100 protein-coding genes and 11 pseudogenes (1 of these 111 running past the window's edge) are annotated in these 115343 nt (G+C 37.3%); 74 read left to right on the top strand and 37 right to left on the bottom strand.

What is annotated here, in order from left to right; all coding sequences use genetic code 11:
* Positions 1-39 carry the end of a class I adenylate-forming enzyme family protein gene (locus ACFQZ1_RS13485; RefSeq protein WP_377882689.1) on the top strand. The gene continues 1476 nt to the left of window position 1, outside the view, so 39 of the gene's 1515 nt are visible here — the last part of the coding sequence; its start codon lies beyond the left edge, outside the window; the stop codon is at positions 37-39.
* A 372-nt stretch (positions 40-411) separates the two neighbouring features.
* On the opposite strand, the gene ACFQZ1_RS13480 is transcribed toward ACFQZ1_RS13485, so the two are convergent.
* From ACFQZ1_RS13480 to ACFQZ1_RS13470, 3 genes are all read right to left on the bottom strand, one after another.
* Positions 412-1344 (bottom strand): NAD(P)-dependent oxidoreductase, encoded by a 933-nt coding sequence (locus ACFQZ1_RS13480; protein WP_377882688.1) that lies wholly within the window; start codon positions 1342-1344, stop codon positions 412-414.
* Positions 1345-1462: 118 nt separating this feature from the next.
* A complete protein-coding gene (locus ACFQZ1_RS13475) occupies positions 1463-1828 on the bottom strand; it encodes a MerR family transcriptional regulator (protein ID WP_377882687.1) in 366 nt (121 codons plus the stop codon).
* A 254-nt stretch (positions 1829-2082) separates the two neighbouring features.
* A complete protein-coding gene (locus ACFQZ1_RS13470) occupies positions 2083-2520 on the bottom strand; it encodes an ester cyclase (RefSeq protein ID WP_377882686.1) in 438 nt (145 codons plus the stop codon).
* A gap of 402 nt (positions 2521-2922) precedes the next feature.
* On the opposite strand from ACFQZ1_RS13470, the gene ACFQZ1_RS13465 reads away from it, so the two are divergent.
* From ACFQZ1_RS13465 to ACFQZ1_RS13455, 3 genes are all read left to right on the top strand, one after another.
* Complete coding sequence (locus ACFQZ1_RS13465) at positions 2923-4770, top strand: PDDEXK-like family protein (protein ID WP_377882684.1); 1848 nt, start codon at positions 2923-2925, stop codon at positions 4768-4770.
* 225 nt (positions 4771-4995) lie between these two features.
* Positions 4996-7539 carry an MrcB family domain-containing protein gene (locus ACFQZ1_RS13460; protein ID WP_377882683.1) on the top strand — a complete coding sequence of 848 codons (2544 nt, stop codon included), beginning with the start codon at positions 4996-4998 and terminating at the stop codon, positions 7537-7539.
* A complete protein-coding gene (locus tag ACFQZ1_RS13455; RefSeq protein WP_377882682.1) occupies positions 7514-10018 on the top strand; it encodes a DUF2357 domain-containing protein in 2505 nt (834 codons plus the stop codon). Before ACFQZ1_RS13460 ends, ACFQZ1_RS13455 begins: the two co-directional genes overlap by 26 nt.
* Positions 10019-10370: 352 nt before the next feature.
* On the opposite strand, the gene ACFQZ1_RS13450 is transcribed toward ACFQZ1_RS13455, so the two are convergent.
* Together ACFQZ1_RS13450 and ACFQZ1_RS13445 are read right to left on the bottom strand one after the other, a co-directional pair.
* On the bottom strand, positions 10371-10718 hold the full coding sequence (locus ACFQZ1_RS13450) for a YolD-like family protein (protein WP_377882681.1): 348 nt from the start codon (positions 10716-10718) through the stop codon (positions 10371-10373).
* Positions 10715-11979: pseudogene (locus ACFQZ1_RS13445) on the bottom strand (Y-family DNA polymerase). The gene ACFQZ1_RS13450 and the pseudogene ACFQZ1_RS13445 overlap by 4 nt, the downstream one beginning before the upstream one ends.
* 216 nt (positions 11980-12195) lie before the next feature.
* On the opposite strand from ACFQZ1_RS13445, the gene ACFQZ1_RS13440 reads away from it, so the two are divergent.
* The 7 genes from ACFQZ1_RS13440 (at position 12196) to ACFQZ1_RS13410 (ending at position 19376) form a co-directional block, all read left to right on the top strand.
* Positions 12196-12426 (top strand): hypothetical protein, encoded by a 231-nt coding sequence (locus ACFQZ1_RS13440; RefSeq protein WP_377882680.1) that lies wholly within the window; start codon positions 12196-12198, stop codon positions 12424-12426.
* Positions 12427-12672: 246 nt separating this feature from the next.
* Positions 12673-13035: a Na-translocating system protein MpsC family protein gene (locus tag ACFQZ1_RS13435; RefSeq protein ID WP_377882679.1), complete on the top strand. Its 363-nt coding sequence runs from the start codon at positions 12673-12675 to the stop codon at positions 13033-13035.
* Between the two features lie 252 nt (positions 13036-13287).
* A complete protein-coding gene (locus ACFQZ1_RS13430; protein WP_377882678.1) occupies positions 13288-14871 on the top strand; it encodes an NADH dehydrogenase subunit 5 in 1584 nt (527 codons plus the stop codon).
* Complete coding sequence (locus ACFQZ1_RS13425; protein WP_377882707.1) at positions 14819-17440, top strand: DUF2309 domain-containing protein; 2622 nt, start codon at positions 14819-14821, stop codon at positions 17438-17440. Before ACFQZ1_RS13430 ends, ACFQZ1_RS13425 begins: the two co-directional genes overlap by 53 nt.
* A 139-nt stretch (positions 17441-17579) precedes the next feature.
* Positions 17580-18089, top strand: coding sequence for a carbonic anhydrase (locus ACFQZ1_RS13420; protein ID WP_377882677.1), 510 nt, complete (start codon positions 17580-17582; stop codon positions 18087-18089).
* A 133-nt stretch (positions 18090-18222) separates the two neighbouring features.
* The gene (locus ACFQZ1_RS13415) at positions 18223-18390 is read left to right on the top strand and encodes a PCYCGC motif-containing (lipo)protein (protein ID WP_377882706.1); all 168 of its coding nucleotides are present in this window, start codon (positions 18223-18225) and stop codon (positions 18388-18390) included.
* Between the two features lie 281 nt (positions 18391-18671).
* A complete protein-coding gene (locus ACFQZ1_RS13410) occupies positions 18672-19376 on the top strand; it encodes an alpha/beta hydrolase (RefSeq protein WP_377882676.1) in 705 nt (234 codons plus the stop codon).
* 804 nt (positions 19377-20180) lie between these two features.
* On the opposite strand, the gene ACFQZ1_RS13405 is transcribed toward ACFQZ1_RS13410, so the two are convergent.
* Positions 20181-21026, bottom strand: coding sequence for an AraC family transcriptional regulator (locus ACFQZ1_RS13405; RefSeq protein ID WP_377882675.1), 846 nt, complete (start codon positions 21024-21026; stop codon positions 20181-20183).
* A 769-nt stretch (positions 21027-21795) separates the two neighbouring features.
* Between ACFQZ1_RS13405 and ACFQZ1_RS13400 the strand changes: the two genes are divergently transcribed.
* The 6 genes from ACFQZ1_RS13400 (at position 21796) to tnpA (ending at position 26506) form a co-directional block, all read left to right on the top strand.
* Complete coding sequence (locus ACFQZ1_RS13400) at positions 21796-22971, top strand: MGDG synthase family glycosyltransferase (RefSeq protein WP_377882674.1); 1176 nt, start codon at positions 21796-21798, stop codon at positions 22969-22971.
* 19 nt (positions 22972-22990) lie between these two features.
* Positions 22991-23656, top strand: coding sequence for a TVP38/TMEM64 family protein (locus ACFQZ1_RS13395; protein ID WP_377882673.1), 666 nt, complete (start codon positions 22991-22993; stop codon positions 23654-23656).
* A 70-nt stretch (positions 23657-23726) separates the two neighbouring features.
* Positions 23727-24416, top strand: coding sequence for a polysaccharide deacetylase family protein (locus tag ACFQZ1_RS13390; RefSeq protein ID WP_377882672.1), 690 nt, complete (start codon positions 23727-23729; stop codon positions 24414-24416).
* Positions 24403-24543 (top strand): hypothetical protein, encoded by a 141-nt coding sequence (locus ACFQZ1_RS13385; RefSeq protein WP_377882710.1) that lies wholly within the window; start codon positions 24403-24405, stop codon positions 24541-24543. Before ACFQZ1_RS13390 ends, ACFQZ1_RS13385 begins: the two co-directional genes overlap by 14 nt.
* Positions 24544-24829: 286 nt before the next feature.
* Positions 24830-25960: an alkene reductase gene (locus tag ACFQZ1_RS13380; RefSeq protein WP_377882671.1), complete on the top strand. Its 1131-nt coding sequence runs from the start codon at positions 24830-24832 to the stop codon at positions 25958-25960.
* 399 nt (positions 25961-26359) lie between these two features.
* The gene (gene tnpA, locus ACFQZ1_RS13375; protein WP_377882670.1) at positions 26360-26506 is read left to right on the top strand and encodes an IS66 family insertion sequence element accessory protein TnpA; all 147 of its coding nucleotides are present in this window, start codon (positions 26360-26362) and stop codon (positions 26504-26506) included.
* On the opposite strand, the gene ACFQZ1_RS13370 is transcribed toward tnpA, so the two are convergent.
* Both ACFQZ1_RS13370 and ACFQZ1_RS13365 read right to left on the bottom strand, forming a co-directional pair.
* Positions 26503-26931, bottom strand: a complete 429-nt coding sequence (locus tag ACFQZ1_RS13370) for an SgcJ/EcaC family oxidoreductase (RefSeq protein WP_377882669.1) — start codon at positions 26929-26931, stop codon at positions 26503-26505. The genes tnpA and ACFQZ1_RS13370 overlap by 4 nt on opposite strands.
* Before the next feature lie 219 nt (positions 26932-27150).
* Positions 27151-28275, bottom strand: coding sequence for an FAD-dependent oxidoreductase (locus ACFQZ1_RS13365; RefSeq protein ID WP_377882667.1), 1125 nt, complete (start codon positions 28273-28275; stop codon positions 27151-27153).
* Positions 28276-28817: 542 nt separating this feature from the next.
* Here ACFQZ1_RS13365 and ACFQZ1_RS13360 point away from each other — a divergent pair.
* The 4 genes from ACFQZ1_RS13360 to ACFQZ1_RS13345 are packed head-to-tail and all read left to right on the top strand — an operon-like array spanning position 28818 to position 31479.
* Positions 28818-29093 (top strand): TIGR04197 family type VII secretion effector, encoded by a 276-nt coding sequence (locus tag ACFQZ1_RS13360; protein ID WP_377882666.1) that lies wholly within the window; start codon positions 28818-28820, stop codon positions 29091-29093.
* Positions 29094-29134: 41 nt separating this feature from the next.
* Positions 29135-29497: a DUF3958 family protein gene (locus tag ACFQZ1_RS13355; RefSeq protein WP_377882665.1), complete on the top strand. Its 363-nt coding sequence runs from the start codon at positions 29135-29137 to the stop codon at positions 29495-29497.
* Positions 29494-31068 carry an HNH/endonuclease VII fold putative polymorphic toxin gene (locus ACFQZ1_RS13350; RefSeq protein WP_377882664.1) on the top strand — a complete coding sequence of 525 codons (1575 nt, stop codon included), beginning with the start codon at positions 29494-29496 and terminating at the stop codon, positions 31066-31068. Before ACFQZ1_RS13355 ends, ACFQZ1_RS13350 begins: the two co-directional genes overlap by 4 nt.
* A gap of 18 nt (positions 31069-31086) precedes the next feature.
* Positions 31087-31479, top strand: a complete 393-nt coding sequence (locus tag ACFQZ1_RS13345) for an immunity 50 family protein (RefSeq protein WP_377882663.1) — start codon at positions 31087-31089, stop codon at positions 31477-31479.
* A gap of 88 nt (positions 31480-31567) precedes the next feature.
* Here ACFQZ1_RS13345 and ACFQZ1_RS13340 read toward each other — a convergent pair.
* Positions 31568-31789, bottom strand: a pseudogene (locus tag ACFQZ1_RS13340) (IS3 family transposase); the annotation flags it as partial.
* Positions 31790-31820: 31 nt separating this feature from the next.
* Here ACFQZ1_RS13340 and ACFQZ1_RS13335 point away from each other — a divergent pair.
* From ACFQZ1_RS13335 to ACFQZ1_RS13310, 6 genes and pseudogenes are all read left to right on the top strand, one after another.
* Entirely contained in the window at positions 31821-32558 is a 738-nt protein-coding gene (locus ACFQZ1_RS13335) for a WXG100 family type VII secretion target (protein ID WP_377882662.1), read from the top strand.
* Positions 32559-32560: 2 nt separating this feature from the next.
* Complete coding sequence (locus tag ACFQZ1_RS13330; RefSeq protein WP_377882661.1) at positions 32561-32755, top strand: hypothetical protein; 195 nt, start codon at positions 32561-32563, stop codon at positions 32753-32755.
* A gap of 190 nt (positions 32756-32945) precedes the next feature.
* Positions 32946-33194 (top strand): DUF4176 domain-containing protein, encoded by a 249-nt coding sequence (locus ACFQZ1_RS13325; RefSeq protein WP_377882660.1) that lies wholly within the window; start codon positions 32946-32948, stop codon positions 33192-33194.
* Between the two features lie 298 nt (positions 33195-33492).
* Positions 33493-34262: pseudogene (locus tag ACFQZ1_RS13320) on the top strand (T7SS effector LXG polymorphic toxin); the annotation flags it as partial.
* Between the two features lie 166 nt (positions 34263-34428).
* A complete protein-coding gene (locus ACFQZ1_RS13315; protein ID WP_377882659.1) occupies positions 34429-34731 on the top strand; it encodes an HNH endonuclease signature motif containing protein in 303 nt (100 codons plus the stop codon).
* 16 nt (positions 34732-34747) lie between these two features.
* Complete coding sequence (locus ACFQZ1_RS13310; protein WP_377882658.1) at positions 34748-35179, top strand: YrhA family protein; 432 nt, start codon at positions 34748-34750, stop codon at positions 35177-35179.
* Positions 35180-35191: 12 nt separating this feature from the next.
* Here the strand turns inward: ACFQZ1_RS13310 and ACFQZ1_RS13305 are convergent.
* Positions 35192-35524 (bottom strand): annotated as a pseudogene (locus ACFQZ1_RS13305) (hypothetical protein); the annotation flags it as partial.
* Positions 35525-35535: 11 nt separating this feature from the next.
* Here ACFQZ1_RS13305 and ACFQZ1_RS13300 point away from each other — a divergent pair.
* From ACFQZ1_RS13300 to ACFQZ1_RS13290, 3 genes and pseudogenes are all read left to right on the top strand, one after another.
* Positions 35536-35679, top strand: a pseudogene (locus tag ACFQZ1_RS13300) (T7SS effector LXG polymorphic toxin); the annotation flags it as partial.
* A 278-nt stretch (positions 35680-35957) separates the two neighbouring features.
* A complete protein-coding gene (locus tag ACFQZ1_RS13295) occupies positions 35958-36692 on the top strand; it encodes a DUF975 family protein (protein WP_377882657.1) in 735 nt (244 codons plus the stop codon).
* Between the two features lie 459 nt (positions 36693-37151).
* Complete coding sequence (locus ACFQZ1_RS13290; protein ID WP_377882656.1) at positions 37152-40712, top strand: peptidase G2 autoproteolytic cleavage domain-containing protein; 3561 nt, start codon at positions 37152-37154, stop codon at positions 40710-40712.
* A gap of 247 nt (positions 40713-40959) precedes the next feature.
* Here the strand turns inward: ACFQZ1_RS13290 and ACFQZ1_RS13285 are convergent, their stop codons facing one another.
* The 5 genes from ACFQZ1_RS13285 to ACFQZ1_RS13265 form a co-directional block, all read right to left on the bottom strand.
* Positions 40960-42843: an ABC transporter ATP-binding protein gene (locus ACFQZ1_RS13285; RefSeq protein ID WP_377882655.1), complete on the bottom strand. Its 1884-nt coding sequence runs from the start codon at positions 42841-42843 to the stop codon at positions 40960-40962.
* A complete protein-coding gene (locus ACFQZ1_RS13280) occupies positions 42840-45074 on the bottom strand; it encodes an ABC transporter ATP-binding protein (protein WP_377882654.1) in 2235 nt (744 codons plus the stop codon). Before ACFQZ1_RS13280 ends, ACFQZ1_RS13285 begins: the two co-directional genes overlap by 4 nt.
* Before the next feature lie 514 nt (positions 45075-45588).
* The gene (locus ACFQZ1_RS13275) at positions 45589-46818 is read right to left on the bottom strand and encodes a DUF438 domain-containing protein (protein WP_377882652.1); all 1230 of its coding nucleotides are present in this window, start codon (positions 46816-46818) and stop codon (positions 45589-45591) included.
* Between the two features lie 12 nt (positions 46819-46830).
* Entirely contained in the window at positions 46831-47058 is a 228-nt protein-coding gene (locus tag ACFQZ1_RS13270) for a DUF1858 domain-containing protein (RefSeq protein WP_377882651.1), read from the bottom strand.
* Positions 47059-47570: 512 nt separating this feature from the next.
* Positions 47571-48422 (bottom strand): helix-turn-helix transcriptional regulator, encoded by an 852-nt coding sequence (locus ACFQZ1_RS13265; protein ID WP_377882649.1) that lies wholly within the window; start codon positions 48420-48422, stop codon positions 47571-47573.
* A 121-nt stretch (positions 48423-48543) separates the two neighbouring features.
* Here ACFQZ1_RS13265 and fabF point away from each other — a divergent pair, with 121 nt between their 5' ends.
* Entirely contained in the window at positions 48544-49779 is a 1236-nt protein-coding gene (fabF, locus tag ACFQZ1_RS13260) for a beta-ketoacyl-ACP synthase II (protein WP_377882648.1), read from the top strand.
* A 330-nt stretch (positions 49780-50109) separates the two neighbouring features.
* Here the strand turns inward: fabF and ACFQZ1_RS13255 are convergent, their stop codons facing one another.
* Positions 50110-50799 (bottom strand): Crp/Fnr family transcriptional regulator, encoded by a 690-nt coding sequence (locus ACFQZ1_RS13255; RefSeq protein WP_377882646.1) that lies wholly within the window; start codon positions 50797-50799, stop codon positions 50110-50112.
* Positions 50800-51160: 361 nt separating this feature from the next.
* Between ACFQZ1_RS13255 and ACFQZ1_RS13250 the strand changes: the two genes are divergently transcribed.
* Complete coding sequence (locus tag ACFQZ1_RS13250; RefSeq protein WP_377882645.1) at positions 51161-52312, top strand: TIGR04053 family radical SAM/SPASM domain-containing protein; 1152 nt, start codon at positions 51161-51163, stop codon at positions 52310-52312.
* Positions 52313-52696: 384 nt separating this feature from the next.
* Complete coding sequence (locus ACFQZ1_RS13245; RefSeq protein ID WP_377882644.1) at positions 52697-53086, top strand: cupredoxin domain-containing protein; 390 nt, start codon at positions 52697-52699, stop codon at positions 53084-53086.
* Between the two features lie 156 nt (positions 53087-53242).
* On the opposite strand, the gene ric is transcribed toward ACFQZ1_RS13245, so the two are convergent.
* Positions 53243-53950, bottom strand: coding sequence for an iron-sulfur cluster repair di-iron protein (gene ric / locus ACFQZ1_RS13240; RefSeq protein ID WP_377882643.1), 708 nt, complete (start codon positions 53948-53950; stop codon positions 53243-53245).
* A gap of 335 nt (positions 53951-54285) precedes the next feature.
* On the opposite strand from ric, the gene ACFQZ1_RS13235 reads away from it, so the two are divergent.
* From ACFQZ1_RS13235 to ACFQZ1_RS13210, 6 genes and pseudogenes are all read left to right on the top strand, one after another.
* Entirely contained in the window at positions 54286-55992 is a 1707-nt protein-coding gene (locus ACFQZ1_RS13235; protein ID WP_377882642.1) for an IS200/IS605 family accessory protein TnpB-related protein, read from the top strand.
* Positions 55993-56086: 94 nt separating this feature from the next.
* Positions 56087-56660: pseudogene (locus ACFQZ1_RS13230) on the top strand (YwiC-like family protein); the annotation flags it as partial.
* Positions 56661-57456: 796 nt separating this feature from the next.
* A complete protein-coding gene (locus ACFQZ1_RS13225; RefSeq protein WP_377882641.1) occupies positions 57457-58299 on the top strand; it encodes a DnaD domain-containing protein in 843 nt (280 codons plus the stop codon).
* On the top strand, positions 58296-59585 hold the full coding sequence (gene dnaB / locus ACFQZ1_RS13220; RefSeq protein WP_377882640.1) for a replicative DNA helicase: 1290 nt from the start codon (positions 58296-58298) through the stop codon (positions 59583-59585). Before ACFQZ1_RS13225 ends, dnaB begins: the two co-directional genes overlap by 4 nt.
* A gap of 445 nt (positions 59586-60030) precedes the next feature.
* Entirely contained in the window at positions 60031-60987 is a 957-nt protein-coding gene (locus ACFQZ1_RS13215) for a VOC family protein (RefSeq protein WP_377882638.1), read from the top strand.
* Between the two features lie 389 nt (positions 60988-61376).
* Complete coding sequence (locus ACFQZ1_RS13210; RefSeq protein WP_377882636.1) at positions 61377-62195, top strand: alpha/beta fold hydrolase; 819 nt, start codon at positions 61377-61379, stop codon at positions 62193-62195.
* Between the two features lie 269 nt (positions 62196-62464).
* Here ACFQZ1_RS13210 and ACFQZ1_RS13205 read toward each other — a convergent pair whose 3' ends face one another.
* Positions 62465-63262, bottom strand: a complete 798-nt coding sequence (locus ACFQZ1_RS13205) for a dihydrodipicolinate synthase family protein (protein WP_377882635.1) — start codon at positions 63260-63262, stop codon at positions 62465-62467.
* Between the two features lie 138 nt (positions 63263-63400).
* Entirely contained in the window at positions 63401-63925 is a 525-nt protein-coding gene (locus ACFQZ1_RS13200; protein ID WP_377882634.1) for a cupin domain-containing protein, read from the bottom strand.
* Positions 63926-64217: 292 nt separating this feature from the next.
* Here ACFQZ1_RS13200 and ACFQZ1_RS13195 point away from each other — a divergent pair, with 292 nt between their 5' ends.
* Positions 64218-65105, top strand: a complete 888-nt coding sequence (locus tag ACFQZ1_RS13195) for a LysR family transcriptional regulator (RefSeq protein WP_377882633.1) — start codon at positions 64218-64220, stop codon at positions 65103-65105.
* A gap of 257 nt (positions 65106-65362) precedes the next feature.
* Here ACFQZ1_RS13195 and ACFQZ1_RS13190 read toward each other — a convergent pair whose 3' ends face one another.
* From ACFQZ1_RS13190 to ACFQZ1_RS13180, 3 genes are all read right to left on the bottom strand, one after another.
* Positions 65363-66028 carry an NAD(P)H-dependent oxidoreductase gene (locus ACFQZ1_RS13190; RefSeq protein ID WP_377882632.1) on the bottom strand — a complete coding sequence of 222 codons (666 nt, stop codon included), beginning with the start codon at positions 66026-66028 and terminating at the stop codon, positions 65363-65365.
* 630 nt (positions 66029-66658) lie between these two features.
* Positions 66659-67099, bottom strand: coding sequence for a DUF2269 family protein (locus ACFQZ1_RS13185; RefSeq protein ID WP_377882705.1), 441 nt, complete (start codon positions 67097-67099; stop codon positions 66659-66661).
* An 18-nt stretch (positions 67100-67117) separates the two neighbouring features.
* Positions 67118-67468, bottom strand: a complete 351-nt coding sequence (locus ACFQZ1_RS13180; protein ID WP_154711692.1) for an ASCH domain-containing protein — start codon at positions 67466-67468, stop codon at positions 67118-67120.
* 243 nt (positions 67469-67711) lie between these two features.
* Between ACFQZ1_RS13180 and ACFQZ1_RS13175 the strand changes: the two are divergent.
* The 4 genes and pseudogenes from ACFQZ1_RS13175 to ACFQZ1_RS13160 form a co-directional block, all read left to right on the top strand.
* A pseudogene (locus ACFQZ1_RS13175) lies at positions 67712-67803 on the top strand (IS6 family transposase); the annotation flags it as partial.
* Positions 67804-67969: 166 nt separating this feature from the next.
* Positions 67970-68407 carry a MarR family winged helix-turn-helix transcriptional regulator gene (locus tag ACFQZ1_RS13170; RefSeq protein ID WP_377882630.1) on the top strand — a complete coding sequence of 146 codons (438 nt, stop codon included), beginning with the start codon at positions 67970-67972 and terminating at the stop codon, positions 68405-68407.
* A gap of 76 nt (positions 68408-68483) precedes the next feature.
* Positions 68484-69428 (top strand): ring-cleaving dioxygenase, encoded by a 945-nt coding sequence (locus ACFQZ1_RS13165; RefSeq protein ID WP_377882629.1) that lies wholly within the window; start codon positions 68484-68486, stop codon positions 69426-69428.
* Between the two features lie 105 nt (positions 69429-69533).
* Positions 69534-70511: a ring-cleaving dioxygenase gene (locus ACFQZ1_RS13160; RefSeq protein WP_377882627.1), complete on the top strand. Its 978-nt coding sequence runs from the start codon at positions 69534-69536 to the stop codon at positions 70509-70511.
* 686 nt (positions 70512-71197) lie between these two features.
* Here the strand turns inward: ACFQZ1_RS13160 and alaP are convergent.
* Entirely contained in the window at positions 71198-72595 is a 1398-nt protein-coding gene (gene alaP / locus ACFQZ1_RS13155) for an alanine permease AlaP (protein ID WP_377882626.1), read from the bottom strand.
* A 452-nt stretch (positions 72596-73047) separates the two neighbouring features.
* Here alaP and ACFQZ1_RS13150 point away from each other — a divergent pair.
* The 3 genes and pseudogenes from ACFQZ1_RS13150 (at position 73048) to alr (ending at position 76787) form a co-directional block, all read left to right on the top strand.
* Positions 73048-74271 (top strand): annotated as a pseudogene (locus tag ACFQZ1_RS13150) (PucR family transcriptional regulator).
* A gap of 140 nt (positions 74272-74411) precedes the next feature.
* Positions 74412-75545, top strand: coding sequence for an alanine dehydrogenase (ald, locus tag ACFQZ1_RS13145; protein ID WP_377882625.1), 1134 nt, complete (start codon positions 74412-74414; stop codon positions 75543-75545).
* Between the two features lie 66 nt (positions 75546-75611).
* Positions 75612-76787, top strand: coding sequence for an alanine racemase (gene alr / locus ACFQZ1_RS13140; protein WP_377882624.1), 1176 nt, complete (start codon positions 75612-75614; stop codon positions 76785-76787).
* Here alr and ACFQZ1_RS13135 read toward each other — a convergent pair.
* From ACFQZ1_RS13135 to ACFQZ1_RS13125, 3 genes are all read right to left on the bottom strand, one after another.
* Entirely contained in the window at positions 76784-76918 is a 135-nt protein-coding gene (locus ACFQZ1_RS13135) for a hypothetical protein (protein ID WP_377882623.1), read from the bottom strand. The two genes, alr and ACFQZ1_RS13135, sit on opposite strands and share 4 nt — an antisense overlap.
* 230 nt (positions 76919-77148) lie before the next feature.
* The gene (locus ACFQZ1_RS13130; protein ID WP_377882704.1) at positions 77149-78300 is read right to left on the bottom strand and encodes an SLC13 family permease; all 1152 of its coding nucleotides are present in this window, start codon (positions 78298-78300) and stop codon (positions 77149-77151) included.
* A 264-nt stretch (positions 78301-78564) separates the two neighbouring features.
* Complete coding sequence (locus tag ACFQZ1_RS13125; protein WP_377882622.1) at positions 78565-79563, bottom strand: S66 family peptidase; 999 nt, start codon at positions 79561-79563, stop codon at positions 78565-78567.
* Between the two features lie 273 nt (positions 79564-79836).
* Between ACFQZ1_RS13125 and ACFQZ1_RS13120 the strand changes: the two genes are divergently transcribed.
* Both ACFQZ1_RS13120 and gad read left to right on the top strand, forming a co-directional pair.
* Positions 79837-81426 carry an HNH endonuclease gene (locus ACFQZ1_RS13120; RefSeq protein ID WP_377882621.1) on the top strand — a complete coding sequence of 530 codons (1590 nt, stop codon included), beginning with the start codon at positions 79837-79839 and terminating at the stop codon, positions 81424-81426.
* Between the two features lie 222 nt (positions 81427-81648).
* Complete coding sequence (gene gad, locus ACFQZ1_RS13115) at positions 81649-83118, top strand: glutamate decarboxylase (protein ID WP_377882619.1); 1470 nt, start codon at positions 81649-81651, stop codon at positions 83116-83118.
* Between the two features lie 575 nt (positions 83119-83693).
* Here the strand turns inward: gad and ACFQZ1_RS13110 are convergent.
* Both ACFQZ1_RS13110 and ACFQZ1_RS13105 read right to left on the bottom strand, forming a co-directional pair.
* Entirely contained in the window at positions 83694-84158 is a 465-nt protein-coding gene (locus tag ACFQZ1_RS13110) for a phage tail protein (protein ID WP_377882618.1), read from the bottom strand.
* 22 nt (positions 84159-84180) lie between these two features.
* Complete coding sequence (locus tag ACFQZ1_RS13105) at positions 84181-84660, bottom strand: GyrI-like domain-containing protein (RefSeq protein WP_377882617.1); 480 nt, start codon at positions 84658-84660, stop codon at positions 84181-84183.
* 107 nt (positions 84661-84767) lie between these two features.
* On the opposite strand from ACFQZ1_RS13105, the gene ACFQZ1_RS13100 reads away from it, so the two are divergent.
* Positions 84768-85730 (top strand): helix-turn-helix transcriptional regulator, encoded by a 963-nt coding sequence (locus tag ACFQZ1_RS13100; protein WP_377882616.1) that lies wholly within the window; start codon positions 84768-84770, stop codon positions 85728-85730.
* A 415-nt stretch (positions 85731-86145) separates the two neighbouring features.
* Here the strand turns inward: ACFQZ1_RS13100 and ACFQZ1_RS13095 are convergent, their stop codons facing one another.
* Complete coding sequence (locus ACFQZ1_RS13095) at positions 86146-86481, bottom strand: darcynin family protein (protein ID WP_377882614.1); 336 nt, start codon at positions 86479-86481, stop codon at positions 86146-86148.
* 371 nt (positions 86482-86852) lie between these two features.
* Between ACFQZ1_RS13095 and ACFQZ1_RS13090 the strand changes: the two genes are divergently transcribed.
* Both ACFQZ1_RS13090 and ACFQZ1_RS13085 read left to right on the top strand, forming a co-directional pair.
* Entirely contained in the window at positions 86853-87356 is a 504-nt protein-coding gene (locus tag ACFQZ1_RS13090; RefSeq protein ID WP_377882613.1) for a DinB family protein, read from the top strand.
* Between the two features lie 309 nt (positions 87357-87665).
* Positions 87666-88262 (top strand): TetR/AcrR family transcriptional regulator, encoded by a 597-nt coding sequence (locus tag ACFQZ1_RS13085; RefSeq protein WP_377882612.1) that lies wholly within the window; start codon positions 87666-87668, stop codon positions 88260-88262.
* 79 nt (positions 88263-88341) lie between these two features.
* On the opposite strand, the pseudogene ACFQZ1_RS13080 reads toward ACFQZ1_RS13085, so the two are convergent.
* Positions 88342-88503: pseudogene (locus ACFQZ1_RS13080) on the bottom strand (GNAT family N-acetyltransferase); the annotation flags it as partial.
* Between the two features lie 331 nt (positions 88504-88834).
* Here ACFQZ1_RS13080 and ACFQZ1_RS13075 point away from each other — a divergent pair.
* From ACFQZ1_RS13075 to ACFQZ1_RS13065, 3 genes and pseudogenes are all read left to right on the top strand, one after another.
* Positions 88835-89044 (top strand): hypothetical protein, encoded by a 210-nt coding sequence (locus ACFQZ1_RS13075; RefSeq protein ID WP_377882611.1) that lies wholly within the window; start codon positions 88835-88837, stop codon positions 89042-89044.
* A 443-nt stretch (positions 89045-89487) separates the two neighbouring features.
* The gene (locus ACFQZ1_RS13070; protein WP_377882610.1) at positions 89488-90969 is read left to right on the top strand and encodes a WD40/YVTN/BNR-like repeat-containing protein; all 1482 of its coding nucleotides are present in this window, start codon (positions 89488-89490) and stop codon (positions 90967-90969) included.
* A 169-nt stretch (positions 90970-91138) separates the two neighbouring features.
* Positions 91139-91585: pseudogene (locus ACFQZ1_RS13065) on the top strand (Tellurium resistance); the annotation flags it as partial.
* 140 nt (positions 91586-91725) lie between these two features.
* Here the strand turns inward: ACFQZ1_RS13065 and ACFQZ1_RS13060 are convergent.
* The gene (locus ACFQZ1_RS13060) at positions 91726-91884 is read right to left on the bottom strand and encodes a YflJ family protein (RefSeq protein WP_377882609.1); all 159 of its coding nucleotides are present in this window, start codon (positions 91882-91884) and stop codon (positions 91726-91728) included.
* A gap of 360 nt (positions 91885-92244) precedes the next feature.
* A complete protein-coding gene (locus tag ACFQZ1_RS13055; protein ID WP_377882608.1) occupies positions 92245-92631 on the bottom strand; it encodes a VOC family protein in 387 nt (128 codons plus the stop codon).
* A gap of 729 nt (positions 92632-93360) precedes the next feature.
* Between ACFQZ1_RS13055 and ACFQZ1_RS13050 the strand changes: the two genes are divergently transcribed.
* Positions 93361-94563: a macrolide family glycosyltransferase gene (locus ACFQZ1_RS13050; RefSeq protein ID WP_377882607.1), complete on the top strand. Its 1203-nt coding sequence runs from the start codon at positions 93361-93363 to the stop codon at positions 94561-94563.
* On the opposite strand, the gene ACFQZ1_RS13045 is transcribed toward ACFQZ1_RS13050, so the two are convergent.
* Together ACFQZ1_RS13045 and ACFQZ1_RS13040 are read right to left on the bottom strand one after the other, a co-directional pair.
* Positions 94546-94776, bottom strand: coding sequence for a hypothetical protein (locus ACFQZ1_RS13045; RefSeq protein WP_377882606.1), 231 nt, complete (start codon positions 94774-94776; stop codon positions 94546-94548). The genes ACFQZ1_RS13050 and ACFQZ1_RS13045 overlap by 18 nt on opposite strands.
* Positions 94777-94848: 72 nt before the next feature.
* Positions 94849-94989: a YflJ family protein gene (locus tag ACFQZ1_RS13040; protein ID WP_377882605.1), complete on the bottom strand. Its 141-nt coding sequence runs from the start codon at positions 94987-94989 to the stop codon at positions 94849-94851.
* A 137-nt stretch (positions 94990-95126) separates the two neighbouring features.
* Between ACFQZ1_RS13040 and ACFQZ1_RS13035 the strand changes: the two genes are divergently transcribed.
* Positions 95127-95486 carry a hypothetical protein gene (locus ACFQZ1_RS13035; RefSeq protein ID WP_377882604.1) on the top strand — a complete coding sequence of 120 codons (360 nt, stop codon included), beginning with the start codon at positions 95127-95129 and terminating at the stop codon, positions 95484-95486.
* Between the two features lie 27 nt (positions 95487-95513).
* Here ACFQZ1_RS13035 and ACFQZ1_RS13030 read toward each other — a convergent pair whose 3' ends face one another.
* Positions 95514-95699 (bottom strand): YhzD family protein, encoded by a 186-nt coding sequence (locus ACFQZ1_RS13030; protein ID WP_377882603.1) that lies wholly within the window; start codon positions 95697-95699, stop codon positions 95514-95516.
* A gap of 132 nt (positions 95700-95831) precedes the next feature.
* On the opposite strand from ACFQZ1_RS13030, the gene ACFQZ1_RS13025 reads away from it, so the two are divergent.
* Genes ACFQZ1_RS13025 through yhaM form a run of 3 tightly spaced genes read left to right on the top strand, consistent with a single transcriptional unit; the run spans position 95832 to position 100920 of the window.
* Positions 95832-97073 (top strand): metallophosphoesterase, encoded by a 1242-nt coding sequence (locus ACFQZ1_RS13025; RefSeq protein WP_377882703.1) that lies wholly within the window; start codon positions 95832-95834, stop codon positions 97071-97073.
* The gene (locus ACFQZ1_RS13020) at positions 97070-99931 is read left to right on the top strand and encodes an ATP-binding protein (protein WP_377882602.1); all 2862 of its coding nucleotides are present in this window, start codon (positions 97070-97072) and stop codon (positions 99929-99931) included. Before ACFQZ1_RS13025 ends, ACFQZ1_RS13020 begins: the two co-directional genes overlap by 4 nt.
* A 44-nt stretch (positions 99932-99975) precedes the next feature.
* Complete coding sequence (gene yhaM, locus ACFQZ1_RS13015) at positions 99976-100920, top strand: 3'-5' exoribonuclease YhaM (RefSeq protein WP_377882601.1); 945 nt, start codon at positions 99976-99978, stop codon at positions 100918-100920.
* A gap of 113 nt (positions 100921-101033) precedes the next feature.
* Here the strand turns inward: yhaM and ACFQZ1_RS13010 are convergent, their stop codons facing one another.
* Both ACFQZ1_RS13010 and ACFQZ1_RS13005 read right to left on the bottom strand, forming a co-directional pair.
* The gene (locus tag ACFQZ1_RS13010) at positions 101034-101621 is read right to left on the bottom strand and encodes an MFS transporter (RefSeq protein ID WP_377882600.1); all 588 of its coding nucleotides are present in this window, start codon (positions 101619-101621) and stop codon (positions 101034-101036) included.
* A 75-nt stretch (positions 101622-101696) separates the two neighbouring features.
* Positions 101697-102170 (bottom strand): DinB family protein, encoded by a 474-nt coding sequence (locus tag ACFQZ1_RS13005; protein ID WP_377882599.1) that lies wholly within the window; start codon positions 102168-102170, stop codon positions 101697-101699.
* A gap of 69 nt (positions 102171-102239) precedes the next feature.
* Between ACFQZ1_RS13005 and ACFQZ1_RS13000 the strand changes: the two genes are divergently transcribed.
* The 14 genes and pseudogenes from ACFQZ1_RS13000 to ACFQZ1_RS12935 all read left to right on the top strand — a co-directional run bounded on the left by ACFQZ1_RS13000 (position 102240) and on the right by ACFQZ1_RS12935 (position 115327).
* Positions 102240-102950 (top strand): ArsR/SmtB family transcription factor, encoded by a 711-nt coding sequence (locus ACFQZ1_RS13000; protein WP_377882598.1) that lies wholly within the window; start codon positions 102240-102242, stop codon positions 102948-102950.
* A 588-nt stretch (positions 102951-103538) separates the two neighbouring features.
* Positions 103539-103724 carry a hypothetical protein gene (locus tag ACFQZ1_RS12995; RefSeq protein ID WP_377882597.1) on the top strand — a complete coding sequence of 62 codons (186 nt, stop codon included), beginning with the start codon at positions 103539-103541 and terminating at the stop codon, positions 103722-103724.
* 654 nt (positions 103725-104378) lie between these two features.
* A complete protein-coding gene (locus ACFQZ1_RS12990; RefSeq protein WP_377882596.1) occupies positions 104379-104588 on the top strand; it encodes a hypothetical protein in 210 nt (69 codons plus the stop codon).
* Positions 104589-105834: 1246 nt separating this feature from the next.
* On the top strand, positions 105835-106077 hold the full coding sequence (locus ACFQZ1_RS12985) for a hypothetical protein (RefSeq protein ID WP_377882595.1): 243 nt from the start codon (positions 105835-105837) through the stop codon (positions 106075-106077).
* Between the two features lie 1392 nt (positions 106078-107469).
* The gene (locus ACFQZ1_RS12980; RefSeq protein ID WP_377882594.1) at positions 107470-108027 is read left to right on the top strand and encodes a TetR/AcrR family transcriptional regulator; all 558 of its coding nucleotides are present in this window, start codon (positions 107470-107472) and stop codon (positions 108025-108027) included.
* A 14-nt stretch (positions 108028-108041) separates the two neighbouring features.
* A complete protein-coding gene (locus ACFQZ1_RS12975; RefSeq protein WP_377882593.1) occupies positions 108042-108404 on the top strand; it encodes a DMT family transporter in 363 nt (120 codons plus the stop codon).
* Positions 108401-108808 (top strand): DUF5360 family protein, encoded by a 408-nt coding sequence (locus ACFQZ1_RS12970; RefSeq protein WP_377882592.1) that lies wholly within the window; start codon positions 108401-108403, stop codon positions 108806-108808. Before ACFQZ1_RS12975 ends, ACFQZ1_RS12970 begins: the two co-directional genes overlap by 4 nt.
* Before the next feature lie 188 nt (positions 108809-108996).
* A pseudogene (locus tag ACFQZ1_RS12965) lies at positions 108997-109158 on the top strand (MBL fold metallo-hydrolase); the annotation flags it as partial.
* Between the two features lie 286 nt (positions 109159-109444).
* Positions 109445-111028 carry a phospholipase C gene (locus ACFQZ1_RS12960; RefSeq protein ID WP_377882591.1) on the top strand — a complete coding sequence of 528 codons (1584 nt, stop codon included), beginning with the start codon at positions 109445-109447 and terminating at the stop codon, positions 111026-111028.
* Between the two features lie 233 nt (positions 111029-111261).
* Complete coding sequence (locus ACFQZ1_RS12955; RefSeq protein ID WP_377882590.1) at positions 111262-113655, top strand: immune inhibitor A domain-containing protein; 2394 nt, start codon at positions 111262-111264, stop codon at positions 113653-113655.
* Between the two features lie 269 nt (positions 113656-113924).
* Entirely contained in the window at positions 113925-114125 is a 201-nt protein-coding gene (locus tag ACFQZ1_RS12950) for a sporulation YhaL family protein (protein WP_377882589.1), read from the top strand.
* A 281-nt stretch (positions 114126-114406) separates the two neighbouring features.
* Entirely contained in the window at positions 114407-114979 is a 573-nt protein-coding gene (locus ACFQZ1_RS12945; RefSeq protein ID WP_377882587.1) for a cysteine hydrolase family protein, read from the top strand.
* Positions 114972-115151, top strand: coding sequence for a hypothetical protein (locus ACFQZ1_RS12940; protein WP_377882586.1), 180 nt, complete (start codon positions 114972-114974; stop codon positions 115149-115151). Before ACFQZ1_RS12945 ends, ACFQZ1_RS12940 begins: the two co-directional genes overlap by 8 nt.
* A gap of 20 nt (positions 115152-115171) precedes the next feature.
* Complete coding sequence (locus ACFQZ1_RS12935) at positions 115172-115327, top strand: sporulation YhaL family protein (protein WP_377882585.1); 156 nt, start codon at positions 115172-115174, stop codon at positions 115325-115327.
* Positions 115328-115343: the final 16 nt, after the last annotated feature.

The raw sequence follows: 115343 nt of genomic DNA, 5'->3' as shown, positions 1-115343 counted from the left end.
AGAGAGTTGAGGAGTGCTGTCCTAGTAAAAAATGATTAAAGGGGTTACCTATTTTAATTGAAAAAGTCCAGTTATATTTCATACATAACTGGACTTTTTACTTATTTCATTTATTTACTAGATTTTGTATAAGGTGATAAAGAACATTCACTTAATAATTAGAGGTGTTGAAAGTATATAGGCCCAGTGACAGAGTTCCCATCATTGCCATCAACTTAAGAATTTAGAAATACCCCAAAACAATAAAAACGAGCAAAATTTTAACTTTCTTGTACCAAAGAAGCTCTTTTATCGTTTTGGGGATCCTTCACACTCTTAGCCTGATGACGATGTGTCAGTACCCCTAATACGGTTCTTCGTGCTGTATGTAATGGCAAGTTTAAGGCCATCCCAAAAGGAATGGCCTATTTTTTATGGACGAATATTGGACTTTTTGAAGATTTCAATGAGGCTGGTGAAGCTATCGCTGGCGTGACCATTCTTCATGCCGCGCCTGAAGACTTCCAGAACAGTTGCTGGCAAGGAGATGTCGATGCCAGCTTCTTGGGTGGTATGAACAATGTGCTCGACGCTCGCCAAGCCCATGGCAAGTCGGTCCACGTCACCGGGGTGCTCACCCTCGTCGAGACGCGGAGTATAGAATTCTACGAACTTCGGCAGTGACGACATCGTCGCCGAAGCGTATGGCAGGAATTGCTTTGCCGTAATGCCGTTCGCGTTGGCGACCGCAAGAGCGTGAAGGTAACTAAGCATTGCTGTCCAGAATATATCCATCTGTATCTGGTAGTATAGCATGGCTAGCCCGGGATCCTCGCCCCGGTAATCGGTACTTGTTAACACTTCGAGGGTCTCCTTGTGAGCCTCGAAGACCACCCGTGCACCACTATAATATGTGTAAGACTCCGACTTGCCGATGCCTGAAGGCGGAACCTGCACCCCTCCGGTGATATGCTGGGCTCCACGGTCGTCCAGCCATTTAGCCGCCTCGCGGACTTTCTCCGGGGTATCCGAACTCAAGTTGACGAGCACCTTGCCGGATAAGTTCTCCGAATCCGGTTCGAGAATGGAGTACATCACATCGTAGTCTGTAAGGCTAAGGATTACCAGCGCGTTAGCGGCTAACGCCTCATTGATCGTGGACGCTCTGACGGCTCCTCTTGCTACAAGCTGGTCTGCTTTGCTTGAAGTCCGATTCCACACGGTCACCGAGTACCCGTGCTCCAGAAAAACGCCCGCCATCGCCTGACCCATTGGACCTAACCCTATGACCGTCACCGATTTCCGGTTCCCAACCTCATTTGTAGTTCCAGTACCATTTTTCTCATTTTGGCTATTACTTTTCAATGGAAAAACTCCTTTCAGATGAAATTAAGTAAATCATAAAGGATTACACTAGTGTCAATGTCAACACAAATAAAAATGGCCCCGGAGCGATTCATCATGCTCGGGGGCCGCGTCTGCGTTAGATGGTTTTCTTTTTCCTAATCGTTAAAGCGATTTGCCTCTCTAGTAATCTCTTCAATCCATGAAGTGCTTCGATTTGAGAATTCACATTGCTTAGCTTCTTTTCATACGTTTCAAGCATCTCCTCGCAATATTCATATTCGTCAGGATCTGCCGCTTCGCTCTTGAACAATGCTCCAATCTCATCTGCTGTTAATCCAAGCTTCAAGTATAACTGAATCGCTTTGACTCGTTCTATGGCCGATTCGTCGAAATCCCGGTAATCGTTCTCCAGCCTAGCGGCGTTTAGGAGTCCTTTATTTTCATAATGCCGGATGGATCGTACGCTAACATTGGTTAATCGTGATAGTTCGCTTATTTTCACTCCTAACAAGCCTCCTTAAATGTTCATGATAACTTGATTATATAACGCTGGGTTTCCATTATCATTTCACCCAAATGAACTTGAAGCAAACTGAAAAAATACGTTTTTCGCAAAAGTAGTCTATGTTGCTTTTATTCAATAAGGCATTACAACAATAAAGGGATATAAAACAACTATTAAAAACACCGTCTAGGTTAACTGAACGGTGTTTCATGTTCAATTCAAGTACTCTTTAGCTTAACAATTTTTTGAGTTTAGTCGGTTTCAGGCCAATCCCAACCAAGTTGTAGGAATAATCCTAAACGATCACTGACTGCCCGAATCTCACTAATTTTCTGATTGGTTACAGTAAATATGCAAATTGCCTCGTTCTCAAACTCACCATTTGTCGGTATTGGCATTCGAGGATGGCTCCCATTATGGACACCACTTTGAGTGATTCGTGCAACTACGCGGGAGTTTTCAGCGATAAGTTCCTCAATATGAAAATGTAAGGGATTAAAGGCTGCCAACTGCTGCCTTATACCATCAAAGGCTGCACCAGGCTTATCGTCCTCACCATAGATAATTTTATTATGATCAATTACGTCTTTAGCCATAAACTCTACTAATTTCTCAGGTTGGCGAAGATTAATAACCTTGAAGAAATTCTCTACTACCTTTTTATTGCTCACAAGCTCTGAAATATCCATCTTTTAAACCACCTTTTTAAAATTGATAAGTTAATGTCCCTTCATAGGTTTATTCAGGAATACTATCTTTTAATACAAGTAAATAATTATCCTATTATTTAGTCCGCTATACTGCCTTCGTTAGTGCAATAGGAAAAGAAAGATCCTGCATTTTCTGAATTGAATCCCGAATTATGGACATTTTGAAAAAGTTCCTGATTCGGGGTTTTTTATGTGGTTGGTATTCATTTGCTAGTGATATTGAGAACAGTTCCTCCTGAGCATCGTTTTGAAGAACGTGTTTGTCATTCGTGTGCTAGTGAGGAATTTGGTGTGCTTTATTAATGTTTTGGCGGAATTGAGATAAAATGAGGGTAGATACATTCCCTTATTTGTTAACAATACATACTGGTGGTGCCAAACATGGACTATAATTTTGAAGTTTTATCACTTTTAGATCATTCATTTGAATTTGAGAAGCTGCATAGTAAGTTGAATCGTTTTAATCCTTTTAAAATATTAAGAGTAGATAAATTTGAAATTCGTCACTCGAATATAATTTCTTGGCTGCTTGATCCAAATGGCAATCATAATTTGGGGGCTTTTTTTATAAGTAAGCTACTCTCTAAAGTATTTGTAAAAGCAGAGAATGAAAGTTTAATTGGTAAATATGATTTTATTAAGTTACATAAACGGGCTCTACATGATTTGGAAGTTCTTCGTGAAGTGCAAACAACGGATAATAAACGCATTGATATTTTAGCTGTATCAGAGTCTCAGAAGATTGTAATCTTGATTGAAAATAAATATAAGTCGTCAGAAACAGATGGACAATTACAGAACTATTTAACATTTGTTCATGATACATACGAAGGCTATACGATTGTTCCAATATTTTTAAGTCTGGATGGGATTGCTCCAAGTCATTCAGATTATTTTATTTTAGATTATGGAGATATATTAAACATATTAAAAGCATATTTGGAAATTAGCAGTACCTACATTTCTAATTCGATTCAAGACTTTCTTTATTACTACTTGGATGTATTAGAAGGTGAACTTGTTCGAGATGAAGAAGATGTTGAACTGGCAATGAATGTGTACAAAAAGCATAAAGATGCAGTGGATTTTCTATTTGTGGGTAATGCAGGAAAGACATTAGGAAAATCTGCGCATAGTGCAACATTAAATATCATTGATCAGTTGAATCCAGAGGAGCGTGAGTCTTTCCGGAAAATATACGCGGCTCATGCAGAAACAATTAATTTTGTATATGAAATAGGAAATAGTGTAATGAGAGAAGCATTCTTGCAATTTGTTCATCAAAATAAGATTCCAGACACTTGTTATCGTGAACATATTCGTGTCCCTTCTTTTATTTTCCTTGAATGGAGACAGCTTGATGATGTTCTAGGAACACCAAAAGGAGACTGGTGGTTAAATAATGCTCTTATTATATGGTTTGAGAGAAAAGCAGAAGACCGAATGAAATTAATTATTGAAGTAGGTCCATTAGAATATGAAAAAAGATTACACCTATTGAACCAATTAGAAGAGAATGGAATATCTATAAAAGGAAGATCGAAAGAACCTGGATCTATGTATACTAAAATTTATACTGCAAATGAAGAGATTCACAATTGGACAGATAAAGATGAAATTCTTCGTAAAATGAACAAAATGTATAATAGCAATGGTTTTAATGAAGTCATTTCATCAATAGCTGAGGCAATAACAAGTATCGTATATGAGGAAGATACTGAGGAAAACGAAACTTTTCATTCTGATCACATACAAAGTAATCAAGTCGATAAGGGTACTTTAGCTACTGCATTTCAAATGTTTATTACACAACATAATCTGCAAGAAGAATGCTACAACATACATCACAGACTGCCATCATTTATTATGCCAGAGTTCCGATTACTTGAAGAAAAATTCGGAGTACCACAATGGAATTGGTGGTTAAATAATTGCCTAATTATGTGGTTTGAACGCTTAAAAGACGGTAGATTGAAATTTATCATAGAAGTAGGTCCACTGGAATCTTATAAAAGAATCGCGTTACTCACAAAACTTGAAAACAAAGGAATGAAAATCAGTGCGCGAGCTAAAAATCCAGATGCTGCTTATACAAAAATTTATACGAGTACAAGTAACATTAGCGATTGGTCGGATACGAAGGAAGTATTAGATAGTATGAATGCGTTATTTGATGAAGAAGCATGCCAAGGTGTTATAAGCTTGTTGATAAATATAGCAGACGAGTAAGGTATTTAGGGTATAGTGAGGATTAAAGTATATAACAAACAGAATAATGGATATGTTTATAGGCGCTATATTTTTAAAATATAGTGCTTTCTTTGTTTAATAGTTACATTTGGAGTTATATACTTGTATATAAATAGGATGATATAAAGAGGCTTAAGTCTACGCTATTAACGAAAAAGGAATGTTTGAAGTACTTGCAATTAATTACCGTTACGGAGGAAGCACATGTTAGAGAAACTACCCATTGAATTTCCTAGAAAAATAACACAAGTTAACGAGATAACTACCAATAAACCAAATTGGATCACAAAGATAGACGATAAAGGATTATATGTTGAAACAGAATCCTCACGTGAAAAGTACGAAAGCGGAGAAGAATCACAGCCGTATTTTCTCATAACTTTTGAATTTCTTCAGCAAACTTGGCAAGAGTTTATAAATGTTCGCACAGCAACTGCTGACAACTTTACACAAACAAGTGAGCAGGGTGCTTTTTTGCTTTCTTTCTTTTCACAACTTCCTTTTGTGAAAGTAACAACGCTTAATAACTCAACAGCTATTACTTTCAAGGAATTTCAAACGGATGATTTACCGTGTGAGCAATATGATAAAGTGCTGACGTTTTTAGAAGAAATAATGAATGGTACATATGATCCACAAAATTTGAGTCAACAAATAGATGGGGATTTATATAGAGTTAAATCTAGAGGGCGCCAAGATTTAAGATTACTAGGGTTTCTAAATGAAGCTCATGAGATTAATACAACTCTTTTAAATGAATATATCCAATCAAATGCTAAAGATTCTTTCATTCGAAGCTTGATTTTGAAACATGAATATTTTCAAACTGCCTTATTTATACTCGATCTTTTAAGGGGGTATTCGAAACCTCAGAAAAAGGAAGCGCTAGTGGATTTAGGAATGACAATTGTCCGAAACTCACGCGGGGATAACTTAATGGTTGAATCAGTTGCAAAGGAACGAACGCATAACTTGCTAATGTGGTTTGAAAAAGTAGGATTAATTAATGATGAGTGGATTCCTGTTGAACAATATGTAAAAGAGAATCGCGAAAAGGAAGATAATATGAATAGTAGTTTACGTAAAAAATTTTTAACTGTTATGAATGAGTACTTAGAGGCAAAAAGAGAAGGTTTTGCAGGTCATAAATTAGGTTCTTTGGTTAGAAATGAAATGACAACGGAGATTACTCGCTTACCTTTTATAGATTATAGCCAATACATTGTCACAGGTTCAGTTGGACAAGGAAATTGGGCAGCCGTTCCATGGCTCGCTATTATGAATAAGGATATTACGACATCGACCCAGAGAGGGTATTATATCGTTTATTTATTTAGTGAAGATATGAAGCGACTATATTTAACGATGGCGCAAGGAGTAACTGAAACTTCTAAAGAGGAAATGGAAAAGATTAAGTCTGAGATCCGTCAACACATACATATGTCTAAAAAAATAAAAAAAGATGATGATATTTTCCTTGGTACAAGTCCAAAAGCGAAAGGCTATGCAAACTCAACGGCGGCGTATATTGGATATGATGTTGACCAAATGCCAAGTGAAGCAGAATTAGTACAAGATTTAAACGAAATGATTCGTTATTATGAGGAATACATTGCTTTTAGGGAGAAGGGGACTGAACCTGCAATGGTTTATGAGAAAAAAGAAATGGATTTGAATGAGAAGGAAATTGTTGATCATGTGTCTTCTTATATGAAAAGCAAAGGTTTCTATTACGATAAACAAGATATTATTAACTTTGTGTTTTCTTTAAAAACGAAGCCTTTTGTTATTTTGTCTGGTATTTCAGGTACAGGGAAAACAAAAATTGTTCAGTGGTTTGCGGAAAGCTTAGGGGCAACTGAGGAAAATGGACAGTTCACACTTATTCCTGTGCGCCCTGATTGGAGCGATAGTTCTGATTTACTTGGTTATGTGAATATTCAAGGTGAATTTCAGGAAAGACCGCTAATTCAAGTGCTTGAAAAAGCAACAGAGAATCCGGACAAGCCTTATTTTGTCGTGCTTGATGAGATGAATCTAGCACGTGTAGAGTACTATTTCAGTGATTTTCTAAGTGTGATTGAAAGTCGAAAATGGGAAGAAGGAGAGATTGTTACATCGGCTGTTCTTCCAGAATCAATTGTTGGGAAACGAATTACCATTCCAGCAAACGTGTATGTCATTGGAACTGTCAATATGGACGAAACAACACATCTGTTAAGTAAAAAGGTACTGGATCGTGCAAATACGATTGAATTTAATCAAGTGAAATTAGATTCCTTTGAGTTTTTAATGGATGCAGAAGAAGTGCAGGAAAAGTATGTTTCCAACAGTTCGTTAACAGCAAAGTTTCTTCATTTAAAAGAATGCTTTCAGCTCAATAAAGATCTCGTGAAGAAAGTATCTCATATTTTAATTGAAATCAATGAAATTCTTGAACCAATTGGAGCGCAAGTTGGGTACCGGATACGTGACGAGATTTGTTTTTACATGTCCTACAATGAGAAAAGTGAATTACTATCGTTTGATGAGGCGTTAGACTATCAAATGTATCAAAAGATCTTACCACGTATTACAGGGAGTGATGGACGGACAGAAGAGGCATTAAAGAAATTATATGAACTATGTTCGAACCGAGAATATGACGGTGAAGATGTTTCAAATGCCAAGTATGTGCGTTCTGCGAAAAAGCTGTCTCATATGTTAAGGAGGTTAGAATACGATGGTTTCACCTCTTTCTGGATCTAATGATGACATAGAGCTCATTAAGATTGAGACGACAGATTTATCACTAACCATCAAAGGAAATCCGTATCATGAAAAATATGAGAGTTTAAAAGAATATCAAGGGATTGCTTCTAATGAAATGATGCATTTTCATGTATCTGGAGAGGCTGATTCTATTTTTGTGTACGATGTTCGAGCAAAAGAGCTAGTAGATTGGACAGAGCATCCTCCTATATTCTTTGAGAATAGAAGTTATCAGTTAGTTGTTATTCCGAAACATAATAAAGAGCTATCCTTTTATCATGAGCATCCATCACTTCGGAAGGCAATTAGCTCTACTAAAATGGGCCCATTGAAGATATTAATGGGGAACCTCCCATTTCCAAACGAAGTAGGATATACAACCTTTGAAATTCGAGATGACAAAGAATCTTTATTAACAGTTACATTAGAAGTTTTTCCATCTAAGCTGGATTACAAAGAAGATTACCGAGCGCTTTTAGAAGAAGTGAATGATGAAATTTATAACTTGGCGTTTCATTTACTGAAAAGAACATATTTAGGAGCATCAACAATTCAAGCTTCTAATCCTTCTAAGAGTGAGTTTTATCGCATTTTAAATGACTCTTTTAGTAGATTTATGAAGGCCATTTCTCATATTAAAAGGCAGCCGCATCATGCGCTTGTCACTCAGCATCAGCTCGTGCAAGGAGAAAAAATTCGTCGCCTTGATTCTGTCGGAATGATTTACTTACGAAAACGACCTTATTTGTTTCAAGGAACAAATATGATTCCATCTAAAGGAATTACAGCTCGTAAAGAAGTGTCATACGATACGCTAGAAAATCGTTTTGTCAAGTGGATGATGCAGAGAGTGTTACATAAAGTGGATGATTTATATAAAACCTTGGAATCAGGTTCTACATTCAAGCGGTTGTTAGTTGATGAAGATCTCCTTCAAAACGTAAGAAAGATGAAATCCCGATTGAAAAATGAATTGAATGATCCGTTTTGGAGTGAGATCGGGAAAATGGATCGTTCCGTCTTTTCTCTTGTCATTCAAATGGCACCTGGTTACCGGGATGCATATCAAATTTTTTTAATGCTATCGAGGGGACTGACGTTAAGAGGACAGATTTTCAAAATGTCTGTAAAAGATGTTGCAAGGCTATATGAATATTGGACATATTTAAAGCTTAGTCAAATTTTATCTAAAAAATATGCAACGGTGCAGCAAGATATTATTAAAGTACGGCAGGATGGACTATATGTAACGCTTGACGAAAGCGCTACTGCAAAACGAACGTTTATTCATCCTGAGACAGATGAAAAAATTGAGCTTTATTTTCAAAAAAGAAGTAAAGCATTACCAACAGTTACCCAAAAACCGGATACAATGCTTGCGATTGAAAAGAAGGGAAAAAACTATCAATATCAATACATTTTTGACGCGAAATATCGAATCGATTTTGCAAAGGATGGTTCGCATTATAAAAGACAGTACGAAACTCCTGGTCCGATGGAAGAAGATATTAATACGATGCACCGCTACCGAGATGCATTAGTCGTAGACCAAGGAGGCCCATTTGAGCGAACAGCTTACGGTGCTTACGTATTATTTCCATGGAATCAAGAGGAAGAATATGAACACCATCCTTTTTACAAAAGCATTGAAAAAGTAAATATTGGTGGATTTCCATTCTTGCCGAATGCAACAAGATTAGTAGAGCAATTTCTTGATCATTTGATTGAAAAAAGCCCTGAAGAGATTATAAGAGAAGGAATTCTCCCAAGAGGAACAAGGGAAGAATGGAAATCTTCTTTAGATGAAAAGGTCCTCGTCGGCGTTGTGAAAAGCAAAGAATATTATGAGGCACATATGAAAAAAGGCTTCTATCATATTCCTGTTTCACAATTAAAACAAGGCTGGCAAGAAGCAAAATATGTAGCGTTATATGCACCGAAAAAGTGGCACGGAGAAAACGGTGGCATTCAGTATGTTGCAAAAATTAAAAATATCCAAATAAAAAAGCGAAACCAAATTCATGAACTACCTAGCAACAAAACAAATGATTATGTTTATTTCGAACTATCACCATGGAAAAAACTGAATCATCTCATTCGTCCAGTAGGATATGGAATACAGGTATACATACTAACAAACATTTCAGTATTAAAAGAAGTGCAAGAACTTCCAGAGTTGTTTATGAAGTCAAACGAAGAACGTCTTCTTTGGCGCACGCTTCGAAGGTTTACGAAGAAAGTTAGAATTGAACTGGATCATTCATATTTGGATCAGGCATCTGCCATCAAGAGTTATCATATTCAAGATGTTCACATCAAGGTTGATTATGAACTGGGGAATGTGATGATTGGAAAAGAAGGGGCATTTAGAGAAGTGCCTTTGGATTTGGTTGTGAGGAATTCTTCGGAGTTGTTTAAGGTGGTTTTGGAGGAGTTAGGGAGAGTGGAAGATTTTAAAAGTTTTTTACATTTATAGTAGTAGATGTATAGAATTTTTGTCTTGATGTTCTCTCTAAGAAAATTACGTAGTTCTCTATCATTATGCAGTATAGTATATCATTAACAAACAGGTATTTTAATATGTTCAAAGGGTATCAACGACACTAGGAGAAGGGTTGTTTAAATTGGTAAATAATCCCTAAAGGGTATTTACTTAATTAAGTTGAAGCATAATATAAGTAAATGAGACCTATAAAAAATATATTTTGTTTTTATAGGTCTCATTATTTTAAAGAAGCCTTCGACATTTATATATATAGTAGTAGAACTAATTCTAGATAATACCTCAAACGATACGTATATACACCTAAGCTAGCCGTTAATAGATCCTAATCAACACCGACAATATCATCAAACCTCAACCGCAATGTAAACCCAAACAAATCTTGAAAAAATACCATTCTTGTTTGGCGTGCAATCACTTTTGTAAAGACTGTCTCATGTAGAATCTGTCCGTTTTGGTAATAAGAAATCAGAATTGTTTTTTGTAATTTCATTGATTCAAGTAGTACTCTTTCGATTTCTTCTTTCGCATCTTGTGTAATAATAGGGCGTGGTATTTTCGTTTGTTCTTCAACGATTTGTTTTATACCTGCGAATTGCTCCGGCATTGACGCAAACGGCTGCCATTTTACCATCCCGCGACCTTTCATTTTCGGTACTCCTGTATTGTTCATGCTTTATGTCCTCCAATAAGCGTATTTCTGTATCTTCCTGTTGCTGCAGAAGTATAAGATACGCCTCGTAAAATGCTATTCTTACCGAACCGTGTTCGTATTTCATCCATCGTTCTGGCTAGTATAATTTCTCTTTCTCTCATTCGTATGTCATCAAAAAGGCTAATTTGTTCTTCACCCTCGTTCACTAAATTAGTAAGTGCAATGCTTATTGTACGAATCGGTTCCCCTGTATGGAGTTGTTTTAAAACATGAAACAAACACGGTGTATATCTAAAGTTAAATTTGTAGGTCGTTCTAATGTACAAGATTTTTTGAATCCGCCTGGATAGTCTTTGCTATAGCTAATAGAAAATTGTATAGTCCTTGCTAATTTTCTTTTTTGCCTCAATCTATAACAAACTTCTTCGGTATGTTCTAAGAGAACTGGCTGAATTTTATCTATTTTATAATCTCGCATGAGTATTTGACTTTTACCGATTGAAGTCTCATTCGGGATATACTTTTCAGAAATGAGACTAAAATCAATACCATTACTATGTAAATGAAGTTCTTCTCCAATGATACCGAATGATTCCTTTAGGTACTTGATAGGATAATGAGCCAGATCACCGATTGTATGGATACCTTTTCGATTTAACTTTGCTTCTGTTTTACTCGATATTCCCCAAAATTTGCTGAGTGGATGGATTGGCCATAGTTTTTCCGGCACATCTTCATAACTCCAATATGCGATTCCGTCAGCGTTCTTTTTCGCCTCCACATCAAGAGCAACTTTACTCATTAGTAGATTAGGACCAATTCCAATTGTGCTATCAATACGTGTCTTATGATATACCTCTCTTTTGAACTTCAAAGCAAATTCGTATGGATTTCGTGCGAACAGATGTAAACTTGCTGTTACGTCCATAAAGAATTCGTCAATGCTATATTGATGAAAATCCTCAAAAGCGACGTATTGTAGCGCTAACTTTGTGATGTAATTTGAACATCTAATATATATTTCCATAGCAGGATTTACTATGAGTATGTCGTGATGCTTTGGAATTTCATATAATCGGCTCATCTTTTTAACCCCTAATGCTTTTAAAGGAGGAGTGGCAGCTAACACAATCGACCCTTGCCTATTCACATCGCCAACAACAGCTAGTTTTGTACGCAATGGATCGAGCCCCATTTTGATGCAGGAAACGCTAGCGTAAAAACTTCGTAAATCTACACATAAGATGTTCCGTTTTGGTAAAAGAGAATAGTCATACAAAGCAATCACTCCTAATAAGAACGTTCGTTCTTATTGTATACGAACTTGCGTTCTTTTAGAAGGGGTATTTCATTAATGTTCCACATGGAAATATGCAAAAGGTAAATTTAACCATCATTAATAGGAAATTTATACTCTATTTACATTTCGTTAACTTTAAAGTGCTAAAATTTTACATGTAATAGAGGGACGAATTACAGTAAAGGAGAGAAGAAAATGAAGCAGTTGGCGAAGTGCAAAGTATCCGTATCAGAAGGACAGGAGTTAATATTGCATATTGCAGAAGTGAAGCGTGGTCATAATACATATTATTTCGAAATTAATAAAGCGATTGATTACATTTCGGTATATTTTATCGATGGGGTAAAGCGTAGATTCTTAATCGTTAGTGTCGAGAAAATGCTCACTTCTTATAAATTGTGTTGTGCCAGAGTCCCAGATTCATAGTTATTAAGCTCCTCTTGACAAATTTTATATTATTATGTATACATTATAATATAGTTTAATAATCGGTAGATGTTGTTTTTAACTTTTTTATTAATATGCACTTTAGCATATGGTTAATATGTTTTGTATTGACTAATATGAAAAAGCGTCATGTGAAAATAAGAAAGAGGGAAGAACATAAATCGGTATATTTCTCAACTAAGGAATTAGTATGGGGAATATACCGATTTTTATTAGGAGGTAATCATGAATAAGTCACAGGGATATATCGAAGCAGAAATAAGTAAATCAATAACTCAATGGGAAAAAGACTTCCTTGGACGTGGTCCAATATCCGTTAAAACAGATATTTTACGTGATATGATTGTTGTTGTCTTACAAGGGATTTTAACACCAGCCGAATATTCTGTTTGTGAAACAAAGGAAGGACAGTTATCTGTAAAGAGGCTTCGATCTAATCTGGTTGAGTCAGGTATAGATAGTCTAAAAGAAATGATTCTAAATATAACTGGGGAAGAAGTAAAAAGCTTTTATACGGATATAAGTACTCGTACAGGAGAACGGGTCATGATATTTAAACTATTTAATGATTTAGAGAAAAAATTATAAAACTAAACATAAAGGGAGATCTTCAAAAAACTTTAAGTTAGTTGAAGATAAACCGACAAATTTCAGAATTACGGTTCGGTCCGTTGTATTCTGACGTTTGTCGGTTTTTTTATTGTGTGGATATAAAGTACGAAAGGGAGAAGAAAAAATGAAGGACATCTTATTACAAAACTTATTCTCTTCTATTGTTTTTATGATTACTTTAGGATCTGTAGCTGATGCGTTCAAATTGTTTCAATGGGGCGATTTGGGATGTTAATTTTACCGGATTTTTTGTCATGGACCACAATGTTTTTTCTGTCGCTTGCTGTTGCTGCGTTGAGCGCATTGTTACTATTACATCCAAGAGTTCCATTGAATATAGTTCGTATTCATATGGGTATCATTGCGGTTCCTCCATTAATCGCCTTGGCAGCTCTTCTCACCGACAATACGAATAGAATTTTAGGTCCTTTGCGCCTCGATCCTCTGGCTTGGTTGATGGCACTGTTTGTTCTTACGATAGGTTTGATTGTACAGCGTTACTCCGTTCGCTACTTACTTGGTGACCAAGCTTATCGTAAATATTTTGCACTTTTAACGCTTACTACAAGTGCTGCATCAGTTACTTGGTTAAGTGATGATCTTCGTTTGTTATTAGTTTGCTGGGCGGTTACCCTGCTAGGGTTGACACGGCTAATAGGGTTAAACAGAAGGTGGCAATTGGCGAGAAACGCTGCAACATTTTCTGGTCGCCTGTTTGCGCTTAGTTGGCTAGTTTTATTATTCGCCATAATCTGGCTGGTGCAAGTCACGGGACACTGGCAGTTATCACTTGCGCTATCTGAAGATGGTTTGAAGCAATTTGCCGGGTGGGAGCGGACAGGAGTCAATCTGTTGCTGGTATTGGCAATGGTGATACCGGCTGCACAATGGCCTTTCCAACGCTGGTTGTTAGAATCTGTGGTTGCTCCTACTCCTGTTTCTGCGGTTATGCATGCGGGTTTAGTGAATGTCGGCGGAATTATGCTGACTCGTTTTGCCCCTCTTTTTCATAGTGATTTAGCTCAGATTGTTTTGCTTGTTCTGGCTAGTATCTCAGTCTTGCTGGGGACTGGAATTATTTTGGTTCAGGTTGATTATAAACGTCAGTTAGTTGCCTCTACGATTGCGCAGATGGGATTTATGCTCATTCAATGTGCGTTGGGTGCTTATGTAGCTGCTATCATTCATCTCATATTACATGGCCTATTTAAAGCAGCCCTTTTCTTACAGGCTGGCTCTGCAGTACCTCGCCATGAGATAACGTCTCAGGCGTCCCAACGATCATCATTGTTATGGAAAATCACAGGGGGTGCTTTAGGCGTTTTAGTAGGTGGAAGCTTTTGGCTGACAAGTCCTGAAGAAGGGTATCAACTCATTAGTTCCCTTATCTTAGGCTGGTCACTTTCGTTTGCTTGGACACGGCTGATTGCCTATAGTCAAGGAAGTATTGGGCGTGTTGCGGGATTTTCCCTGTTAGGAGTAGCAGTAATGGTGTTTAGCATCATTCACCACGTCTTATCGGGATTGTTGTATGCAACAGTTCATCAAAGTGCACAACCGCCTATGCCGGTAGTTGTTTTGGTTCTGTTCATTTTGTTATTGGGCAGTGCTGTAGGGGCGTGGTTAGCTCGCGATCGTTCTTCTACTTCCTTTGCTGTACTCTATCTGTGGCTTGTGCGGCTAGGTGATTCTCAACTAGGTTCGGCCGAAAGTCATCCAAAGTATCTTACGCAATACTTTCCCGAGGAGGTAATGAATGATGAATGCAATGTTAACACTACCCAAAACGTTAGAAGAAAATTTGAATTTTGATTCCAGTGAACTCGATATAAACGATGTAGTGAAGTCTGCCAGCCAAGTCATTGCACCACTTTGGCCTATTGCTACATTTGCGGCACGTAATCCTTGGATGGGACTCGAAGGGCAATCATTTGAACAGGTGGCACGATGGCTGAAAGATATTCGTGACGTGGATATATATCCTAATGCTTCCTTGATTCAAGCTGCGCAGAAGCGGGGCGAGATTGATTTGGATTTTCTTGAAACGGGACTCCAACGTTGGCTCGATTCACAATGTCTTGACTTACCGCGTGACGCAGCAGAACAATTCTGTCGGGCTGCACTTAAGCTGGATGAGCTGCCTTCCAATCTATTAGCAGAGCCCAAGTTGCAGAGATTAGCACAAAAACTAAGAGGTCTGGAGCTCCAAACTACTGAGAAGCATTTGTTAAAACCGTTAAGTATGTGTATAGAGCAGCAAGGCGGAGGGAGGTTAGCTGACACTCTCGATTATCATGTAATTAAGTGGTGTAAGTTATTTTTGAATGATTCCCAGGCAGCCTGGTCCCTGCCAAATCGTGAGAAAGGTTTCTATCGCGTGTGGCGTAAACTTGTCGAGCATGATCCGGCGCTCAAGCGTACGCAGCGTAAGGAACTTAAAAATTGGCCGCAAGAGGCAAATATCGCACTAAAAGAAGCATTATCGGCACTTGAAATCCCTCAGTCACAGATACAGAGCTATCTTGAAGCACATTTGCTGGCTTTGCCAGGGTGGGCGGGAATGATGCTTTGGCGCTCACAACAATCTGTCCAAGAAAGTTCGCTTCTCATGGAATATTTGGCTGTTCGAATTTCTATGGAATGGGTCTTACTCAAACCTTATCTGCCTATGCCTAAACAAAAACCTGAACATGCAGTTTCCTTGGTTCCCCTCATCGCAGCTTGGGTACACTGGGGCAACATGGCAATTGATAACTGGTCGCAGCTGTCTTACACGGAACAAAAAGAATATGTAACACTCACCTATCGCTTTGATGAGATAGTTCGCAGAAAGATTTGGCTGGAAGCTTGGGAACAAACATACGCCAGTCAACTAAGTGAGAAAATTTCGTTACAGAAACCAGAAACAAAAAAGGCGAAGCCAGCTTTAGCACAATTTGTATTCTGTATTGATGTACGCTCGGAGCCTTTTCGCCGCGCACTGGAAAAAGCCGGCCCATTTGAGACGTATGGAATGGCTGGTTTTTTCGGAGTTCCTATTGCAACATGTGAACTTGGCAGTGAACATACCCATCCTTCTTTGCCGGTCATACTTGAACCGCAGCATAGAATAAAAGAGTATGCATCTGAATTTGAATCCAAGCAATATCAACAACGCCAACATGCAGTGAATTCACTTCGTTATACGTTTAAAGCGATGAAGCAAAACTTGCTTACCAGTTTATTATTACCGGAAGTAAGCGGTCCTTGGTTTAGTCTTCAAATGTTGACGCGCAGTTTTGTTCCAAGCGGTACAGGCCGCATGTTGTCTCGATTCCAGGAAGCATGGTTACGGAAGCCTTCTACAAATCTATCGCTTGACCATGTGCAAATCCCAGAAGCCGAGTTATCGGTTGGTTTTTCAGAGGGAGAGAAAGTACACTATGCACGACAAGCGCTGAAAATGATGGGGCTCACAAATGATTTTGCTCCATTGGTGGTCATTTGTGGACATGGAAGCCGTAGTACTAATAATCCGTATGCTGCCGCATTAGAATGTGGTGCTTGTGGAGGAGCATCGGGTGGATTTAATGCACGGGTTCTAGCAACTTTGTGTAACCTTCCAAAGGTAAGAGAGGCACTCAAGAGTGATGGGATTTCAATTCCAGAGGAGACGGTTTTTGTGGCCGCTGAGCATATTACTACCCTTGATGAATTACATTGGTTGTATGTTCCTGAACTTTCAGAGGCGGCTCAAGAAGCATTTCAGCAAATCCAGGATGCGTTGCCACAGGTTAGATATGATGTAAATGTAGAGCGAGTATCGCAATTACCCAATTTAGGCTCGAATTTTAAAGATCCGAAGAATGAAATACAACGCTTTGCGGAGGATTGGAGTGAGATCCGTCCAGAATGGGGGCTGGCGCGTAATGCTGCGTTTATTATCGGCCGTCGTGATCTAACAAAAGAGTGCAATCTAGAGGGAAGAGCCTTTTTGCACAACTACGATTGGCAAGAGGATGAAGACGGTGACATACTTTCCAACATTATCGCAGGCCCGGGCACAGTTAGCCAATGGATTAATCTACAGTATTATGCATCTACTGTTGCACCTCATTATTACGGCAGTGGGAATAAAGCTATCCAAACAGTTACGGCAGGTCTTGGTGTCATGCAGGGGAGTGTCAGCGATTTGTTAGCCGGGCTTCCTTGGCAGTCAGTGATGAAGTCTGATCATGAGGCCTATCATGCTCCTTTGCGTTTGTTGTTGGTGATCCAAGCACCACAGAAATATGTGGAGCGATTGCTGAATCGTGATCCTGTATTCCATCAAAAAGTTAAAAACGGATGGATTCGCCTAGCGACTATAGATCCAAAAGGAGATTGGGAGAACTGGTCTTAAACAACTATGTTATGAAGATGTCTTATCGTTTTACAGTAATTTATTTTATAAATCGCTAGATTATGATTCACTTTCTAATACGCGTGATCAAAGAAACATTATTTTAAATAAATTTCAAATAGTCAATGGGGTGAATGTAATGTATTTAGATGAAAACAAAAAAGTGTTATTTGTGACCGAAATGGATCAAAAATTGGAACAATTATTACAACAGGTAACGAATATCCATCCTAAAAATATGTTAATTCTAAATAATTGTGGACCCGTGATTTCACATCCTTACAGTGATGTAATGCGAGATATCATTATTGTTGTTTATCATGAAAATATTGAGGAAATTTTTATTGTTGGTACAACAGAGAGTCAAGAGGACACAGTGGATAAACAAAATTTACTTAACAAAATATATAAGAGTGGAAGAGTAAATAAGGAAATACAAACTCTTGATTATCTTTTTCAAAATTGTATGCCAGAATTTCCAAATGTCAATGTGAGTGATTGGTTAGAGGGAAGCAAAACTGTAGCTAGGGGCATACAGAAAAGTGTCAACATCATTCGTCATCATCCATTGATTCCATCCCACGTTAAGGTTCATAGCTTAGTTATGAATAGGGAGAAAGGAAGTTTAGTAGAAGTTGATGTTTCATAAAAAACGACTACTGTAAGGACTAAAGGTTCTATTTGAAGAAGAATCACTTCAACATGTCGCGGGCTCTGCTATTTTTGAAACTACAAAAGACGCCAATCTGTTGGCGTTTTTCTCGTGAAAGCAGCCTGAACAGATTCAACAAATTTACCAGATAGAAAAACAAAACCATGAATTGCTCACGAGAACCCTTTGTTATTGCGGCTGTGGAGAAAGTGCCGGACATCAAAGTAATGTGGGATTCCCATGCTATGACATGTGCAGCTTGTGTGCAGAGATAATAAAGTTGTTTAATTTACAATAAAGTTATTTAAAAAATAATATAATTGTTTAAAAATCCTTCTTCCACTAACGGAGTAAATTAGCTCAATAAGGAATCAAAATAAGAACTTGTAACTTCTGAAGAAATGGAAAAAAGGAAAGATTTTAAATACAAAGTAGACTCTGTTATACAGAGGTAGAGAGATATTATAATTCATTTGTGATAAATTAGGAATAGTTTGATTTGTTTGAAATTGAGTAGAGGCTTATAAAGCGTGTGCGTATTTTTGCCAAGTCCTATATGTCTTATTCTATGGAGGAAATATGCTTAAAGATAATTTTAAAATTAGTAATATTCCCACGGTTTTATGGGGAGATAAGAGTGAAAAAATTTTTATTGCAGTACATGGAAATATGTCAAATAAGGAAGATGCAGTTATTCAAATATTAGCTGAAGAAGCCAATCAAAAAGGTTATCAAGTATTAAGCTTTGATTTACCTGAGCATGGAGAAAGAAAAAATGATAATACTCCTTGCAAAGTACAGTTTTGTGTTAGTGAATTATCTATAATTATGAATTACGCAAAAGAACATTGGAAAGAAGTAAGCGTGTTTGCATGTAGTATGGGAGCTTATTTTAGCCTTTTAGCCTATCAAAATGATGTGTTAGAAAAGGCATTATTTTTATCACCAGTAGTTAATATGGAACGAATTATCGAAAATATGATGAAATGGTTTAATGTAACACCAGAGCTTTTGCAAAAAGAAATGACTATAGAGACACCTATTGGTCAAAAGTTATATTGGGATTATTTATGCTATGTAAAAGAACATCCTATTAATACATGGAATACAGATACATATATTATGTATGGAGCCAAGGATGAACTGTGCGAATTTGAAACTATTAACTATTTTACAAAAAAATATCGTTGTGAATTAGAAGTTATGGAAACAGGTGAACATTACTTTCATACTGAAGAACAGTTAAAGATATTTGAACAGTGGTTACACAAACATATCGATTAACAAATTACAATTTATCTTGAACCTGTTAGAGAAGAATGGTGAATATATAAACTGATATTATATTTGAGAGACATTATAAATGTAAATGTATTCACTTAAACAAACAGGTGCTTTAGTTCAATAAGAATTAAACAACTTTATTAATAATCTTTGAGTACAAATCCCTTTAAATGTATAGAAATTAAACAACTTTAAAGATCCTTACCACACACTAGATTGTAGCAAGGCTCTTATATTTTCATAATAAAATTAAACAACTATATTATCGATTTACAGCTTGTTTGGAAATTGAACCTCAATCTGTTGTCTTGTCACGTTAGAAATTCGTCAATATTGCCTAGCGTGTCTCCATTAGGTTGAGAGCGTATAAAATTTCTAAGAGAATACAATTTTAATGTAGCATATACTTCAATTTTACGTAATTTACCTCCATTAAATAAAAAAGATCCGGTTTACTCTCAACGGGGTAAAACTCGGGTCTTTTTTTGGCGAAATTTACTTAGCGTGGTTTGTTCGATTTGCTAGCGGTCCCCCTATTAGGAAGTACTAATGTAGTAATTCCGACACGAAATGTTAAACCTAAAGAAAGTAATGCTGAAAATATTTTTTCTTTTTCAAAACAAAATTCCCCTTTTTATTAGTTGGTACATTATATCTGACTTTTTATGAAAGTAGCATTAGCAAAATGCAGATTTACAACTTTAACAAAATCACAATATAGAAAACCAAAATTCTTAAGCATTTAAATTGAAAATTGTTTTTTCGTTATTCCATAAACAGCTTCTTTTTTATTGAATGTATATTTCATTTTGGTATAACAGGGACCCAGAGTTCATGTCTTGGTTTATGTTTTGGACCGTAATAACATTCTATACATGGTAAATTTGCAAGTTCATACTCAGAGGTTGGGACCCACTCAGAGTATAAACGTTTCCATGCATCCACTATGTTCGGGAAAACTGCCCATGTACTTGCAGGAATAATGAGTGTTTCCATATCAGCTGGTGCTTCCCCATCGTATCTTACACCCATAAAGTAGGAAAACTCTTCCTCTGTTATGGCAGCTTCTTTTCCACAAACCCCCAAAAGACTTTCAAGTGTGCATTTGGGATTTTCCCATGACATATCTATTAATTCTTGCATAAATCCGTCTTTTTTCGCAGTGTTCCAAAGTGTAGGGATTTTTTTAAATGCGCTGCTTGTTTTTACGGGCTTACTCTTTCCTACAATTCTTAGCTCAAAATCGAGCTTTTCAATTCTGTAGTCCATCTCGGTACCACCTTTTATAGAAATTTGAAAGGAAATTTTCGGAAAGGCTTTTAACTGTACTCCTTTATTACGAGCAGTGGAAGGGGGTATTCCATGCATTTTTTTAAAAGCACGTGAGAAAGCATCGGAAGAAATATAACCGTATTTAATCGCCACATCGATGATTCGAATATCACTTTTTTGAATTTCAAATGCTGCAAGTGTTAATCGTCTTCGTCTAATATATTCTGAAAGCGACACACCTGAAATTGAAGAAAACATTCTTGAGAAATGAAACTCAGAGCAATTAGCTGCCTTTGCAATCTCCTTGTAATCTATGTCTTCATCCAAACGATTCTCAATGTAGTCCAATGCATTATTCATTCTTTCTAGCCAATCCATAAGTTTACTCCCTTTCAAATATTCACTTTAATACATAACAGATCATAATAACCGACATTTCATGCCTAAAAATGTCGGTACAAAAAATACACCTTTTAATAGAATATAAAATAAAGATGAACTCTTTGTTCTCTGTTGTTTGTATATTCTTTTTATTTAATCCTATTATTTCGCTATTGAAAATTTTGTATTATTCTAACATAACTTGCCAATTCTTTTTAAAAAAATCATCCTTTTCATTTATTTAACTTATTTTCCCTGTAACGTAAGGTATCACTAGTTGTAACTAAGATGTGACCACTGAATAGTAGGTGATTTCTCGTTATTCAGGACAGGGTACAAATGAGAATGTACTTTTGTTTTTTTGAATTTCTAAAATTTAAAATCTTTTTACTTAATATCAGTAGATTCTTTGTCTAAAAATGTGAAAGGAAAGATATAAAAAAAGAATTTGAAGAAAGAACGATACTATTAAAAGTAACATAAGAATATTATGTATAGAAAAAGCCATCTAATTGTTAGATTAGATGGTTTTTATTTATAAAACAACATGTCATTATGGATATTATAGCCGTCATTTTATTGGTTGAATGTTTATTTAAAATGGTAGGGCTTGTGTATAGGTGATTGTTATTACCAAACCGTACAGTAAAACATGTTGCCAAGAAATCTTTTTCAGTTAGGCCATTAGTGTTGAGATGAAGGTTATGTGGGGCACTTGAACCACATAGATAAAAATCACATTAACACTTTAAAGGAGCAGAGATCAATGAAGGTAGTAAATAAAGAAAAAATTTTAATCCTTACCGGAAATTACGGGGATGGTCATATTCAAGTAGCCCAAGCTCTACAGGAAGCGATACAAATTCGATTTCCGACATTAGAACCGGTGATTTTTGATTTTATGGAATGGGCCCATCCCTATTCTAATCATGTAAGTCGTTTCCTTTTCCTTGAAGGAGTAAAAAAATTCCCTCAGGTGTATGGGTATATTTATCAAAAAACACGGAGAGAGAACACTTTATCTAATTTGATAAAGACGATTTTCTCTACAGGTTTTGGACGATTATTAAAATTGATTGAGGAAGTGCAGCCGACCGTCGTAGTCAGTACGTTTCCTTTGGCAGCAGCTGTGATGTCAAAGTTGAAATCCTGTGGTTTAACGGATATTCCTACTGTAACGACCATTACTGATCATACAGATCATAGTTGCTGGATTTATCCTTTTACGGATCAATATATCGTCGGCTCAAGTATTGTCCGCGATTCTCTGATTAATTTAGGCGTGAAAGAGAATCGGATTGCTCATACAGGGATTCCCATTCGACAGCAATTTTCTCAGTCCTTTGAACGAGAGGGAATTTTTGAGAAGTATGGTTTAGATCCTCATATTCCTACAGTGTTAGTAATGGGGGGCGGTTATGGCATGATTGGTGATGGAAGTTCTACCTTTCAGGAGTTTGATACGTTACCGCAGCCTATTCAATTAATCATTGTTTGTGGACATAATGAAAAACTCCGTATGCAATTAAAGGAAAAGTTAAAGGATTCCAAACATCATATCCATCTCACTGGTTATATCAATTACGTTCATGAGTTAATGGCTATTTCCAATCTAATGATTACAAAACCAGGAGGAGTCAGTACTTTTGAAGCAATTGCCATGGAATTGCCTATACTTCTTTATAAACCTATTCCCGGTCAAGAACAGGATAACGCTAAATTTTTAGTTCGTTCAGGCGTGGCGATTCAAGCAGAAACGGATTGGGATTTAATGGATCATTTATCTAAATTACTGAGCAATGTAGAACTACTTCAACAGATGAGGGAGAATTCGAAACAATTTCATCCTAAAGAATCTGCGTTTGCATCAGTAGAAGTAATTATTCATACAAAAGAAAGTAATTACAATGGACATGACCTCATGTATTCGTTTGGTTCATAATTAATTAATAAGGTGAAATATGGGAATTTTAATGTTTGCGTCAAACAAGATCAAGAAACCAGCAGCTCGCTCTCTATCTATTGGAAGTTTGATTATCTTCTTACTTCTTACCGGAATATATTTGTATTTTCTTCATACAGGATCGGCAAAAGCATGGCTTGAATCCATTCGTCATCTCGGTGTTTTCGGGATATTGTTAGGTATTCTGATTCAAACGGTTGTCAATGTAATCCCTGTGCCTGGCGAATTTGTTTCTCTTTTTCTTATAGAAATATACGGTGCAGTTGCAGGTGGATTCTATTCATGGATTGGCGGGATCTTAGGGGCCGTCCTTGCGTATCATCTATCCAATTGGTTCGCTCGTCCAATCGTTGAATCATTGGCTAAGCCTTACCTGGTAAAAATAGATTGTTGGCTGCAAAAACAAGGAGTTACGGGGCTTTTGATTCTGCGTTTTGTACCGTTGGTTCCTTATCATTTCATCAACTATACGGCAGGTATATTGGGCGTAAACAGAAGGGCTTTTATATGGACGACTGCCTTAGGGATATTGCCTTATACCATATCGGTAAGCAGCCTATTTGCAGGGGTGCGTTATGGAAGATTCATTCCTTTTATACTTGGCGGCGGACTTTTTATCTTGTCTTTTATCTTAAGTATTGTCCTGCGAAGAAAAATGGATTAAGGCTTTTATCAAGCACTTCTAAAATGAACACTGCAAGAACAGAAATTATAGAAAGGAGATCGTGTAGGAAATGGTTAAAGTTATTTTACTGGTGTTGCTCTTATTAGCATTATATTGGTTTGTTCCATATATTCTTACTACCGGTCTCGGTCTCGGGGTATTAAAAAGGAAAGATTCTTCTGCAAAAATTGCTTTTACTTTTGATGACGGTCCCAATCCTATTTATACTCCGCAGCTATTGGACTTGTTAAAAGTAAATAATATGAAAGCGACATTTTTTGTCGTTGGTTCTAAAGCGGAACAATACCCTGAGTTAATTGAAAGAATGCAAGCAGAGGGGCATTTAATAGGAATGCATAATTACGTGCACAAGTCCAACTGGATTATGGCCCCTTGGACGATAAGGCGGCATTTAAGGAAGAGTGCTTCCATCATTGAAAACATTACTGGGGAACGTCCCATCTATTATCGTCCGCCATGGGGACTATTAAACTTATTCGATTTTTTTCTAATGAAAAAGTATAAGATCATCCTATGGTCGGTAATGGCAGAGGATTGGAGCAGTAAAGGCGGCAGTGAAAAAGTTAAAACAAGACTATTACGGGATATAAAAAATGGGGATGTCATCCTCTTGCATGATTGTGGAAAAACCTTTGGAGCGGATGAAGATGCTCCTATGAATACCATTCATGCATTAAAAGATGTCTTTAAAGAACTATCAAGCCGAGATATGTCTTGTGTAAGAATTGACGAATTGTGATATTAGACTGAGTAGTAGACATGGATTACGATTACATGAGAAAAAAGAATATCGCAAGCGTATTGATTTTAGTGATAAGCAAGCGCAGCGTATGTGGGAATATGATGAAGAAAAGGTTAGTACATGAATTGTGACAATTCCGATGACAAAATGGAGCGGTAGTTCAAAAGGGTTATTATGAACTTTCTTCTAGCGAGAGAAATGATTAGTAAGCAGGTTAGCATATAATACAAAGAAATCTCTCCAAGTATGGAGAGATTTCTTTGTATTGTTCAATATTCAAATGTTATATGATAAGAGCTTATAAATTGACGCGCTAGTTTATGAGAAATTATGATTCGTTTATAAATAATTTTTCATAATTTCAATGAAGTATTTAGAATTTAATTATAAAGGGCATAGGGGGAATCAGGATGACGAATTCAAAGAGTAAAACAGCAGCAAGTATTTATGCGAGTACGAATATAAACAATTGGGGATCTTTTCAAAATATTGAAGAGACAAAGCTATTTACTCCAATTCAAATAGGAGCGTGGTCTCTTCGGAATCGTGTGGCGATGGCGCCGATGACTCGTTGTTTTGCCAATGACGACACCGGAGTAGTTGGACCTGATGTGGTCGAGTATTATCGAAAGCGAGCAGCAGATGGTGTCGGTCTAATCATTACAGAAGGCATTGTAATTAGCCCAAGAGCAAAGGGGAATCCAGGTGTTCCAGGGATTTATACCGAGGAGCAAATTGAGTCTTGGAAGCCGGTAACAGATGCAGTACATAAAGAAGGCGGAACAATTATTGCTCAAATATGGCATGTAGGGCGTATGAGTCATCATGAATTAACAGGAGGACTTTTGCCACAAGCACCGTCAGCGATTGCAGCACAAGGAAATGTTCCGCGTTTTCGTAAGCCTTTTGATACACCAGAAGCAATGACAATAGAAGAGATTCAAGGGGTTATTAAGCAATATGCACAAGCTGCCAGAAATGCGATAGAAGCTGGGTTTGATGGGGTGGAAATTCACGGGGCACATGGCTACTTAATCGATCAATTTGCTTATGAATTTGCAAACCATCGAAAGGATCAGTACGGCGGAGACCTAAAACAAAGGCTAACGTTTATGAAAGAAGTGTTACAAGCTGTAATAGGCGCAGTTGGTGCAGATAAAACGCTTATTCGCTTTTCTGCATTCAAAGGTGATAACCCAAGTTATATGTGGGAAAATCCAGAAGAAGCAATTAGGAGTTTCGTAGAGGTTTTTCAAGAGGTAGGGCTAACAATGATCCACCCTTCAACAATGAATTATACACAAGTGATAGCTGATGGGAAAAACTTGCATCAACTAGTCCGTAAATATTGGAATGGTGTAATTGTAGGAGTGGGGAATTTAACCCCAGGAGAGGCAGAAGAGGCGCTGCAAGAAGGTACAATTGATGTAGCGGCATTTGGTAGACCTCTGATTTCTAATCCGGATTTTGTTCATCGCGTGAAACGTGGAGAAAGGTTAGAGGAATACGATGCGAAACAACATCTTACTACATTAATATGAATAAGGATAAAAGGAGAACGCATAAAGTGTTCTCCTTTTAATCTTCCGTTTCAGGTGATATTATAAAATCAAGAGTATTAGAAAATGATAATGTTACTGTGCGAGGAAAATCTGCAGGTATCCTTACTTATAAATCTATAATGGGTGGCGAAATTAGTATCCCATCAATGGTAGTAGATAAAATAGAGGTAAATCAATAAAATCAAAAAGTATAGATTTGTGACTGCAAGGTTACATTGAATGTTTAGGACACAATAATATCATGTTCATATTATATATATATATATATACATGTATTGATAACAAGTAAAGGGTACGGTTAACAACATTAAACGTTGGTTTGTTTTCTGTAACTTTAATCTTGAATAGTTTTAAACGAAAAACCTCCATCTGTTAAAGGTGGAGGTTTTATTATGGAAAAAACACCTATTAAAGAAAGAATGGGAAGCTTATATTCAAGACTATAAAAATAGTGGATTATCAAAAGTTGCTTGGTGTCAAAAACAGAACCTACCGATTACGTTCAAATCTTCGTATCCGAATTAATTTCGACCACCCTGCATTTGCTGGATGCGGCAATTATGGAACGCGGTTATTTTCCATTCATCGTTTTGTTTGATTACTATATTCGTATTGATCGATCCCCGTTCATTAGGGTCCTCCGCAGAATTAGGCAATTTCACTTCCCCGATCCCATGAACAATGGCTACATCGGATGCTATAAAGCGCGGCTGCACTTCAATAGTGAGACTGGATTCCAAAGTTGTGCCTTTGAGTGGACCATTAAACAACATTTGATGAACTTCAGCTATTTGCTTTCTCCCTTTTAAATGCTGTCCCATGAACGTCACATAATCTGCGTCTTCTGTAAAGCAATCGCCGTAAGCGCCTCCGTCCCCCTTGTTCCAGGCATTGCTCAACGCCACAAATAAGTCCTTTATCGATTGAATGTCCTTTGTTTGATCTTCCATTTCTGCTCTACCCCTTTTGAAAATAGATTTTTTCTATATCTCTCTATTACTATTAGGCACACTATTTTATTCAGCGACAGGAAATAAAGTTCCTACCTTTAATAAAAGGCATAACACGATATGCCTCAGTTACTTGAATATTCCTGTGAGGGAAAGACATTCACAAAAAATTGGTTTTTTTACAATATAAAGTTTGATTTGCTAATTTAATATTTTGGATTAGTAGGCTGTACTAAGAAAAGAATGACACGCCATTATAATTTTTTCACTACCTTCTTCCCTTAGTAATTCTTTTCTTACAAGTTCTGAAGATAGCTTTTGAATTTTTTGAGCTCTATAATACCTTCTCTTAAAATAGGATTGAAATGCTGTATAAAAGTAATCATGATTATCAATTTCTTCTGCCAATACTATAGCATCTTCTATTGCCATTGCAGCTCCTTGGGCTAAATTTGGTGCACTGGCATGAGCAGCATCTCCACCAATGACTACACGGTTGCTGTACCAGTCCTCTTCCAATACAACTTCTTCAACTAGATTAAAGATAATGGGAGAATCTTTAGAAAGCCCCTCTTTAATTAAAATGGATGCTCCTCTAAATTGATCTACAATGTTCATTACTCTTTCATAACGTGTCATTTTATCATCCCAGTAATCTATCTTTACCGGCTTCAAGATAAAAGCATAACCTGCACTTTCAGACAATGGTACAATACCAATTTTAGTGCTTCCATTATGAAGCATGAGCGTCTCATTAAAAGATTTACTCTTAGGAAATTCTATAGGGAATCTCCATGATCCCATACCTAAAAATTGAGGGTTAATTTTTCGTCCCAGCATTATATCTCTGACTTTAGAACGAATGCCATCAAACCCTATAAGAATATCGCAAGTGAGAGTGCTTTTGTCTTCAAAAGTTACATGAACCCCATATTCATGTTCGGTATAAGACTTTAAAGTTTTATTCCATTCTATATTTACCCCTAAAGACTGAGCTTTTGCAACTAATATTCCGCTTAATTCGGAACGCCAAATAGCATTTCTACCTGGTAGGTTTTCATCCATAAATCTTTCACTAATTTCACTTATTATCATGCCATCTTTATCAAAAATTTTTAGGGAATTGAGTTGAAATCCCTTATTTAAGCATTGTTCGTATATACCTAATTCTTTGAGAACTTTAAATGAATTTTGAGGTTGCAGAATGCCTGCACCTTGAAGTGAATTACTACTCGAAGACTCACATACTGTAACAGATAAACCATTTTTTCTTAAAGCAATTGCAGCAGATAGTCCACCTATTCCACCGCCGATAATAAGAACTTTTTTGATTTGCTGTTTCATTATATACACCCTTTCATAAAAGATGATTGATTACTATAGTATAGGTTTTTACCTATAAATAATATGAATAATGAATTTTTTCAAAAAATGGACTACCTCATATCCGATTGGACTGAGCGTTTACAATTTAATCATGTATTCATTGAATTAGAAATTGAATTTTCTAAAGAGCAATTTTATCAACTAGACGATTATATGAAAGTGCAAATAGAAAGTTACGTTGAAGTAGGCATTTAGAGTTTTCTAAGTATATTCGAATAGATGAAGACAAATCCTTTATGTTTTATCATTATGCGAAGATAGACACAGGCTACAATAGAGAGAATGTGTAGAGGACGGAGAAACTATCATATGTAACACAGTTAAGTGCTTTGAGGAGGTACAAAAAAGAAAAAATAATATACAATAATTGGAGATTTTTCATGAAATCCTCGTTTTTTCATATGGTATAATTTTCATAGTTTATTACGTTATGAAGAAGTCAAAAAATTTCAAGGAAACTCTGAAAGACTGGACAGAAAAATATAGAGAGGATTCAAGCGATGGGACAATTTCAAAGTAATTTTCAAACGGCAGAACAAATCGCGACGCAAATGGGGACAGCTGCTGATACGGTTCAAAGTGCCACAAATAGATCCATAACTAAGTCGGAACGTACAACGTTGTCTGTTAACTCCAAAGCACAAGAAGCCAATCAACAAGTTTTAGACTTAACCAAACAGTTTTATGCCACTTTTCAACAAGCGGTTAACAACATTCATTCTGTAGCCCAAGAGTTTGAGCGTATGGATAACGAACTTCAAAAAACTTTTCGCTGATATGACAGCCTACGTAAATGTAAAACAGTAGGAGGAAAAAGATGAGTCAAGATATAGAAAAACAAATCAATCAACTGAACGAAAAATTAAGAAGTCTATCTGAAGAACAATCTCAAAATCAACACGCTATTCAAAAACAAGAACAAACAGAAGTAGATTTTTATGAATGGAAAGGTCGAAGTGGCCGTTTGTTTGATCGCATTTTAGAAACTTGGCACAACGATAGAGAACTAGGACAATTCTTTCATAATCTGCGTCAAGATGCCGGGCAAATTGAACGAAGGCTTACTCACGAATTGGAAGATCAGAAAGAAACGTTGCTAAAGGAGAAACGAAACCTGAGTAATTTAGAAAATGACCTTTACCACCAACGGCAAAAATTAGCACGGGAGGTGAAGTCATGAGTTTAAATATGTATCTAGGGGAAGTACGAACCCAATCACAAAGTATGAATGCTTTTTGCGTTGCAACCATTCAAGGTATGGAGCAAGTCATCAATTCGATTGACACTTTTGCATTTGATGCTGTTCTGCAAGGGCAAACTTACGACAGTGCAAAAACATTCTTTGCACAAACCTTTCGTCCTTTAGCCCAAGGAATTATTTACTTGTGTGAAGAATTAATTCGTCAAAATGATGCTTTTCTCAGTGATTTTCAATCAAAGGTAGCTTCGACAGATGTCATCGAACATGAAATACTAGACCAAATTCGAGAGATTGAGCGAACGAAAGCAGGTATTGAAGGAATTAGTAGCATCCTTCCAGGCATGCAAGTTATGGTGAATATTTTTGATGCGATGAAACGAAAGCTTCAAGAAAAGTTAGAACATCTGCATGAATTCAATTATACTTCTAGTAGTAATTATGATACAGCACTCCAACTAGCTGCCAGCATCGCGCAAGGTCTGGCGGAAGTTCAAAGTGGGAAAGGTTTCAGTCCTGCCAGCGGTACATTTAGCACACAAGAATTGAATATGGGATGGACGACATCTATTCAAGAAATTGCAGAAAATAAAGCTCGTGAAGCTGAGAAACTTAAAACTGAAGTGAGTGATAGTAATTCTGAAAAATCCCTATTAGAGAAAATTGGTGATGGTATTTGGGATGGTGCAGGACAAGCTGTTGGGGATACAATAGATGGTATAGTAGCACTTGGTAAGTGGGAAACCTGGGAGAACATGGGTTACGCTGTTACTCACTTAGACGAGACTCTTCCTGCTATGTGGAATACCTTATCAGATTCATTTATTAATGATGTAATAAATGGTGATGCTGAAAGTCGTGCAAAGTGGGGAAGTTATGCCCTAACACAAGTAGGATTAGGACTGATTGGTGATAAAGGAATAAGTAAAATAAGTAAAGTAACTACACTAGCAAAAGGTGCGAATATCTCAAAATTCTCACAAGGCATGTCCCAGGTTGCAAATAAGTTAAATATGGAAGATAGACTGGCTTTTGCTTTTGCTGATACTAGTGAAATTACTTTAAGGTCTAATTTTGATTCTCCTGCTCTTAGCACATTAGTATTTGCTAAAGGTATGAAAAGTTCTGTTGGATTAAGTACTGCTCTAGATAAGGTTAGTGACTTTAATGCTAGTAAAAGCTTTGAAGTTAAGAAGATTGAGGGGGAAAATTCTCATGAATCTAGGGGAGCTAGTTTAAAAGAAATTAAAAGGCAATTAAATATACCTAAATCTCAACATCCGATTAGTCAAAAAATGGTGCCATTAACAGATAGTAATGGTAAATGGATATTAAATGATAATAAACAGCCTATTATGACTCGAGAATTGACATATGAAGTAAAAGGTCAAAAAATTGTAATTCAGGATCATTCAGCTGGTCATGATTTTGGGCAAGGTGGTATTGGAGATCAGCCGCCTCATCATAATGTAAGACCTGAATACAATACACGAACAGGACAGGTAGATGGGATGGCGGATCATTATTATTTTGAGAAGAGAAATAAAAAATAGAAAATAGGGAGTATAAAAATGATTGATCAATTTAAAATTTTAAATCCACAGGCGCTAATTAGTATTTTTGGGAAAATACCAAAATTTGAAGAATCAGAGTTATTAGATGTGCGTCTTAAAAGAGATGGTCCTACATTAGTTATCCAATTGATGACAAAAGAAAATGTTGAAAATAAGCCAAAGCGATGGAATAAGTGGGATGTAATTTATGTAGAAATATCTTTCTATACTATTCGTAATTTAACAATAGAAGGTTTAGGTACAGAAAATATCATTGATTATTTTGAAATAAATACGACAGCAGAAGGAGGTTTATTAAAAATTAAGTGTAAGAATCAAATGATAGTTGAGTGTTTATTTGAGTGGGCAAGAGTAGAAGGGGTAACTCCAGGTTTAATAGGATTACCATAACTTTGATGAGAAACAGATAATATAGTGCACTCATTTTAATATTTTTATATGTGAAGTGACCCCAAAAAGAGTTAGACAGGTTATTTCATTAGGCAACTTTCTGGGCATGGGCTCGGTATTGTACCGGGCTCATGCTTTTTAGTTTAGCTTTAATTCGTTTGTTGTTGTAGTAATTTATGTGTTTTGCTAGTTCTTGCTTAAGTGTTCAACATTTTCAAATTTTTTTTAGATAAATAAATTCTGATTTTATGATGCCAAAGAAATTTTTAATAACGGCGTTGTCGTGACAGTTTTCTTTACGAGATATACTCCAACTAGCTGCCAGCATCGCGCAAGGTCTTGTGGAAGTTCAAAGCGGGAAAGGTTTCAGTCCTGCAAGTGGAACATTTAGCATACAAGAATTGAATATGGGGTGGACGGCATCTATTCAAAAAGTCACAGAAGATAAAGCTCGTGAAGTTGATAAATTAGCTTTCATGTCATCTTCTGCGAAATTTGTGAAACCCTTTGAAGGAGGATACAAAACTTTTGTAGGTTCAGCAGAATGGAAAACAGATGGGCGTCTTGGAGGAAAAGCAGAAGGAAATTTAATCGAAGGACAATACGCTATTTCAAAAGGCAATGAGTTTTCATTTAAATCTGGTCATGGGGAAGTTGATTTAAACGCCCCTTATAGCTTTAATACAATAAAAGAAGATTTTTTTACAGGAAACATCATTGGAGGTAAGGTAGGGATTACCGGCTTAGAAAACTCCATTTCAACTAATAGTATATATAATACAGAGCTGCAGGTGACACAGAAATTCTTAGATGGTTCTTTAGATTACGGAATTGAGGATTACACATTTAAAGATGATGCAGAGTTAACGATTCATAAATACGAATTAGCTTTAAAGAAGATTGACATCCCTGATTTTATTCCTTTTATTGGTGAATATGATATTGAAATACGAGGCGAATTTGGAATAGGGACATTCGGTTACAAATTACGTGCAGGTCGAGAAACTGGTCTGTATGTTGGCGGTGGAAAAGTTGGTGGTGGGATATTTGCTAAATTTACTAAACCGGGGGAAGAATAAACATGTTTAAACATGCAAGAATTATTAAGATTGTTGGGTTTTCAGTTTTACTTATATTTAGCCTTTTTGCCCCTTATGGATGGGAGAAAAAGTTAGCTCTTATTGCTTTTGTGCTTATACTAGCCTCCTTATCTTTTGGTACTACAAACTTACTAGAGTGTATAACTAGCAAATTTAAAAAGAATGGAGATAACTAGTTTGCTCAAACAAGGAAGAATTTTAATTATTCTAGGTGTATTACCACCAATCGTTATAATGCTACTTTCTACAAGTACTATTTCAAATAAATTATTAACAACCCTAATTATACTTTGCATAGGAGCATTCACTTTTTGTGCTTCAATACTAGTAGAACGGTTTTATAAAAGGAGAAAGGAGAATAAATAAATGAAACTATTACCTATCGGCTCAGTTGTAAAATTAGAAGCTGTAGAACCAATTATAATGATTATCGGAAGAATGGTTGTTTCAGTAGATAAACGTGATTTTGACTATGTAGGTGTTCCTTATCCTGTTGGTTACTTAGGTGATGAAAAAGTATTGTGCTTTAATCACGATAAAATTGTAGAGGAATTACATAGAGGTTATATGAATGAAAGTGAATTAGTTTTACGTGAAAAATTGTTAGAGATGTAAATGAAGTTTTTGTTTATAATATATCCTTTTAGTAAAAAACGCATTGAACACCTTGGATGAATTCTGAGGTGTTTTTGCATTATGTTATATAGGTATTTTTGCACAAACCTTCCGTCCTTTAGCCCAAGGAATTATCTACTTGTGTGAAGAGTTAATTCGCCAAAATGATGCTTTTCCAAATGATTTTCAATCAAAGGTAGCTTCGACAGATGTCATCGAACACGAAATACTAGACCAAATTCGAGAGATTGAGCGAACGAAGGCAGGTATTGAAGGAATTAGTAGTATTCTTCCAGGCATGCAAGTTATGGTAAATATTTTTGATGCGATGAAACGAAAGCTGCAAGAAAAGTTAGAACATCTGCATGAATTCAATTATACTTCTAGTAGTAATTATGATACAGCACTCCAACTAGCTGCCAGCATCGCGCAAGGTCTTGCGGAAGTTCAAAGCGGGAAAGGTTTTAATGCCGCTAGCGGTACATTTACCACTCAAGGATTGAATATGGGGTGGACGGCATCTATTCAAGAAATTGCAGAAAATAAGGCTCGTGAAGCTGAGAATTTAATTGAAGAAGGCGCAATGTGCGGTAAACTTCCGGAAAAATCTACTGGAGAAAAAATTTGGGCGGTATTGTAGAAGGTGCAGGGGAAGCTGTTGGAGATACGATAGATGGTATAGTAGCACTTGGTAAATGGGAAACGTGGGAGAATATGGGGCATGCAGTTACTCACTTAGACGAGACTCTTCCTGCTATGTGGAATACCTTATCAGATTCATTTATTAATGATGTAATAAATGGTGATGCTGAAAGTCGTGCAAAGTGGGGAAGTTATGTCCTAGCACAAGTAGGATTAGGACTGATTGGTGATAAAGGAATAAGTAAAATAAGTAAAGTAACTACATTAGCAAAAGGTGCGAATATCTCAAAATTCTCACAAGGCATGTCCCGGGCTGCAAGTAAATTAAATATGGGAGATAGACTTGCTTTTGCAGATATAAGCTCATTTAAAAGTGAAATCCCTATGTTTCAAGATTTCCATATTAAGACTAGTAGTGACAAAAATACCGTATTAAGTAGCGCATCTGGAAAAGGTGTGGAACATGTAGGGCAATTAAAAGGACAAGATATTACACTTAAAGATATTTTTGAGAAGGAAGTAATTTATACAAAACGTAATAGAGAGGAAGCGAAGCAATTACGAAGACAGTTTTTCAGTAAGAAAAAACTTTTTGAAATATTTGGCTAATGATGAACAAAAAGTTAAACAGCTACGTGAAGCTGGCATAAAAATAGAGGACATTGAAGATATGAAAATAGGTGCCGTTCCTGAGGGGTATCAAGTTCATCATAAATTACCTTTAGATGATGGTGGAACAAATGATTTTGATAACTTAATTTTAATTGAAAATGATCCTTACCATAAAGTGCTTACTAATTCACAAAAAAAATTAACAAAAGGTTTACAGGTCGGGGAGTCAACAACGATTAAATGGCCTATACCAGATGGCTTTGTTTATCCATTAAAAAAATAATGATTGAGGTGCTAGTATGATTTTAGAGTTACTTTCAGATATAGAAAAAATAAAAAATAAAAGAGGAAAATCAATAATGCAATCTGCTAGTGATGAATCAATTCAAACCATTAAAAGTTGGGTATCCAGCAATGTAAAAAAGAATGCATGGGTAAATGAATATGAACATTTTTTAAAGATTGCTAATGGATTAGACTTTAATGGTTTAGTTATCTATAACGCTAATCCTAATGATGATAATAATGGATTTATCGCAGCAAATGAAATATGGAGAGAAAATGAGTGGGACAATAACTATTTATTTTTTGGAGATTCAAGTATAGCTTGGTTTTGTTTTGATGTTGATAGCGAGCTTTTTTTTGAATTAGATAAGCCAACTGGAGATATAATGGAGGAATATAATAGCTTTAATGAAATGGTCGAACAAGCAATAAAGAATGTTTTGTAAATTAATTTCATTTTATAAAAAGAGCATTCCATTTAGCGAATGCTCTTTTACAATTTCTACCTCATATAAACACCAATCACTAGCTGTAATATAAAAAGTTTTTCCATGGCTATTATATACTCGATACTGAAGAGAGCTTTTCACCATAAGTTTTTCATCAATTGTAAATCCAAGTCCTGCATCAACACTTCCAGCCCCATCTTTATCTTGCCAAGATGGAGAATCATAGAAACGTAGATTATCAACTTTAGAAACAACACGTTTTCCTACAATAGATGAATCAACAGTGCTTTTCTTCTCGAATCGAATATAAGACGGATCATATTTCCCCCCCACTGTCCTCCACCTAAGTCTACCGAGAAATCGAGCGAACGAAAGCAGGTATTGAAGGAATTAGTAGAACCCTTCCAGGTATGCAAGTTATGGTGAATATTTTTGATGCGATGAAACGAAAGCTTCAGGAAAAATTAGAACATCTGCATGAATTCAATTATATCTCTAAAGGTGAGGATATAAGAGGAAAGAGTGCGTGTATTTATGACATGCACTTTTTTTAGTATAAATCTAATTTTAAAAGTTAACAGAGAAAGAGGTATTTACTTAGTATGAAATATGGTTACAAGAAGTAGCAAAACTTTAAGAACAGCTTCTTTTTTTATTTGGATACTAATAAAAAAACATATACATAATGTTAATCTTGTCAAAAAATGTTATTATTCCCTATGTAATATTGTTATTCATATAAGTGGTAACAAATAAGTTGAAGGATGGGATTAAAATGATCAGTGACTTTAAAAAAGCCGCCTTATCTTCGTTAAAAGGTAGATGGGGACTGGGAGCAGGGGCATCGTTTCTGTATTATGTTATGTCTAGTATCGGTATGTTTATTATAGGATTTCCCCTTTTTTTCCTGGGCTTCTTATTCAGTGAAATCATGAATACTAGCGCTTCGGTTACAGGAGAAGAGACGTTAAATGCAGTAGGCGCCGTTTCTTATGTACTTACTTTCGCTATTATATGTATTGTTTTAATAGGTGTACAAAGCATTATGACTTATGGGTATTTTAATGTTACATTGCGTTTAGCGAAAAAAGAAACTACTACAATTGATGATTTATTTGAAGGGTTTCGAAAAAAGAATGTATTTAAATCTATGAAGTTAGCTGTCTTAATGGGTGTATACGTATTTTTATGGAGCTTATTGTTAATTGTTCCCGGTATTATAAAAGGTTTCTCTTATTCCATGGCTTACTATATTATGTTAGATCATCCAGAATATACGGCGAGCGAAGCGCTTAAAAAGAGTCAAGAAATGATGAAAGGGCATAAATTAGATTTATTCATACTGTCTTTAAGTCTTATCGGATGGTTTATTTTAGGAATTGCTATTGCATTTTTTACATTTGGTATCCCGTTTCTTTGGATTTACCCGTATTACTTTACAACGGTATCGCATTTCTACTTGAATTTAGTGAATAGAGATACAGTTATGGAAGAGAAAACAGTTAACTAGAAGGAGAGTATTGTTTGTTTTATATCTCTATACGATGACAGTACAATGTACGAAGACATTTCAAAACGTTACTATAAAAAGTAACCTATTTATGCAAAAGAAGCTTTCTCCAAAAGGTCGTAATTCAACGACCTTTTGGGAAAGCTTCTTCTATTTTAACTCACGAAGCATCCGTACATTCAAACTGACTATTCAAGGCTTAAATTGTAAAAAGTCATAAAAAATAAAGGGTGATACATATTAGTCATGTATAATATGTATCACCCTTTTAGGGTAGCATCACATCGCTATCAAGCTATGACTATATTAGGAAAGTTATAGAAGAATTTTTTTATTTTTTATAAGGGAAATATTCTAAGCTTCAATTAATAAGATTGAATGTGAAAAAGAGCTAACCCTGGCATAAATGTTTCCGTAACGCATTTATTTAATATGATAAGTACTTTTTGGAGGTGATGTATGTCAGAAGAAAATGAAATTCTACGTGCCGCTGCATTAGATCCAAGTTCGATTGGTCCTACTTTACCTCCAGTTCCACCATTCACGGTCCCTACAGGCCCAACAGGAATAACTGGTGCAACGGGCCCGACAGGAGAAACGGGAGCAACAGGTGAAACTGGCCCGATGGGGGCGACAGGTCCAACAGGACTGACAGGAGCAACAGGTCCAACGGGAGCAACCGGTCCAACCGGAGCAACAGGAATAACCGGTGCAACGGGAGTGACAGGAGAAACGGGAGCAACTGGTGCAACGGGAGTGACAGGAGAAACGGGAGTGACAGGAGAAACGGGAGCAACAGGAGAAACGGGAGTGACAGGAGAAACGGGAGCAACAGGAGAAACGGGAGCAACTGGTGCAACGGGCCCGACAGGAGAAACGGGAGCAACCGGCCCTACTGGGGCAACAGGAATAACTGGTGAAACGGGAGTGACAGGAGAAACGGGAGCAACTGGTGCAACGGGCCCGACAGGAGAAACGGGAGCAACCGGCCCTACTGGGGCAACAGGAATAACTGGTGAAACGGGAGCAACTGGCCCAACCGGAGCAACAGGAATAACCGGTCCAACGGGAGTGACAGGAGAAACGGGAGCAACTGGTCCAACGGGAGCAACAGGAATAACCGGTCCGACGGGATCGACAGGAGAAACGGGAGCAACCGGAGCAACAGGAATAACAGGTGCAACGGGAGTGACAGGAGAAACAGGGGCAACTGGTGCAACGGGCCCGACAGGAGAAACGGGAGCAACCGGCCCTACTGGGGCAACAGGAATAACTGGTGAAACGGGAGTGACAGGAGAAACGGGAGCAACCGGTCCAACGGGATCGACAGGAGAAACGGGAGCAACTGGTGCAACGGGCCCGACAGGAGAAACAGGAGCAACAGGTGCAACGGGAGTGACAGGAGAAACAGGAGCAACCGGTCCAACGGGAGTGACAGGAGAAACGGGAGTGACAGGAGAAACAGGAGCAACTGGTGAAACGGGAGTGACAGGAGAAACGGGAGCAACCGGTCCAACAGGAGCAACCGGTTCAACAGGAACAACAGGAGGAACAGGCCCAACAGGAATAAGCTGTATTAGCACTAATCCGAATAATGGATGTTCTGTAGCAGAAGGAAGTAATACTATTGCAAATGGATTTGCCTCACATGCTGAAGGATGTAATACCAGCGCAAATGGAGAATGTTCCCATGCAGAAGGAAGGCAAACTGTTGCTAATGGAATCGCTTCTCATGCTGAGGGAGGAACTCCAGATATGACCTTATATCCAGCTCCACAAGCGTCAGGAGATTTTTCGCATGCCGAAGGAGTTGCTACAAGTACAACAGTCAGTGGAACTGCATCCCATGCGGAAGGTTTTAGTACAACGGCTAGCGGACCTGCTTCACATGCTGAGGGATCAGAAGCAACAGCTAGCGGACCTGCATCCCATGCTGAAGGTTTTAATACAATGGCGAATAATGGGGCTTCTCATGCCGAGGGATCAAGAACAATAGCCAGTGGAGGATCTTCTCATGCGGAAGGTGGTGGTACAACGGCGAGTGAATCTTTTTCACATGCCGAAGGTCAAAATACAACCGCAGGTGGGAATTCTTCGCATGCCGAAGGAGACACTACAATAGCGAATGGAGCTGCATCCCATGCGGAAGGATTTCATACAACTGCCAGTGGATCTAATTCACATGCCGAAGGTCAAAATACAACTGCAGGTGGGAATGCTTCACATGCCGAAGGAGACAGTACAACAGCAAATGGAGCTGCATCCCATACGGAAGGCCAAAATACGTCTACAGGACCATTGGCAACTGCTGCTCATGCTGAAGGTCAAAATACAACCGCCAGCGGAACTGCTGCCCATGCTGAAGGACAAAGTACAACAGCGAGTGGATCTAATTCACATGCTGAAGGACAAAGTACAATAGCCAGCGGAGATAGATCTCATACTGAAGGAAATAATACACAAGCCCAAGGAGCAGATTCCCACGCGGAAGGGCAACAAACAATTGCAAGTGGAACTAACTCTCATGCTGAAGGAGAAGGGAATACAGCAAGTGGAAGAGCTTCTCATGCTGAAGGCGGTGGTGTTGATCAAAATGGTAATGCAGCATTTTCATTAGCGAGTGGATCTAGTTCTCATGCGGAAGGAGTGAATACGACAGCTAGTGGGTTTGCTTCTCATGCTGAGGGTGGGACTTCTGATATTACAGTCAATCCAGGCTCGCAAGCAACAGGTGATTTTTCTCATGCAGAAGGTGTTAGTACAATAGCTGGTGGCTTTGCATCACATGCCGAGGGTCAACTTACGAGAGCGAATGCGCTCAATTCCCATACTGAAGGTTTTAGTACAACCGCCAATGGGCAAGCTTCCCATGCGGAGGGCATATCAACAAGTACAGATATAAATGCAATTGGTGCCCATGCAGAAGGGGTTTCTACTAACGCTTTAGCTCAGGGGAGTCATGCCGAAGGATCAGGTACAACGGCAAGTAGCGATTCTTCCCATGCCGAAGGAAATAATACAACGGCAAGTGGATTTGCAGCCCATGCCGAAGGTAACGGTACAACGGCAAGTGGAACTTCTTCCCACGCAGAAGGAACCAATACAACGGCGAGTGGAACTTCTTCTCACGCAGAAGGAGCCGGTACAACGGCAAGTGGATTTGTGGCCCATGCCGAAGGAACAGGTACAATTGCCAGTGGGGATTCTTCCCACGCAGAAGGTAGCGGTACAAGGGCAAGTGGCTTTGCGGCCCATGCCGAAGGATCAGGTACAATTGCTAGTGGGGATTTATCTCATACTGAAGGATTGAGTACAACAGCAAATGGTTTTGAAGGAGCCCATATTATGGGTAGAAATGGAGCTGTTAATGCTACAGATGGGGACCCAACTTATTCGTGGAATGTGGCTTTCGGAGCAGTAGCCTATGATGTTACAGGTCTAGTTGGAAAACTTTTGAATAACGGCAATATGTTCGTGGATGGAGCATATTTAACTCCAGCTGGTGATTACGCAGAAATGTTTGAAACAGCCGATGGAAACTCAATTGCTGTTGGCTATTTCGTTACTGTATCGACAGAAGATAAAATTCGAAAGGCCACTTCAAATGATCTGTTTATTTTGGGAATAACAAGTGCAACACCAGGTCTGCTAGGAAATAGTGGATGCTTACGCTGGCAGGGAAAATATCTGACTGATGAATGGGGACGAAGAAAATACCATGAAGTTACCCTTCCAGCTCAAAGGGATGGAGAAGGAAATATAATCACTCCAGAAAGAAAAATAATGCAGCCTATACCCAATCCAGAATGGAATCCTTATGAAGAGTATATCTCTCGTGTAAATCGTCCAGAATGGGTACCTGTCGGATTAATTGGTCAAATACTGGTTCGAGACGATGGGACTTGTGAAACCCATGGATATTGTTGGTCAAATGATGATGGAATTGCAACAAAATCGGAGAAAGGATATTTTGTATTAAAACGTACAGGTCCTAATCAAATTCTGGTTTTGGTTCGTTAGGGAGTGAGCATAGTGTATTTATTTTAGAGGAGAGTGCGCGTCTTTATGACAACCACTCTTTTTTTAGTATGAATAAATATTTTAGTAAGAGAGGACTAATATCCATAAGAGTTTAAATCTTATGTCGGCTTTTTATCGTAGGGTGATGAGTTAACAGAAAAAGAAGTATTTCTTCGGTATGAAACATGGTTACAAGAAATAGAAAAAAACACTCCTCTCATAAACTAGAGGAGTGTTCTTTTTAATCTCACGAAGCATCCGCACCTTCAAACTGACTATTATAAAGCGAAGCATAGAAACCATTAGCCTTCAATAACTCTTCATGATTACCTTGTTCTACAATATCCCCGTCTTTCATAACAAGGATTAAATCTGCATCACGTATTGTTGATAATCTGTGAGCGATGATAAAGCTTGTTCTGCCTTCCATGAGGTTTTCCATGGCTTTTTGAATCAGTACTTCTGTACGAGTGTCAATCGAACTTGTTGCCTCGTCGAGTATTAATATTTTCGGATCCGCTAGGAGGGCACGAGCAATTGTTAATAGCTGCTTTTGTCCTTGGGATACGTTACTTGCTTCTTCGTTTAGTTCCATATTGTATCTATTTGGTAATGTTTTTACGAAGCTGTGTACGTGAGCTGCTTTCGCTGCTTGTATGACTTCTTCGTCAGTCGCATCAAGTCTGCCGTAACGTATATTTTCCATGATGGAACCGTTAAATAGCCAAGTATCTTGAAGTACCATACCGAACATGTTGCGCAGGTCTTCTCGCGTAAAGTCTTTTATATCGCGATCGTCTATACATATCGCACCGCTGTTTAAGTCATAGAAACGCATTAACAGCTTCACGATTGTTGTTTTACCTGCGCCGGTTGGTCCGACGATTGCTACTTTTTGTCCAGGTTGAATGTGAGCTGAGAAATTATTGATGATGATTTTATCTGGATTATATCCAAATTGAACATCTTTGAATGTAACTTCTCCGTTCACTTCTTGCAGCTTCACTGGATTTTCTGCTTCTGGAATTTCCTCTTCTTCATCTAAAAATTCGAAAACTCTTTCCGCAGCTGCAGCTGTAGATTGAAGTACGTTCGCGATTTGAGCTACTTGAGCGATTGGTTGCGTAAAACTTCTCACATATTGAACAAAGGCTAAAATATCTCCAACTGCAATGGTTCTCTTGACCGCAAGCCATCCGCCTAAAATGGATACAGCGACGTAACCGATATTACCGATAAACATCATAATCGGCATCATCATTCCAGATAAAAATTGAGATTTCCATGCAGAAGTGTAAAGAATATCATTAACTTCTTCAAACTTTTTCACTTCATCTTCTTCAGTGTTAAAGGCTTTTACGATATTGTGACCACTATAAATCTCTTCTACTTGACCGTTCACGTGTCCTAGGTATTCTTGCTGGGATTTAAAGTATTTTTGTGATCTTTTTACGACTCCCATGATGAGCATCATCGATACCGGCAATATTAAAAGCGCCACTAATGTCATTTGCCAGCTGATGGATAACATCATGATGAGTACACCGATGATTGTAATAACGGATGTGATGATTTGCGACATACTTTGGTTTAAAGTTTGGCTCACCGTATCTACGTCATTTGTAATTCTAGATAATACTTCTCCGTGCGTTGTTTTATCAAAGTATTTCAGCGGCATACGGTTGATCTTTTCATCAATTTCTTTTCTGAAGTTATAAGATACTTTTTGTGCGACTCCAGAAATGATATAGCCTTGGATAATGCCAAACACAGCGCTCGCTATATATAATCCAAGGAGTATAACGACAATGTTTCCGATATAGGTAAAGTCAATTGCGGCACCTGGCGCTCCCGTTACTTTGCTTACGAGTCCTTCGAACAGTTTTGTAGTTGCTTTACCTAAAATTTTTGGACCTGCGATTGCAAAGGCCGCACTGCCTATTGCGAAAATAATGACGATCAGGATAGAGAATTTATATGGCTTTAAGTATTGAAGTAATTTATTCATCGTTCCCTTAAAGTTTTTTGCCTTTTCAATCTTTCTCATGCCACCGCCCATAGGACCGCCGCCATGGCCACCGCCACCAGGACCACCAGGGCCTCTTCTATTTTCTATTTTTCTATCGCTCATGATGACAGTTCCTCCTTCGAAAGTTGTGATAAAGCAATCTGCTTATAAACTTCACAGTTCTCCATAAGTTCCTCATGAGTACCGATTCCTACTATTTTTCCTTCATCGAGTACAATGATCTTATCTGCATTCATAATCGTACTAATTCTTTGGGCAACAAGTAGAATAGTACTTCCTGAGATCTCATTGTTCAGAGCTCTGCGCAATGCTGCGTCTGTCTTGAAGTCAAGAGCTGAGAAACTATCATCAAATATGAATATTTCGGATTCCTTCGTAAGAGCACGTGCAATAGAAAGTCTTTGTTTTTGACCACCTGAAACGTTCGTACCGCCTTGTGATATATCTGTACGGAAGCTTTCAGGTTTCGCGTTAATAAACTCCATAGCTTGGGCAATTTCTGCGGCTTTTGCTAGTTCTTCTTCAGTTGCTTCTTTCTTACCGTATTTCAAATTACTTTCAATCGTACCTGAGAATAGAACTCCTTTTTGCGGTACATAACCAATTTTTTCTCTTAATTCCTTCTGAGATACTTCTCTAATATCAGTGCCATCTATTAATATTTGACCACTTGTTACGTCGTAAAAACGTGGAATTAAGTTTATTAGCGTTGATTTACCACTACCTGTACTTCCAATGAAAGCGGTTGTTTCTCCAGGTTTTGCGGTAAAGGTGATATGAGAAAGCACATCTTCTTCAGCACCTGGATATCTAAAGCTAACATCTTTGAATTCAACGTAACCGTTCTTGTCTGAAGCAAATGTTTTTGGTTCCTCTACATCACGAATGCTAACGTCAGTATTTAAAACTTCTGCGATACGTTGTGCGGATACAGAAGCACGTGGAATCATAATAGATACCATAGAAATCATTAAGAAGGCCATGATAATTTGCATTGTATATTGCATAAATGCCATCATATCACCAACTTGCATATGTCCCATATCCACTTGGTGTGCTCCAACCCAAATAATAAGTACAGTAACGGCATTCATGATAAACATCATCATTGGCATCATAAATGACATTAAACGGCTTACAAATAAATTCGTTCTTGTTAAATCTTGATTTCCTTTTTCAAATTTCTTTTCTTCATACTTTTGATTATTAAAAGCGCGAATAACGAGCATACCTGTTAAAGATTCACGAGTGATTAAGTTAATTTTATCTACTAACTTTTGGATACTCTTAAACTTAGGAATTGCGACGCTAAATAAACCAATGACTAAGCTTAAAATCGCGATAACTGCAACGACGATAATCCATCCCATTGAAAGGTCTGTGTTAAGTACTTTGATCACGCCACCTATGCCTAAAATTGGTGCATAGAATACAATTCGAAGCATCATAACCATAAGTGTTTGAACTTGTTGAATATCGTTTGTACTTCTTGTGATTAAAGAGGCAGTGGAAAACTTATCAAACTCCGCATTGGAGAAGCTTGTAACCTTGCGAAATACTTTCTTTCTAAGATCTCTGCCGAGTCCTGCAGCTACTTTTGCAGCAAGTAAACTCACGATAACGGTAGCTGCCATACTCACTAAGGATAAAAGAAGCATTTTTCCGCCAGAAGTAAGAATATAATTGGATTGAAGCTTACCTGTATTTATACCGATCGTTTTATACTCATTCTCAATGAATGCAACGGCTGATTGCGTTATCATATTGCCCGGCATCTTTTTAAATTTTTCATCTGCCTTTTCTTTCATTGCATCGATTTCACTTTGAGGCAGTTTAGAAATGACGGCAAAGGGATCTGTATTTGCCGGAAGATTCATCGGCGCTTTATTACCATTTGGCGCAGCGGATGTATTACCTTTTTCAATTCCTTCTGTCATTAAAATTGGTTTCCCAAATATGTCGTTAAGTTCACTAATTGTATTCTTATCATTTGTATGTAGCTTATAAAGTGGTTCTTTATCAAGCTGTGGATAATCTTTCAAGTAATTTTGTAACTCACTTTTAGAAAGATCCTTCTTATCTAAAAGCACATAGTTGTCATCTACTTTTTTCTTCTCATCTCCATTCATAAAGAGTGTGAGTTTATCCATCTCACTTTTACGAATGATTTGAGGTACTGCGTTTTCGACACCTTTTTGTTGAATACCTACATTGACAATGTTAGACATGTAGTCTGGCAGTGATAGGTCACATATTGCTTGTACGGTTAAAAGACATATAACTGCAATCATTGAGGCAACAAATGGTTTTAAATGTTTGATTATCTTTAACATTTAATTCATCTCTCCATTTTCCTTTTCGAATTTTTTAGTTTTTACTTTATTCTTCATAGTAATTCATTTTACCCGCTATTTATGTGCTTCGACTACAGATTAATTCTATGACTATATTAAGATATAATGCAACTTTTAGGAGAGCATACATACAAATTAAAAACTAGAGGGGCGAGAGGATCTGGCCATGTGTAGAAGCGGTCAGTACCAGGCGTGTTGATTAACGAAAAATAGGCAGTCCTCTCCCTAGGGAATCTAGGACTCGTTTGAGTACAATCGCAACCGCGCCTTGCCAGTCCGCTGACAAGGGGTGAGAAAGAAGTTTGCGAGTATAAATAAGATGTTAAAAGAGGAGGGGGGATGTTTATCACACCTTTTGGATGGTTCACCAATTTAAATAATTTGTTTGTCCAGCTATGCGTGAGCAGTAAAACCCCCACCTCAACATGCAGTAAAAGTAGAGGTGGGGGAGTCCATAAAGATCCGATTGATAAGGGCTGATAAGAGTTTCGCTTCATGAGAGAATGCGTTTTTCCCCTTGGATTTCTTGAATTGGATTGATATTTTGTGTGAATTCAAGGGTGCCCATATATTCTCCATCTTCATTCCGTATAGCGAAATAGCGAATGTATACATATTTATCTTTGAACTTAATCCAGAAATCTTCACAATCTTTGTTTCCAGATTTAAAGTCTTCCAAGAGCTTTTCAACGACATGAACGCTTTTCGGAGGATGGCAGTTTTGAACAGTTCTGCCGATTACCGCTTTTGTGCGAGCAAAGATTCGCTCTTTTCCATGAGAGAAGTAGCGTACAACATCATCCTGATCAATGTACGTAATATCCACAGGTAAGTGGTTCAACATCATCTCTAGCTGTTTTAAAGATAGTATACCTGTTTCTAAACGAATGAATCCTTCAGACATAGCCTGCTCTTGTATCGCTTTTCTTTCAGGTTTCCATACACTCGCAGGACCTGTTAAGCAATAGCCAATTTCATCACTTTCATGAGCGATTTTAACCCATTCATCCTCTGTAAGAGTTTGAAGTGCCATCGGAAACAAAATATTTTCCTCTTTAAAAATCATTTCAGTTACCTCACGGATGACAAAGTAAACGCCGTCTAAGACCGTCTTTTTATCTCCGTTATAGTTTGTTAATGCTTGTTTCACATCTTTAATGGCGTTACGAATGACATCATCGATTCCCCACATTACTTGTGTCGGGCCATAAATTCCGTATTGTTCTAAATAGGGAAAAAGCAGATTTTCTTTACGGCTGTAGTGTTTATCCACATCCAGCAACAGATTTAAATCTTCGATTAGTTTATAAACGTTTTCTTCACTATCTTCTTTCTCGAAACGTTCGTAGTGAAGTTGAAGTTTGAAGTTAACAAGCTTATCAATTTTTTTGTTTTCAAGCTTAAATGTATGGACTGGATGCCCAGCTTGATCTTCGGGTTTGTCGGATCGATGGATGTCTTCAATGGAACCCTTAAAAATAGCTGTATGCACCGGGCATAAACGTTGTACTTCTTCCACTGGAATTCCTTCTTCTTCCATAAGTGCCTGTTCAAGCTTTGAAATTTCCGCGACGGTAATATTCCCGACTGCTTCTTCAAATTGGGCCTTCACTTCTTCCACACTTTTTCCATTATGAAGACTTTTAATAATTTCCTTTAAAATAGCCTGTCTTTCAAATTTATTTATACTTTCTTGTTCACGATTGTTAATGATTTCGCTCATAAGAATTCTCCTCTATTCTTTAATGTTAAATCCATTATTTTCAAAAGTTTTTTTAACTACATCGAAGGAGATTCCCCTCATCCGGCAGCCATTTGGAATCGTCATCACACGCCCGGCCGTGTGCAGCATGCCGGGTTTCGTTATTTGTTCAAAGCCTAGTTCTTTTAAGATAGGGATGATTTCAGGGTATTTGTTAGCTAAATCGCAAACGGTTTGACTAAAATCAATCATCTTTGTCATCACTCTCACCTCGGAAATAAGTGATATTAATTCTCAAAAACAATGTAACATAGAGATAATGAATATGGAGTGAGGAAAATCACACATGTGATTTTTGGAAATTTGAAGAGAAAACTAGGGAGCATGAGTGGAGTACGCTGTGCAAAAAGAAGTATTAATGTAAAATGACAATAAAGTTATTTAATTTTAAAAGCTCAAACAAGCATAACCCCGTTCTAAATTATAGGACGGGGTTAAAAATATAGTTGTTTAATCTTGATGTAAGATACTTCACTACACTAAAAAATATAACAATAAAGTCGTTTGGGAATCTAAGTTTTATTCAAAAATAGCGCCCTATAATGGAATACCGAAAATAGAAATCCGAATGCAAATTAGCTTATTTTCCTTCAACTAACGCCATCCGCCCATGGAACAAAAGGGCAACAGTAAAGTTAACTCTTTTCCCAATAAGGAATAATGACTTTGTTCAGTAATCAGTATCATTTCGCTAATGTAATGAACTTACTTTATTAATTTTCAACGGAAACCCTCTTCATTAATCGTTTTAATTTATTTTCTGTATCTGTTTCCTCTACTGGCGTATAGATACTGCACCGTAAATCCATATCACCTTGAACTTGAAGAGAAGTTAAATTAAACAACATTTTGCCTGCTTTAGCATGTCTAAATTCAATTACTACTTCTGGAGCCTTACTCACTTGACTTTCTTGCCATAAATCCTGGAATTCTGAATGTGAATGACTCATTTCTTTAATAAATTGGTTGTACCATTCATCGCCTAAATAGTGTCCATAATAGGTACGGAAAATAGCAAGAAAACCTTTCGCAAAATGTTCCCAATTGACGGCCAATGCTTTTAATTCTTTTCTAGTGAACACTAAACGAATCAAATTTCTTTGATCATTCGGTATTTGTGCAAAATCTAAAAAAACATGAGCAGCTGCAGGATTCCAGCCCACAATATGGCAATGTCGATCTGTAATGATAGTCGGACAATATATTAATTCAGCTAGTATTCGCTTTAAAGAAGGGCTAAGCTCTGATTGATCATTTTTTTGATGGGTAATTTCTGGTTTTGCCTCTAATGCCAGGTCATATAAGTAGTCTCTTTCATCATTATTTAATTGGAGAGCTGCAGAAATACAATCAAGTACGATTGAAGAAACTTTTATATCTCTTCCTTGCTCTAGCCATGTATACCAAGTGGTACTTACACCTGCTAATTGTGCAACTTCTTCTCTTCGTAACCCAGGTGTCCTTCTCCGGATTCCGGCAGGCAAACCAATAGACTCTGGCTTAATTTGGGCACGCTTAGCTTTTAAGAATGTCGACAAAGCTTCAAGCCTAGTTTTATTATTCATTTTTAAACTCCTAATCTTATCAATTTAACCTAGTAGTAATTATACCAGGATAAACTATCCCTTGTAATAGGATAAAAGAGATGTAAAATACAAGTAAATTATTGATTTGGAGGGATGAAAAGTGGAAAGAGTTGTGATTACCGGTATGGGGGTAGTGTCTCCTATAGGAAACAACATCAAAACATTTTGGAACAATCTGATTAACGGGGAATCTGGTATATCCACTATTGATACATTTGATGTTACTAATCATAAGACAAAAATTGCGGGTATCGTCCAAGATTTTGATGCAGATGAAGTTTTAGGAAAGAAAGACGCAAGACGTTTAGATCGTTTTTCTCAATTTGCTTTGGCTGCAGCTGAACAAGCTTGGTCAGATTCTAAGTTAGACCTCGATCGTATAGATGTAGAAAGGTTAGGCGTATACGTAGGTTCAGGTATCGGAGGGATTGAAACCTTGATTGAAAATGTTGATGCGCTTAGGCAGAAGGGGCCAAGAAGAGTCAGCCCAACTCTAGTACCTGCCATAATGTCTAATGCTGCTGCAGCACAAATTAGTATCAAGTGGAATGCGATGGGACCTTCTATGTCACCTGTTTCTGCTTGTGCAATTGGAAATACAGCTATCGGAGAAGCCTTTAGACTAATTCGTTCTGGAGAAGCTGACGTTATATTTGCGGGTGGAACGGAGGCAGCTATAACAGACTTATCAATAGCAAGCTTTGGTAATGCTACGGCATTATCAACAAGAAACGATGATCCCACTAAAGCTAGTCGTCCATTTGATGAAAATCGAGATGGATTTGTCATGTCGGAAGGAGCTGGAATTCTAATCTTAGAATCTTTATCTCATGCTTTACGTAGAGAGGCAAAGATTTATGCAGAAGTCATTGGATATGGTGCAAGTTCAGATGCACACCATATCGTAGCTACACATCCGGAAGGGAAAGGTGCCTATCTTGCAATGAGATCAGCTTTAAAAAATGCCAATATATCGCCTGAAGAAATTGATGTTATTAGTGCCCATGCAACAAGTACAAAAGTGGGGGACATCTCTGAAACGATGGCTATTAAGCAGCTGTTTGGAAAACAAGCTTATCAGATTCCAGTAACAGCTAATAAATCTATGCTTGGTCATATGTTAGGGGCAGCTGGTGGAGTTGAAGCAATTGCTTTAGCAATGAGCTTAAAGGAAGGGATAGTTCCTCCAACAATTAACTTAGAAAATCCTGATCCATTATGTGATCTAGATTATGTACCATCTGTTGCTCGCCAAGTGAAAATAAATATAGGTCTATCTAACTCATTTGGTTTCGGAGGTCATAATGCAGCTATTGTTTTAAAGAAATACGAGTGAATAAACTTTCTCTCGTCAATCTGACCGTTTCCTCTAGAAACGGTTAGATTTATTCAATTAAATGGCCCGATTGTTGAAAAGAATGACTCGCATTTTTTTAACAACTTTATTATTTTTCAAACGACTTTATTGTAAACTAAACAACTTTTTTGTCACTTAACAATTAAGATATAGAACTTAAAAGAGGGAATTGAATGAGAAAATCTGTGATAAAGAGAAATTTTTATCCCGCTATTTCCGGGCAGTTAAGACTCCCACCTCAAGATTCTAAGGAAGCCAAAGAAGAGAGGTGGGGGTAGTTCAATGAATGATGAGGTAATTTGCGTTCGATCAAATAATTTCTTCTTCTAATTTATCTGGAATAATAATGAAACAGCCGTTTTCATCAATATCAATTAATTTTTTTCTTTTTAACTGAGTAATTGTACGACTAACCGTTTCCCTCGATGTTCCAATCATATTGGCGAGTTCTCGATTTGTAAATTGAGTCGTTAATGTATATGTCTCATTTACTTGTATACCATTTGATTTACATAAGCGAAGTAATAACTTAATAATTTGTTCATACGTATTATGAAGAATTTGCTCTTCTAATCTTTCCTGAAGATCCACAATTTTTTCTCCAAGAACCTTAAATAATTTTATACATAATTCAGGATACTGAATCAAAATTTTCTCAAAATCAGCGATTGGAGTAACAATTAATTGCGCAGACTCAAGTATTTCGGCATGTGCTGGGAAGGTACCTTTTCGAAAGAAACCAGCATGGGGGAACATTTCTCCAGCTTGAAGCACAGAGACAATTTGTTCTTTACCGGTTACATCCGTTTTTTGAATTTTCACCTTACCTGAGTGGATAAAAAACACACGGTCAAGTATGTCACCCTGCATAAATACAAATGATTTTGCTTTATAAGTTCGCATTTGTGAAATATCGACAATCGGCTGAAGCTCTTCCTCTGAAAGTTCTTTAAAGAGGGAGACTTCCCGTAAATGCTGTTTGATCATGTCTTCTTTCATATGTACAACTCCTTCATAATTTCAGGCGTATTCCTTTTATAATAAATTTATATCAAGCCGTTCAATGAAGCTGTGATAGAAGTCATATTTGTGATAGAAAATGTGAACATTTTTTACAAAACGAAAAAGTGTGGTAAATATCATAAGGTAGTATAGCGTTAATTTGCTCTGTTACTCGCGGGTAGTAATACATGGATTTCCTAACGTAAAAAATTATAAATGAATAGTTAACTCTCAGTAGGGGATAAGCCTCACTGATTAAAGTTTCACTTGATATAGGCATTCATGCGTGATGTATCTCACAACATGAATGCCTATATAACTTTACAATGAGGATATAAATCGATAGGAGGGTTCAATCTTGATTAATCGTGATTTTAACAAAAATCCATTTATTGTGATATGGGAGTTAACAAGAGCATGCCAGTTAAAATGTCTTCATTGTCGTGCGGAAGCTCAGTATCATCGTCATCCTCTTGAGCTAACATTTGAAGAAGGTAAAAAACTAATTGATGATATATATGAAATGGATAATCCGATGCTTGTTTTTACCGGTGGCGATCCGTTAATGCGTCCGGATGTATATGATATTGCGGATTATGCGATAAAAAAAGGTGTTCGAGTATCTATGACACCAAGTGCTACTCCAAACGTTACGAAAGAAACAATTCAAAAAGCAAAAGAAGTAGGGCTTGCTAGATGGGCATTTAGTTTAGATGGGCCAACAGCTGAAATACATGATCATTTTAGGGGGACACAGGGGTCATTTGAATTAACAATGAATGCGATTCGTTATTTGCATGAATTGGAAATTCCTATTCAAATTAATACTGTCGTTTCTAATTATAATGTGAATGTACTTGAAGATATGGCAAAATTAGTAGAGGAATTAGATTGTGTGCTTTGGAGTGTATTTTTCTTAGTTCCAACGGGGCGCGGCAAGGAAACAGATATGATTTCACCAGCCGGGCATGAAAGAGTATTCCAATGGCTATATCAATTAAGTAAAAAGGTTTCTTTTGATATTAAAACAACGGCTGCTCAGCACTACAGACGTGTTGTTATTCAACAAAAAATGCGAGAGAATAAAAAAACAGATCAGGATATTCAATACCAGGATGTATTGATGAATGGGATGACGGAGCAGATTAATGGACTTGGCCGTGCTCCAAAAGGGGTAAATGATGGAAACGGTTTTGTATTTATCTCTCATATTGGAGATGTGTATCCAAGTGGGTTATTGCCTATCAAAGCCGGAAATGTTCGAACAACACCACTAGCTGATATTTATCGAAACTCCCCCATCTTCCAAGACTTACGTAATCCGGACAAGTATAAAGGGAAGTGTGGGGTTTGTGAGTTCCGATATGTTTGCGGAGGATCTCGTTCCAGAGCTTTTGCCATGACTGGAGATTACATGGAAAGTGAACCTTTCTGTGTATACATTCCAAAAGTATTACGAAAACAGAAAAAAACGTATAAAAAAGACGCGATGTTTAGAATAAAGTCGTGACGTTTATAAAAAAGTTGCGATGTTTTGCCCCTTTGGATCTGTTTATCTAAAGGGGTGTTTTTTATAGTGAAAAGTAAAAAGAAGATCTGAACTGAAAGGCGGATTAAGGAACTGTTGAGTAGCAATAAAGTTACTCTACTAAAGGGCCATATTGTGGAAGATGATGATAATATTTTGTTTGAATATGAAGTATTACACTTAAACGAATGGTGCAGGTTAATTGAAGAGGAATGGATTCCAGAAGATCGTTATTAGAGTCGATTTTTTTCTTTGTCACTGTTTCAGATAAAAGAGCTACTATTTGAAGCACATCGGAACCCTATTTATAGTGATAATATTTTATGAATTGGAAAACAATAGTGCTTAGGAAAGGAAGGATTGCGAATGTCTGTGAAAAAGTGGTTAACTGGATTGGCCGTTTTGCTTGCGATGATTGTAGTTGTGACAACTCCGGGCTCACTCAGTGTATTTGCCGAATCCGGGGTCGTAACACAGCCTATTGAGTCAGTGAAAGTGATTGAGGTCGAGTTGAACGATGATTACTTTAATCCGAATGTCATCACTATTCCGATTGGAAGAACGACAACGTTGATATTGAAAAACCAAGGTAAGAAAGAGCACACCTTCACAGTGGAAAAGCTCAGAATTGATGCAGTAGTTCAGCCGGGAAAAGAAAGAACCATTACCGTGAAACCTCAAGATCCCGGTACATATGAACTGATATGTCGGTACCATTTCCAGAAAGGAATGGATGGAAAAGTAATAGTCAAATAACAAGCAGGGCCAATAGGGCCTTGCTTTTTTAATAAGTAGCTCCCTAAATAAAAAAGTTGTTTATTTTTTTGCGAAGGGAACGAAAAAGGAGGGGATAGCCCCCCTTTTAAGTTATCCCCTACAACTACCAAGTTAAGGGTTCACCTTTTTTCTTATTTAAGCTTGTGCAATTGCACGTGGAAATAGAATATTATTTTCTAAATGAATATGTTGGAATAAATCAGATTCAATGGCTTCAAGTCGTTGATAGACAAGACGATACGTACCACAAGCACCTGCTGGAGGAGTAAAGTCATTCGTAACCTCACGAAGTTCTTTTATAATATTTCCAGCGTGGGTATGTTCATTTTCTAATTCATCCACTACTTTGCGTAATTTTGTGTAATTTTCATCGCTTGGATTTTGCTCAAATGCTAAAATTAATGGGAAATCTTCTGTTTCTTCTTTAATTAAATGTTGCTCTAATTCAGTTTTTAATTCATGAAATAACTTGTGAATTTGAGCTAAATGAGGTTGCCCTGCTCCGTGAACGCGTAACACTTTTGTTACGTATGGACTTAACAGCGGTAACTCTTCGTTTAAATAGCGATGATGCTTATTTACAACATGGTCAATCAATTCGCTATAAGAAGCTGTTTTCCAATCAATTTCAACTGTGTTTAATCGTTTTGTTTCATGATAAAGAGTATTTAACTTTGTTAAAACCTCTTCTGCTGATAAATTTCTTTCGTTAATCGCATCGATAAGTGGTCTATTCCCACCACAACAAAAATCGATTCTATATGATTTAAAAAGATTACTAGCCTTTGGAAATTTTGTAACGATCTCACCAATAACAGAAGTCTCAGTAAATGTATGTTCCATATGAATGCCTCCATAAAGTTCAAATTTAGTATCTGGATTAAGAATATCAATAATTTTGAACCCACGTGGTGATATATATCACTTGTCATGTGTTAAGTTCATCATCGTTATAAATAATACAATCCGTGTCTTTTCTTTAATTATTTATAAAGTAAAGTATTAGGACTAGAGGGTTTTATCATATCTGGCGAGAAGCCCCCATCTCAAAATGTGGTGAAAGCAAAGAAGCTAGGTGGAGGATGAATCGCTTTTTTGTTTTTTTAAGTATATAAACGGAAACATATGTTCTTATTTGGTATACTTTGTGTATACAGAATAAGAAAGGAGCGTGTCCAATGAAAAAAGCATATTTTTCAATTCGTATCTATAAGAATGCACTGAATCCGAAGTATGTTGAAGCGATTGGACATGCTCTTTTCGGATTTAATCGTGCGAAGCATTTCGCTTTTCAAACGCAAGTGTTAGAAAAACGTTCTGGCACCTCCAGGCGTTCTGAGAGTATGCAAATTACTGTAAAATCACGATTTAGTCTGAATGACTATTATGCAAATAGTGCTGTGCAGGAAGCCAATGCACTGTTTTCTTCTCAGACAGAATTGAAAAAATTGTATATCGAAAATAAAAATGAACAGATTAAAGCTGTAAAAAAGAAGATTAAGAAAACCAAGTCAGATTTGACAGTGCTGAATAAAATGAAAACATCTTTTATCGAAGGGAAGCCAAAGTTCAATAAAACGTCCAAAGAACAACAAATGGGACGATATTTTGTTGTGCAATTTAAAAAGAGAACGGATATTTACTATCATGCCTATCAATTTGAGCATGAATATTTAAATGTGCGTATTCAAACACTTCGTTCTCGTTTAGGCAGCCTTGAATTTCGGTTGGATAGACTCCAAAAACTACTTCATAGTTTAAAAAACAAAGTTTCTTCTGTTGTATTTGGGAGTAAAAAACGATTCAAAGCACAACATACTGTAGATACTTATGTTCAAAATCATACACTTTGGGTTCAGGATTTTGAAAAGGCTCGTTACAATCAAATGTTGATTTCAGGTCGAAAAGACGCGAAATCAGGAAACTTTGTGTTTACATACAATACAGAATCACAATCTTTACACTTTACAACACCAAACGGTGTTGTAGTTGAAATTCCGAACCTTGCATTTCCATATGGACAAGAACAAGTGAGTGCAGCTATCCAAAACCAATGGAATTGCAAAGATAAAAAGAATGCAGGAAAACCAATCAGTTGGGCAATTGAAGATCACGGGGATTACTACATTTTTAAATGTTTAATAGATATTGAAGAAAACCCAAATAAAAACTTCAGCAAATCCGATGGTGTCATTGGAGTAGACTGTAATTTTGATCACTTTGCTTGGTCAAACATCAATAGACAAGGACAACTCATAAAAACGGGTGTATTATCCTTTGATATTTTAGGGGAAACATCAGAACAAATTACTAAAGTTATTGAAGCAGAAGCCATTGCATTAGTTGATATTGCTGTAAAAGCAAACAAACCGATTGTTGTAGAAAAATTAAACACAACAAAAGCAAAGGTTAAGAACCCTTATGGCAACAAAAAAGCAAACATGATGATGAGCATGTTTGCTTACAAAAAGATGATTTCAGCTATTAAAAGCCGTGCTGAGAAGATGGGTGTAGCAGTATTTGAGGTAAATCCAGCGTACACTTCTCAAATTGGTAAAATCAAATATATGAAACGTTTTGGTATCAGCATTCACCAAGCAGCTTCTTATGTCATTGCTAGAAGAGCAATGGGATGTAAAGAAAAACTTCCACCAATTTTGTATTCACTATTACCGGAGAAGATGGTAGGTCTGCATCATTGGGCGCAATGGAAGTGGCTGTCTGGTATCCTGTCTGATTTGCGTGTTCACACATTCTATCAGATGGAGCTTTCGAACCATAACAAGATTCGTTCTGTGAATGAACTTTTTTCTCCAGGGGCTCTTACAGACTTGGAAGTAAAAGGTTTGTCTAAGTTTGAAAGCAGAAAAACCATACTTTGTTGAATGGGTATGGTCTACTAAGCGTTTTGTCTTAGTTGTCCCTTTGGGGAATCCACTTCCTCAAAAATCCATTAGGATTTTAGGTGGGGGTAGTTCAATAATGTACGTAAAACAACCACGAAAGAAGTATTATTTACATTCTTTCTTTCTTTATTTTAGTGTGGCTTGTGTGTGCGATTATTGCTCTTACATATGAATGGCGTATTGTGTTCTTTTCCATTGTTATGCTTCCATGTTTTTTCATAAATATTTACTTTTCTCGCCAAAAAAACGAACGAGCTTTACTAAATGACACGTGTGCTATTATTTTGTTTTGTATAGGGGGAATCATTAGTTATTATTTCACCATGAAAACAGTTGATGAGAAGATATGGGTTGTTGCCACTATATCATTTTTATATTTTATGGGAAGTACGTTTTATGTGAAGACGATGATTCGTGAAAAAAAGAATCCAATGTATCGTTTTGTTTCATGGGGGTATCATGCTTTACTTGTGATTGCGACTTTCATTGTATCACCGTGGTTTACCATTGCCTTTATACCAAGTTTGATACGATCCATAGTACTTTATGGTAGAAATATTTTGATTCTGAAAGTGGGTGTTTTAGAGAGTATAAATTCTATTTACTTTTTTGTTTCAGTAGTATTGTTAGCCAGAGCATTACTGTAATAGCTTATTCACCGAATGGGCCGGCTTCTTGTAGCTACAAAATAAATATGTCATAAAAAATACTTTAGTAAAGAAAAATTTTCATTTACTAAAGTATTTTTTTTATTTGTTTTGCAAAATGTGATTCAAGTCCTCTTTTTATCTTAGGAAAATTTTTATAATACATTTGGTGTTAAGAGATAACAATCAGGAGGAATTAAAAAGTATGAATAGAGAAATTAAGCTAACTGAAGATATATATTGGGTAGGGAAGATTGCAGCTGCATTCGGATCATATGGTTGAAGTGGTGAAGCAATTAATCGTAAACTCAGTAAATTTGAAGACTTAGGAATTATAACATCAATTGGAAATAAACAGCTAATAGTTAAGAATAAGTTAGCCTTTAGAGAATATATAGAGTAGATGGATAAACTTAGAGAAATAGTTAAAAAGCTTAACAGTTAAGATATGGCTGATTATTTATCCCGCTATTTGCGGGCAGTAGTACCACCTCAAGGTTCAAAGGGAGGCATGGAAAAGGATATCACAAGCATATTGATTTTTCTATTTTCATGGATTGAAATTCTCTTAACAGCCCCTTACAAGCCCCTACTAAGCCCCTGCAAGGCCCCTTGCAAGTAATAAATCATTACAAAAACAAAACAAAAAACAACTACTACAAGAATCACTTCAAAAGAAATAACATCGTAGTAATTAAAAAAATTTAAAATCAATTACCAAATTTCTTCTCTCATCCTTATATCTATTAAAGAAACGGCAATTTTATATTTGTCATCAAAGATGGGAGGAATACATATGGCAGTATACCGGAATGTACAGGTGAATTTTTGGCAGGATGATTTTGTATTGGACTTAACGCCGGAGGAGCGATACTTTTACATATACTTGCTGACATGTTCTAAAACGACGCAATGCGGTATTTATCCATTGCCGAAGCGTTTGGCAGAGATGGAAACAGGCTACAACAGAGAGACTGTTGAGAAGCTGCTTCAGCGTTTCATCGACTATGGAAAAATATTATATGATGCAGAAACGAAGGAGTTATACATCCAGAACTGGGTGCGTTATAACCCGGTTACGAACACGAACGTCGAGAAATGTGTGTTGCGTGAGCTAAAGACTGTGAAAAGTAAAAAGTTTGTCCATATGTTTCTTCAAAAATGCTTGGAGGAAGAGCTGAGCATTCCGCTATTGCTGGAGCATTTAGGTGAAGAGTCTCAGGGTGCTCCAAAAGATGATTCCGAAAGCTTTGAAGCAGATGAAAAAATAGATTCAGATTGTAATGTATTCACATTTTATGAACAAAATTTCGGAAGCTTGTCACCGTATACCGCAGAGGAACTGAGCGGATGGATTGATGATCTATCAGGGGAGCTCGTACTCAAAGCACTCCAGATTACCCATGAAAATAACAAGCGGACGCTTGCTTACGTGAAGGGTATTTTAAGAGATTGGCACGGAAAAGGATATACGAAGCTTAGTGAAGTAGAGGAAGCGGCAGTAAAGTTTCGGAAGAAGGAATCGTCTGCTGTGCATGAGACTGAGCAGTTTCTGGAGGAGTGTGAAGAGTGGGAGAAAAACGTACCATCTGAAGAAGAGCTGCAGAAGTTCTTGCAGGAAAAGGGGTGGCGTCCATGAGCATTCAAAACGTTGAGGCCGAACAGACTGTATTAGGGTCTTTGCTGCTCGATGGTGAATTGATTAAGGAGTGCCGACTGACGGAACAGCATTTCTCAATGCCTGTACATCAAGCGATATTCAAGTTAATGCGGCAAATAGAAGAAGACGGACAGCCGCTTGATCTTGTCACGCTTGTTTCGAAAATGGATCCTTCTTTTTTGGAACAAATCGGGGGGATTGAGTACTTTGTCAATATCATCGAGAGTGTTCCGAATACTGCCAACTTCTCCTATTACGAGGGGCTTGTTCGGAGCGCATGGAAAATGCATCATGCGGGAATTATAGCGCAAAGCATGGGTAAACGTCTTCTTGCGGAGAAGGACGAAAAAGTAATCGGCGAGACGATTACGGCACTCTGTGAACTAGAAGAGGTGGATTGTACATTAGATTTTGATTTGAAGGATACTTTAGTTGGCTTGTATGAAGAGTTCCATCAGGACGCAGAAGAACTCGTAGGCATTGAGACTGGCTTTTCCGCTTTAAACAAGATGACGTGTGGTTTGCAGGAAGGTGACTTTGTTGTGGTTGGCGCACGGCCTTCCATGGGAAAAACAGCGTTTGCCTTAAACATCGCTCTTCATGCAGCAAAATCGAGTGCGGCAGTTGGATTGTTTTCTTTGGAGATGAGTGATAAACAGTTGTTGAAACGGATGGTTTCCTGCACCGGAGAGGTATCGGGGAAAAGGCTGAAAAACCCGAAGCATCGTTTTACGATAGAAGATTGGGAGAAAACAAGCCGGGCATTTGCGGAAATTGGCGATCTGCCGCTCGAGATTTATGATAAAGCGGGCGTCACAACGCAGGAGATTTGGGTGCAAGTGCGAAAGTTGAAGCGAAAACATCCAGATAAAAAACTGCTCATCATTATTGATTATTTACAGCTCATTACAGGCGATTCAAAACACAGGGGAAACAGGTTTCAAGAAATGAGTGAAATCTCCCGCAAGCTGAAGCTGATGGCCCGTGATTTAAATGTGTGCGTCGTATCACTGTCCCAGCTTTCCCGTGCGGTGGAGTCGCGCCAAGATAAGCGTCCGCTTTTGTCTGACCTGCGGGAGACAGGACAGATTGAACAGGATGCGGATGTAATTATGCTCATGTACCGGGATGATTATTATGATAAGGAAACTGAGGACAAAGATGTTACAGAAATTCATGTGGCAAAGCATCGGAACGGGCCTGTTGGAGTTGTGAAGCTGCGGTTTTTGAAGGAGTATGGGCGGTTTGTGGAAGGGAATAGGTGAGGAGGCAATTGTATTTGAATAAGTTATTATTTTTCTAGTCTTTACCTCATAAACATCTCTACTGTTGTATGTATTCTCATCATAAAATAAGCCGTGTATAGTGTAGCTTTTGAATAAAGTTCGATAATTTCCGTAGTCTTTTCAGAATAAATTAGTTAAAAATAAAAGATTACATACTATACGCGAAAGAGTATAAAACAAAGGAATTATATAAGGGATTAATTGGTTTTGGAGGAGGACATAGCCTATAGCGGGAGGCGTATCCGCAGATGTAAAGCATCGAGGTTCTTAAAAATAAGAATAATCAACTAAACAAAGGATTATAAATTGGGGTACCACCACATTGCCATCAACTTAAGAAAACAAGTCACCTCAAATTGTTCAATGTAATTAAAATAAACTTTTCTTTTGTCACAATTATTGAATTCAAGGAGAGTGGATGCAGATGCATGCTGAAATCAAATTCATTCATCACGTCGGCCATGTAGTCTCCGATATGGAAGCTGCACTCGAGCTGTACAGAAAACTGGGATTTGTCTGTTCGCCGCCGTCCTATCCGGCTATGGCCGAAAATGAAGGAGAACCTCCGAAGCCATTCGGAGCAGCCAATTCGCATGCCGAGTTTTTAGGCAGCTTCATCGAAATCGTAACGGTTGCCGAGAAAGGCGCGAGGATTCCGAGCAATGCAAAACTCGTTCCGTTGCAGGCATCGTCGGATGTGCTCCAAGCAATAATCGAAAAAATCAAACGCACTGTCGATACTGTCTCCAGATGTCTGTCCCGTTATGAAGGAGCGCATATTCTTTGTTTCGGTACCGAGGACGCCGACCAGACAGCGGACCGTTTCCAACGGAATGGAATCAGTCATGGCGGCGTTAACACCGTGCAGCGACCTCTTGAGATGTCTGGGGGAATTCAACTTATTCCCGTGCGCTATATGGAAATTGACGGGGACAATGTGCACGAAGGTCGTCTGGCTGCAGCGGAAAACCCACCCTCAGCCATAATGGAGGAGCAAATACCTCCGAACCATCCGAATGGGGCGACGGATCTAGTCGAATCAATCTTATGCGTAGACGATTCCGAGCTGGACGAATTCACTAGGCGATACGGCCGATACTTGGATCGTGAGGTCCGGACGGATGGAGTGACACACATCTTCAACTTGGAAGGGGCTCGCATCACAATCGTTCCCGGATCGCGGTTGTCAGAGCTGCTACCAGGAGAGGTGGCACCCCCAGTGCCGGGATTCGCGGGGTACGCGGTAGCAGTGAGCGACATCTCCCACACTCGAAGTTATCTCGAAGAGAACGGTTTACCGATAGAGGAGACGAACTCGGGCAACCTCTTCGTACCGTCGGCCTCGGCGCTTGGTGCTGCTATCGTGTTCAGGGAAGCGTAGCCACGAAAAGCAAACAATCCGCGTTAAATTGAAACAGGGGTAGATTAAGACTTAAAAAATACTAATTTCCTGTAAGTGTTTTAAAAGGCACAAAACAACTGTTTACGGTATAAAAATAGTGCTATTTACCAAGAGGAATTTTTTACTTCCCCTTAGGATAGCACTACACTACATTATAAAAAAGCACTGATCAAAATGCTATTCAATCACATTTTGATCAGTGCTTTTAAATATGGCAGTTTTGTTTCTTAGTTAATTCCTGCATTTTATATAATTTACAAATGATATAAAGTAAAGGAAATTAGCGATTTATGGGTATAACCATTCTTAGGATTTATTAAAAAGTAATAATTAATATGATAGATAAGAAGAGAGGAGAGGGGTTGTAAATGACTGTAGTGAAGAATGGAATATTGCAAGTGCATGAAGCGAGTATCTACTATGAAGTACGTGGAAAGGGACCTGTACTTCTTTTCATTCATGGAGGAGGTGGTGATGCTGATAAGTTTCTGAAGGTTGCAAACCACCTTGCTGACCGGTATACAGTTGTTACCTATGACCGTCGTGGCCATTCCCGTAGCGATCTCGCCAATCGAACTGAGGATTATTGCGTAGAAACACACAGCGACGACGCTCACCGCCTAATAGCCGAACTGACTGATGAACCGGTGTACGTGTTCGGAAGCAGCTCCGGTGCTGTCATCGGAATTGACCTGTGCATACATCATCCAGAACAGATTAAGTTACTGATACCACACGAACCAATCTTATTGCAATTTTTATTTGGAAATGAGTTAAAACAAGCCGAGCAATTCATGGAAGATCTCAAGAAAAATCATCGAAGTGAGGTCATTAAATTATTGTCAAATTTGGAAATGGACGCTATGAAGCCCGGACAATCGAAGGATATACTAACAGAGCGTCTTCTAGGGAATTCAACGTATTTCGTTAAGTATGAAATCCCAGGAATTCTTAACTATTCGCTAGATATCGATGGATTGAAGAGCGCATTAAAGTCTTCATCGATGCAGATACTTCCAGCCGCAGGGAGTGCATCACGAGATTTTTTTGCTTACCACTGCACAGTCGCATTAACGGAACAACTAGGAACAGAAGTTGTGGAGTTTCCTGGACATCATGTGGGCTATAACACAATGCATTATAAAGAGTTTGCTGAGAAGTTACACAACATTTTAGTGAATTATTAGAAGAGGGTGTAGTTAAGAACAGAAAAATTATGTATTAAGTATTTTCACATTAAAGATGTTTCATTACAAATAAATTCGCTATATTTACAGTACTGTTGTTTAAAATCGTTAACTACTTTGTTCCATTTAAACTATTAACTATACTAAATGCAATGTTAGTAGATGCTCTTTATTCAATTCAAGCCGCATTCTTCTATTGAGAATGCGGCTTGAAAACAGGTATCTCCTTAGTGTAGTTTCATTAAGATAAACTCTTGGAAATTTAAATATTATTTAATAGGAGAGCGGCAAGTGCCTACTTTTATACCTAAAGAATTATAGTGATTTTTTATGTTTATAACTGTTTGATGACGTGTAACTTCATCAATCAAATGATTTATTTTTCGAAGATCAACGGGTCTATTCATTAATAAGTCGTTAAAAGCTTGCTTAATTTCTTTTGGGTAAACATTTCCTACCATACTGGAAAGTCCGTTACAACCATCGATCATCTTTGCTGTGAAGTTTACGTCTCCGCCAGCAAACATAATGAAGTCATCAGGTAAATTTGTGTTACTATGACGTTTGACATCGCTCTCTTCTTTCAGTCCTACAAGATTAGAATGTTTTTGACCAACAAGGGTCTTAAATGATTCAGCATCTAAGTCAAATCCTGTTCGGAAAGGATTATTATAAAGTACAACGTTTTTCGTTGTATGTTCCAGTAACTCATTCATATAAAGAATCGCTTGCTGTTGTGTCGGTTGGATATAAGGCGGGAATTGAATTAGAATTGAATCGAAAACAGAATTTTCAATCTTATCAATGAGCTTTAATGCATCTCTTGTTCTTGTAGCCGATACACCAAACATAAGTTCAACATGATTAAAATTTTGCTTGTTAAAATAATCAATAATTTCTATCCGCTCTTCAATACTCATTGAGTTTTGCTCACCTGTAGTACCAGATACAAGTAATGACTCTATTCCGTTATCTGTTAAATATTCAATAATAGAATTAAAGCCTTCTAAATATAAACTTTCATCATCATGAAAGGGAGTAGGAATAGCAACATTTAAATTTTTCATCAATGATATCCTCCAGTATTCATATACATTCCAAAAACTAAATTGAAGATAAGGGTAAATATTCAAGTCGTTTACACAATATCCAAAAAGTATAATGAGAACAAAATTTCATATGTTAGGTCATATTTGAATTTATCTTTACTTATTTGTATCTTGCTTTACTATATGTCGCGGCGGGGTACCCACTGGCTCTTCTAAAAACCATGTGCCCATTGAAGTAAGAACCGGTACATCCTGAAAAGTAAAGAAAATGGCATCCTCTGTTCCTGAAGTGTTGCAATGTTCATGGGAGGACCAAGGAGGAGCTAGGAATAAATCACCTTTTTCCCATTCAATCTTCTCGCCATCTACAATACTAAATCCTTTCCCTTGAAATACGAAATTGAGAGCTACATTCGTATGGCGGTGGGGCTTATTGTGCTCACCAGGTTTGAAAATTTGTACGACCACATTCATTGTTGATGAAGTTCCATACGCATCTCCTGTATCCTTATGAATGAGTGATAGTGTCCCACGGCCAGCTTCAAGAAAGTCCTCCGATACCGATTCCTTAAGTAAAGGATAAATGTCTTTCCATTTCCAAGAACATGCTCTGATTGCAGGCTTCCTGCTTTTTTTCAAAAACTCACTGTAGTTAATGATATCTGTTGTCTGATTACTCATTTTGTTTTCCTCCTCAAATTTTTAATTTAACTCATTCCTACTAAAACTTAAAAAGATCAAAATTTGACAATTTTGAAAGGTTGCCCGTTTATTAAGTAAAGGACTTTAACAAGCGGGGCTTTGATTTAATTAAAAGTTTAAAATAGTTCAATTGATAGTACAATTCAATTATTTATATAATAATGATAGGTATAGCCTATGATTTGATCCCTATACATATAGATTGTTAGGTTATATATAGATAAATCTTCTCACGATTTTAACTATTATCATTTAGATTGGAGGTCTTGAAATGGAATTAAGACAACTTGAATATTTTTATGCAGTATGCCAAGAACTTCACTTTACAAGAGCTGCAGAAAAGGTTGGTATTTCTCAACCTTCTTTAAGCCAACAAATTCGGTTGTTAGAACATGAACTTGGAACACCTTTATTTGATCGAATTGGTAAAAAGACGGCTCTTACAGAGTCAGGAAAACTACTTTTAAAGTATACTGGCAATATTTTTTACGAATTAGAACAAGCAAAAACTTCAATAAATGAATTGAATGGGCTTGAAAGAGGAACAATTTCTATCGGGACATTGTTAACAGTTGAAAATTATCTGATTCCACCTGTCTTACTTCATTTTCATCGTCTATACCCTGGCATTAAGATAACTGTACTTGGGCTGCGCACGGGGGACATTCAAAAACACTTGTTAGAAAATAAGTTAGATTTAGGAATTGTTTTTTTGCCTATGAAAGGAGATGAATTAGAACAAATTTCTTTATATACAGAGGAAATGGCATTTGCAGTACCTATTGGACACCCGTTGGAGAAACAAGATATGTTAGGATTAGAAGCATTACAAACAACATCTTCTATTCTACTTCCAGAAAACTATTTTATAAGACAACTTATTAATAAAGGTTGTAAGGAATTAGGTTTCATTCCCGAACCAGTCTTTGAAATTACGACGATGGAATCTTTAATTAATATGGTTATTGAAGGAGTAGGGGTAACGATATTACCTAAACCATACTTAGAGTACCTTGATAATCCTAATATAAGAATTATTCCAATTTCAAACTCTAGTCTTACTCGGGAAATAGGAATCATCTACAGAAAAGATAAATATCTATGTGCTGCTGCACATATTTTTATTAATCAGCTAAAGGATACATCGCTTACATTATAGGACTTATGAAAATAGGTAATAAACTCTCTTAAGTGACTACATGCCCATCAACTTAAGAACTCATAATACCCCAAAATAGAAATCCTATCTCACTACTTCATAAGCAATTTGTGGATTTGAAATAAAGTTTGATCAAAGTGATATTAATATTCTTTAAAAGTTACCCAAAAAGAAAGAGCCTGTTTGAAAAAAATTAATCAAAACAGGCTCTTTCTTTTATCTAAATTCAACTGATGCTGGGAAATATCATCTTAAGTTTATCGCCACTCAACAATCTCATCGAGATTTTGTCTTGTTTTTGGACGTTTGGGATCCTCTTGTCGATATCCGAAAGCGACCATACAGGATACACCGAAATCGTTGCCGTTAATGATACCCTCATTTTGTAAAATAGCGGTCACCTGCTTTTTATCAAAACCTTCGATCGGACAGGAATCAATACCGATTTGAGCCGCCGCTGTCATCATGTTTCCTAATGCTATATATGTTTGTTTGCTTGCCCATTCAAAAATGAGACGATCATTATCTTCGAGTGCTGTTTCGACAAAGGATTTATAGAAACCGGAAAGATGCTGCACAACTTCTTCAGGCATATGATGAATGTCTTTCATCATTTTGATCACGTAAGCCGAATCATGCCTCAAGTCTTGTCTGGCCAATATAACTACAAAATGGCTGGCAGTAGGCAGTTGTCCCTGGGCACCGCCAGATACAGGTTTTAATTTTTCACGAAGCGTTGCATCCTGAATCACGACAAACTTCCAAGGTTCGAGGCCAACTGAACTTGGAGACAATCTTCCCGTCTCTAAAATAAAGTGAAAATCTTCATCCGAAATCTTTTTGTTGATATCAAATGCCTTGCAAGCATGTCTGAACTGGTAAGCTTGTAAAATTTCCTGTTTTTTACTCTCCGCTCTTATCATGTGAAATCAACCTTTCTTTCTGTTTTTTTGGTGAACAGATTTTTCGGAAAATCAACGGATCTGTATGTACACTGTTTGCTAACAGATCTGCTGATAGCATAACTGATTTTTGGAACAATTTCCATTAAATACCCTTCCCGTTAACTAGCTTCTTATACTAAACCGCCCTCGTTAGTTAATAAAGAAGGTAACTTTTTTATGGGGTTCCGTCCACATTTTAACGAAAACATACTCTAAGGAACCTTTCCAATCTCAAAAACATAGATATTTGAGACTGGAAATTCTAAGCGATAAATAGCTTAAAATCTGTCTTAAAACTCATCTCGAAAACAAATTCTCAATCAAAATCAGCAACATGAGTTTTGAGGTTCCCTTAGCGTATAAAAACGTTAAAATATAAGTGCTACCCCATGCCCGTCAACCTAACAAAAATAAACTACCTCAAAATGATAAAACTGAGCAACTCAGGCAAAAACCTTGCTTTGGGGTAATAGATCGTAAAAGACTATTCCATCACCTCTTCAAAGCGTAACTACAATAAGGACAAGCCAGTTTTGGCTTGTCCTTGTTCTATGCTGCCCGGCGAATTCAAACGGCAATCACACAAAGCCGCTATTCGCCCTAAATCTATCACCCCTGCCACAACGCAGGCTTTGTCACCATGAACCATAACATCGCCATTAAAAGAACAATGTAAATCCAAACAGAACGCTGCAACAATTGAATCAAGGTGTTCTTGTTTTGACCCGTTTCGCTGAATTTCCGAATGGTCGGTGAAAAGGCGCGGGCCAGGAAAAATAATGAACTCGCCATGAGAATAAGAGTCATCACTATCCAAGGGGTCTTCCAAGTCCAAGGGCCCGCCAGTACAAGCAGGACCCCGGATGCAACCAGCACATGCCCGGCATGCTTGGCCAGCCTGACCGAAAATCGGAACACATCCAGATAAGCCTGCTGTGTTCGGGCCTCTGAAGCCCGCAGTTTCTTGATGAGCGGAAGCAATACAAAAAACGGGCCGATGGATAAGATTACACTGAAAATATGTATATACAGAAGCAGTCGATACAACATGTCCATCCTTATATCACATTAACCTTCGATGGGACGGAACTCATGAACCCACACTCTCATCTTTGGCAGCCACGGCATGCCAGGGTGAAGAGACAGGATAGATTGCTTATATTCCTCCACATTCGCATAGCCTTCTTGACGGGCATGCTCATCAGTCAATTCGCCAAGTGACTGCGAATAGACCTTCTCCACAACATACTGGTGACCTTGAAGCTCCATCACTTCCCCGACATCCGCATATCTCCCGTTGCGGCGAGTAGCCGTTTTCTGTCCTGCAAGCACTTTTTCAATGTCTTCCTGAATCGTGATGAGACGTTCAATCGTACATGTTTTTGGCGGTAAAGCGTTCGTTTCATTTTGGTTTGTCATCTGGGTCACTCTCCTTTTTTCATTTAAGCATAAGCTCACTTTATCATATAAAAAAATGATTCTATATAGCAAGTTTCCACTTTAATAGGGATAACAAACTTTCATACAATGTTTATACGATAAACACCAATAATGGGAAAAAGCAGCGCTTGGTTTTGGTGCAAAAACCTCAAGATAATTGCAATTAATCTCTGAATCTTGGACATATTGATACTAGTACTCTAAAAAAGGGATGTAATCGGTATGGAAAACCAAAATTTGTTTAAATGGAAGCATTATCAGCCTGGTATTATTTTATTAACCGTGAGATGGTACCTACACGGTACAACCTCAGTAAATGAATGAAAACATTTATCATCCCTTTCGTATCCAGTCTAAAACATTTTTTTAATCAAACAAATACAGAGATGTGCAAAAAAAAATATCTCGAATTTGAGATATTTCACTTGCCTTTTAATCACTTGAGTTGTAAAGTGATAGTAACGAAAGGAAGTGAGTCATATGAGAAAGAGTACACTTAGTTCACTAATCTGGTTTCGTACTGCTCGTTTTACACATCAAAGTAATTTATTATCGAATGAATTCTTAAAACAGTTTCATATCACAGCTGCTCAGTTTGATGTATTAAATCAGGTTTCTATTTATCAGCCTCTCATGCAAAGTCAACTGGCTACTAAAGTAACCGTGTCAGAGGGTGGGATTTCACGTATGCTTACTCGACTTGAACAAGAGGGATATATACAGCGTAAGCAGGACTGGAAAACGAAATGGATTACTCTTACTCCAAAAGGAGAAGAAAAAATAAATGAGGTTTTTGAACACCAACTTAACTTCCAAACGTCCATTCTCAATGAGTGCTTAACAGAGGATGAGCAAAAAACACTATATAAGATTATGACTAAGCTACAAAAACATACTGAGAATAAATTGGAAAGTTAAGAACCATATTACTTGTGGTAAATGTTATTTTTTTAGTTATCACTTGATTGGTAAACTGAAAACGGAGGAATCACCGATGTATAAAATTAAAGGGCATCATCACATTTCAATGATTACAAAAAACGCAAGTGAAAATAATTACTTTTATAAACACGTGCTTGGTTTACGCCGTGTGAAAATGACGGTAAACCAAGACGACCCGTCGATGTATCACTTATTTTACGGAGATAAAACAGGGAGCCCAGGTACGGAACTAACATTTTTTGAAATTCCTCTAGTAGGAAAAACATATCGTGGTACAAATGCAATTACTCGAATTGGATTACTCGTCCCTTCAGAGGACAGTCTGCATTACTGGAAAGTACGATTTGAGGAACATGGTGTGTACCATGGTGAAATCACAACATATGCAAATCGTCCTGCCTTAAAATTTGAGGATCCTGAAGGTCTTCGTTTGGTGCTGCTCGTTTCAAATGGAGAAAAAGTTAAGCACTGGGAAACATGGGAAAAATCCGAGGTTCCTGTTGAACATCAGATTCAAGGAATGGGTTCTGTGGAAATAACGGTGCGTAGACTTGATAAAATGGCGGGCACACTTACAGATATGTTTGGTTATACAGAGGTCAGTCGAAGTGACGAAGAAGCAATTTTTCAGTCTATCAAGGGAGAGGTCTTTGGAGAAATCGTAGTGAGATATTTGGACGGTCCTTCTGAAAAACCAGGTCGCGGTAGCATTCACCATCTAGCGATTCGTGTGAAAAACGATTCAGAGCTTGCCTATTGGGAAGAACAAGTGAAACAAAGAGGTTTCCATTCCTCAGGAGTTGTCGACCGTTTCTACTTTAAGAGTTTATATTTCCGTGAATCAAATGGGATTCTTTTTGAAATTGCGACAGATGGACCAGGATTTACAATTGATGGAGAAGTGGAACATTTAGGAGAGAAACTTGATTTACCGCCGTTCTTGGAGGAACAGCGAGTAGAAATTGAAGCAAAATTATCTCCTATTGAAGAGAAGTAATAATGGGAAAATGTTATATTGACGAATCAAAAGGTATAGAAGAAAAAGTACAACTGTAAAATATAAATTAAAACTATTGGATTAAAACTATCGGGGGAATATAAAATGAACCAACTAAAAGGAATACACCATGTTACAGCTATTACAAGTAGTGCAGAAAAGAACTATGAATTTTTCACTTATGTTTTAGGAATGCGTCTAGTTAAAAAAACGGTAAATCAAGATGATATTCAAACCTATCATTTATTTTTTGCGGATGATAAAGGAAGTGCAGGAACGGACATGACTTTCTTTGACTTCCCAGGCATTCCGAAAGGCGTACACGGTACAAATGAGATTTCAAAGACATCGTTCCGAGTACCAAGTGATGCAGCATTGGAATATTGGGTAAAACGTTTTGATCGTCTCGAAGTGAAACATACTGGAATTAAAGAGCAATTTGGTAAGAAAACTCTCTCTTTCTCTGATTTTGATGATCAACAATATCAATTGATATCAGATGAATTCAATAAAGGGGTGGAATCAGGTACACCTTGGCAAAAGGGGCCAATTCCATTGGAATATGCAATTACTGGTTTAGGACCTGTTTTTGTTCGTATCGCAAACTTTAGTTACTTCAAAGAAGTGTTAGAAAAAGTTCTATTATTTAAAGAGACTGATCAAGAAGGAGCATTCCATTTATTTGAAGTGGGAGAAGGTGGAAATGGTGCCTCTGTCATTGTAGAACATAATGCGATTCTTCCTGAAGCCCAACAAGGTTTTGGTACAGTGCACCATGCAGCATTCCGCGTAGAGGATCGCTCCGTATTAGAGGAATGGATTGAGCGGATGAGTAGTTTTGGATTCCATACATCCGGTTATGTAAATCGTCACTTTTTTGAGTCATTATACGCAAGAGTTGCACCACAAATTTTATTTGAGTTTGCGACAGATGGACCTGGTTTTATGGGAGATGAACCTTATGAAACGCTTGGGGAAAAATTATCTTTACCTCCATTCTTAGAGCCAAAACGTGCAGAAATAGAAAAATTAGTTCGCCCAATTGATACAGTGAGAAGCACTAAGGAATTCATCAAAGAGTAAAAAAGAAACATATTTAACCGAATAGCTATTTACGAAGAAAATTTGAATATAAAATACCTCCAAAATTGACAATAAAAGTTGATTTTGGAGGTATTTTTTTGTTTGCTTCACTTTTTTTCGGCACTTATGTTTGATTAAAAAAATGTTTTAGACTATATAAAAAAGTATTAGACTGTTAAAAAATAGTTGTAGACTGAAAAATTATTTTCTGTACATGAAAGCCCTTTTGTTAAGATAAAACCAACGTATCGTAAAAACTTTAAAAGTCTCTTCAGGAGATCTGAAGAGACTTCCATTTACATGATTCCCGTTAGCAACAGTACAAGAATAATCCCCAATATTCTAGAGAGAGGCATTATAAAAACTTATTTAAATAAACCCAGTGCATCTTGCCAATTTCCTGTCCAACTTGTAAGTGAAAAGATTAAAAGTAATGCAAGAACTGCCAAATCAAATTGCTCATGGGGTAGGGAATATTCATGTTGATTAGCTATCTAATTCTTTTTGCACCAGAACCACGAGCTGTACAGACATATATGTACTTCTACAATCACGAGAGATTTTAAATCAAATTAAACAACCAGAGTCCAGTGGAGTACCGGACTCTGGTTGTTTAATTTCATATGGCTCCTTTTTTACTACTGTCTACTTGATGGGGATAAGTTCAACTTCTTCACAGCCTTTTTTCAGCCGATTTGTTTGCCTTTTGCATATTCTGTCTGCTTTCTTTTGTGGAATCCTTTTCCATAGTAAAAGCTGATTAAGATAGCGAACCAAACCGGTCCGACGACCAGTGCGATTCTTGTGTCCGGATTATAAGCCATAATGCCGATTACCGTTGCTAAAAATGCCAATGAAACATAAGAAGCATATGGGAAGAAAGGCATTTTATACTTTAGTTGCTTTTGTATCTCCGGCTGTAAGCTCTTGCGGTAACGGATTTGAGATAACAAAATAACAGCCCACGTCCAGATCGCTCCGAATGTGGCGATGCTTGTCACCCATGTAAATACTTTTGCCGGCACCACATAGTTCAGCACAACACCTATTAATAAAGCGGCTGCAGAAGCTAAAACAGCCTTGCCCGGAACACCGCCTTTTGTAAGAGCGCCGTATTGCTTCGGTGCTTCACCGTGCTCCGCTAAGTTGAACAACATACGTCCCGTACTGAAGATACCGCTGTTGCAGGAAGAAAGAGCCGCTGTCAGCACGACAAAGTTAATAATACCTGCCGCCGACTTAATTCCAAACTTCTCAAATGTCAAAACGAACGGGCTTCCTTGTGTGCCAATTTCATTCCAAGGATAAATGGCCATAATAACGAAGAGTGCCCCTACATAAAAGATTAAAATACGCCAGAATACAGAATCGATTGCTTTCGCTAGCGTTTTCTCCGGATTTTTAACTTCTCCGGCTGTAACACCGATCATTTCAATGCCCAGGTAAGCGAACATAACCATCTGCAACGACATGAGAACGCCGCTGATTCCGTTCGGGAAAAAACCGCCATGCTCCCATAAATTATGAATGCCCGTAGCGATGCCGCCGTTTCCGATACCAAAAACGATCATTCCCGCACTAATCGCGATCATCGCGACAATCGTCACAATCTTAATAAGCGCGAACCAAAACTCCAACTCCCCGTATGCTTTTACAGCCAAGAAGTTGACTGTTGTCATAATGACAAGCGCAGCCAATGCCCAAATCCAAGTTGGAACATCCGGGAACCAGTATTTCATATAAACACCGACAGCCGTAATTTCAGCCATACAAGTCACAACCCATAAAAACCAGTAATTCCACCCTGTCAGATAGCCCGCAAGAGGACCTAGGTAGTCACGCGCGTATCTGCTGAACGAACCTGCCACAGGCTTTTGAATCGCCATCTCCCCAAGAGCTCTCATGATGAAAAACATGATGAGACCAGCAAATCCGTACGCCAGCAAAATTCCGGGGCCCGCCAACTTAATAGCAGATGCGGAACCGAGGAACAGTCCGACCCCGATAGCCGCCCCTAACGACATAAGAGTGATATGCCTTTCTTCCAATCCGCGATGAAGTTCTTTTTCATGCTTCTTCTGCATCATTTCTCCCCCTTTGTAGAAATCTCCTAATCTTTGAAACGTATTCCTCCTGTGCTTCTTGCCTCAAAATTCAAACCTCTTCTAATCAATAGTTAACATGCCTTTTTATTTATTGCTTTACTAAGAAACATATAACGTTTTTGTTACATATTAATTTTTGTGAATAAAGCAAGAATACCGCGTCTTTTGGAATGCAGATGTATATAAACCCATTGACATTTCTACAGAATTTGTCGATCCGCCCTTCTGCTGTTAACGCTTACAATAAATAGGCTGTTTGTTTAGAATATTACAAAAATTATATTACAGCATTTTGACACTTGTGTGAAATTTATTTTTTGTATAAGATTTAAAAAATTATGAGATTATTTTGTTGATTTACACAAAGGAAATTGTCGCCTGCAGTAAATATGCAAATACATTTCAAATGGGAGGGATGAATCTTGACATATATGAAAAACGATCCTTTTAGAACTGCCTTCGATAGTTTGGAAGAATTTGCTGATGTGATCAGTGAGGTTCTGCAATGCTCGATTACGATTGAGGATGCGAATCATCGCCTTCTTGCGTACAGCACCCATGATGAAAGAACAGACCCCGCGAGAATCGCGACTATTATGGGACGCCGCGTACCTGAAAAAGTAATCAATAGCTTATGGAAAGAAGGAATTATTCCCGCCCTTTTAAAAGATTGTGAGCCTATTCGCATAAAAAGGATAGATGATATCGGTCTCGGTGACAGGGTCGCGATTTCCATTTGGAACAAAGAGGACGTCCTGGGGTTCATTTGGGCTTTGGAAATCGAGAAATCTTTGACTGAGCAGGATTGCACCTTGCTGAAAAGAGCTGCGGAAGCTGTGAAAAGCAAGCTGCTGCAGCTGCAAACCCGCAAAAACAAACAGGAAGAACGATCGCAAGAATTTTTTTGGAAGCTGCTCACCGGTCATATGCAGATAAACGAGGAAATTATTAGAAACTTTCACCTGCTTCACATTACTCCCGCTTCCTTATTTGCCGTCGCCGTATTCCATTTTGAACAAGAAATTACGAGTGAGGAAGAAAAACAAATTTCTTATTTGTTAAAAACAAGTCAGCATTTGAAAGTTTTGCTTTATACGATTGATTGTAACCAGCTGATCCTTCTCACTTCATTGGATGATGTCGATCAGCCTTTCCATGAAATCAACCGCTTCGTCGAGACGTTTGTGCACAAGATGGAAAAGCGATTCGGAATCAAATTTATCAGACCGGCATTCAGCAGTATATACTGTGACTATTAAAAAATCGGCAAAGCGTACAAAGAAACATTGACTGTTTTATCCATAAAGGAAAAATTCCCTTCCGAAACAGCGAGTATTCACAGTTATCAAAACATGGGGATTTATCAGCTGATTGATCTTTTGCTTGAGCAGAGAAAGCATGAAGAGTATGAAAATCAGACGCTGCAAAAGCTGCATGAGTATGACCAAAAGTATAATTGCAATCTTGTTGAAACGCTGGAGGTCTTTTTGAATAAAGACAGCAATGTCAGCGCCGTGGCCAAGGCTTTGAATATTCACGTCAATACGCTGAGCTACAGGCTTAAACGCATTTGTGAAATCAGTGAAATCAATTTAAAGGATCCCAACCAAAAAATGATTCTGTACTTGGATCTCAAGCTGCAAAAATTCATGTAGATGTAGCATCATCCTTTTGTGGAATTCCACAAAAGGATGATGCGTTTTTCTCCTTTTTTAACGATGAAAAAATATTTTGAACATTCTATACTCGGATTACAACAATATAAATTAAAGGTTATTGAGGGGGGGAAAATCTAATGATTATCGGAGTACCGAAGGAAATAAAAAATAACGAAAATCGTGTTGCGCTTACGCCTGCAGGAGTTATCTCATTCGTGAAGTCTGGTCATAAAGTATTTGTTGAAGCAAACGCTGGTATTGGAAGCGGATTTAGAAATGAAGATTACGCAAACGCTGGTGCCGAAATTATTGAAAGTGCCGCTGACGTATGGGCACAATCGGAAATGATCATGAAGGTAAAAGAACCTCTCTCCAGCGAATACACATACTTCCGTCCAGGCTTAATTCTATTCACATACTTGCATTTGGCTGCAGAGCCTGCTTTAGCTCAAGCTCTTAAAGATAATGGCGTTACTGCAATCGCATACGAAACAGTAGAAGTGAACCGTACGCTTCCCCTTCTTACACCGATGAGCGAAGTAGCTGGACGCATGGCTGTACAAATCGGCGCGCAATTTCTACAAAAGCCGAACGGCGGCCTAGGCATCCTTCTTGCGGGCGTTCCTGGCGTGAGTCGCGGTAAAGTTGCCATCATCGGCGGTGGCATCGTAGGAACTAACGCTGCGAAAATGGCAATCGGCATCGGCGCCGACGTAACAATCATCGACTTGAACGCAGATCGTCTGCGCCAATTGGATGACATTTTCGGCACTCAAATCAAAACATTGATGTCCAATCCGTTCAACATCGCGGAAGCGGTGAAAGAAGCAGACCTTTTAATCAGTGCCGTATTGATTCCTGGCGCAAAAGCTCCTAAGCTTGTCACGGAAGAAATGGTAAAAACAATGAAGCCTGGCTCCGTAATCGTAGATGTAGCAATCGACCAAGGCGGCGTTGTGGAAACATGCGACCATGTAACGACGCATGACAACCCGACATTCGAAAAGCACGGCGTTCTTCACTACTCTGTTGCGAACATGCCGGGCGCAGTTCCAAGAACATCCACTATCGCTTTGACGAACGTAACAGTTCCCTACGCATTGCAAATCGCCAACAAGGGCGTGCAAAAGGCAATCTCTGAAAACGGCGCATTGAAACTTGGCGTAAACACGGCGAACGGCGAAATCACATACGAAGTGGTCGCAAAAGACCTCGACTACACTTACGTATCTGTAGAAAACGCTCTCGCAAAAGAAGTTACCGCTATCTAATTAAGATTTCAATCTCCCCCTAAGAGCAGCTCTTGAGGGGGTTTTTTATACAAAGGGGATGGGCACATGAAACGTAACAGTTATCGTGACACATGGGCAGAAATTTTATTGGACAACATTCACCACAATTTTTTGCAATTCAGGGGATATGTAAAGGAACAAACAAAAATTATGGCTGTTGTCAAAGCGAACGGCTACGGGCATGGCGCAGTTGAAATTGCGAAGACCCTCATGCAAGCAGAGGCGGATTATTTGGCTGTCGCTCTTTTAGATGAGGCTCTGCAGCTGCGGAATGCAGGTATCTCTCATCCGATTCTTGTTTTAGGGTATACGCCAGTACGCTCGGTTCAAAAGGCCGTTTCGGAAGATATTACGCTGACCGTATTCTCTCACGAAGTATTGGATGAAATCATCATCCAATCTTCTCTATTACAAAAAACAGCTTCCGTTCATTTAAAAGTTGATACAGGCATGTCCAGAATCGGCGTCACTTCTGCGGAAGAAGCTTTGGAACTTGCACAAAAGGCGGCTACCTCTCCCTCTGTATATCTCGAAGGCATATTCACGCATTTCGCCAATGCGGACAGTAAAGACTCTGCCTATACACTCATGCAGTTTCAGCACTTTTTGGATGTGATTGAATCTTTGGAAACACACGATATTCATGTACCGATCAGGCATTGTTGCAACAGTGCCGGCACGATGAATTTCCCTGACATGCATCTGGATATGGTACGCATCGGCATTGCTTTATATGGCTTATACCCTAATGAGACATTTAAAGGGCATTCTATCAAACTCAAGCAAGCCATGAATTTCAAAACGAAAATCGCGGCTCTGAAAACTATTCCTGCCTCCCAGCCAATCAGCTACGGCTGTACATATAAACTCGAAAAAGAAAGCCTTATTGCAACACTTCCGCTCGGCTATGCGGATGGCCTTTCACGCCTGCTTTCAAACCAAGGGATGGTTTTGATGCACGAGCAGTTATCCCCTATCGTCGGGCGTGTGTGCATGGATCAGACAATGATTGATGTGACGGATATTGAGGGCTGCAGTGTCGGTAATGAAGTAACTATTTTTGGACATAATGGTTCTTCGTTTCAATCTGTGGACGAGATTGCAAGGTTGATGGGGACTATTAATTACGAAGTGGTTTGTTTGATTGGGGAGCGGGTGCCGAGAATTTATGTAAAGTCACAACAGCACAAACTATTTGTAACTAAAAGAGTATTATGTTAGATTTTTTCTTCAAAATCATTTGATGAATAATAGACAATGTTGTCTCCACGTTGTACTACATCATGCACTAATCCTAACGTTGGATTTAAGTGTCCTTCTCCACCTATATTGATGTAAAGTGCCTTTTTCATTTTTATCCCCTCCAGTAAATTTGGCATCGGTAAGTATGAAAAAAAGAATAGCGTATTTTTCGTTTTGGGGATACTTCAAAATCTTAACTTGATGGCGATGGGGTAGTACCCCTATAGGCATATGTTAAGGCAAATCCAATATAAAAAACCCAATTTCTCAGTATTAAAATTCGAGAAATTGGGTTTTTATATTGGTAGGACCCAAAGTTGTTTAAACCTATTACTTTGTATTAAAAGAAATGTTGATTTTTCATCGTAAAATAATAAACAAGAGTTAAAAGAGCTAAAATCGAAAAGTTATAAAAGCTAAACCTTATAAGGTACATTTTACTTTTTTGTGGATCTCTCTTAATAAAAAGTTTAAATGAAATTACACTTGCGAGGGAAGCAACAATCGTACCAAGTCCACCTAAATTCACACCTACTAATAAAGGCTGCCAATCCATGGAGAATTTTGATAAAAAGATCGCAGCTGGTACATTGCTTATCAGTTGGCTTAAAATTATGGAACTGAAAAAGATAGATGTGGGACTTTTGAGATTTTCGCTTGCAAATGTGTGAACTACCTTTAATTCCGATATGTTTCCTATAAATATAAAGAAACATATAAAAGTAATAAGCAATAAATAATCAATTTTCTTCAATAATTTTATATCAAGTATACATGCGGTTCCCAATGCGATGATGAACGCAAGTTTGTAGTTTAAAACCCCTAGTATGGATGCAGATATGATGCCAAATAGTATTCCCCATACTGTTGCCTTTTTTTTATTTTTTATAGGAATATACGGAAGTTCCATTTCCAATGTTTTACTATTCAATCTTTGATTAAGGAAGAATAACAGAATAATTCCAAGAACCACTAATAGAAGGATTGTTGTAAAAAATTGTATAGGCTTTATTCCATAGTTAGTAAATATGAAAAGATTTTGAGGATTTCCCATAGGAGTTAGGCTGCTTCCGATGTTAGCTGCAATTGTCTCTAGTATAATAGTATCTAACATAGAAGTTTGTATAAACTTACTAATTATAAGTGTTAATGGTACAAATGTTATTAATGCCACATCATTCGTTACAAGCATGGAACTAAAAAAGCATAATAAAATTAGGATTGCTGAAACACTTTTACTAGTATGACATTTACTCAGTATAGCAATGGCGAACTTATCCAATAGTTTAAGCTCTTCCAGGGCCTTAACTACGAGCATAAGATTAAATAAACTGACTAATACTTTAAAATTAATATATTCTAGTTTTGGTGCATGGAATAAACAGCTTACGATTGCTAACAAGAGTGATATAGTCAATACAATGTCTTTTTTTAAAATTCCAAATTTCAAGTTCACTTTTTTTTCATTTTTTGCATAAATATATTCTTTCATCAATCCCCCTCCAGTACGATCTATTCTACTACATACTCCTGTTTCTTGCATTTGAAACCTCAATGCACTTAAAAAATACCATCATTTCCACTGAATTCCATAAAGGATAGAGTTTTTTCGTTATGGGGGTTATGATTTGTCTTGGTTTGATAGGCATGGGGTACAGCCAGCATTTCAGCTATCTTCTATAATAAACAAATTTGATATGAAAAAGGCTGATTCATCCATGTTTCGGTTAATCAGCCTTTTTTATATTTAATGGACTTAATGTATCCACTCTTCAAGAATATGTAGTGTTTTATTTGTTGCATCCATTTCTACTTTTATACCAATTGGAACGGTTAGCATCGGATGAGTGTGGCAACAATCAAATTCCGCAATAAAGGGTATGTTCATATCATCTAAAACTTCTAATAGAATCTCATATGGTTTTTTATTTGTACCACAATCATTAAATTGCTCATGTTTCCCAAGGATTAGACCAGCGATTTTATTAAATATTCCATTGACTTTTAGTAATGAAAAACTTCGTTCAATCGTAGCAGCATCTTTTGCTGCATCTTCGATAAAAAGGATATCTCCTTCTTTTATTTCTGGCATGTATTCGCTACCCCAAATACCACTTAATGTGTTTAAATTTCCTCCAATTAACCTTCCTGTTGCTTTTCCACTATTTACACAGACCCAACCATTTTTTCTGCGTTGTTTTTCCTTCGTTTTTTCTTCCCAATTGATACATTCATCCGTCCAATAAGCCGGTTTTTTAATCTTATAGGGTAATGTTTGTTGCTCTTCTAACATGTCGCTAAAATATTCGTATGTAAAGTTAACAAATGGCTCAAATTCACCAAATGAAGGGACTAATGCAGGTCCGTAAAATGTATGTATTCCGGTTTTTTCGTATATTTCAAGTAATATTGCAGTAACATCAGAATAACCTATCATTATTTTGGGGCTTTTTATAAATGCCTCATAATCAATATAAGGCAATATGGAATTAGAATTCATTCCACCAATGGTTGACATGATACATTTGATGTTCGGATTTCGTATTAATTCATTGAGTTCTTCTGCCCGTTCTTTCATACCTCCAGACCGGTAATAATCATGTTTTCCAGTTAAGTTTCCTTCTACTATATGAAATCCTTTGTTCTCCAAAAATCTTTTTGCTCGATCAAATCTTTTAGGTGCGGTATAAGCTGCTGGTGAAGAAGGGGAATAAATCCCGATTAAATCCCCTTTTTGTAATTTGCTAAGTTTCATCGTTTTCTCTCTCCCATGAAAGACATTTGCATGTATATTTAAATGGAAAGCTAATGTGAATAATCTTACAATTTATTATACCTTAAATTAATTTGACTATATCTCAAACAAATCTGTAGGAAGAATACAAAAAGGATGAAACAAGGGTAAAGCTGTAATTTTTACTTTTGTTATAATAGGATTTAAGAATATCATTATTAATTTTGTTGTAAAAAATCTTTTCGGCTTTATAAAGTTATGAAAATCGTATTCTATTTTTGTAGGGGGATATAGATGAATAAGAAGCTTCTTTATAGAATAAGTGAACTTTTAGTAGAGTGTGCGAAAAGCGGGAAAGTAATGGAGTATGGGCAATTAAGTAAAGAACTTGGAGGATATATTTCTCCAATTCAGCTGAACAAGCCGCTGGGAGCTATATCTGAGATGTGTATTGAACGAAACGCGCCTCCTTTATCTGCGATTGTCATTAGTCGGAACAGTCAGATGCCTGGAGAAGGCTTTTTTACATATATAGCGCCGCTGATGGGATATGGAAATCTAAAAGGAGACGAGTGGGATCATTTTTACTATGAGCAACGGGAAGCGATTTTCCAGTACAGACATTGGAATGATTTTCTTTCTTCTTTCCATGAAACGGTACGTCCGAAGCCTTTGAATCATACGTGGATTTTTCAAGGCAATCCTGTACGTTTCCGTATTGATGATTATATAGAAGAAAATGAAGCTTGGCTGTGGTCCTTAAATCAGGAACATTATAGAGATGTGATAAGAGAAGGGGACACGGTTTATATTTGGAGATCTGATGGAAAGCAACAGGGAACAGGCGGAGTCATTGCGAAAGGGAAGATTACGGGGCTAGAAACTCAAACCGCTGATGCAAGTACGTATTGGATTAATGAGGGCAGAACGGATGAGAAAGAAGGAATCCCAATCAATCGCGAACAAGTTTTAACAAAGTCTCCGATAACTAGAAAAGATTTAGCTGAGCATGACGTTTTACATGATCTGCTTATTTTACGTATGGCCAACCAAACGAATTATCTCTTATCACCGGAACATGCGAAAGCCCTTGATAAGCTCTGGGAGAAAAAGATTGAAAGAGAACAACTACCGTCCAATGAAAAACAGTTTGCTCAAAGTTTGCGTCAAAAAGAATATGAAGGAAGTTTTAAAACGAAATACTATATCCTTATTGTAAAGTGTTCTGAAGATGAAGAAGCACCTGAATATCGAGTGACGCTACTAGAAGATGGGAATGTAGTTCACAAAAAACGCTTACGAAGTTCCTCTAAAAAACAACTGCTTACACGAGCGAAGCGGAGAGGATTGGAACTTTTGTTTGAGCACGATTCGTCTGTTTCTATAAAGGACGTTTCCATGGCTCATTACAAAGAAAATCGCCAAAAAGTAAATCCGTGGGTGCGGGAAAATGAGGAGACATTTCAGAAGATGTTCTCTGAAATACAAATACAATGCAGAGAAAAAATTGTAGAAGAAGATATTACATCGGAACTGGCACAAGAGGATATTTTCTATACAGACGGGACTGCAAAAACATACTACGGAACACGCTATGAACGTGATGTACGCAATAGATCGGCGGCTATTGAAATCCACGGATGTTCATGTGCTGTGTGCGGATTTGATTTTGAAAGAGTGTACGGAGAAAGAGGAAAAAGTTTTATAGAAGTGCATCATGTAAAACCATTAAGTACACTTGAGGAAGCAACGGAAATTAATCCAGAAGAGGACCTTGTTCCTGTTTGTTCCAATTGTCATCGGATGATCCACCGGAAGAAGGATGATGTGCTGACAGTGGAGGAATTGAGAGATGTGTTGAAAGCAGCTTTGTTATCAAATTAATTGGGGTGAACCGTATTATAAGTAAATGAGGTTTTAGCGAAAAAACAACAGCACCCTCTAATTTGCTGGAGAGGTGCTGTTTTGTTATTTGAATGGCTTACGTTAATATACTCCTTTAATTCGAATGGTGGAAGCACTTTTTATTAGAATTGTCCCCCTAGTTTAACAAATGCTTTTTTGTAAATAATATGTTTGTTAAACAATTAATTAAGGGGGACTTGTATGCCACAGGATCGAAAAACAGAAGTTCAAAACGATGCATACGAAGGAAAAGAGATCATGCCAGATAATCCACAATATCTACCGCGTCACGTGCAAATGGAGCTGCCTCACGAATTTTCTATAAATCCTCTGTTTGCCCGCGAAGGAGAATCAGTCGTTCCGCGCTTTCACATGCATGATAAAGGCATGTTACCAGAAACAGCGTATCAAATCGTCCATGATGAAATTGCTCTTGATGGCAATGCCCGCTTGAATCTTGCAACATTCGTTAGCACATGGATGGAGCCTGCCGCAGAGCACTTATATGCCAAATCATTCGACAAGAACATGATTGACAAGGATGAATATCCACAGACAGCCGAAATTGAGGAGCGGTGTGTCCGCATTTTAGCCAACCTCTGGCATTCGCCCACCCCCCTTACGACTATGGGCGTTTCAACAACTGGATCGTCGGAAGCATGTATGCTCGGGGGGCTTGCGTTAAAGAGACGCTGGCAAAACGCACGCAAAAGCGAAGGGAAGCCGGTGGATCGGCCCAATATTGTGTTTAGTTCTGCTGTTCAAGTCGTTTGGGAAAAATTCGCGAACTATTGGGAGGTTGAACCACGCTTTGTGAAGGTTAGTCCAGAGCATCCCCGATTGGATCCTCAGGGGGTCCTCGCTGCCGTGGATGAAAATACGATTGGTGTGGTACCGATTCTCGGTGAGACTTATACCGGGCTTTACGAACCGGTTGCCGCCATTGCGAAAGCGTTGGACGATTTACAGGAGAGGACGGGCCTCGACATTCCCATGCATGTGGATGCGGCTTCGGGGGGATTTATAGCACCGTTTCTTCAACCAGATTTAGTCTGGGATTTTCAATTACCGAGGGTGAAGTCCATCAATGTATCCGGACATAAATATGGATTAGTCTACCCTGGGTTGGGTTGGATAATTTGGCGGGAAGCTGAAGATCTCCCTGAGGATCTAATCTTCCGCGTCTCCTATTTGGGCGGGAACATGCCGACTTTTGCACTGAATTTCTCTCGTCCTGGCGCACAAGTGCTCCTGCAATATTACAATTACCTGCGTTTGGGGAAAAGTGGGTACTATGATGTCCAAAGGGCTTCTCAGAAAGTCGCGCTTTTTCTTAGCAAGGCGATTCAGAAGATGGAACCGTTCGAACTTTTGTCCGATGGTTCGGATATTCCGGTTTTCGCTTGGCGACTGAAAGATGGTTACACATTAAACTGGAATCTTTATGATTTATCTCGACAATTGCGTGTGTTCGGCTGGCAAGTACCCGCCTATCCATTGCCTCCAGATATGGAAGCGGTGACGATTATGCGCGTTGTGGTTCGAAATGGATTTTCCATGGATCTCGCGCATTTATTTTTGATGCACCTCAAACAGGCCGTTGCCTTTCTGGATTCCCTGGACGGGCCTATGCCACATGATACGAAATGTGATAATGGGTTTCATCACTAAGTGGGGACAGATCCCGTAGTCATTAAGTTGAGCGAACCACCGGTGAAATTAACTATCTTAGATGAATCCCTCCATTAAGAAATTTATTGGAGGGACTTTTCATGGAGATTAAGTCGACCAATAAGGATATGCTTTATACAGAAGAAAAGTTTATATCTCTTATCGGTTGGGGGAACAGGTTAAGTACCAGATCTGATAAATAGACGGAGAGATTCCGCCTATTGACTCGAAAAATATGAAAATGGGTAATTTTGCTTTGCATAATCGGAAAACCTTCCCTTATAAACCCCGGAACGAGCTCTATTCTGCATTTAACCGAAAAATCTGCGCTTATTTTACTATCGCTGGTTACTCAATTAAGGACAAGACTTCATATTTAAAGGAAGTGAGAGGGGTAGGGTGATCCAAGAGAACCTCATTTAGATACGTCACGGTGAACCGTATTATAAGTAAATGAGATTTTTGTGAAAAAAGTAACAGCACCCTCTAATTTAATGGAGAGGTGCTGTTTTGTTATTTGAATGCCTAGATGAACATTTGTTGCATCAATGGTTGTTTTTGCTCTTTTGCTTACTTTAATACTCTCCTTTAATTACAAAAAACGAGCCCCGAATTGTTCCAGCTAGTTTAGACTTCTGCCTAGCAAACTTAAACTTCCCTTCTAACTCCTTTGGTATCTCCATCCCCTCAGAAAGCTTAAAACCAACGGCACGCTTCTTAGGGTCATCAACCGTATACATGACGTTAATCCCAAGACCATCCTCATAAAAGACGTAGGCAATTTTAATATTTTCCACTTGAAAACGCGACGTTTCTAAAGGTTTGGCCGCAAACTCAATATCACGTTCTTCTTTCAAAATTCGGTTCACATAATCAAGGGTCTCCTGGCTTTCGCTAGCTGGTACAACTGTAAACTCATGCTTATATTTGTTCATAAAGTAACGGGCTTCATTAGCACGTAAACCAGCAAGCGCTTCCGCTACGGGTGAAGACTCTAAACCAATCGTAGACACATTTTTAAAATCAACGATATAGGACAATTCCATTCCTCCTTTTATCTCTTTATTTCCTAACAACAGGAATCCACATTTCACCAAATACTAAGCCGTTTCGCTGCCCCATCTCAACCGTTGCATTTGGCCCGCCAACATAGGCAATATTCTTTGCTTCTGGCAAGACTTGACCAAAGGCAATGCCGGTAAGCTTATTACTCAACTCATCAGTCGTCGTCCCTTCCCCTTTAACAACTAGGTATTCCCCCTTAGGAAATTGGATAACTCTGGATTCTTCTGGTATCGACGCCTCTGTCATGACGCCAGCATAATGCATCATCTTGTTATTCACCGCTTCGTTCACGACAAAAATATAGTCATTTGTGGCTATGGCTTTTAAAGTGTCAAGTCGTCCATCTTGTTTGACGGCCCGCCAAAAGTCTGCCTTTTCCTTGTTTATGCCAGCATAGTCTGTGTAATCGCTCTTAAGCTCAGTTCCAATACCTAAAACGGTAAAGCTGTCTTTTTCTTCTAGGGTATAATCTGTCATATTCAAAACCTACCTTTTTTTATTAATCAAATGATTTGTCTTTTCACTTGATGAGTTTATAATAGCCTTAAATCATGTCAAAAAATGATACTGTTTAGGAGGCTCCTATGAAAAAAGTTGAACGGATTAATATCATCATGCGTTATATTAACAACCGCGCCCACTTTACAATTTCTGAAATCATGCGAGAATTTAACATCTCTCGTTCGACAGCTATTAGAGATATCAGAGAAATTGAAGCCATGGGGATGCCACTTGTCGCTGAAGTTGGAAGGGAAGGTGGGTATTTTGTCATGAACAACTCTGTCCTACCCACTGTCCGCTTTACCGATAATGAGCTTAAAGCTCTTTTTATTGCCTTTATGGCCACAAGAAATCAACAACTCCCTTATCTAAAGAGTCGTCAGTCTTTAGCTGAAAAATTACTAGGCCTTATCTCAGAAAACCAGCAAGAGGACCTTGTTCTTTTAAATCAAATCTTGCTTTTTGAAGGGACCAACCCTAATAATCCTGACTTACTTGATTTGTCAGACCTACCTCATCCTATGTTAGAAAAACTTATTCAAATCCTTCTTTTGGATAGTTATTTATTGATTACCATCAAAGAAGAGAAGGTGATAAAGTCTTATCCAATTTATCTCTTGCACCTTTATCGTGAAAAAAACCTTTGGCTGATTGAAGGCTTTGACTTAAAGGAAGAAAAGATACAGATTTTTCCTGTCGACAATCTCACCAATGTCAAACCATACCCTGCGAAAAAAAGATTAAGTAAGAAAAAGATTTTAGAAAAACTAAGTAGGCAGGAAGAAGTAATCAACCTTGTCGTTGAACTTGGTCCAAAGGCGATTGCTCAGTTCAAAAAATATCATCCTTTAAAAGTTTCAATTTCCTATACGAATCCTTACCAAGCCACAGCCATTCTAAAGACTTTTATCAATGTTAATAATTCAGAAGAATTGACCGAAATAACAAATTGGCTACTTTTCTTAGGTGGGGATATCAAGGTCAGGGAAGTGCCAGAAGAAGTCCTAGAAGGTTTGCAAGAGAGATTATTCCTATACTGCCCATAAGCAGTGCCAGTTAAAATCCAAATAATTTTGAGCGTGACCAGTTGCCAGTTCCCCCTTATTTTCGCACACCCAGAAAAGATAAGGGTTTCTGAATGGTGGAAATACATTTAAAGGATAATAGTATTTTTAGCAGTACTGTTCTTTATCCCGCATTAACGGGCAGTAAGATCCCCACATCAAGATGTAGAGAAAAGCAAAGAGTGGGGGACTTGCATATGACCAATTGATGAGAGCTTTCCACCAGTGAGGGATGAAGAAAATCCCCCACTGGTGGAAGTTTTACTTTATCAGAAGAGCGGATTAGCCCTAGCTTCTCAGACACGGCTTCTTTGTTCCTGATAACACGTATACTAGATGCTTTGGTATCCTTATGGATGTTACTTTTTGTTGAATAGTAATACTCGTTAATATGGATTTAATTATTATGTAATGAATCTGCCTCAAATTTTTTATAGGCTTCTTCCATTCCCATAATAACATTTTTAATCTTCATATGCCCTTCAGTATATACAGAGTGGTCTCTTATTTCTTCCCACATATAATGGTACTTTTTGATATTATTTGTTTCACAAATGATAATATCTGTAAAGTCCTTTCCAGGTAAGGCTTCCGCATCAAAGAAACGCACCTGCACTTCGGGATATTTTAAAGTAATTTCTGTAAGCTCATTAGCCCGTTTCCTTCTTTCTTCACGAGTCATAGCAAGCCAGGACGGATAAAATTCTACTAAAACAATAAAGATATGATTCATACTTCTTCCCTCCTATAATGGATTTTATTTGCTTTTAGATTATAACAAAATCCATGCATTTTTTGGTTCAATAAGAAAATACTTACATTATGTTTTTAAATCAAACTAAACGATTATTTAAATTGGATCTGTTATAGAATAGTATTGAAATTTGATGTTTTCCTGGATTCTTGATACAATAAAATCAAGAACAAATGTTCTATTTGGTTATCAAGATGAGCAAAACGTTTCATAACTATAGCAACAAATTACTACATACAAAAAAGAGCAAATCTATCAATGAGTTGTTCTAATTTAAGAAGGGAAATTGAAATATAGGACGAATGTTTTGCACTGTATTTCAAAAAAATTTGATTGTGGAGGAATTATTTATGTATGTAACAATTTCAGACTTTATTAAAGAATGGAATAGGGAAGCATTACTAACTCAACAGGTTTTAGATGGTTTGACAGATGAATCATTGCAACAACAAGTGTATTCAGAAGGCCGTACTTTAGGAAGGATTGCGTGGCATTTGACAACAAGTATTCCAGGTTATTTAGCTCATTTTGGGTTGAAGATAGATGAAGTGAAAAATGCAGAAAGTGTACCAACCTCAGCGAAGGAAATTGCTGAAACCTTTAAAAATATAAGTCTTGATGCAGCCAAAGTTATTGAGGAACAATGGACAGATGAATCCTTAAAGCAAATACAAGAAGCATTTGGAAGACAGGAATCAAACGCTACAATCTTAATGGGGTTAATTAAGCACATTGTTCATCATCGTGGACAAGTTACAATTCTTATGCGTCAAGCAGGAATAAAACCATTTGGAGTGTATGGTCCCCCAAAAGAAGACTGGATTCATTTAGGGGTAGAAAATCCACCACTTTAAAAATAGTATAGTGTTACGGATTCATGCTTTAACAAATAAAGGGAAACCTTTATTTAGGACATACAAGTTAGTAAAAGTGGCCATTAAATTGGCCACTTTTTTTCTTTATCAGTATGAAACTATGTCATAAATGAGCCGGAATCTCGGAATCTCCGTTGCCCGAACTATTTGTCTGATAGAACATATAATATACGGGTACCTTGTCGATTTGTATTTCTTTGCTTAGAGCAAATCCGAATCCCCGGTACAAACTTACATTTTCTGCATTTACTCTAAAACTTGAGCTACACTACAAGTGAGGTGGAGAATATGAACGGATTCGAACGACGGAAACAGAACAAAATTGAGCAAATATACAGTTCCTCATTTGAATTGTTCTCCAAATATGGTTTTCAAAAGGTAAGCGTGAATGAAATCGCTCAAAATGCGAAGGTTTCTCCCTCTACCATTTATAATTACTTTGGAACAAAAGAACAGCTCTATGCCGATATGCTTATAAATTGGATGGACAAACAGTTGGAGCAGTATGAGAAGATTCTGGATTCAGCGTATTCCTTTCCTGAAAAGACGAAGGAAATCATGCTGGTGGAAGCTAAAAATTTACAAATTTTATCGGATAATTTTCAGAAACCCCCATTCTCTGAGGTGAGTGGGTTGATGCAAAGGCTGAAGAGTTATTATGAGCAGAAAGTCATGCAATTTTTTATGAGGTTTGTCGTGATTGGAAAGCAAGAAGGTTACATTCATAGAGATCAAACAGAAGAGATGATTATGCTGTACTTCACGATGTACAAAAATGAGCTAGGTCGGTATTGGGAAGCGTCGAATCGAGCACACATAACGAGGAGTATGGATCAATTAATGGAGTTGTTTTTCTATGGGTTGGTTGGAGAGAAGCCGAAGTAGGACGAAATCGGAAAATTGATCGTCTGCCCAGTTACGCAAAAACCGTATCACAAATAAGTGATACGGTTTTTACTATTAGTTAAAAATCATAACAGTATAAAAATACATTAAGCTTTTCTTTCATGAAATCAAAATAAATTTCTTTTTCATTTATACGTTTAAAGTTTTGGCTGTCATAAAATCCATAGTTACATCTAGTATCTGTATATAGATATAAAGATTTCACATCCATACTTTTCATAACAGAATCTTATAGTTGTCAAATTCAAATGCTTATCCCGCATTAACGGGCAGTAATACTCCCACCTCAAAATTCAGCGAAAGCAAAGAAGTTAGGTGGGAGATCAATAGCCCGTAAAAGCCCGATTGGTTCAATTAATAATCAGTGGGGGATGAAGAAAACCCCACTGATTAAAGTTTCACTTTATCAAAAATAATGAGTCAGTTGATGGTTAGGACATATACAAGTTAAAAAAACAAAAATTACCAAGATTGGTTTATCAACCGGCCTAATTTTTTATAAATAAGGAAATAATAGAAACAAATAACTGTAAATATAGGAGGCCTTATTTATGAAACCCGATTTTTTACAAACCGTACACAAAGCCATTGGTAATATTGAACATATCCACATTGAAGAAAGTGGATCAGACAGTTTACTCATTCATCATGATGATGTACAAAAATTAGAACAAGTTGCTGAGACATTAGAAAATCAAAAATTCCATTCTATAATTAGGAACAATGGGAATACAGCTTTTATTGAAGTGATAAACAGATGAAAAAGGTTCGGTTATATGCCGAACTTTTTCCTATTTTTAAATCGAAACTTGGAATTCTTCTACATATATAGCCGTTCCAGAGATTTCAAGTACGGCGAACTGAACCTGATCCGGTAAAAGAACGGAAGATTTTTATCGCCGATGTCAAGATTGGAAGCGAACGGGCGACTTACCAGGATATAGTGACCAGAGATGATTCCTCCAAAAAGTAAAATGGGTCATTTTCGGAATCATGTTTATAAAAATTAGAATGAAGAAATTAGCGCTCATCTGTGCATGATGGAGTGCTTTTTTATTTTCTTTTCATTACTATATCAATTCTGGTTACTTTAATTTTCATTCGTATGCAATGAAGTAGTAGGATGATTAAAGGATTATACAAATATTTGGTAAAAGAAAGTATAATTTATATAGATAAATATAATTAATAAATTTGATTAGGAGTGATTTACATATTTAGGGGAAATGTAAAAAGGATACTTATATCATTATTAACAAATCCAATATTAATAATTGGATACTGGATCTTTTGTTATGAGTTAGCTTCATTCTGTAAGTATGGAAGAATGAATTATAATATTTATATTTTATTATTATGTATAGTATTTTTTATATCTGTAATTACATTTACTACAATGAGAATTATAAAAAATAGAGAATATCAATCTAAAAAATTAACTAATTTAACTGCATGGAAATACATTTCTATTATCATTATTGTTGTAATTACATCATTTTATGGGGTGCAGATTTATAAAAGTGCAACAAATTATGGTGGCAGACTTGCATGGTTTATAGAAAGATTAAAACATGAAAGATCAGTTGAATTTGAACATAACAATATATATCAATATGGAGTAGAAGGTATTTTTGAAGATATAAATAAAAAATATCCTTTGCCAAAGAAATTATATATGGCAAGTGATTTCGACCTTACATTTCATTCAGATGGAACAATTACAGCATTTGATACATTTGTTTATGGGAAAAATGCTCACGGGAAAGAGGAAACTTATTTAATAGCTTATGATAAGAAGAAGTCACAAGATATTACTGTAATACGAAATGGATATGCAGATCCTGATTATGATGATGATAAACTAGTAGAACCTCTAATTAAAACGGTTAAGGCTATTCCAGTTAAGCAAACAGTTAGTAAGTGGAATGAAAGTAAGTATGGATTAATTTATTATGGAAAAAGAAATTGGGGATACAATACAGAGGGAATTATTAATATTAATGAGGATGGTAAGGAGCATAAGCTTGAAGAAGCAACTTCTGAAATAATTGGGTATACAGTATCCATATTTGTCCCTGGAAAAGAGAAAGAGTTAGTACCTGCTAGATATAACTTAATAGGTGACCCGAATTGGAGTAAACCAAATACGAATCCAAATCAAAAGAGTTCTAAAGAGAAGCAGCAAGATGTAACGAATAACAAGGAACAGTTTTACCTATCAAAAGAAGTTGGTTATAAACTAAATATGACAGAAAAAGCATTAGGTAGTGCTTTTTATTCACTAAGCAAGACAATTGATGGGGGTAAAACATGGGAGGTTATAAATACAGATCCATTCATTGGAGGAATTGGTAGTGTATCAGGAATAACTTTTATGAATGATAAACTTGGATTTTTAGGAGCAATCCGTCCTTCTGGTACTGAGGGAGAGTTATATCGTACAGATGATGGGGGCATATCTTTTAAAAAGGTAAATTATCCACCTCATGAAGTGAAATTAGATAATACACAGTCTATAATAAGTCCTTTTGATTCTCCAGGCATGCCTTATGAGAAAGATGGAGTTTTTAATATGTTAGTTGGACAAGGATCAGATGGGGACTATAATGGCGATAGCAGTGCACTGTATCAATCAAAAGATAAAGGAGAAACATGGGAATATGTAAAAGAAGAAAAAAATAGTTAGAGTTCGTACTAATAAGAAAATACTTTACACTCTCCGTTAAGATTGCTTCGTCTTCCCTCTCAAGTAAGACCAATATAAATAACCGGTTCCTTAACGTACAGGGAACCGGTTAAATTGTGTCTAAACGTGCAATTTTCTATTTTTGTACAAGACTGGCTCAAAAGTTAATAAGGGATGTTTATATGAACTGAAAAGCGGAGAAAGGGGCTGTGTACAAGCGTCAGGGAATGCTTTTGGTTCTTTCCAATACGCACCTTACATGGAACTTGACGGAGATGACCGTACAGGCGCAGTTGCTAGGGGTGAAAATTTACGGATTAACGGAAACAAAATTTCTGATGTTAAGCGTGTCCTTGTTTATTCTTTCATTTATGAAGGGGTCGCAAATTGGGCGCAAGCTGATGGAGTTGTAACGCTGAAGTATTCTGCTGGTCCGGATATTGAAGTGAAACTAAATGAACATCGAAACGGGAAAATCATGTGTGCAATTGCAATGATTGAAAACGTAAACAATGAGACGTTTAAAGTGCAACGGTTAGTTGAATATTTCGACGGTCATAAAGAAATGGATCGTGCATATGGCTGGGGAATGAATTGGGTAGCTGGTTCCAAATAAAAGCTTACATAATTAAAAGTGCTTTGCCGAAATGGTAAAGCACTTTTTGATGTGTAAAAAATGTGATGATATTAAGTAAATAGGGAAGGTTAGGTGTGGATTTTTTAAAAGGAAGATCGAAATTTATTAGCATAAAGCTATTATTCCTCTTCCTTTGTCTTCTCCTCTTTCTCCTGTTCTTTCAGCAACAAATTCCGCAAAACATGCGCTCGGTAACTCTCCAACTTTCGCCCTTCATAATAATTAATTCCAAGCTTTTTCAACTCATACACGTACCAGCCTTTAGTTCCGTAATACATGTGAACATGCTCCTTTAGAATTTTTAACAGTATATGCTTGAGTATGAAAAGGAAATCTTGTCTTACTTGCGGAAAGTGTGGATTTTTCTGCGGATATCACATGTGTATTTCAGGAGAGGTAGTAAATTTTGCGTGGTAAAATAATAGAATCAAAGTATTAGAGGAATTACGATGCCAGTTTACAACAAGAACTTTAAATGAAAAAGAATACATAGAAGAAATACGTAAAAAAACACCGTCCTTTTTGTTCGTTTACCGTAAAGGTTCCACTCGCACAAATAAAATTAACACAGTTCAAATAAATCGAACTGTGTTATTAAAGGTGTTTAATATTATAAGATTTCATTTTGACCAATCAAATTACAGCATTTTATATATTTCAATTAAGTTGTCATCAGGGTCGCGAAAATGTGCAATACGTGATCGCCATTCCTTACGATCGTGCGGTTCATTAACAAATTCAATTCCTTTTTCTCTGAAACGGTTATAAGTCTTATCGACATCTTCAACTTCAAATTGAAGTAAGAACCTTGATTGAGACTCAGCTTCTAAAGGCTTATTTCCTTCTCCGACTAATTCGGCCATCATTTTTCGAGATACAAGCTCAATTTTCGTCTCTCCATTATTGAAAAGCGCATATTCCATGTCTTCCTCGTACCAACTAACTGGAAGCCCTAATAAATCTCTGTAAAACATGGCACTTTTCTTAAAATCTTTGACCAAAAGTCTTATTTGCAACAACTTCAAATCAATCATCTCCTAAAAAACTTAATCGAAAGAGTCAACACCATAACTATTCATTCGAACATTTCGTCACTGATTTCAATATTCCTTCATGTTTCATATAACGATTCTGCTCTGTTATTCACATAAATGAAATAACTGTATCGTTAGTCAACACTTTCTTGAGGACCGCTCATGCAGTATGTACCAGCAGCATACGTGTTGAATGCGAAGTTGTCATAAACTATAAAGTGAAAAAAATGGAGTATTTTCTATTCAATTCACCTAATAAAAACCCTTTTAGTTCATAGAAGAAATACGTAAAAAGCACAAAAAGAGTTAGCGGAATATATAGAAGTGGTAACTCCGGAGCATAAAATAGGGGGTACTGCCACATGCTCATCAACTTTTAAGAGTGCCTTTTATAACTACTAAGGGATCATTTAGCAATTAAAAGGCTCCTTTTGTATTTCTCAAAATTTATTAACCACTTTTATTGTAAAATAAATACAAATTAGTTTTTTAAATACAATTAAGAAAAAGGGGGGGAAGGATAAGGAGCAATCAAGCAAAGAAAAATAGTGTAGTTATTACTGCTTTAATTTCAGTATTATTTTTTGTTTTATATGAATCTTTGTTTGCATTCTCTCTTAGCTGATTCGGGTTCTAGGGCGAATACATTTGGTTCTTTAGATTAGATAATGTATGAAAAAAAGATTAGTTGATTTATATAAGATGGGAGGATAAAAAGTTATGAATGTATTAATGATTAATTTTCCAGCCGAGGGTCATATAAATCCAACTCTTGGTATCGTAAAAGCATTAATTGATCGCGGAGATTCCGTTCATTACGTAACTACTGAAGAGTTTAAAGAGAGAATTGAAGGCTTGGGTGCGAATGTGTATCTTCATCCTAACCATCTGAAAGGGTTTACACCTCAAAAATTGGTTAATATTCACGAATTTCTACAGATTCATTTAAAACTTTCCTATGATATTTTGTCTGTCGTTCAAAAACTGACTAATTCCATGTCCTTTGATTATGTGTATCATGATACGTTCGGTGCAGGATTACTAGTCAAAGACTATTTAAACCTGCCCTCTGTCTCTTCATCATCCTCTTTTGCTATACCTCAAGAGCAATTTTTGAAAATATTAAGAGAGCGTATAGGTCCACCTTTAAATGCACCATCAGAAATTGAAAGGGAGAATGAGGCTTTAATGGAACAGATTGAGGAATGCTTTGGCGTGAAAGTAAAGGATCCTTTTCAATTTATGATGAACACTGCTGACTTAAATATTGTCTATACAAGCCAGGAGTTTCAGCCTGGTGGAGAATCCATGGATAATTCATACGTATTTATTGGTCCCTCTATCGCGAAACGGATGCAAACACATGATTTTCCATTAGAAGAGTTAAAAGACCAGAAAGTACTGTATATTTCAATGGGTACCGTCTTACAAGGATTTGAGTCTTTCTTCAAAACCTGCATAGAGGCTTTTAGAGATTTCAAGGGAAAAGTCGTTGTTTCAGTAGGGATGTCTACTGATTTAACCAAACTACAACCTTTTCCAGAAAACTTCATTGTACGTAGATATGTACCACAGCTCGAGATTTTACAGCATACAGACGTCTTTATTACTCATGGAGGAATGAATAGCACGAGTGAGGCTCTCTATTATGAAGTACCTCTTGTCGTGATACCTCACACATCAGATCAACCTATAATCGCGAATCGATTAGAAGAACTTCAAGCTGGATATAGACTTGATCCGCATGAATTAAGTATGGAAAAGCTAAAAGAAGCTGTACAAGTAGTGTTGTCCAATCCTTCTTACCAAGAAAATGCTAAGAAAGTTAGCAAAAGTTTTAAAGAAGCCGGAGGAGAAAAGAAAGCCTTATTAGCTATAGACAAGTATTTAAAAGAATACGTTCACTTATTTTCTAAAAAGTGATGGGTAACTATAGGAAGTAAATCCAATTAAGGTGTGATTGTCATAAGTAGCTTTTGGGATAAAGTCATAAACTTGACAGACTCCAAGGAAAAAAGCGTTAGAGCCGATCCATCTTTCAAATATTTGAATGCGTTCTTCTTGGTTTTTATCTGATTTTAAATGAATGACATCCCAAAAATTTGCTTCTGTTATCTCTGATAATGTAAGATTCATTCTTTTCCTCTTTTCTCTATACTTAATTTCAAAGAAAAAAGCTCCTCCTGTATAAGAAGGAGCTTCCTTACATTAAGCCGACTGCCTCTTAACCTTCTCTAACAACCCAGCCAAAATATGCGTACGATATGACTCTAGTTTTCTACCTTCATACGTACGGATACCTAGTTTTTTAAGTTCGTTTACGTACCAACCTTTGCTACCGAAATGCATATAATCGCTTCCTTTCTTGTTTGGAGTTGTTCTGATTGTATTTTTGGCGGAATGATGAATTTCCAGATGAAAGTGGTTAACTTCTCTGTCAAAGACATATATACTAGAAGTAGTATATATTGAGGTGACTGAACAGCGTGATTATTGAAAAGCACGAAATTCAAATTGATCAGATTACGAGTGGGAAGGTCAATATCTTTACGTTTTATCGTAATAAGAAACAAATTGACCACCAGTTTTTACAATTGCAGGAGCCTTCTCTTACTGCGAATTATTTTTTTCATTTTCATCTAGATGCGGAAAGTTTGCGTCTCTTGCATGAAGAGTTTCCAGGTGTTTATCCGTATGACAAAAAAGAGAGTATTCTTGATTGGACGGATAAAATGAAGGATGAGTTAAAGCGGCTTATTCAAGCAGGAATGTGGAATAAGCGCGTTCGATTAGGTAATCGAATTGTAGAAGTTGTATTTCTGTGGTGTGAAGAAGATGTTGTGTGAAAAAGAAGCGGTCAGACGCTTCTTTTTTTAGCGCTGGAATAGTACAAGCTTTCCGCTTGAAGATGTGCAGCGGTGTGTGTGGTCATACAATTGTTTTTCTCGTAAGATCGTTTCACCTTTTGATTTTGCTTCTGTTTCAGTCGCAGCCTCAAATGATTCGTCTAGTACTTTGGAACCGTCTTTTTCGAAAACTGTTAGTGTGTATACGCCCATGAAAATTCCCTCCAAAATAAATAATCAGAATGTTATAACTATTGTGTCATAAAACGAGCGATTATGCAAAAGAAATATGTGACATTCCGTGTTAAAATAGAGCCAAGTATGACGGAGAAAGGACGTTACAGTGTGAAAGAAGTAAAGTTTATTCATGCGGCAGATTTGCATTTGGATAGTCCGTTTAAAGGGATGGAGCTACATGTACCAGCTTTTATATGGGAGAGAATGAAGGAAAGTACGTTTCGTTCGTTTGCGTGCATTGTGGATAAAGCGATTCAAGAGCAGGTCGAGTTTGTTTTGCTTGCCGGTGATTTGTATGACGCAGAGACGAGAAGTTTGCGGGCGCAAGTATTTGTTCGCGAGCAAATGAAGCGTCTGGCGCAGTATGATATTCCGGTATACGTGATTCACGGTAATCATGATCATTTAGGCGGAAGCTGGGCGGCAATTGAATTTCCGAGTAATGTACATATTTTTACAGAGCCTTATATAGAAGAAAAATCATTTTATAAAAACGGGGAGCTGCTTGCCTCCATTTACGGATTTAGTTATCAGCAGCAAGCTGTGACAGATAATATGACAGAGCAATATAAAAAGATGAGTGATGCGCCGTTTCATATTGGGATGCTTCATGGAAGCGTGGAAGGAGACGCGGAGCATAACCGATATGCGCCGTTTCAAATTCGTGAATTGAAGGAAAAGCAGTTTGATTACTGGGCGCTTGGTCATATACATAAACGTGAAGTATTATCGGAAGAACCGTGCATTGTGTATTCTGGCAATATTCAAGGGCGGCACCGAAAGGAAACAGGAGAGAAAGGTGCGTATGTTGTTTCCTTGTCAAAGCAAGGGACGGAACTAGGATTTTTCAGTACGGCAGATGTTGTGTGGGATGAGATTTCTATCAGTATTGATGGGTTAGAGACAGTTGATGATCTTATTCATGCATGTACAGAGAGTATGAACGGTGTTCGAAGAGAAGAGGAAGGTTTACTTGTGACGATGACGTTTGCAGGACAAGGTCCGCTTGCTTCTTATTTACGTGATGAGAAGCGCGTAGAGGAAATCCTTCATATTGTGTCGTCAGGCGAAGAGCGCAGCAATTTTGTACATGTTGTGAAATGGAAGAATGAAACGATTTCGTTTGCTGAAATTGAGAAGTTGAAGAAAGAGAATCATTTTATTGGAAATGTGCTGCAGGAGCTTGAAGCATTTTCTAGTATGGATGAGGTGCTGCGGATGATTTGGACTTCGCCGGTTGCGAGAAAGGTGCTTCATTCGTTTTCTGAGGAAGAAAAGAAAGAGATTCAAAAGGGTGCCGAGAATATTATTTTAGAGCAATTACTAGAGCAAGAGAGGAGTAAAGCATGAGAATTGAAAAGCTTCATATTTACGGATATGGAAAATTAGAAAATGTCGAGCTGAACCTTTCCATGCTTACAGTATTGTACGGAGAAAATGAAGCAGGTAAGTCAACAATTCGTTCGTTTATGAAGAGCATATTGTTTGGTTTTCCGACAAGAGGACAGCGCCGTTATGAACCGAAGGAAGGCGGAAAATACGGCGGTGCGATTACGGTTTTTACTGAGGAGTATGGAAGGTTAAAGATTGAACGTCTTCCGAAAACAGCGGCCGGGGAAGTGACGGTTTATTTTGCGGATGGAAAAACAGGCGGTGAAGATGTTTTAAAGCAGCTGTTAAACGGAATGAATGAGCAGTTGTTTGATTCTGTTTTTTCATTTGATATGCACGGTTTGCAAAATATTCACCATATCGGAGAAAATGATATTGGTAACTATTTATTTTCGGCAAGTGCAGTTGGCAGCGATGGGTTATTACGGCTTGAAAAAATGATCGAGAAAGAAATGGAGCAGCGTTTTAAGCCAAATGGCCGTAAGCCGGAAATTAATGTAGCATTGCAGGAGTTAAAAAAACTGCAAGATCAGTTGGCAGATTGGCAAGGGAAGATTGCGGCGTATGAAGAGCTTGTGAAAAAGAAAAAGAGTATCGAAGAGCGCCTTATCGTTATTCGCACGGAGCAGCAAGAAGCAGGAAAACGAAAGCAAGATTATGAAGTGTTAGCAGCGTTGCAGCCATTGTTTCTAGAAAAACGAGCGTGTGAACGCTTTTTAGAGCAACACGCGGGACATACGTTTCCAGTTGATGGTTTGAAGCGTTATGAAGCAGTAAAAGCACGGCTCGAACCACTTCAGCTACAGGAAGATGCGCTGCAAAAGAAATTGAATGCAGCTCAAACTGAAATAGAAGCACTGCAAGTAAACGAAGAATTGCTTCAGCAAGATATGTATGTAGAAGAGCTACGTTTGCAGCATATGTCTTATGAAGCAGCGCTGCAAGAAGTGCGAGATTTGACGGGGCGCATTTCACATATAGAGGAAGAAATACAAGATTTGCAGCAGCAAATTGGGGCAGCGTTTGCGCGTGAGGATGTTCTTTCTTTCAATACGAGCTTGGCTGTGAAGGAAACAATTACGCAGATGATGCAGCTAGCAAAAGAGCTAGAGAAGCGTAAAGAGCAGTTAGATGGAAGATTTAAAACAGCGCAGGAACAGTTAGAGGAACAAGAGGAAGCTGTTAATAGGCTCAAGGCGCAAACGATGTCTAAAGAAGAGCGGGAGAGACATTTGTCAAAAGCGCAAAGTGCAGCGTCCGAGCAGAGAGGACAAAGACAGAACCGAAATGGTACTGCACCGCAAATGAATAAAACAGCGATGATCTTGTTCATTATGAATGCGTTACTGCTGCTTGCGGGCGTTTTAATGGATAATCGTAAGTTATTGTTTGTTGGTGTTTTTCTTTTAATTGGTCTTGTCGTTTTATATGTGATGTATATGGGCTCTGCTTCTAAAAAGCTTGAACCAGATGGACATGAAAGTAATGAAGCACTTGAACTCAGATATCGCCTTGAGAAAGATGATGAAGTGCGGAAGCTATTAGAGCGCGAGGAATTTAAGTTAAAGCAAATTGAGAGAGGATATGAACGCGCTCTTTCCGAATATGATGAGTGGGAACGTGATTTGTTTCAGGTAAATGAGCAGGTGAAATCGTATAAAGAGATGTACGCATTGCCAAGTAGTTTTACATATGCTCATATATTGCCGGCTTTTGAACGAATCGAAAAGATGCAGCAATTGTACCGAGAGCTCGCGAAGCAGCAAGAACGAAAAGAATTGCAGGAAGACATGATTTCGCAGTTTGAACATAAACTAATGAAGCTAACTGTTTCTGCAGACAGAAACGTGGATACACCGTCATTATTTTTACATGGTATAAGTAAAGATGTGCAGAAAGAAAAGGAAAAGCAATTACAGAAAAAGCAGCTGGAAGAAAAGGTTGCTGCGTGGGAAGAAGAGCATGCGGCAGCGCAGCAGCAACTTCATCATTTCCTAGATGAACGTCAGCAGCTTTGGGATATTGCCGGAACAGCTGATGAAGAGGCCTTTTTGGCTGCGGCAAAGCAAGCGGAGCAGATTGAAGAGAAAAAGCAGCAGCTTGATCGATTAATTCCGCAAATGGATTTGCTGGAAGGAAGGTTAATGACTGCGGCGCTGGAGACTGGTTACCGTTTAGAAGGCTACGAAGAGGAGCGCCAAAAAGAACAAGAGCAGCTAGACGGGCTGATGCGTGAGGAAAAAGAATTGACGCATACACTGGCAGCTCTGCGTCTTGAAATCTCTCAGTTAGAAGATGGCCGTACGTACGGTGACGTGCTTCATGAATGGGAATTGAAAAAATCACAAGTGCGCGAGCAAGTGAAAAAGTGGGCTGCATACGCGGCGGCAAAGGCTGTATTAAATAAAACGAAGAAGTATTATCATGAAGTGCAGCTGCCGCGCATTTTGCAAAAGGCAGAAGAATACTTTGTGTATTTAACAGGCGGAAAATATGTGAAAGTCTTTTCGCCAGATGCAGAAGAGCCGTTTATTGTAGAAAGAGAAGATGGACTTCGTTTTTACAGTCATGAATTAAGCCAAGCGACAGCAGAGCAGCTCTATTTATCGCTTCGGTTTGCGTTAGCGCATACGTTTGAAGGGCAGTATCCGTTTATTATTGATGACAGCTTTGTACATTTTGATGTACTGCGAACAGAGCGAACTGTGCATCTTATGAAGGAATTAGCGAAAGAACGGCAAGTCATTTTCTTTACTTGTCATAAACATCTTCTATCTTTCTTTGAAGAAGGAGAAATACAAAGGTTAAACCAGTGAGGTTATGCTATACTAACAATAACGATGACGGTGGAGGAAAACATATGAAAAAGAAAATTGCGCAGTATGAAGTTGGTGAGCAAGTCGATTTATTTTTAATGATCAAGTCGGCAACAAAAGGAATCGCAAGTAACGGAAAACCATTTTTAACAGTCATTTTGCAAGATCAAAGCGGTGACATTGAAGCAAAGCTGTGGGATGTATCACCTGAAGTAGAACAGCAATATGTAGCGGAAGCAATCGTAAAAGTAGCCGGAGATATTCAAAATTATAAAGGCCGTATTCAACTTCGCGTAAAACAAATTCGATTGGCAAATTCAAATGAAGTAACGGATATCTCGGACTTTGTGGAAAAGGCGCCACTCAAAAAAGAAGATATGGTTGAGAAAATTACACAGTACATATTTGAAATGCGTAACTCCAATATTCAGCGCATTACGAGACATTTGCTGAATAAGTATCAAAGTCAATTTTTAGATTACCCAGCCGCAACAAAAAATCATCATGAGTTTGTATCTGGGCTTGCGTATCACGTTGTATCCATGCTTGATTTAGCAAAAGCAATTGCGACGCTATATCCGTCTCTTGATAAAGACTTATTATATGCGGGCGTTATTTTACATGACCTTGGTAAAGTCATTGAATTATCAGGTCCGATTTCAACAACGTATACGTTAGAAGGAAACTTGCTTGGTCACATTTCAATTATGGTAAATGAGATTGGCAAAGCAGCAGACGAACTGCAAATTGAAGCAGAAGAAATATTGATTCTTCAGCACATCGTCTTATCGCATCACGGTAAAGCGGAGTGGGGCAGTCCGAAACCGCCGCTTGTAAAAGAAGCAGAAATTCTTCATTACATTGATAACTTAGATGCGAAGATGAACATGATGGACCGTGCGTTAGGCCGTACAAAACCAGGTGAATATACAGAGCGTGTCTTTGCGCTTGATAATCGTTCGTTTTATAAACCAACGTTTCATAATTAAGAGAGATAGAAAAAGAGCCGAACTTTTCTTAGACATAGAAAGTTCGGCTTTTAATTGTTAGAAACCGCATTTTTACATTTTAAGATTTCCGATAGCCTAAAAAACATAGAAGATTAAATAATAGTAATCCTCCCGCGATGTACCACGAATATCGGAAAGCTTGAATAAGTTTGTATGGTTCTATGTGACCTTGTGAACGAAATGAAAAATCCTCCTGCAGTGGGACCTAAAATTGGTCCTAAGCCTATCATTACTCCTAAGGTACCTAATGCATGACTACGATTCTCGGGGCTGACAAAAGTTGTAATGAGAGCTGCAGATGTAGCTTGTAAAGCAGCGGCACCAATTCCCTGGATGGCGCGAAATACAAGCAATTGCCACATTTCTTGAGATAAACCACATAATATAGAACTAATAAGGAATATGAAAAGCCCCGACAAATATATTCGGATTCGGCCTACGCAATCACTAGTTTTTCCAAATAAAAGGATAGTAGCACTAAGTGCCATCACATATATGGTTACACTCCATGCTGTTATAGCTACTGTTGAATGAAATTCCTTTTCTAAAAATGGTAAAGCAACATTGATAATGCCAGTATCTAAAGTTGATAAAAACATCCCAATACCAGCCGTCAAAATCACCATTTTTTCACTAAAAAGAGAAAGGGCACGATTTACAACAATATTTGTGTTAGTCATTAAGTTACCACAACCTTTTTACTTCATCTAAGCTTGATGGCAATGGGGAGTTCCTCACAAAATCTTTATTTAAGATTAATCCCATATAAGGGGTCTTTCCAACTCTACCATTCGTAAGTATTGTAAAAACTGACCCGTATGAACGGCATCATGATAGGCAATTCTTAAAAGCATGTCACCTAAATATCGTTGGTAGCCTACATCACTTCTATCAATAAGTCTTGAGTCTAGTTCCTCCGCTGATATGGATTCAACATATTCGATAAAATCGGAAAAATACGCTTGTGATAGCTCGATCTCTTTTTCAACAGAAGTGATTGGTTCTTCATCGTATGGGGTATGTATTTCTGTCTGTATCGATCCGTTGTTCCTTAAGAGCATATGATAATGGAAACTTGCACTCCACACATGACGAATCATCTCCCCAAAAGACATTGCTTCGTTGTCAGGTTTCCAAGAAAGTAAGCTATCAGGAAGAGACCTCCACAGTTTGATAGAGCGCCTTCTTGTTTCCTTTAAATTTAATATACAAAGCTCAATTGCATTCATGATAAACTCCTCCTTGCTTGTGGATGTAAGATAATTGTATCAAAGGAATAATTAGGGTATCATCGAAATATGAATGTATATCCAAATATCTCATATATAGCAAAACTAATTGCTGAACCTACAAGAGCAATAATTTTAGAGTGTTTAATGAATGGTCAGGCTTTACCAGCTAGTGAATTAGCATATATGGCAAAAGTGTCACATCCAACAATTAGTTCTCATCTTTCTAAATTGGTCGAGGGTAATCTCCTTACTGTTGAACAACATGGTAGACATCGGTACTATAGACTTGCTAATCAAGAGGTAGCAGAAGTTCTTGAAAAATTAGGTGCGATTGCACCAATTGCTCCAGTTCGCTCTTTGAGGCAGTCCAATCAACTAAAAAAAGTTCGCACTGCTCGAACATGTTATGACCATCTTGCAGGGGAGCTTGGTGTAAAGATAGCTGAGGGACTAATTGATAGACAACTTCTAAGTCTAGAAGATGGAGAATACGCTGTGACTGAGCAAGGGAAAAAATGGTTTTTAAAGTTTGGGATTCATATCGAAAAGGCTAATACAAAAAGGAGGATATTTGCAAAGCCTTGTCTTGATTGGAGTGAAAGACGTTACCATATTGCGGGTTGGTTAGGATCTGAAATAGCCAATCTTTTCTTTGAACAGGGATGGATTACAAAAGAAGAAAACAGTCGAGCAGTTCATCTTACAAACAACGGTAAAAAAGCCTTGCAAGATCAACTAGGTATTGATATAAAGAAAAACGAAAATAAATCTGTTTAATTCTATTAGTCCGTCAAGTGACGGGCTCTTTCATTGCAGGAGGAAATTTTAGCCTAATAAGGCTAGATATATTATTATTCCTTGGAGTATGTTTGCGCGTTTTGTTGACGGGACCCCATCACTGTCAAGCTAATAAAAAGAAATGCCCCCTAAAATGAAAAAACGCTATGCTTTCTGTAGAATCATAGGAAAGGATGGCTTTTTTTACGTTTGTTTCTGTGTCTGACGAATTACAACTATTCATGCGAGAAACTTGCAAGCCTTATTTGAAGCAAAATCAGTTAAGTATCAATAGGATAAACCCTATTGATACAAGGCTTTTTACCTTAACGTTGTAAATCTGCATAATCCTGACGATACCCCAAGAAGAAGTTTACGAGAAGCATTGCGATAGAGAAATAGACAAGCTAATAGTGGACATTGTTTTTGATACGGATCACATCGAAAGTACATGCGATATTGCTAGAAGATTGGCGAAGAAAACAGGGCGCATTTTTGATAGTGCTAGGGGTGCTGTACGTTCGTTTGTTAAGCGAAAGAGGGCGGTATAGTGTCGATACATAACGAAGTATTAGGAGGATTAGCGAAATGAAGAAAGGTAAGGACTACGTAACTATATTGCTAGTGGTGGCTTTTATAGCGCTAATAGTTTCGAATATTATTGGGAATTTGTTCATAAGAGCGGCTGCTGTAATATTCGGCATGGCTGTAGCGGCAGCACAAGTGACGGAGATATTTTTGAATTGGAAGAAGCGCAAGCGGGGCGAGCAGTAAGTAGAAAGGGTACATTGTCGAATTTTATTGTTTCGCGCGGAATTTTTGGTAAAAAAAGTAAAATAAATAAAACCATTGATATATAAGGATTTTGAGAAAAAAGATACATAGTTAATAGGCATATTTGCCTATTATTTTTTTTGTTTCCAGTATGATACGCTTGAATTGTTAAATCACGCGATGTAATGAGAGGAAGGAGAGTGTGGCTATTTGGTAGACCTTGCGAAAGATGTTTTAGGAATGACAGAACAACTAGTAACGATTGTAATCGGAGTTATGACGGTTATTGCTTTGAAGAAAAATAGACATTAAAACTAAAACCTAGCTCGTTGAATGCGAATATAATATAGATTTACTTACTGGGGTACTGACGGCAAAACGCGGATTTTATACGCATAAGGATATGCAGGGTTTCATGCAGGCTACGAAAACGGTTTAAACTGCCAAATGCTGTTGTGCTAGGGCTGTATGAAGTCCTGCATACCACGGAGGGAACGGAAGGCTGATAAACTCTTGGTATGAATGGATTTCTGGGATTTGATTACTGCTGATAATGTTACGTTATGTTAACCCTACATGTATAAGATATACATTTTAATTTCCTCTAAGAGAATATGATAAAATGGAACAAAAAGGAAAGCGGGAGATTGTATTATGAAACAAAAAACAAGCTGTACTAATTGTGGTTCAACTAATCTTAAAGAAGGAAAAGTTGGTTATGCAGCTCATGCTTATGTTTGTGAAGATCTGCCTTCTACTATTTTTAAAGGCGGATCTCGTTCTAAATTATTAACTACTTTTTGTTTAGACTGTGGGGTAGTTCAATTTTTTAAAGTTGAAAATCCAAAAGCATTTAAAAAGTAATGTTAATGAATTGACTTTTGATAATGTTACGTTATGTTAACCAAACATGTATGGGATATTCATGTTTTATTCTTTTTTATTATTGTTCTGATACCTAATGCAACACATATAATCCCTATTATTTTCATTAGAATATTGCCTATATCTCCAAGACTATTAATTGTTAAACCAATTAACAAACTTCCCAATAGAATAAGAAATATACCAAATACCATTTTCAATAAGATTAACACCTAACTTCTTTATAAATTTTTTTAAAGTTTTACCCTTTCTTTTAACAATTGGATAAATTTACATTTTATCCTTTTCTTTTTATGTAGAGTACTCAAGATCAAGAAGTATTCGTTATAACTTCCGCTTTCGAAGATTATATAAACACGAAGTCTTTTCTTACCTAAAGTAAGTGGAATGAGGTTACATGATTTTAAATTAAAAAATAAGGAGTGAATAATATGAGTAAAACCACTTCACATGTTCTTCCTTTTATTTTTCCTTTGTTAGCTATTTTGGATGGATATAGGAAAATACACCCCATATATTGGGATTGCACTATTATTTTTAGGCATAGCATATAGTTTATACAATATACAGACACAAAAAAAAGCAGTAGTTGCATCAATAATAAACATATGTTTTATTTTAATAATTATATTAGCAGGCGTTATATTATTCTTCTTAATGATTAAATCGGGTGTTTAGGGCATTACCTCCAACATTTTAACGAAAAAATAGGTTAATCCAATTTTTAAATAGATAAAGTTTAAAGAGATTTTTTATAGAGTCCTAGATACATTGATTTCCGCTAACGAAAGTTATGTGAACACGAAAGTCCCCCAGTTAAACGATCTGGAGGACTTTTAATAGTCTTCTAAATACATTGAATCCCGATAATGATACGTTATGTTAACCGAACATGTATAGGGTATACAGGGAAAATCTGTATCTAACCTACAACTTCATTGGTATAATATGTATACATAAGATTATGAAATGGAGATGGAAAAGATGGAAAAGATGGTAAAGATACATCCTTTTACTATTGGTACTCTGTTTATCAGTATGTTGGCAATGGTGCTATATGCAATCCAGAACTTCTCACAGGGCAACATGGGGACGAGTACTACGTTTATCGGACTGAGTATCATGTTCTTGACCATGGGGACTCATAGCATTATACGAAATTGTAGATTAGCAAAACAATAAAATACAATACCATCTCCAAAATGAGGAGGGGTTTGCAATAAGAGTGGATATTAGAGGTGAGATGATGGAATTTTTTGATTGGCAAATAGACATGGTTGAGAGTTTAAAGCCATACATAGACAAAGAAAATAAGAGGTTGGCTGTTTTAACAAAGCAAGATGATGACATTCACATTGTTTTAGAGTTTGATGAGAACAATCACTTGATAATACACCCAAGATGGAATATAAACATTACTATTTTAGGTGACAAGCACTTGAAACTTAATACAAATTCTGATGACTAACGGACCCAACGATTTAACTTCCGAGAACGAGAATTATGTAAATGAGCTGTCCATATGGACGGCTTATTGTACTTTTTGCTTAGCCTGGCTTTTTTTCAAAAATGTGGTGCTACCCTATAGAGGTCTTATATTTTTAAAGGATCTCTTTCTTGTTTTTATTTAGGTTATAATCAGATGTTCACAATACAATAATTAATTCAAAATAATCAGAAAATTCTTTACTTTTAAAATACTTTCTGTTAAGATTATAAATGGGTTGGATGGCACGAGTGGCTATCAGGGTATTTGGCGTAGGTGGGGCCAATACTATGGGCAGAATAGAAAAAATATTATTTTTACTATTATGAGATTCTACATATATTATAAAAAAGGAACTGATTCATTATTTTATGAGTTGGTTCCTTTTTTATTTTATTACTGTTAAGTGAGGAAATGGTAGTTTGTAAAATAAATGTCGAAATTATAAAAATTATTTGATTTTTTGTTGATTTATGTTATTTTTAATGTTAAACTCATAACAACAAAGAGAGAGTGAACAAAAATAGTTGCTTAATTTTCAGAATTTTTAGTTTTATTAGCTGGTTTACTCCATGTGATTTATATGGTTGTGTATTGCTTTTTCACTCTTTCTTTGTTCTACCCTATAAAAGAAAACAACCTGTTTTTATCCAATTTGTTTTCTTTTATAAAAACTTAATTTGTTATTTTTATAACAGTTTGGATTACTATTTTAAAAGTTATTATGGTTTACAGGAGGTGGGCAGTAGCTAATAGATTGGCCATTTAATGAGGAGTTTGCATTACAATGGAGTGGATCCAGAAAGAGGTGAAAACTAAGAAATTTGGATGTTAGTTTTTAAATTTTGAAAAAGGAAGAATAAAAATATAGTGGACATACAATTACAATAAGGGAATGCAGTATAGATCAGTATACAAGCATTCCCTTTTTATGTGTATGCTATTTTTTGTTTTAGTTGGGGTCTCGCCACATCGCTATCAAGTTAAGAAACACATTCTTCCCAAAAACGATAAAAATGAACTTCGGTGCTATAAAAAACACAAAATTTCTATTTAGAGGGTACTTTAAAGTCTTAGCTTGATAGGCATGTATGGTGACCCCATGTATGTGATTTAGCGAATAAATTAGAAATTGATTTAGAGGAAGTATTTCAGGAGAAGATGGAAATTAGCCGAGATAGAGTGTGGTGAAGATACATATAATAGTTCTTATGTGAAAGTTAAAAACGCTCAGGGACTATGCTCAGAGCGTTTTAATTCGTTAGATAAAAAAAGGGGTTGTGAAATGCTAGTTGTTCAGATGGTGTTAAATATTATAAAATGAAAATGGTACCAAAAAAAATATATGGGTACCCAAGGTTTAGGGGGCGGATTATGAAACAAAGAATCTTAACAGAAACAATTCATCAAATTCAAACGAAGGGGTTTACATTTACAATTAGTGACTTAGCAAAACAATTAGCTGTGAGTAAGAGGACAATCTATGAGCACTTCTCTTCAAAGGATGAGATAGTAGATGAAGTTATTCGTAATGTAATAGAAAGTATTCAAGAAAAGGAAAAAAATATTGCTGAAGATGATACGTTACAAACAGTTGAAAAAATAAGACGCATCTTAATTTGTATTCCACAACAATTTAAATTCATGGATGCACGTTTATTAGTAGAATTAAAAAAATACCATTATAATCAATGGTTGAAATTAGATCAGTTTTTACGTGAAGGTTGGTCTACTGTAATCCGGTTAATAGAAGTGGGAATGAGAGAAGGGAGTATTAGACAAATTCAAGTTCCGTTTTTTATTGAAGTATATTTAGGCGCACTGAATCGCGTATATGATCCTATGTTTATTGAAAAGAGTGATTATACATTGGGGAGTATGCTCGAATCTATTATGGACATGTTGCTGTATGGAATTTCTAATTCAAAATAGAAGGTGGGAGAATAATGCAGTGGATTTATTTATGCTTAGCAATTTTATTTGAAGTAGCGGGTACAACTGCGATGAAACTATCTGATGGATTAACGAAACTTGTACCAAGTATTCTTATTTTTGTATTTTATATAGTAAGTTTTTCATTTCTGTCATTTGCATTAAAGGGGATGGAGATGTCCGTTGCATATGCGGTTTGGTCAGGTATGGGAATTGTTACGATTACAATAATTGGTTTCTTTTATTTTGGAGAAAGTATCAATGTAATTAAGATACTAGCGATTCTTTTTATTTTAATTGGAGTCGTGATCTTAAATTTTAATAGTGCGGTACATGAAGAGAAAAACAAAGAAATGGTGGAGGAACGTGTACATTGAACCTTTTAAAATATTTTTTCCTTATTACTGATATTGGGTTTATTATATATTGGTTCATAACAATTTTTCATATGATTCCACAAGAATATTTGTTTAAAGATTATCAAAATCCTATTTTAGTGGCATGGAACTGGTCTTTTCTACCTTTAGATTTGTTAATCTCGTTGACGGGATTTTTAAGTTTGTATTTGTATTCTAAACAAAAGCATATTTGGAGCCATTTTGCGTTCTTATCATTAATTTTAACTTTTTGTTCAGGATTACAAGCTCTAGCATTTTGGACAATCCGTTTAGATTTCGATATTTCTTGGTGGATTCCTAATTTATATTTATTAGTTTATCCATGCTTTTTTTTAAAAGGTATTTGGAGAGAGTGTGGATGGTATGAGACTAACATGAGATAATTGAGAAAAGAATTCAATAGGTATAATCGGAGCGGAGGAAGAAAGTGAACTTACAATAGAGGTCACGCCACATCGCCATCAAGTTAAGAAATACATTGTTCCTCAAAATGAAAAAACGAACCGAATTCCCATGGACAACTATGAAGAGATAAAATTTTTGTTTTGGGGATACTTCAAAATCTTAACTTGATGGGCATGGGGTAGCACCGCAGGCCAAAATTATCGTTTCTCATATGGAATCACTTAACCATTGCCTATTAACAAGAAAGGAATTGAATCACTTTATTGATGAGAAAGGATTATCTAACACTATTTTAGTGCCATCTGATGGGGAATCCTATTCGTTTTAAAGTGGTGCAGTTAACCTATACCAGAATATGAAAAGCCTGATTTCTTAGTATGATGAGAAATTGGGCTTTCGTTACTTCACAATCCTTGGTCTTTAGAAAAAAGAAAAAATCACACCTGAAGTGAAACTGATATAACCTTAGTTTGATGAGCATGTATTGTGACCCCAAATAGTTATTAGACCCATGGCACTATAGTTTACAGAAAATTAATATTATTGAAATCTCTGCTTAACGATGCGGACCTATTATTAATATGGTTAAAAATATTTTAGTGGAGCTGAGAGTAATGAAGAAGAAAACAGTAGCAGGTCTTGTTGCAGGAAGCGTTGTGGCGTTGAGTTCCATTTTTGCAGGATCTACATATTCACTCGCATTTGCTGATCAAAAAAAGAACAACGATACTATGGTTTCGAAAGAAAAGAAATCTGTCGAAACAACAACACCAATTAAACATGTAGTAGTTATTTTTAGTGAGAATGTTTCCTTTGATCATTATTTTGGCACCTATCCAAACGCGAAAAACCCAGCGGGGGAACCAAAGTTCCAAGCAAAGGCTAATACACCTTCCGTCAACGGATTGACGAATGAACTCTTAAATCATAACCCTAACCAGTTTAATCCGAAACGTCTCGATCGTTCTCAAGCAATGACGGATGATATGGACCATGAATACACGGATGAACAAAAGGCGTTTAATGGCGGGAAAATGGATAAGTTCGTAAAGTATACTTCTGGTGGATCAGATAAGTCTTTAGTTATGGATTATTATGATGGAAATACGGTAACTGGGTTATGGAACTACGCCCAAAATTTTGCTATGAGTGATAACTCATTTGGTACAACCTTCGGCCCATCAACTCCAGGTGCACTCAACCTAATTTCTGGACAGACTCATGGAGCAGCAGGATACGAAAACGGTCAAAAATTAGGAGATATTGAGGATAACGTGGTCAATGGAACTATCATAGGTGATCCGGATCCTTACTTTGATAAAGCTTCAAATCCGAAACGGGCTCAAGCTGAACTAAATGGAAAAAATATTGGGGATTTATTAAATAAAAAAGAATTAACTTGGGGTTGGTTCCAAGGAGGATTTCGTGATACAACTGCGCAACATAAGAATATCGCAGGTAAATCAGTAACAGACTATAATCCGCATCACGAACCATTCCAATATTATAAATCTACTTCAAACCCAGATCATTTGCCGCCTTCTTCAGTCGCTATGATTGGCCGCACTGATCAGGCGAACCATCAATATGATTTGGATGATTTTTGGAAAGCGGCGAACACTGGAAATCTACCAGCAGTAAGCTATCTGAAAGCAGCAAACTATCAAGATGGACATGCTGGCTATTCTGATCCGTTAGATGAACAACATTTCATAGTGGATACGATCAATCGTATTCAAAGTTTACCAGAATGGAAGGATACAGCGGTTATTATTGCTTATGATGATTCGGACGGTTGGTATGATCATGTGATGCCTCAAATCGTAAATGGATCAAATGATGCTAAAACAGATGCCTTATATGGACCTGGTGACGCTGGGAAACCGAGACTTGGCGAGTATCTAAATCGGGCAGGGTATGGTCCGAGATTACCACTTTTAGTTATTTCTCCTTACGCGAAGAAGAATTTCGTAGACCATACATTGACGGATCAAACCTCTATCTTACGTTTTATTGAGGACAACTGGAACTTAGGAAGAATTGGTGATCACTCTTTTGATGCTGTAGCAGGTACTTTAAACAATATGTTTGATTTTAAACATAAGCCTAACAAGGAGAAGCTATTCTTAGATCCGATCACGGGTGAACGAATAAATCATTATCAATTTGATAAACAACACGATGATAAACAAAGTTGACTTCTTCATAAAAATAGACTGCGAATTGATAAATGATTCATATTTGAAGATTAGGTGAAAGAAAAAAGACAGTTAAGACTGTCTTTTTTCTTTTTATTATTCGAATATGAAATCCGTTTTTAATTTTCTATATATTATAAAAATATTGAAAATTACACCAATCGATAATAATATAGGAATATCGACAAAAAGAGTCGACAACTTATACACAATAGGATAGGGGAGGAATTGCGTTGAAAAAGAACAGAAAATTAAAAGCTTTTTCAGTGTTAGCAACAGGGGCTATGCTAAGTTCTATGTTTGCTTTCGGTGGTCATGCAGCTTATGCTGAATCATCATCAGAGCCATCTAGTTTCATAGATGAGCATTTAATACCGGAGGAACGTTTGGCGAATGCGTTAAAAGAACGCGGGATTATTGATCCTTCTGCATCAGAAGCAGAAACGTCAAAGGCTTTAGAAAAATATGTAGAGAAAAAGAGAGGCGAAAATCCTGGAAAGGAAACAACGCCAGAAGACAGCCTTACTCAGGAAGCTACTGATTTTATGAAAAAAGTAAAAGATGCGAAAATGGAAGAGAAAGAGAACCAGCATCAGACAAAGAATGGTCCATTAGCTGGGCAAGTACCTGGATTAAATGGAAAGATACATGGAAATGGTAAAGTGCCGACGGCTTCAGCGCAGCAAGCGCAATATAACGGGTCTGTTCGTAAAGATAAAGTTCTTGTGTTACTTGTAGAGTTTAGCGATTTTAAACATAACAATATTGATCAAGAATCAGGATATATGTATGCGAATGATTTTAATCGTGAGCATTATCAAAATATGCTGTTTGGGGATGAGCAGTTTACGCTATTCAATGGTTCGAAAATTAAAACATTCAAGCAGTACTATGAAGAGCAATCAGGTGGCAGCTATACAGTTGATGGTACTGTAACAGAATGGTTGACTGTTCCAGGAAAAGCTGCAGATTACGGCGCTGATGCAGGAACTGGTCATGATAATAAAGGACCTTTAGGGCCACGTGATTTAGTAAAAGATGCGTTAAAAGCAGCGGTAGCAAAAGGAATTAATTTAGCTGATTTTGATCAATACGATCAATATGATTACAACGGTAACGGTAATAAAAATGAACCAGATGGAATTATTGATCATTTAATGGTTGTTCACGCTGGAGTTGGACAAGAAGCTGGTGGCGGAAAACTGAAAGATAATGCAATTTGGTCTCATCGCTCAAAACTTGGATCAAAACCTTATGCAATTGATGGAACGACAGCATCTGTTCCAAACTGGGGCGGAAAGATGGCTGCATATGACTACACAATTGAGCCTGAAGATGGTGCAGTTGGTGTATTTGCTCATGAATTTGGTCATGATTTAGGTTTACCAGATGAGTATGATACAAAGTATTCAGGACAAGGTGAGCCGATTGAAGCTTGGTCTATTATGAGCGGCGGCAGCTGGGCTGGAAGAATTGCAGGAACAGAGCCAACAAGTTTCTCTCCGCAAAACAAAGAGTTCTTCCAAAAAAATATGCAAGGGAACTGGGCGAATATTGTACAGGTAGACTACGATAAACTTGGCACAGGTATCGGATTTTCGACGTATTTAGATCAAAGTGTTACAAAATCAAAACGTCCAGGAATTATTCGTGTAAATTTACCAGATAAAAAGTTGAAAAATATTGAACCTGGTTTTGGAAAGAAATTTTATTATAGTACAAAAGGAAATGATATACATACAACATTAGAGACGCCATTATTCGATTTAACAAATGTAACGAATGCAAAATTTGATTACAAAGCATTCTACGAACTAGAAGCAAAATATGATTTCCTTGACGTATACGCTATTACGGAAGATGGAACGAAAACAAAGATTGATAGAATGGGCGACAAAGACATAAAGAATGGCATGGACACAACGAATGATAAGTGGATTGACAAGTCTTATGATTTAAGTCAATTCAAAGGGAAAAAAGTAAAACTACAATTTGAATATTTAACGGATGTTGCTGTAGCTTACAGAGGCTTTGCGCTTGATAATGCTACTTTAACGGTAGACAATAAAGTTGTTTTCTCTGATGATGCAGAAGGACAACCAAGCTTTACTTTAAAAGGATTTACTGTTTCTGATGGATTTGAGCAGAAGAAAAATAATTATTATTTAGAGTGGAGAAACTATGCGGGTTCTGACGAAGCACTGCAATATGGACGCGGTCCAGTTTACAATACAGGACTTGTTGTATGGTATGCAGATCAAAGCTTTACAGATAACTGGGTTGGCGTGCATCCAGGTGAAGGGTTCCTTGGAGTAGTAGATTCTCATCCGGAAGCGATTATTGGAACATTAAATGGCCAACCAACTGTGAAAAATAGTACTCGTTATCAAATTGCAGATGCTGCGTTCTCGCCTGATCAAACACCAGCATGGAAAGTAAATTCACCAACACGTGGAATCTTTGATTATAAAGGATTACCAGGTGTGTCTAAATTTGATGATTCTAAATCATATATGAACAGCGTAATTCCAGATGCAGGACGAAAACTTCCGAATCTTGGAATTAAAATTGAAGTAGTAGGTCAAGCTGATGATAAGTCAGCAGGAGCAGTTTGGGTTCATCGATAAGTTGAAACTCTCCTTAGAAAGTTATTAGTTTACTATAATTCATATGCAACATAGAAATAAGAGTAGTTATTTCAACTACTCTTATTTCTTTTGTTTTAGTACTTACAACTAGTTTTATCCCACCCTAATCCACTGGTGGAATGTATGATTCACATTATGTTACGAGCAATATATAAGACAATCTAAATCAAATAAAGTAGTCATAAAACCTTCCTTTCATTCATACAGTGAAACTAACAAAGCTTGTCTTATGAAAGGAAGGAATTTGAATGGAAACTTTACCATGGTGGATCTATCTTATTATTATCGGTATCGTTGTGAGCGGTTATATGGTCTTATATACGTCGAAAAAAGAGCAAGAAATTGATAATGAGTTTATTGAAAAAGAAGGCGAAATATATATGAGACGCTTAGCAGAAGAACGCGAGCGACGTCATCAGGATAAGGGTGAGGATTCTGTTTTGCTTTAATAGTTATGTGTTAGAGGATGAGTGACCGAATGAACGGTTGCCATCCTTTTTATATGCAATATATTGTTTTCATATGAAATGATTTGTACTTTTCTTCTTTTCGGGCCGCGTATTTCTAAAAAAGAGAAAAAGGTTCACCTAAAAGAGAAAACGTATTGCAGTAACTTTAGATGTATGGATTATCAAAACATAAATAGATTATTTGAATAATGGTATTTATAAGATTAAAATTGGGATTTAGAATAAAGTAATAACTGGAAATTTTCAAAGGGGGAAGTTTTATGAATAATGATAAAGCTTTAATTATTGTGGATGTACAAAAAGCGTTTGATGATAAAAAGTGGGGAGAACGAAATAATTTAAATGCAGAGAAAAACATCAATAAAATATTACAGTTGTGGAGAGAAAAAGGCTGGAAGGTAATATATATAAAGCACGAGTCTGATAATCCTAATTCGGTATTTTATCCGAAGAACGAAGGATTTGCTATAAAGGAAATAGTTAAACCGATGTATGGAGAAGTAATTATAACAAAGAAAGTAAATAGTAGTTTTATTGGTACCAATTTAGAAGAGTTTTTACATAGCAATAAAATAAAAACAGTTGTAATAACTGGTTTAACTACACCTCATTGTGTATCTACAACGACAAGAATGAGCGGAAATTTAGGTTTTCATACATATTTAATTTCGGATGCAACAGCGGCATTTGGTATGAAGGATCAAAATGATAAATATTATGATGCAGAAACTATACACAATGTATCCTTAACTACATTGCATGATGAATTTGCAACAATACTTACAACAGATGAGTTAATAAATAATTTTATCGGAGAGGTACATAATGTTTAGAAAAAGTGAATTAAAGTGCTCAGAATGTGGAAAGCAAATTACAAATGAGGAAGAACTGATTGCATTCGTTAAACTTCCCAAGGCTCATGTTATGCCATATGGAGCTTTTGACGTAGCACTTGCAAAATGTGCAACTGAACTTTATTGTAAGTCTTGTCATATGAAAAAATAATTTTCAAAATAACTATACCAATGAAAATTCTCTTAAGAATAATTGGAAAGAAAACGAAAGAGCAAGAGATTGATAATGAGTTTATTGAAAAAGAAGACGAAATATATATGAGACGTTTAACAGAAGAACGGGAACGACGTCATCAGGATAAGGATGAGGATTCTGTGTTGCTATAATAGTTGTATGTTAGAG

The organism is Bacillus sp. CGMCC 1.60114 (genome assembly GCF_042676365.1).
GTDB lineage: Bacteria > Bacillota > Bacilli > Bacillales > Bacillaceae_G > Bacillus_A > Bacillus_A rhizoplanae_A.
The sequence above is the reverse complement of the archived record's forward strand: the minus strand, read 5'-3'. Positions and strand labels throughout refer to the sequence as shown.

Excerpts from the sequence above, each read along its gene's own strand:
- ACFQZ1_RS13290 (WP_377882656.1), top strand. The coding sequence starts at position 37,152 with ATGTCAGAAGAAAATGAAATTCTACGTGCCGCTGCATTAGATCCAAGT.
- ACFQZ1_RS13045 (WP_377882606.1), bottom strand. The coding sequence starts at position 94,776 with ATGAATCTTACATTATCAGAGATAACAGAAGCAAATTTTTGGGATGTC.
- ACFQZ1_RS13200 (WP_377882634.1), bottom strand. The coding sequence starts at position 63,925 with ATGAGTAATCAGACAACAGATATCATTAACTACAGTGAGTTTTTGAAA.
- ACFQZ1_RS13160 (WP_377882627.1), top strand. The coding sequence starts at position 69,534 with ATGAACCAACTAAAAGGAATACACCATGTTACAGCTATTACAAGTAGT.
- ACFQZ1_RS13420 (WP_377882677.1), top strand. The coding sequence starts at position 17,580 with ATGTATTTAGATGAAAACAAAAAAGTGTTATTTGTGACCGAAATGGAT.
- ACFQZ1_RS13255 (WP_377882646.1), bottom strand. The coding sequence starts at position 50,799 with ATGAAAGAAGACATGATCAAACAGCATTTACGGGAAGTCTCCCTCTTT.
- ACFQZ1_RS13235 (WP_377882642.1), top strand. The coding sequence starts at position 54,286 with ATGAAAAAAGCATATTTTTCAATTCGTATCTATAAGAATGCACTGAAT.
- ACFQZ1_RS13380 (WP_377882671.1), top strand. The coding sequence starts at position 24,830 with ATGACGAATTCAAAGAGTAAAACAGCAGCAAGTATTTATGCGAGTACG.
- ACFQZ1_RS13355 (WP_377882665.1), top strand. The coding sequence starts at position 29,135 with ATGAGTCAAGATATAGAAAAACAAATCAATCAACTGAACGAAAAATTA.
- ACFQZ1_RS13440 (WP_377882680.1), top strand. The coding sequence starts at position 12,196 with ATGAAGCAGTTGGCGAAGTGCAAAGTATCCGTATCAGAAGGACAGGAG.
- ACFQZ1_RS13280 (WP_377882654.1), bottom strand. The coding sequence starts at position 45,074 with ATGTTAAAGATAATCAAACATTTAAAACCATTTGTTGCCTCAATGATT.
- ACFQZ1_RS12990 (WP_377882596.1), top strand. The coding sequence starts at position 104,379 with ATGAAACAAAAAACAAGCTGTACTAATTGTGGTTCAACTAATCTTAAA.
- ACFQZ1_RS12995 (WP_377882597.1), top strand. The coding sequence starts at position 103,539 with ATGAAGAAAGGTAAGGACTACGTAACTATATTGCTAGTGGTGGCTTTT.
- ACFQZ1_RS13005 (WP_377882599.1), bottom strand. The coding sequence starts at position 102,170 with ATGAATGCAATTGAGCTTTGTATATTAAATTTAAAGGAAACAAGAAGG.
- ACFQZ1_RS13245 (WP_377882644.1), top strand. The coding sequence starts at position 52,697 with ATGTCTGTGAAAAAGTGGTTAACTGGATTGGCCGTTTTGCTTGCGATG.
- ACFQZ1_RS13195 (WP_377882633.1), top strand. The coding sequence starts at position 64,218 with ATGGAATTAAGACAACTTGAATATTTTTATGCAGTATGCCAAGAACTT.
- ACFQZ1_RS13275 (WP_377882652.1), bottom strand. The coding sequence starts at position 46,818 with ATGAGCGAAATCATTAACAATCGTGAACAAGAAAGTATAAATAAATTT.
- ACFQZ1_RS13190 (WP_377882632.1), bottom strand. The coding sequence starts at position 66,028 with ATGATAAGAGCGGAGAGTAAAAAACAGGAAATTTTACAAGCTTACCAG.
- ACFQZ1_RS13425 (WP_377882707.1), top strand. The coding sequence starts at position 14,819 with ATGAATGCAATGTTAACACTACCCAAAACGTTAGAAGAAAATTTGAAT.
- ACFQZ1_RS13325 (WP_377882660.1), top strand. The coding sequence starts at position 32,946 with ATGAAACTATTACCTATCGGCTCAGTTGTAAAATTAGAAGCTGTAGAA.
- yhaM (WP_377882601.1), top strand. The coding sequence starts at position 99,976 with ATGAAAAAGAAAATTGCGCAGTATGAAGTTGGTGAGCAAGTCGATTTA.
- ACFQZ1_RS13390 (WP_377882672.1), top strand. The coding sequence starts at position 23,727 with ATGGTTAAAGTTATTTTACTGGTGTTGCTCTTATTAGCATTATATTGG.
- ACFQZ1_RS13165 (WP_377882629.1), top strand. The coding sequence starts at position 68,484 with ATGTATAAAATTAAAGGGCATCATCACATTTCAATGATTACAAAAAAC.
- ACFQZ1_RS13085 (WP_377882612.1), top strand. The coding sequence starts at position 87,666 with ATGAACGGATTCGAACGACGGAAACAGAACAAAATTGAGCAAATATAC.
- ACFQZ1_RS13000 (WP_377882598.1), top strand. The coding sequence starts at position 102,240 with ATGAATGTATATCCAAATATCTCATATATAGCAAAACTAATTGCTGAA.
- ACFQZ1_RS13435 (WP_377882679.1), top strand. The coding sequence starts at position 12,673 with ATGAATAAGTCACAGGGATATATCGAAGCAGAAATAAGTAAATCAATA.
- ACFQZ1_RS13075 (WP_377882611.1), top strand. The coding sequence starts at position 88,835 with ATGAAACCCGATTTTTTACAAACCGTACACAAAGCCATTGGTAATATT.
- ric (WP_377882643.1), bottom strand. The coding sequence starts at position 53,950 with ATGGAACATACATTTACTGAGACTTCTGTTATTGGTGAGATCGTTACA.
- ACFQZ1_RS13360 (WP_377882666.1), top strand. The coding sequence starts at position 28,818 with ATGGGACAATTTCAAAGTAATTTTCAAACGGCAGAACAAATCGCGACG.
- ACFQZ1_RS13210 (WP_377882636.1), top strand. The coding sequence starts at position 61,377 with ATGACTGTAGTGAAGAATGGAATATTGCAAGTGCATGAAGCGAGTATC.
- ACFQZ1_RS13185 (WP_377882705.1), bottom strand. The coding sequence starts at position 67,099 with ATGTTGTATCGACTGCTTCTGTATATACATATTTTCAGTGTAATCTTA.
- ACFQZ1_RS12975 (WP_377882593.1), top strand. The coding sequence starts at position 108,042 with ATGCAGTGGATTTATTTATGCTTAGCAATTTTATTTGAAGTAGCGGGT.
- ACFQZ1_RS13135 (WP_377882623.1), bottom strand. The coding sequence starts at position 76,918 with ATGAAAAAGGCACTTTACATCAATATAGGTGGAGAAGGACACTTAAAT.
- ACFQZ1_RS13270 (WP_377882651.1), bottom strand. The coding sequence starts at position 47,058 with ATGACAAAGATGATTGATTTTAGTCAAACCGTTTGCGATTTAGCTAAC.
- ACFQZ1_RS13460 (WP_377882683.1), top strand. The coding sequence starts at position 4,996 with ATGTTAGAGAAACTACCCATTGAATTTCCTAGAAAAATAACACAAGTT.
- ACFQZ1_RS13450 (WP_377882681.1), bottom strand. The coding sequence starts at position 10,718 with ATGAACAATACAGGAGTACCGAAAATGAAAGGTCGCGGGATGGTAAAA.
- ACFQZ1_RS12960 (WP_377882591.1), top strand. The coding sequence starts at position 109,445 with ATGAAGAAGAAAACAGTAGCAGGTCTTGTTGCAGGAAGCGTTGTGGCG.
- ACFQZ1_RS13225 (WP_377882641.1), top strand. The coding sequence starts at position 57,457 with ATGGCAGTATACCGGAATGTACAGGTGAATTTTTGGCAGGATGATTTT.
- ACFQZ1_RS13050 (WP_377882607.1), top strand. The coding sequence starts at position 93,361 with ATGAATGTATTAATGATTAATTTTCCAGCCGAGGGTCATATAAATCCA.
- ACFQZ1_RS13365 (WP_377882667.1), bottom strand. The coding sequence starts at position 28,275 with ATGAAACAGCAAATCAAAAAAGTTCTTATTATCGGCGGTGGAATAGGT.
- ACFQZ1_RS13030 (WP_377882603.1), bottom strand. The coding sequence starts at position 95,699 with ATGGGCGTATACACACTAACAGTTTTCGAAAAAGACGGTTCCAAAGTA.
- ACFQZ1_RS13170 (WP_377882630.1), top strand. The coding sequence starts at position 67,970 with ATGAGAAAGAGTACACTTAGTTCACTAATCTGGTTTCGTACTGCTCGT.
- ACFQZ1_RS13120 (WP_377882621.1), top strand. The coding sequence starts at position 79,837 with ATGAATAAGAAGCTTCTTTATAGAATAAGTGAACTTTTAGTAGAGTGT.
- ACFQZ1_RS12935 (WP_377882585.1), top strand. The coding sequence starts at position 115,172 with ATGAAAATTCTCTTAAGAATAATTGGAAAGAAAACGAAAGAGCAAGAG.
- ACFQZ1_RS12980 (WP_377882594.1), top strand. The coding sequence starts at position 107,470 with ATGAAACAAAGAATCTTAACAGAAACAATTCATCAAATTCAAACGAAG.
- ACFQZ1_RS13285 (WP_377882655.1), bottom strand. The coding sequence starts at position 42,843 with ATGAGCGATAGAAAAATAGAAAATAGAAGAGGCCCTGGTGGTCCTGGT.
- ACFQZ1_RS13090 (WP_377882613.1), top strand. The coding sequence starts at position 86,853 with ATGTATGTAACAATTTCAGACTTTATTAAAGAATGGAATAGGGAAGCA.
- ACFQZ1_RS13265 (WP_377882649.1), bottom strand. The coding sequence starts at position 48,422 with ATGAATAATAAAACTAGGCTTGAAGCTTTGTCGACATTCTTAAAAGCT.
- ACFQZ1_RS13400 (WP_377882674.1), top strand. The coding sequence starts at position 21,796 with ATGAAGGTAGTAAATAAAGAAAAAATTTTAATCCTTACCGGAAATTAC.
- ACFQZ1_RS13395 (WP_377882673.1), top strand. The coding sequence starts at position 22,991 with ATGGGAATTTTAATGTTTGCGTCAAACAAGATCAAGAAACCAGCAGCT.
- ACFQZ1_RS13430 (WP_377882678.1), top strand. The coding sequence starts at position 13,288 with ATGTTAATTTTACCGGATTTTTTGTCATGGACCACAATGTTTTTTCTG.
- ACFQZ1_RS13130 (WP_377882704.1), bottom strand. The coding sequence starts at position 78,300 with ATGAAAGAATATATTTATGCAAAAAATGAAAAAAAAGTGAACTTGAAA.
- alr (WP_377882624.1), top strand. The coding sequence starts at position 75,612 with ATGAAACGTAACAGTTATCGTGACACATGGGCAGAAATTTTATTGGAC.
- alaP (WP_377882626.1), bottom strand. The coding sequence starts at position 72,595 with ATGCAGAAGAAGCATGAAAAAGAACTTCATCGCGGATTGGAAGAAAGG.
- ACFQZ1_RS12940 (WP_377882586.1), top strand. The coding sequence starts at position 114,972 with ATGTTTAGAAAAAGTGAATTAAAGTGCTCAGAATGTGGAAAGCAAATT.
- ACFQZ1_RS12945 (WP_377882587.1), top strand. The coding sequence starts at position 114,407 with ATGAATAATGATAAAGCTTTAATTATTGTGGATGTACAAAAAGCGTTT.
- ACFQZ1_RS13010 (WP_377882600.1), bottom strand. The coding sequence starts at position 101,621 with ATGACTAACACAAATATTGTTGTAAATCGTGCCCTTTCTCTTTTTAGT.
- gad (WP_377882619.1), top strand. The coding sequence starts at position 81,649 with ATGCCACAGGATCGAAAAACAGAAGTTCAAAACGATGCATACGAAGGA.
- ACFQZ1_RS13470 (WP_377882686.1), bottom strand. The coding sequence starts at position 2,520 with ATGGATATTTCAGAGCTTGTGAGCAATAAAAAGGTAGTAGAGAATTTC.
- ACFQZ1_RS13205 (WP_377882635.1), bottom strand. The coding sequence starts at position 63,262 with ATGAAAAATTTAAATGTTGCTATTCCTACTCCCTTTCATGATGATGAA.
- ACFQZ1_RS13310 (WP_377882658.1), top strand. The coding sequence starts at position 34,748 with ATGATTTTAGAGTTACTTTCAGATATAGAAAAAATAAAAAATAAAAGA.
- ACFQZ1_RS13405 (WP_377882675.1), bottom strand. The coding sequence starts at position 21,026 with ATGGATTGGCTAGAAAGAATGAATAATGCATTGGACTACATTGAGAAT.
- ACFQZ1_RS13040 (WP_377882605.1), bottom strand. The coding sequence starts at position 94,989 with ATGCATTTCGGTAGCAAAGGTTGGTACGTAAACGAACTTAAAAAACTA.
- ACFQZ1_RS13215 (WP_377882638.1), top strand. The coding sequence starts at position 60,031 with ATGCATGCTGAAATCAAATTCATTCATCACGTCGGCCATGTAGTCTCC.
- ACFQZ1_RS13350 (WP_377882664.1), top strand. The coding sequence starts at position 29,494 with ATGAGTTTAAATATGTATCTAGGGGAAGTACGAACCCAATCACAAAGT.
- ACFQZ1_RS13410 (WP_377882676.1), top strand. The coding sequence starts at position 18,672 with ATGCTTAAAGATAATTTTAAAATTAGTAATATTCCCACGGTTTTATGG.
- ACFQZ1_RS13060 (WP_377882609.1), bottom strand. The coding sequence starts at position 91,884 with ATGTATTACGGAACTAAAGGCTGGTACGTGTATGAGTTGAAAAAGCTT.
- ACFQZ1_RS13465 (WP_377882684.1), top strand. The coding sequence starts at position 2,923 with ATGGACTATAATTTTGAAGTTTTATCACTTTTAGATCATTCATTTGAA.
- ACFQZ1_RS13345 (WP_377882663.1), top strand. The coding sequence starts at position 31,087 with ATGATTGATCAATTTAAAATTTTAAATCCACAGGCGCTAATTAGTATT.
- ACFQZ1_RS13100 (WP_377882616.1), top strand. The coding sequence starts at position 84,768 with ATGAAAAAAGTTGAACGGATTAATATCATCATGCGTTATATTAACAAC.
- ACFQZ1_RS13370 (WP_377882669.1), bottom strand. The coding sequence starts at position 26,931 with ATGGAAGATCAAACAAAGGACATTCAATCGATAAAGGACTTATTTGTG.
- ACFQZ1_RS12950 (WP_377882589.1), top strand. The coding sequence starts at position 113,925 with ATGGAAACTTTACCATGGTGGATCTATCTTATTATTATCGGTATCGTT.
- ald (WP_377882625.1), top strand. The coding sequence starts at position 74,412 with ATGATTATCGGAGTACCGAAGGAAATAAAAAATAACGAAAATCGTGTT.
- ACFQZ1_RS13180 (WP_154711692.1), bottom strand. The coding sequence starts at position 67,468 with ATGACAAACCAAAATGAAACGAACGCTTTACCGCCAAAAACATGTACG.
- ACFQZ1_RS13125 (WP_377882622.1), bottom strand. The coding sequence starts at position 79,563 with ATGAAACTTAGCAAATTACAAAAAGGGGATTTAATCGGGATTTATTCC.
- ACFQZ1_RS13095 (WP_377882614.1), bottom strand. The coding sequence starts at position 86,481 with ATGAATCATATCTTTATTGTTTTAGTAGAATTTTATCCGTCCTGGCTT.
- dnaB (WP_377882640.1), top strand. The coding sequence starts at position 58,296 with ATGAGCATTCAAAACGTTGAGGCCGAACAGACTGTATTAGGGTCTTTG.
- ACFQZ1_RS13330 (WP_377882661.1), top strand. The coding sequence starts at position 32,561 with ATGTTTAAACATGCAAGAATTATTAAGATTGTTGGGTTTTCAGTTTTA.
- ACFQZ1_RS13295 (WP_377882657.1), top strand. The coding sequence starts at position 35,958 with ATGATCAGTGACTTTAAAAAAGCCGCCTTATCTTCGTTAAAAGGTAGA.
- ACFQZ1_RS13455 (WP_377882682.1), top strand. The coding sequence starts at position 7,514 with ATGGTTTCACCTCTTTCTGGATCTAATGATGACATAGAGCTCATTAAG.
- ACFQZ1_RS13020 (WP_377882602.1), top strand. The coding sequence starts at position 97,070 with ATGAGAATTGAAAAGCTTCATATTTACGGATATGGAAAATTAGAAAAT.
- ACFQZ1_RS13105 (WP_377882617.1), bottom strand. The coding sequence starts at position 84,660 with ATGACAGATTATACCCTAGAAGAAAAAGACAGCTTTACCGTTTTAGGT.